This is a genomic window from Psychrobacillus faecigallinarum (assembly GCF_014836595.1).
Lineage (GTDB): Bacteria > Bacillota > Bacilli > Bacillales_A > Planococcaceae > Psychrobacillus > Psychrobacillus faecigallinarum.
The window spans coordinates 1-109,410 of the sequence record NZ_JACSQO010000013.1; the positions used below are offsets into that span (position 1 = coordinate 1).

Here is a 109,410-nt window from a genome sequence, read left to right on the forward strand (position 1 = left end):
CAATCGCCGGTTCAATACCGTCAATCGGCTGCATAATAGGGTGTTTTATTCCTGTCTCAAAAACGTTAGTCAGTGCCGAATATCTACTAGGCTTTTTTTATTGTTTCGTGTTTATTTAAGAAATGGCAATTGCATCATTCACTTAAACCATGATGTTTTACTATTAGTTTGTAACTACAACTTAATGAAAGTTCTTTGCTTTGTAAGGTCCTTTTCTAAAAGGCAACCACCAGTTCCAATTACCAAAGAGCTTCATCAGGCTTGGTACTAGAAGCAAGCGTATGATGGAAGCATCTATAGCCACTGCAATAGCTATACCGATACCGATTTGCTTAACAGGCATTACTTCTGTGAAGGCAAATGCTCCAGTAATGACAATCATGATTAATGCAGCAGAGGTAATAATTTTGCTAGTAGAGGTCAATCCATCTACTGTTGCCTTAGTATTGTTGTGATGCTTCAAGTACTCCTCTTGAATGCGTGATATCAAGAATACCTCATAATCCATACTTAGCCCAAACACTAGACTGAAGACAATTACCGGAATAATTAAAGCAATAGTCGTTTCCTCTAAACCAAAATGACCATATTGAAATATATAAACCAGTATGCCAAACGTCGAAGCCAAACCAATAACATTCATGATGATAGCTTTTAAAGGAATTAGCACTGAACGGAATGCAACAGTTAATATGACAAAGGTAGAGCCAAGTATTATCGCTAGGAGAATCCCAACCTTATCAAATATTTCATCGAATATTTCTTGGTTGAACTTCGGTTGACCGCCTATTAAAATATCTGTACCAATATCTTTGTCGGCCCATTCCCTTGCCCAATCCTGTGCTTCATCGGATGAGCCATTAAGCCCTAATGTGACAGGAATCATTAATTTGTTTTCTTGTATAAATGTCTCTACTAGTGGAGTAAGCTGACTAGAAACTTCAGGAACCGTCATGCTTTGCTCCCATTGTTCGACTGTCGATATCTCACTGGCTGTGAAAATCGTATCTACCGATTTTACATCAGGATCGTTCAACAATTGCTTTTCTAAATCCTTAATAGAATTTAGTCCATCTGTACTTTCCCAACCATCTGGACGATCAGCAATTACATAAATCGTAGACTGGTCCCCCATATCAAACTCATCCTCCATCAATTCATACGCTTGTCGCGAATCATAGTCCTCTGGAAGAGAATCGACAGATGGAATTGTTAACGTCATCTCTTTAACTGGAATTATACCAATTCCTAGCAATACCAAAGCAACAATTATTAAGGTGACCGGTCGCTTCATAACGAAGGAGGCAAAATTTCTCCATTTAGTAGTAGCACCAGGCTTCACACGAAGAAGGGTCCATTTATTGATGCGCTCCCCTAATACCATGAGTAAGGCAGGTAGGAGTGTAATCGAGCCTAAAACTGCTAAAGCAACAACTAACATTCCACCAAGAGCAATATTTTGAAAGATTTCTACTTCTAAAACAAACATTGCTCCTAAGCCAATAAATACACAAAGAGCAGAAAAAATAATAGAGCGACCCGCTGTTTTTACAGAAATTTGTACTGCTTCTATAACAGAATTTTCGGCGAGCTCTTCCTTATAACGATTGATGAGCAATAATGCAAAATCAATACTAAGTGCTAGCCCTAGCATTGGGACTATGTTCAAAACGAAAATAGATAAGTCTAGGGATCCACCAAAGAATGTCAGGACTCCAAGTGCGGAAACTACCGTTACAATACCAATAGCAATTGGAACCAAAGCAGCTACTACACTTCCAAATGCAAGGAGCAGAACGACTAGGGCAATTGGAAGACCTATGGCTTCGGCACTAGCTAAATCCTTTTGACTTGCGGTATTAATATCTTTATTGATGGCAGCTGCACCGGTTAAGGTGATGCCCTCTTGGTTGCCGATAGATTGACGAATTTCATCTACTACTTCAGACATACTTTCAGTATCATTGTTAAAATGCAGCATTGCATAGGATACATTTTCCTTATGTAGAGAAGGATCCTCTAATGGTGATTGAATGTCCTTTACAATCTTCAAATCTTCTATATCATTTAACGTTTCCTCGATTTGTTGTTCCGATGTTTTTTCAAATACAACAAAGAGCGTCTCTGCTGGAAGGTCAAAGGTTTCCGTAAGCTCATCCATTACTTTCTGATGTTCTCCATCCATATTAAAACCGTCGCCCTCCAATAAACCCGGAAGACGTAGGGCAAAAAAGGCGAGAGCGGCAAACAGGATGATCCATATTCCCAAAGTGACTTTATAGTGACGTGTCACTAGGTTAGCTAAAAACTTCATATATTTCCTCCTTAGGTAAAGCCAAATAATATATAGCTTACAATTTAAACAGTAAGATCAAAGTGGTAGAGTTTCCTTTTTATTGTAATAGAAAGTAAGTTCAACTGCTAATATAATGCTATGATAAGAGTAAACTTTTGAAGGAGGAGTAACCTTGAAAATTACAGCTCCAAAATGTAGAGAAGAATTAGAGGCTATTAACATAAAAGATGCTTTAGAGGAGGATTACTATATATCTAACGGAACTATTAGCTCACTGGAGGGGATTACCGAGTGGGAGGAAAGAGTCGTTTTTGATCAAATTCATTTCCAGCAAGCATCATTTGAGAGCTTACATTTTTACCAGGTAGAGTTTATTGATTGTATTTTTGAAAAGTGTGATCTATCTAATGTAGTAATGGACCAAGCACTATTCCACAGAGTGGAATTTATCGAGTGTAAGCTTTTTGGAGCTAACATTACTGACGGCAGACTAACAGATGTCAGGCTGGTGGAGAACCTCGCAAACTACTTAAATTTAAGTTTTTCTAAGTTAAAAAAGGTGTCTTTTACTAAGTGCATATTGAATCATGCAGATTTTGTAGATTCAACCTTTCAACAGGTAGAGCTAGAAAACTGTGAACTAAACGAGGCAAACTTTACAGATACCTCATTGAATGGAATTGACTTAAGTACCTCAACTTATGAAAATCTAATAGTATCAATGGAGGACCTTAAGGGATGCACTGTGTCCATGGAGCAAGCGATAGGCTTTGCCAAATCGTTAGGAGTAATCATAAAAGAGTAAAAGAAAAAACCTCGTATTCAATTACGAGGTTTTAATTATTTAAAAGAATAAATTTAAGATTTGGAAGATGATAGCTGCTACTAGAGCAGAAATAGGTAAAGTGATAATCCAAGTTAATACAATTTTTTTAGCAACTCCCCATTTAACGCCTTTCACACGTTGTGCTGCTCCAACCCCCATAATAGCGGATGAAATAACGTGTGTTGTAGACACTGGCAAATGAATAGTTGTTGCACCAAAAATAATCATAGCAGATGATAAGTCAGCTGCCGCCCCGTTAATAGGACGAATCTTCATGATTTTACCACCAACTGTTTTGATGATTTTGTATCCTCCGATAGAAGTACCAAGACCCATTGCGGTTGCTGCAGCAATACGAACCCAAAGTTGGATATCATCTGTAGCCTGCCATTGGGCAGCAATTAGAGCCATTGTTATAATACCCATTGCTTTTTGGGCATCATTTGTACCATGAGTAAACGATTGTAATGCCGCTGTACCAATTTGAAAAATCCGAAATCTTTTGTTTGTCCCATACAAGCTTCCCTTTTTAAAAATGACTTTAAATAGAGACATCATTAAAAATCCGATTGCTAAAGCAAGGAATGGGGATAAAACTAATGCGATTAAGATATTGGTAAAACCATTATAGTTCAAAACCCCAAACCCAGCAGCAGAAATAGCTGCTCCAGCAATAGAACCTATTAAAGTATGGGACGAACTAGATGGAATTCCATAATACCAAGTAACTAAGTTCCAAATAATCGCTGAAAGTAGAGCCGCTAAAATGATTAACGATCCGTTTTGAAGAGTAAAAGGATCGACTATATCTTTTGTAATTGTTTTAGCAACTCCTGTAAAAGTTAAAGCTCCTACAAAATTCATAATAGCTGCCATTAAAACAGCAACTCTAGGCTTTAAAGCTCTCGTAGAAACTGAAGTAGCAATTGCGTTTGCGGTATCATGGAAACCATTAATAAAATCAAAGGCAAGTGCAAAAAATACAACTAGTATTGTTAGTATAAAAATAGTATCCATTACTGAAACTCCTACGCGTTACGCATAATAATTGTTTCAAGCGTATTAGCTACGTTTTGACAATAATCTGCGATATCTTCTAATTGTTCATATATATCTTTAAATTGAATAATGCGAATTGGATTTTTTTCGTTTAAGAACAATTGCTTAATGGAAGAGCGAAGTACCTCATCACATTTGCGCTCATAATCTTTAATGAGAATGGAATGCTCATGCATTTTAAGTAATTTTTTCTGAGCTAAAAGCTCCATCGCTTTAACAATTTCGTCAGTACTCTTAACGATATACCCTAAGAAGGTACGCATTGAATCATCGATTTCAACTAAAGTAAACATCTCCAGATGCGCAGTGAAATTGTCGATTCCATCTAAAATATCGTCCATTCGGATTGCTAATTCCAGAATATCTTCACGTTCAATCGGTGTCATGAAGGATTTGTTCAACATAACGATTAATTCATGAATTAATGTATCCCCAGCTGTTTCGTAATTCTTAAGGTGTAAGCTAATTTCTTTTAAATCTGAAGCATTATTAATACGGAAATCATCTGCGTAATGAGTGGCTTCACGTACATTTTCTGCAATTTTTAACAGGGACAAGAAAAAAGGATCTGGTTTTTTTGAACTAATCATAAAAGCCTCCTAGACTTTGAGAATGTATTGTTGCTATGAATTTACCTCAAATAGCATACCAAAAAAAATGCAAAATCTACACACTTTTTACTTGAAATTTGCGAAATTTACAATTCTGTAACATTTCAGTGTAGATAAAGGGGGAATAAAAGGCGAAAAAGCCTAATTTTGACGAACTTTGACGGTAATAACTTGTAAAAATAATCAATCAATTATTGTTAAATTTTGAAACTTCTTTGTATTAGATACGTATAACTAGTAAGCAATCAATAAACTGGTAAAGGGGTGAGAAAAATAGATCAAATTTTCTTATACGGCTTAATTGTAATTGGTCTTCTTACTATTCTTTATGTGTTATTTGCAGATGCAATAGATGGCTTGGAAATGGGATTTTTTAATCCGACAACGGTACTCTCCTTCCTATTATTTATTTGTGCTGCTGGATTCATTCTTATGAAGCTAACTAATTGGAGTGAAATTGTAATAATCGCTGTTTCTGTTGTCATATCAGTCCTTTTAACCTTTTTGCTTTACTTTTTTGTCCTTTTACCCCTTGCTTCTGCAGAAGTATCCACAGCCTATACAAACGAATCTTTACAAGGGCAAGTCGCAAAGGTTATTGTTCCTATACCCTCAAATGGGTATGGTGAAATCATTATTGAGACAGTTAACGGTTTAATTGCAAAAAGAGCAACAGGTTTTGACAATGAAGAAATAAATTATGATAAACAGGTTTTAATAATTGAAGTGAAAGATGGCACTTTTTTAGTCAAAGAATATGTGCCTTTTATAAAATAAAAAGGGGGAATTATAGTGGGAATGGAAATGTTAATAGTTATAGGAGTAGTTGTATTTGTTCTATTAATAATGTTGGCAGTCTACGTAACAAAATATAGAACAGTTGGGCCAGATGAGGCACTAATAGTTACAGGCAGCTATTTGGGTTCGAAAAACGTCCATACAGATGATTCGGGTAATCGCATTAAAATTATTCGCGGTGGAGGTACATTTGTATTTCCAGTATTCCAGCAAGGCGAGCCACTTAGTCTTTTATCAAGCAAATTGGAAGTAACCACCCCAGAAGTTTATACTGAACAAGGAGTTCCGGTTATGGCCGACGGGACAGCTATTATAAAGATTGGCGGTTCAATTTCAGAAATTGCTACAGCAGCTGAGCAGTTTTTAGGGAAATCAAAGCAGGATAGAGAAAATGAAGCAAAAGAAGTACTAGAAGGTCATTTACGTTCTATTCTAGGGTCTATGACAGTAGAAGAAATTTACAAAAATAGAGATAAGTTCTCTCAGGAAGTACAACGGGTAGCTTCACAAGATTTAGCGAAAATGGGATTAATCATTGTTTCATTTACGATTAAAGATGTTCGCGATAAGAATGGATACCTGGATTCACTAGGGAAACCAAGAATTGCACAAGTTAAGCGTGATGCGGATATCGCAACAGCTGAAGCAGAAAAAGAAACGCGCATCAAGCGAGCGGAGGCTTCCAAGGATGCTCAAAAGGCAGAAATTGAGCGAGCGACAGAAATAGCTGAGGCGGAAAAAGACAACCAGTTAAAGGTTGCTGAATATAGACGTGAGCAAGATATTGCGAAGGCACGTGCAGACCAAGCCTACGAATTAGAAACAGCTAGGTCTAAGCAGGAAGTAACCGAGCAGGAAATGCAAATTCAAATTATCGAACGTCAAAAGCAAATTGAGTTGGAAGAAAAAGAGATACTACGTCGTGAAAAGCAATATGATTCAGAGGTTAAGAAAAAAGCGGATGCAGATCGCTATGCTATCGAACAAAATGCAGCTGCATCCAAATCACGTGAAATTGCCGAAGCCGATGCAGAAAAATATCGAATTGAAGCAAAGGCAAAAGCAGATGCGGAAAAAGTTCGTTTGGATGGTTTAGCTAAAGCAGACGCTCAGCGTGCACAAGGGGAGTCTGAGGCAGATATTATTCGACTTAAAGGTCTTGCAGAGGCGGAAGCAAAACGAAAAATTGCTGAAGCGTTTGATCTGTACGGTCAGGCCGCAGTTTTAGATATGGTTGTAGATATGTTGCCTGAATATGCAAAACAAATTGCTAGCCCACTTTCGAATATTGATAAAATAACTGTAGTAGACACTGGTGGTGGAGAAGGCGGCGGTGCTAACAAGGTTACCTCTTACGCTACTAATTTGATGTCTACACTTCAAGAAACTTTAAAGGCTTCCTCCGGAATCGATGTGAAGGAGATGCTCGAGAGTTATGCGGGGAAAGGAAATATTCGCCCAAGCATTGAGCAATTAACTCAGGAAGTAAAAAAATCCAAGGATGAACAGGAAGTACGTGAAGTTCAAGAAGTTAAATAATATTTCTAACAATATTAGTATTTAAAAGAAGGTTCTCCATGACTGGAGAACCTTCTTTTTTTTATGTATATATTTCCTTTGTAGGTAACTAATTGTATAATTGAGGTTAAGAATGTCGAATTTTGTTGGACTCCGGAGGAATAATGATACTTACAAGAGAGCAACTTCAAGATATTAAAGAAAAGCAAAGTCTACCACAAGTAATCACAGACAAAACGGTTACTACTTATATTGGTAGTTCTAATAATATTTCATATGCCCTTTATACACTGACGTCTGCAAGTACCTCATGGATATACTGTAAACAAAATAATACTAAGAATTATATAGAGAAATATACTATCATAACTGGTAGATTAAAAATAAATTGGTGTGACGAACAAGTAATTTTGAGCCCTGGTGATGTAATTGAACCAAAATTTTATGATGCACTCATAACATGTCATGCAAAGGATATAGTTGAGATTTTAATCGAAATGACATCTGACTATTTTGAAAGAAATTTTTCAGAAAGAAGTATAATTCATCGAGATGCTCTGCGCATTCAGGAGGTGGATGGATATACTTATCACCATTGTGCAAGAATTAGAGATTACTCCATCGAGCTTTGGAAAAGAATGATGCCAAATGGTGACGGGGTGGATCGATTAAGTTTAGGCTCCTATTTTCATGATATAGGCAAATTAGCAATTCCCATTGAAATCCTTAATAAGGCTGGAAAGCTTACAGAGGAAGAATGGAAAATTATAAAAATGCATACGACATTAGGGGCAGAAATAATGAGAAATCATGAAATTCCACGTATTCGTGAAGCTGCTTTTATTGTCGAAGAGCATCATGAGAGGTATGATGGAAAAGGGTATCCCTATGGACTGCTGGGTAATGAAATTTCCTTGGAATCATCTATAGTTTCGGTTGTAGATGCGTTTGATGCAATGACAACAAACCGGGTCTATCGGGGTGCAATGACCTTTGAAAAAGCCATTCAGGAAATGAAGGATGGTAGGGGAACTCAATTTAACCCAAAGGTTCTAGATGAATTTCTTAAAATGTTAGAAGAACACAATAATCAATGGTAAAGAAAAGGAGCGAGAAAAAATGTCTTATCGTATTGAGCATGATTCTATGGGAGAAATTAAAGTTCCACAAGACAGTCTTTGGGGAGCACAAACACAAAGATCTAAAGAAAACTTTAAAATTGGCACAGAAAAAATGCCGATTGGTGTCGTACATGGACTAGCTCTATTAAAAAAATCTGCAGCAATCGTTAGCCACTCTCTTGGTAATTTATCAGAAGTAAAGAAAGATGCTATAGCAGCAGCAGCCGATGAAATACTTGCAGGAAAATTAGACAATCACTTCCCATTAGTTGTTTGGCAAACTGGTAGTGGTACACAGTCTAATATGAACGTTAACGAAGTTATTGCCAATCGAGGCAATCAACTATTAGAAGAAAAAGGTAGTGAAGAGAGACTTCACCCTAATGATGATGTAAACAAATCACAAAGCTCAAATGATACATTCCCAACTGCACTTCATATTGCAGGTGTTCTTGCTGTCGAAAAAGATCTTTTACCTGCAATTGATGTTCTACAAGAGACGTTAGGTAAAAAATCTGAACAGTTCATGGATATTGTTAAAATTGGACGTACACATTTACAAGATGCAACACCTCTTTCCCTCGGTCAAGAATTTAGTGGCTGGCACAGAATGCTAGAGAAATCTTCTAAAATGATTACAACAGCTGTGGCAGATATGAAAGAGCTTGCTGTTGGAGGGACAGCGGTAGGTACTGGCTTGAACGCCCCAAAAGGTTTTGGTGACCTAGTGGCAGCCGAAATATCCAAGGCACTAGGAATTGAATTTACATCAGCAAAAAATAAATTCCACGCTTTAACAAGCTATGACGATGTTGTTTATGTACATGGTGCAGTTAAGGCTCTTGCAGCGGACCTAATGAAAATTGCTAATGATGTCCGCTTACTTGCAAGTGGTCCCCGTTCTGGTATTGGGGAAATCTCAATTCCTGAAAATGAACCAGGAAGCTCTATTATGCCTGGTAAAGTTAACCCAACTCAAAGTGAAGCGATGACTATGGTTGTTGCTCAAGTTATGGGGAATGATACATCCATCAGTTTTGCGGCGAGTCAAGGTAACTACCAGTTAAATGTATTTAAACCTGTAATCATTCACAATTTCCTACAATCTGTGCGATTATTAAGTGATGCAATCATTAGCTTTAATAACAACTGTGCAGTTGGAATCGAACCGAACTTAGAAACAATTAAACATCACGTAAACAATTCTTTGATGCTTGTAACTGCTTTAAATCCATACATTGGATATGAGAATGCTGCGAAAATTGCTAAGCATGCCCACAAAAATGGCACTACTTTAAAAGAAGCAGCAATTGAGCTAGAGCTTTTAACTGCTGACAAGTTTGATGAAATTGTACGACCAGAAAAAATGATTTAATCGAGGTTAATATGAAAAAAATTCTATTTATATTATGTTGTTCTATATTGGTTCTTGCCGCATGCAGTCAAAAAGAAGAGAGTAAAGAAGAGAAAGAACACATGGAGCACGACCATGTGACTCATTTAGATAACGGCGATATTCAAGAAACCACGTCGTCTACAGACGTGCTTCCAGAGTTTTTGAATGAACAATCTGAAGATATGCAACTAATCTATCAGGCAGCTGCAAAAGCAAATGATGTCCTTAAATGGATGCCTTGCTACTGCGGATGTGGCGATAGTGCTGGCCATAAAAGCAATTTCAACTGTTTCGTCGATGAAATTAAAGAAAATGGCGAAGTAGTCTGGGATGACCATGGTACACGCTGTGCCGCTTGTTTAGAAACAGCCGTTACGTCTATCAAAATGGTTCAAGAAGGTAAGTCACTTACTGAAATTCGCGCAGCGATAGACGAAGCATATAAAGAAGGCTATGCAAAACCAACAGACACACCTATGCCATCTTAAAATAGTACTGCTCCTATCTCATTAACAGTGAGATAGGAGCAGTTTTTTTGTCTACTTTTAGCATATTGCTCCCCTTAAAGACTTATGTCTGAAAGTCTCCTGAAAATGAGAAGAGTGAGTATTTGCTTGTTGATGCGGTATTACTTTTCTAACAATCGGTCGGTTTCACCACAACACAGAATCAGATGGCCATTACTTTATCGTTACTATCTGTTATTTGCTTATAAGTGACATGGGATTGTGTCGAAAATACCCTATCTACATAAAGTTATATACAATCTTAAGAAATTCTTCATCTTTATCCTTCTTAAATGTTAAGAAAGGCTGGCTAGAATGAGTGTATAGCAAAATTAGAAAGGGGAATAGGCATGATACACGTAAATAACGTTAATCATACATTTTTAATAGGAAAGAAAGGAAAGGAAAAGAAAGTACCGGTACTAAAAGGGCTAACCTTTAATGTGCAAGAGGGAGAAATAGTAGCGGTTGTAGGAAAGAGTGGTTCTGGTAAATCTACCTTATTAAACACAATAGCAGGATTTATGAGTCCAGAACAAGGATCCATTATTATTAATGGGCAAGAAACGGCGGCATTAAATGAAACAGAAAGAGCAGAATTTCGTTTAAACAATTTTGGCTTTATCTTTCAAAGCTTTCAACTTATGCCGGGATTGACTGCTTTCGAAAATATTGAGCTTCCTTTAAAGCTGAAGGGAGTATCACCTAAAAAACGCAAAGTCAGTGTCCTCCAACTTATGAAAAAGGTTGGGTTGGAATCTGTGTCTGATCATTATCCTAATGAGTTGTCCGGTGGTCAGCAGCAACGAGTAAGTATTGCTCGTGCCTTGATAACCAACCCGCCTATTTTATTGGCAGATGAACCAACAGGTAGCCTGGATTCAGAAACAGAGCAAGACATTCTGATGCTCATCCAGGACTTAAATCAGACTATGGGGGTAACTTTTGTCATTATTACACATGACGATGAAGTTGCAAGTATTGCCCACCGTAAATTTAAGATGCACGATGGAGAGTTAAAAAAGGAGGACATGTCTCATGTTATTTAAAGATCAATTAGAATTTGTGAGCCAGCATATTAAGAAAAATAAACTAAGAGTATTTATGACTGTACTTGCAGCGACAATGGGGTGCGCATTTTTAATCGTGTTAGCATCAATTGGGTTTGGGGTACAGGATATGATGCGTACTGAAATTCTTCAAGACCAAGCTATCACGGAGATAGAGGTATATGAAAAGGAAGATGGCATTGACTATGAGGAAATAAAAAATATAGAGTCTATTGGTGCAGTTGTTCAAAGAACCAGTATAGAAACGCAAAACTTGTTTCAACTAGATGATAGAACAATATACGGGAATGCCCTGATGACAGACTTTGAGGAAGAAAAAAAATCAAATCTTAAACTATCTGAAGGTAGAATGCCTACAAATGATAAGGAAATTGTAGTTGGTTATCATTTTGCAGAAAATTTATGGACCGAACAAGAGCGATTAACGTGGGAAGAAAAGGGAGGAGAAGAAGGGGATATGCCCAAAGGATATGAGGGCTCCATTCTAGGCAAGGAAGTCACCTTATCCTTACAGCCATATGATCAAGAGGAATTATTCCCAGAGCAATGGACGTTTACGATTGTAGGGGTTGCAGCTCAACCAGCAAGAGACTGGATAGTGGACCAAAATATACTTATAGACAATAGTTGGATGGACGAGTTAGTAGCAGCATATAAAACGAATGTTGGAGAGATACCAGAGAACTTTTTATATACTAGAACTACCATTTATACGGCAAGCCTAGAGCATGTGAAAGCAGTGACGGAAGAGTTAAAAGAAATGGGTTACAGCGTTTACTCTGTATCTGAACAGCTAGAGCAGTTAGACGTGTTTTTCATGGTATTTAAAATAGGTCTTATATTTATCGGTACAATCGCAGTTTTAATTTCATCTATTGGTATCTTCAATACTATGACAATGGCAGTAACGGAGAGAACAAGAGAAATTGGTGTTATGAAAGCAATAGGAGCAAGTCCTAAACTAGTTAGACGCCTTTTCCTGATGGAAAGTGCATGGATTGGAATTATAGGGACTGTGCTGGCGGTCATTATCTCTTATGCAGTAAGCTTTTTAGCAAATTGGGTACTGCCAATCGTAGTTGGAATGGCATTAGAGGAAGAGAGTATTGAGGGCATGGCACTTACTTTTTCATTAATTCCTTGGCAGCTTGTTGCAATTGCTTCTTTCATAAGTATAGGCGTAGCAATGATTTCCGGCTGGAGACCAGCTAAGAAAGCAACTAAAATTGACGTAATTCAAGCTTTGAGACAAGAACTATAAGACAAAAAAGAGTGAACAGATACCTTTACGGTATCTGTTCACTTTTTTGTTCCAGTTCCAGCACGTTCCCCCATTTGCTTGTCGGGGCAAACATAGGCGCTTGCGCATTTCGTGTTTGTCTAGCTCCAGCGCCTTGCCCCTCGAGGTCAAATGGAGTAAAGCAGCGGTGGCCGAAGAGCAGCCACCTTGCTTTCCCCCATTTGCTTGTCGGGGCAAACATAGGCGCTTGCGCATTTCGTGTTAGGATGCGGCAATAGTAAAATATGCGATGAATAGTACAAATACTACAATCATATTTAATAAATTATATCTCATTCTTGAAATCGTCTGTTCAAATTTCCCTGATTTTTTAACTGCTGTAATGCCTGCGTATATTATTAAAATGGCCATGACAAAAGAAAGAATCGGGTGGAGTGGATAAATTCTTACATTTAAGAAATGGACAATAATCACCGCAATAGCCATAACGATGCCATAGGCAACTTTTTGGTAAGTAGGATCTTTCACTATTTTCTCTCCTTGAAATGAAGTGGTTAGTTCGTCTTCAAGTATTCCTTTAATTCATTTTCTAAAAATGGCTGAGCATTTAGCATCTGTTTAAATTGTTGATAGGCTTCCATTTGTTTAGAGGTTGGCTTATGTCCTGTTCTATAAGCACGTATTAAAATATTCTTTGGTGTGTTTTCTAAATCTATAAATTCCACTAATTGAGCTTCATATCCTACCATATTTAAGATTTCCGCTCGAATAGAATCTGTTGCTAGTGCTGAAAAGCGTTCTTTAATGAGACCATGCTTCAACATGATATCTAAATTAGGTGCTTCGAGCTGTTTGTTCAATTCGTGCTGACAACAAGGAACACTTAATATGACACTCGCATTCCATTTGACTGCACGCGCTAGTGCCATATCTGTCGCTACATCACAGGCATGTAAGGTGACAACCATATCTACGGCAGTTTCTTCGTTGTAATCATTTATATCTCCTACTAAAAATTCAAGCTGATCATAGTTTAAGTCTTTAGCTATTTGCGAACATTCCTCAATGACTTCCTTCTTCAAGTCAAGCCCGGTGACGCGAATGTCTAAGCCCTTTTCAATTTTTAAGTAGTGGTATAGCGCAAACGTTAAATAGGATTTACCAGAGCCAAAATCGAGGATTCTAACCGTTTTATCCTTTGGTAAGTAAACAAGAGTATCATCAATGAATTCAATAAAGCGATTAATTTGTTTAAATTTATCATACTTTTGTTTTTTCACTTTTCCTTCAGCAGTTTGTACCCCTAAACGAATTAAAAAAGGATAAGGTGTGTGCTCGTCTAACAAATAATTTTTTTTGCGGTTATGAGACAAATTCACTTGTTTAACAGAAGCTGTTTTTTCAGCTTTAAACATAACTTTATTTTTCTTAGAGAGTTGTATTTGAAGCTTTTCCTCAAGAAAATCAGCATGGAATTGACGGAAATCCTCCAGTAACTTCTCCCATATAGCAGGAAACTCTTCTAATAGAATATTTTCGTGCTTTAAAATACGTTCGTACTGGTATTCTAATTGGATATGATACATATTTTTTATCTCAATAGGTTTTAATTTTACACGTTTAATTTCATTTGATTTAGCCCTTGGTTGACTAACAGTCGCCTGAATAAGCTGTTTAGATAAAATTTGGTCTAATACCTTTTCTTTCATTTCTAGGAATTCCATTAATATCGCCTTCTTTTTCGTAAGATACTTGAAAATAGTGTATCACAACGAGATATTACGTAGGTAAAGAAGTTCCTTTATGAGACGAGAGAAAACACTTAATACTCTTTTATACTATCAGAATTTTATGATAATATAAATAATAAGTAGTCAATCGAAAGGGGAGATTGGTTTGTTAAATGAAAAAACGATTGGAGAGATTGTTAAGGAAGCAGCGAGTTTGTTTCCTAATAGAGAGGCCTATGTGTACCCAGAGCATGGGATTCGTAAAACGTATAAAGAGTTTGATGCTGAAACAGATGAGCTTGCAAAAGCCTTCATTGGAATGGGTATTCAAAAAGGGGAACATATAGCCATTTGGTCAGACAATAAAAGAGAGTGGCTACTAAGCCAATTTGCCACTGGCAAAATGGGAGCCGTTTTAGTAACCGTCAATACTAACTATCAGGAGAAAGAACTTGAATATCTCTTGCAGCAATCTGATTCTACTACCCTTATTTTATGTGAATCCTTTAAATCTACTTCTTATCTCGATATTATTCGAGCAATTTGTCCTGAAATTATTACGTCTAAAAAAGGAAACATCCAATCTGAAAAGCTCCCTCATTTTAAGAGAGTAATCGTAATGAGTGAAAATGACTATCCAGGGATATATAAATGGTCAGAGTTTGTTGCATTTGCAAATAAAGTGTCTGATGAGGCTTTAGATGAGTATTTGGAAGCGCTTCACAACGATGACGTGATTAATATTCAATATACATCCGGTACTACTGGATTTCCAAAGGGAGTAATGCTGTCCCATAAAAACATTGTTAATAACGGTCAACTCGTTGGGGACTACATACATCTTACAGAACATGATCGTTTATGTATTCCTGTTCCTTTCTTTCATTGCTTTGGATGTGTAATGGGTACGATTGCTTCGGTAACGCATGGCACAACGATGGTTATAATTGAACAGTTTGATGCAGGGAAAGTATTGAAAATGGTACAGGATGAGAAATGCACTGCCTTGCACGGAGTACCTACGATGTTCATAGCGGAGTTAAACCACCCAGATTTTAAACAATTTGATCTGTCTTCCTTACGTACTGGAATCATGGCTGGCTCGATTTGTCCAATTGAGGTCATGAAAAAAGTGATAGAAGACATGGGTGCTTCCGAAATAACCATTGCTTACGGACAAACCGAAACATCTCCAGTTATTACGCAAACTAAAACAGACGATGCAATTGAAAAACGCGTATCTTCGGTTGGTAAGGCTCATCCGGGAGTAGAAGTGAAAATTATTGACCCAGCAACTGGAGAAGATATCCCCGCAGGAGTGCCTGGCGAGCTCTGCACAAGAGGATATTTAGTCATGCAGGGCTATTACAAAAATGAAGAGGCTACAAATTCGACAATTGATGACAATGGGTGGCTGCACACTGGTGACATTGCGGTAATGGATGATGAGGGTTATATCGACATAACGGGTAGAATTAAAGATATGGTAATTCGAGGTGGTGAAAATATCTATCCTAAAGAAGTAGAGGAATTTCTTTATCAGCACCCATCTATACAAGATGTACAGGTAGTAGGAGTCCCAGACCAAAAATATGGTGAGGAACTTATGGCATGGGTTATTTTAAAGTCTGGTGAAAATCTTACTCCGGAGGCTTTAAGGGAATATTGTAAGGGGAAAATATCTTATCATAAAATACCGAAGTACATTGAATTCATTGATGCATACCCAATGACCGCTTCTGGGAAAATTCAAAAGTTTCTGCTCAGAGAAATGTCGAAAAAGAGAGTGGAGGTATAAAAGGTTTATTTCCTGGGAAATCGACAAAAAAGTATAAAGCTTAACAAAAGCGACATAGAGCATCCTTATATTAAGAGATTGTTTACTCTTTAAGCACCGAGATTACAATCGGTGCTTTTTTCTGTTTTACTGTATACTAAAATGAAGGAAATGGAACATAATTTTAGGATAAGAGGTGAAAGCATGTATCTAGACCATATAGTTCATTTTGTAGAAAAAAATCCATTAGAAATAGCTGAGGATTGGCAACAGCAAGGGCTTCATGCTGTAGTTGGAGGGCAACATATAAACTGGGGAACGTATAATGCGCTTCTTTATACAAAAAATAGTTATATAGAATGGCTGTCAATTGAAGATGAGCATATTGCTCAAAATACAGATCATCCTTTAATCAGTTTGATGTTACATGATTTAAAGAAAAGTCCGGGATTTGGGACCATTTGCATTCGGACATCTAAAATTGACGTATTGAAACAAGAACTTGAAGAGAAAGGTATAGAAACCTCCGGAGTCTTATATGCTGAGAGAAAGACAACCAGTGGATTTGTACGTAAATGGAAGATGCTGTTTATCCGAGAGGAAGTAAGCGACCAATTACCAATGCCTTTTTTCATTGAATGGCAGGAAACAGATGAGGATAGGTATGAGTTGCTAAAAAAAGATGGAACAATTGTGGAAAGCAATCTTCAGCTGTCCATTGAAAGTTGTGAGTTTCATGTTAAAAAACCTAGGGAAATAATAAAAAAATGGGAAAAATACTTGAATGTAGAGCAATATGATGATCAAACACTATTGCTACCAAATACGAAATTAGTATTTAAACAACTTGAAGATGGAACAAAAGAAAGGCTAATACGTGTGCAAATCAAAGGCGACTCCAGACAAGAAGCTATTATTTACGAACAAGGAGAATATCGTTTTAAATTATGAGGAGGATTTTGAATGGAAGAGTTAGTGGAAAAAGCCATAGTAGTGGCAGTAAAGCTACAAAAGGACGAGCATTTTGATTATGAACTAGAGGAGCTTTATAACTTAGCCGAAGCTTTAAATGTGGAAGTAGTCGGTGAAATGACGCAAAATCTAGAACGAGTTACATCCTCCCATTATGTAGGAACAGGAAAGGTAGAGGAGATTAAAAATCTTTTTGACGCAATGGATGCTAACTTAGTCATTTTTAATGATGAGCTTTCTCCATCTCAAATTAGAAATTTAGAACGGGATTTAGAATGCAAGGTAATAGATCGTACCATGCTGATTTTGGATATTTTTGCTCGACGTGCAAAGTCTAATGAAGCACAAATGCAGGTAGAGCTTGCACAGCTTCAATATATGCTTCCGCGATTAGTTGGTCTTAGGGCGTCTCTTGGTCGTCAAGGTGGAGGAACTGGTGGAGGATTCAAGAACCGTGGTGCTGGTGAAACCAAGCTAGAACTGGATCGTCGTAAAATTGAAGACCAAATATCGAAGCTAAAAAAAGAATTAGAACTAATTAAGGACCAGCGGGAAACACAAAGAAAGCAACGTAAGAAAAACAATATTCCAGTAGTTTCCTTAGTCGGTTATACTAATGCTGGAAAGTCGACTATCATGAATCAGCTATTAAATAAAGTTGGGCAAGAGCAATCTAAACAAGTTTTTGAAAAAGATATGCTGTTTGCTACTTTGGAAACATCCGTGAGACAAATAAAATTATCGGATCAAAAAGAATTTTTACTCACTGACACAGTTGGGTTTGTCAGCAAATTACCCCATCATCTAGTAAAAGCCTTCCGTTCAACTTTGGAGGAGGCAAGAGATGCAAATCTATTGCTTCATGTAGTGGATGTATCGAACGAGGAACACCGATATATGATGGATGTTACAAATCATACCTTACTGGATGTCGGGGTGGAGGACGTACCAACTATCTATGTTTATAACAAATCAGACTTGGCAGAGTTGAAGTATCCATATATATCAGGAGATAATATTTGGATATCTGCCAAAGAGGGAAAAGGTCTAGATGAGCTGCTAGAGATTATTAAGAAATATATTTTCTCAGACTACGTTCAATGTAACTTGTTAATACCCTTTGACCGTGGAGATATTGTCTCCTATCTAAATGAGAACGCTTCGGTCAAATCTACCTCCTATGAGGAAGAAGGGACCTTAGTCCATGTAGAGCTCAAAAAATCAGATTATAATCGCTTTGAAGAATATGTATATCAATTATAAAAAGGAAAAGCTGCCATAACTGGCAGCTTTTTTGAAAGGGAAGAAAATATATTAATTCCCATTTATATAAATGAGTAAACAATTACTAAGTGATTTCCGCTCTAGGCGGACGCATTCCGCGGGGGAGCGATTAGCCATCACCGTCGCTAGCGCGTCGTTTGTGATGGCTGATCTGTCTCCCTCCTCCCGCTGGAGTCACCGTCGCTCCAACATGCATTTGTTTTTAGATTTAAAGCTGTTTAAAGTAGACATTCATTACTTTTGAGAAAAAATATACTAACAGTTATATGTGTTTATTATCAAGTCAATCCATAAAAAAGCAGAACATAACATTAAGTTATGTTCTGCTCAAATAAACTAAATTTGTTGAAATTGTATATTATGAAGTCTAGCGAATATTCCATCTTTAGCCACAAGCTCATTATATGAGCCATCCTCGGCAATTCCTTCTTCTGTCACTACAATTACCCGATCTGCATCACGAATTGTTGCCAAACGGTGGGCAATTATAAGTGTAGTTCGATTTTCTGCGAGTTCCATTAAGGATTGTTGTATAATTTTCTCTGTTTCTGTGTCGAGAGCGGATGTTGCTTCATCCAAAATGAGAATAGGTGGATTCTTTAAAAACATACGAGCAATTGCAAGTCTTTGCTTCTGTCCCCCAGATAGCTTCAGACCTCGTTCACCAATTTGCGTGTCATATCCATCAGGGAGTGAAGCTATTAAGCTTTCTAAATGAGCTTTTTTAGCAGCACTATGAATTTCCTCATCGGTAGCGTCTCTTTTGCCGTAAGCGATATTTTCACGAATGGTGCCAGTGAACAAAAAGACATCCTGCTGTACAATTCCAATTTGGGAACGAAGGGAGTGAAGTGCCAAATCTTGAATATTTAGTCCATCAATGGAAATTGCTCCTTCATTTACATCATAAAATCTAGGTATTAAGGAACAAATGGTTGTTTTCCCTGCTCCAGAAGGTCCTACAAACGCAACTGTTTCACCAGCTTGAATAGATAGATTAATATCTTTTAAAACAGATTGGTGATCATCATATCGGAAGCTAACATGGTCAAAGGAAATATCTCCTTTTAAATGCTGAACTTGAAGGGCATTTGGCTTGTCTACAATTTCTGGCTCTTGCTCTATTAATTCTAGGAAGCGTTTAAAACCAGCCATTCCTTTTGGATATAATTCCAATAAAGCGGTAATTTTATCCACTGGCTTAATTAGTACATTTACATATAAAATAAAACTTACTAGCTCTCCAGAGGTTATGTAATCTTGGTAAGAGAACCAGGCTCCTACTACTAGTACAACTAAAGTTACTAGCCTTGTCATCATATAAATGCTAGAATGAGTACCTGCCATGACTTTGTAAGCTGCTAGCTTTGCTAATCGGAATTGTGAATTGTCCTCTTTGAATCTTGAAATTTCAAAATTTTCATTTGTAAAGGATTGGACCACACGGGCTCCGGAAACGCTGTCTTCCACTCTTGCATTTACGTCAGCGATTTTGCCGTACATATTCTTCCATGCTTTATTCATCATTATATTTCCATAGGTTGCAACGATGGATAAAAAAGGAACCATAATAATAGCGATAACAGCCAGCTCAGGATTTATGTTGAACATAATAGTGAAGGCCCCTATAATCGTCATAATAGCGATAAATAGGTCTTCTGGTCCGTGATGTGCTAGTTCTCCTATATCAAATAGGTCATTTGTGATTCTACTCATAATGTGGCCCGTTTTGGTGTTATCAAAAAATCGAAATGATTGTCGTTGCACGTGGTTAAACAGTTTTTGTCTCATATCAGTCTCAATATTAATACCTAGCTTATGCCCCAAATAACTCACGACATATTGGAGAACGGTACTAATAATGTAAACGAATAAGAGCACAATACTAACTCGAACAATTGTAGCCCAATTACCGGTAGGAAGAAGATCGTCTATAAACCATTGCACAGCTACTGGGAATGCTAGTTCTAAAATTGCAACAAAAACGGCACTGCTGAAATCAATAATAAATAATCGTTTATGTGGTTTGTAAAATGAAAAAAATTTTTTAAGCATCTCGTAACTCCCTTTTCATTGTCATAACGACTATTATAACTAATAATTTCAGTTGTCGAAATATTATAATGTTTCTTTTTTGAAAAATTAGGGAATATTTAATTATATTTTTTGTAGAAACGAGGCGTAATAAGATGTTATCGAAAGAAGAAATAGTAAAATCTGTACCTCAAACAGGGTTTTTTGGCCAACCTAAGGGTCTTCTATCCTTATTTTTCACGGAGTTCTGGGAGCGTTTTTCATACTACGGTATGAGAGCAATTTTAATCTATTATATGTACTACGAAGTGACCCAAGGCGGTTTAGGGCTAGAACGATCAACAGCTAACTCTATTATGGCCGTTTATGGTTCATTAGTATATATGTCTGGGATTATCGGTGGTTGGATAGCTGATAGGTTATTCGGTACTACTAGAACAGTGTTCTATGGCGGAGTATTAATCATGATTGGTCATATAATACTGGCATTTCCTGGAGGATTAACTACCTTATTTTTATCGATGGCGTTTATCATCATTGGTACAGGTCTATTGAAAACTAATATTTCTACTATAGTTGGTGATTTGTATTCAGCGGATGATGCTCGTAGAGACTCAGGATTCAGCTTGTTCTACATGGGTATTAACATGGGAGCGTTCGTTGCACCATTAATCGTAGGAACAATTGGTTTAGAGTACAATTTCCATTTAGGATTTGGACTTGCGGCAGTAGGTATGGCAATAGGTTTAGTAGTCTTTTTAACTACGAAGAAAAAATATTTAGGTTTGGCAGGCTCTTATGTACCAAACCCACTTTCTAGTGAAGGAAAGAAAAAATTCTTTACTAGATTAGCAATAGGTGTTGTGATTATTGCCGCCCTTGGTTTCTATTTAATCCAAGCTGGTATTATGACGATTGATGTTTTCACAATGACTATTTCCATATTGGGTATTCTTATACCAACCCTATACTTCATAGTTATGTATAGAAGTGATAAGTCAACAGCAGACGAAAAGTCTCGTTTACTTGCTTATATTCCACTTTTCGTAGCAGCTATGATGTTCTGGGCAATTCAAGAACAGGGTTCCAATATTTTAGCCCAATATGCTGATGAGCGAGTAGATTTAACACTTGGCTCTTTTGAAATTTCACCAGCCTGGTTCCAATCGTTGAATCCATTATTCATCATTGCACTCGCTCCACTCTTTGCTTGGCTATGGGTGAAACTTGGAAATAGACAGCCGTCTACTCCTCGTAAGTTTGCATATGGATTATTCTTTGCAGGTTTGTCTTTTGTTGTGATGATTTTCCCTGCTTACTTTAATGGTACTGATACGTTAGCTAACCCGATGTGGCTAGTTCTAAGCTTCTTCTTAGTAGTACTTGGTGAATTACTTCTTTCACCTGTTGGTTTGTCTGCAACTACAAAGCTAGCACCGGCAGCCTTTGCTGCTCAAACAATGAGCTTATGGTTTATGACAAATGCTTCGGCACAAGCAATCAATGCTCAGGTTGTTAAATTGTATAAGCCTGAAACGGAGATTATGTACTTTGGAGTAATTGGTGCAATAGCGATAGGATTGGGGTTAATCCTATATGTAATGACACCACTAATCCAAAAATACATGCGCGGTATTCGTTAATTTTTCTTAAAAAGTGAAACCTTTCGTTAATTTGTTCGTAAGTTATGTTGTGAAACAAAGAAGGGATGGGAATAAAGTGAAAAAATGGAAAACGCTTTTAGCAGTTACTACACTTACTTTTGGTTTAGCCGCGTGTAATGAAACTGCCACACCAGCAAACAAGAACGTAAAAGAAACTAGTGAGATGACTTTAGAAGAAGTGTATAACAAATCAATGGCAGTGTCTGAGGAATTGAAAAGTGTCTCTGCTAAAGTAGACTTAGCACAAAAGATGCATATACCGAGCGAAGAGATGAATGTAGATATTAGCACTGCTATGGACATGAATTTAATAATAGAACCTATGCAGATTTATCAAAAAGGAACTACTTCTATGAAGTCTGAAGATGGTTCTATGAACGAAACAATGGATACAGAAATATACTTCAATGATACTGATTTGTATATGTATGAAGGAACAACGCAGCAGTGGATGAAGTTACCACAAGAAGCAATGGGTGACGTCATGGCACAAACAAATTCTGCAAATCCTGCTAATTCACTAGCTGAAATTGAAGAATATTTAAAAGACTTTAAATTTGAGCAAGATGATAAAAATTATATTTTGACACTTGATGCATCAGGGGACAAATTTAACGACTTAGTACAAGCACAAATAGATGAAACAATGCAAAGCATGGCACAGGCTGGAGAAGATGTTCAACTAGACGTTAAAATTAACTCAATTAACTATTTAATTCATATTGATAAAGAAAGCTTCCAAACTACTAAATACGATGTAATTGTAGATATGGACATGGAAGCAGAAGGCGAGTCTATTAATATGAAACAAGATTTAAAGACAGATTTCTCTAACTTTAATGGAGTCGATAAAATCGAGATTCCACAAGAAGTTATTGATAATGCTGTAGCTATCTAATCTAATTTAAATTTTTCAAGTCTGCATGTAATTGTTAGGTATATGACAATTACATGCAGACTTTTTGTTTAGTAATAAATTTATAAAGAAATAGAGAACTACTTTGGTGCACAAGTTAAATGCGATAAAGAATGCAAAAAAATCGTTTACCTGTTCCAGAAGCATATCTGTTAACTGTATTAGGTATAGAACAGTTAGACTTAACTACTGAGCGCGAGGAGAAATTCCTCGTGTTTTTTTGTAAAAAAAGATTATATTGCATGTATGCTTGAATATTTTAATTACTTACTTAGAAAAGTAATGTTAGTAAAAGAAAAAAATAGGGAACACTAATGAAGAAAATTACTTAAAGCAAATTGGATGGTTGCTGGTCTAATGTAAGGAGGCACTAAGCATGTATGATTGTATTATTATTGGAGGCGGTCCAGCGGGGCTGGGTGCAGGTTTAACGTTAGGAAGAGCAAGAAGAAAAGTTGCCTTGTTTGACGATGGAACAAATCGAAACAGAGTGACCCATGAATCGCATGGATTTATCACTCGGGATGGGATAAAACCTCATGAATTCAAAGGTATAGGACTTAAAGAGCTAGAGAACTATCCGAATGTCTCTTATTTCAATAAAACGATTATTGAAATTGGAAGAGAAGGAAACGAAGGTAATTTTATCGTTAGAACAAGAGATAATGAAGAATACGTTTCAGAGAAGCTCTTACTAGCTACTGGCATCCAAGAAATGTTTACAATTGAAAGTATTCGAAGCTTTTATGGAAAAAGTCTATTTAGCTGTCCGTATTGTGATGGATGGGAATTGCGCGATAAGCCTCTTTTAATTTTAGCGGAGAAAGAAGAACACGTTCTTCATATGGTTAAGCTAATTTATAATTGGTCAAATGACTTGATGGTTCTAACCAATGGAAAAGAATTATCTCACGAAGGTATGCAAGAGTTGGCTAAACATAATATTGAAATAAAGATTGAGAAAATAGATGAGCTTATAGGAGAAGCGGGTTATCTAAAGGGAGTAAAGTTAGAATCTGGAGAAATTATAAATAGAACTCAGGGATTTGTTGCGCCCACATATTATCGTCCAAATTATTTTGCAGAAAAATTAGGGTGCGAAATAGATGAAAAGGGAAGGGTAATGACAGATCCTCGATGTCGTGCATCTCAAAAAAATGTTTATGTGGCTGGAGAAACAAGAAAGCCTATTCCCTCATCACTAATGATTGCGGCTGCAGATGGAAATAAAGCAGCAGTATCTATTAACACAGATTTAACAGAAGAGCGTTTCTAAATATTTTAAAGCATATATAACTTTATGAAGGATGGCCTTGAAATGAGTCATGACCATCCTTCATAAAGTTTTATCACATAGAATAGTCTGTTCCAAGGTTAGATAATAATTTACCTATTTCATTAGGTATTGAATGAAGGGACTAGAAAAGTCCTTTTATATTGCTCACTACATATTTTTATAAACTGTAATTCTCTAATTCTTTGTACTTATAAGTTATCTAGCTTATAATTTTTATAACTAATAGGAGGGATACTGTGAAGAAATGGTTCTATCCACTTGGACTTGTTACATTACTAGGGTTTGCAATGCTGTATTTAAACATTACAAAAGATGAAGTGGTGTCATTAGACCACAAAATGTCTAACCTACTTGGTGGCAGTCAATTCATCACGGCATTTCACTATTTTGGAGATACAAAATTTATATTGCTTATCGCACTATTAATCATATTATTGTTGTGGATTCGATCTCATAATTATCGTGGCATGTTATTTGTTTTGTTTACAGTTGGGGTAGGGAATGCTTTAAACCAACTACTAAAAAAAGTGATTCAGCGAGAACGTCCTGATGTATCCAATCAATTAGAAACGTTTAGCTTTCCATCTGGACATGCGATGGTAGGCTTGCTCTATTTGTTTACAATTGCTTATTTAGCTACTGAGCATCAGACAAACAAAAAAATTTCGTTAACTATTTGGTCAGGAGCCATATTAATGACCATTATGATAGGTCTTTCGCGAATAGCGGAATCACGTCACTATGCATCAGACGTGTTTGCTGGGTGGATGGCAGGGTATACATGGTTTATACTAGTTGCTATTTGGTACGAGCTTAGAAAACGTAACAGAAAAAGTAAAAAGAATAAATTATAAATCCTTTCCAATTAACGGAGGGGATTTTTTGTAAGGAGGAAATTTTTTGTTTGAGATACCGAACCATTTAATGGATTTATGCATAAAAAGAATAGAGGGTTATCCGGTTGAGGGTTTTGTAAAAGGGAAAGGTCCAAGAAAGCCTACTCTTATGCTAATTGGAGAGGCGCCTGGAGAAAATGAAGCCATTCAGGGTATTCCTTTTATCGGAAGAGCAGGTGAGGAATTGAAAAAATCCCTAGCCAGTATAGGTTTAACAAGGGAAGACGTATATATGACAAGTGCCGTAAGAAGTCGTCCCTTCGTTTGGAGAGAGAAAAAGGAAAGAAACGGAGAAGCAGTAAGAAAAAAATATAATCGACCGCCTACTCAAAAAGAAATTATTGCACATGCCCCTATTTTGGACTACGAAATAACAAATATTTCACCCTTACTAATTGTTACTTTAGGAAATGTAGGATTACAGCGATTACTAGGAAGAGAAGCAACGGTTTCTAAATTACATGGGCAATTACTACAAAAGCCTGTTCAATTTCTACAGTCGCTAAACTCATCAGAATTTGTGTGGTCCACTGAAACCTATACCATTATCCCAACCTATCATCCTGCTTCAGTATTCTATCGTCCATCTAATCGAGATTTTTTAGAAGAAGATTGGATAAAAATCGGTGAATATATTAAAAGCCAAATATTATGATATCTTCTTGTGTTGAATAAAGTTGCTTGAAGGAAACTTTTTAAGTATAATAAGTTTATATTAGAGAGAAAGAAGATGGGTCAATGGATGGAAATGTAGTTTTTGCATTATTACTTACTTTGTTTGCTGGCCTTGCTACTGGGATAGGGAGTTTGTTGTCTTTACTTACTAGTAGAACAAACAAAAAATTCTTATCTGTAGCTCTTGGATTTTCAGCGGGAGTAATGATCTATGTTTCGCTCGTGGAGATTTTCGTTAAGGCAAAAGACTCCTTAGTAGAAGAACTAGGATCTACTAATGGCTATTGGGCTACATTAGCTGGTTTTTTTGGAGGAATGATTTTCATAGCCTTAATAGACCGATTGATTCCTTCACATGAAAATCCGCATGAAGTAAAAAGTGTTGAGGATATGAAACTCAAGCCAGCTAATGCAGAAGATGCTCGTTTAATGAAAATGGGTATGTTCACTGCACTTGCTATTGGTATTCATAATTTTCCAGAGGGGATTGCCACTTTTGCTTCAGCATTACAGGATCCTAATCTTGGTATAGCAATTGCTATTGCGGTAGCTATTCATAATATTCCAGAGGGGATTGCGGTAGCTGTTCCTATATTTTATGCTACGGGCAGTAGAATGAAAGCATTTAAATTGTCGTTTTTATCAGGGCTTGCAGAACCAGTAGGCGCTTTAGTTGCCTTTTTAATATTGATGCCATTTTTAAATGGAATTATGTTCGGAGTAATTTTTGCAGCAGTAGCAGGTATCATGGTGTTTATATCATTGGATGAACTACTGCCAGCAGCTAAGAAATACGATGAGACTCATTCTTCTATGTATGGAGTAGTGGCTGGGATGCTTGTGATGGCTTTAAGTTTAGTGTTAATGGCATAAAGAGAAGGCAGTGCAATTCTCCTTAATAAGAGGGGAGTGCATGCTTTTTTGAGCTCTTTTACTTGTCGGTTACTTAGAAATGCGAGAAAGTATAAATTGTATGGTTAGATGAATATATCCTTAACAGGGAATGTATGAATTATAGGTTGATTTCCGCTCTAGTCGGACGCTTTCCGCGGGGGGAGCGATAAGCCATCACCGTCGCTAACGCGTCGGATGCGATGTCTTATCTGTCTCCCTTCCTCCCGCAGGAGTCGCCGCCTGTCGCTTCAATCAAACACGGCACAGTAGTATGGATAAATTAACTCCAAAAAAATTCACAGGAATAACATGAACAATTAATGGCTGATTTCCGCTCTAGTCGGGCGCTTTCCGCGGGGGAGTGATAAGCCATCGCCGCCGCTAACGCGTCGGATGCGATGTCTTATTTGTCTCCTTCCTCCCGCAGGAGTCGCCGTCTTGCTGCTCCAATCATTAATGTGGAAGCTGTAAGGTTAATCACGGATTGGCAAAAAACCTATTATTAACGCAAAAGGAGGATGGTCGTGACTTGGGTCACTGACCATCCTCTCTTAAATTCTTCCTATATGATAGAAACAAGTCATTCCCGAAGCTTTAGAGATCAAATGGGAGATAGCTGTGAATCTGATATCTCGCTTTTCCCTATTTGTGTGTCGGAGTAGGCATAGGAGGAGCTCGGGTTTATCCTGTTTTTAGTTGCAATGATTCCTGTCTTGTTGATAGAAACTGGAACAAGATCAAAGCTTGGGAATTTATCTTTCATTTGGGAGATAAACTCCTGTTCCTTGCCCTTTTGGACAAGTGATAATAGAGTTGGACCAGCCCCACTAATGCAAGTACCAAATGCTCCAGCTTTTTTAGCTGCAATCTTCAGCTCCTTGCTTTGTGGGATAAGACCTAAGCGATATGGCTCATGAAACAAATCCTCTTCCATATAGATACCTGCCTGTTCAAAAGACTGTGATAGAAATGCGGCTACCAATAAATTGGCGGATGCGCTAGCCTGAGCTGCGATTGATCGTGTGTAATGATCAGGCAAGACATTTCTAGCTTTTTCTGTCTTCAATTCAAATTGAGGAATAGATAAAACAAAGCTAGCTTCTATGTGATACGAATGAAATACGTGGATTTCACCGTTATCTGTACTAGAAGAGATAGTAAATCCTCCAAAAATAGAGGCAGCGGCATTATCGGGATGACCCTCCATCATCGTAGCAATTTTTAGCTTATCGTGAGCAGTCAGTTTGAGTTCAAGCAATTGATTGGCTAGCTCTATACCTGCAACGATAGCGGATGCACTACTACCCATACCGCGGGCCAGAGGAATCTCACTTTTTAACTTCAATGTACAAGCAGGTAATTCTAGTCCATGCATAGCCGCCGTTTTTACCGCGGACTGTACAATTAAATGATCAGCCGGATTAGGGACAAAAGGCAGATTTTCAGTTAAGTTTTCGATTGAAAGTTGGGAGGCAAGCTCCACCTCTAGTTCTAGATATTTGTCTAATGCAATACCTATCGAGTCAAAACCTGGACCTAAGTTTGCAGTGCTTGAAGGTATGGAAATAGACCATGTCATTATGCAAGCACCCCCTCTATAAATGCGCTTAGTGCAGGGGCATTACTTTCAATTTTATGTGGTGGTGCCACTTTTACATCTATTGCAGTCTGTGGATCTTTTAATCCATTTCCAGTTAGAACTGCAACGACCTTGCTACCGGGTATTATCTTGCCTTCTTTGACTGATCTTATAACGCCGGCGATAGAAGCACAGGATGCTGGCTCTGCAAAAATGCCCTCTCTACTAGCGATTAGTTTATATGCATCAAGCATTTCATCGTCTGATACAGCTTCAATCAGTCCTTGTGACTCATCACGGGCAGCTACTGCGTAATCCCAGCTAGCTGGATTACCGATTCGGATGGCTGTAGCAATTGTTTCAGGGAATTCAATCGGCTTACCTTGAACGATAGCCGCTGCCCCTTCTGCTTCGAATCCATATATTTTAGGTAGACCAGTTTGTTTTTTCTCATTATATTCTTTGAAGCCTTTCCAATATGCTGTGATATTGCCAGCGTTCCCAACTGGAATGGCTAAGTAATCTGGGGCAGAGCCTAGTACATCACAAATTTCAAATGATGCTGTTTTTTGTCCTTCTATTCTATAAGGATTTACAGAGTTTACGAGAGTAATAGGTGAGGATTCGCTAATAGCACGAACCATTTCTAACGCTACATCGAAGTTGCCTTCTATTTGAACGACCTCTGCTCCATACATATAAGCTTGAGCAAGCTTCCCCGCAGCTACCTTGCCCTCAGGAATTACAATTACTGCACGCATCCCAGCTCGGGCTGCATAAGCTGCAGCTGCAGCAGAAGTGTTTCCTGTAGAAGCACATATAACTGCCTTACTACCTTCCTCCTTCGCTTTAGCTACCGCAAAGACCATTCCTCTATCTTTGAAGGATCCTGTTGGATTTGCTCCTTCAATTTTCGCATATAATTCAATGCCTAGTTCATTGGACAGGTTTTCTAATTTAATGAGAGGGGTATTGCCCTCTAATAATGTAAGTTTTGGTGTGTTTTCAGTTACAGGTAAGAATTCTTTATATTGTTCAATTAGTCCTTGCCAAGCCATGTGATTTCCGCCCTTCTGTTCTCCTTAGATAAACAACTGTATTTATATAAAGGACATTTTACTCTAAATAATCGAAAAATACAAGTGAAAATTTCTGTTGTAAGTTTACAGTTCTATAAGTATACTATTGATGTAAACAAAAAACATTACAGGTGTAAAGACAGGGGATAATTATGACAGCAGTTCTAGAAAAAAATACAAAGAAGGTAGAAAAACCATTATCTAAAAATAAATTGCTTGGTATAGCAGGACTTGCGTGGATGTTTGATGCAATGGATGTGGGAATTCTCTCATTCGTTATTGCTGCATTGGCAAGTGAATGGGCATTAACACCAAACGAGATGGGATGGATAGGTAGTGTAAACTCCATTGGGATGGCTGTAGGTGCTCTTGTATTTGGAGTATTTGCTGACAAGGTAGGCCGTAAGAAAATATTTATGATTACATTAATTTTGTTCTCAGTAGCTAGTGGGCTATCTGCTTTAACTACCACGTTATTTGCATTTATGGCATTACGTTTTCTTGTAGGTATGGGGCTTGGTGGAGAACTACCTGTAGCATCTACTCTAGTATCAGAAAGTGTAGCAGCAAAGGAGAGAGGACGTGTAGTTGTTCTTCTTGAAAGCTTTTGGGCAGCAGGTTGGATTGTTTCAGCAGTAATTGCCTATTTTATAATTCCTGAATATGGCTGGAGAGTTGCACTATTGATAACTGCTTTACCAGCCTTTTATGCTATTTATCTGCGTTTGAAGTTACCTGATTCACCACAATTTACATCAAAGAATACGGAGACTAGATCAATAATCCAAAATATGAAAGATGTCTGGTCAAAGAAGTTTGCTAAGGCAACTTTAATGCTATGGATTGTATGGTTTACGGTGGTGTTCTCCTACTATGGTATGTTTTTGTGGCTTCCAAGTGTAATGGTCATGAAGGGTTTTTCACTTATCCAAAGCTTTGAATATGTACTCATTATGACTTTGGCTCAATTGCCTGGTTATTTTTCTGCCGCGTGGCTCATTGAAAAAGCAGGACGTAAATTTGTATTGGTTACTTACTTATTAGGTACTGCAGCAAGTGCATTTGTTTTTGGTTCAGCAGAGTCGACAGCTATCTTAATCGCATCAGGAATGCTGCTATCCTTCTTTAACTTAGGTGCTTGGGGAGCTTTATATGCATACTCTCCTGAACAATATCCTACAGTTATTCGAGCAACTGGATCGGGGATGGCTGCTTCAGTCGGTCGTATAGGAGGTATTCTTGGACCATTGCTAGTTGGTACATTAGTGACTGCAGGCTATGAAATTGGCTGGATATTCGGTATTTTTTGTATCGCTATCGTTATTGGAGTAATCGCAGTTATATTCTTAGGTACTGAGACAAAACAAATAGAATTAGAATAAGAGTAAAGCTGCTCCCTAGGGAGCAGCTTTTTATTTGTCTCCGAGTTAAAACATAGTACAATAAATATGACTCAGGAAAGGGGAATTATAAATGGAACGATCTAGACATAAAAAGGTATTAATAATTGGTTCTAGTGGAGCGGGTAAGTCGACTTTTTCTAAACAGTTAGCAAAAAAGTGGAATTTGCCATTAATTCATTTAGATTCCCTTTATTGGAACGAGGGGTGGGTTCCTACTCCAAAAGATGAGTTTATAGAAATAGTAAAAGATAAGCTGGAAGAAGAACAGTGGATAATGGATGGGAACTTTAAGTCTACGCTTGAGTGGAGAACAGAGTATGCTGATTTAATCATATTTTTGGATTTCCAACGAACACTCTGTACGTATCGAGTATTAAAGCGAGTATGGATGCATCGAGGGAAGACTAGAGACGATATGGCTTTAGGATGCAATGAAAAGCTAGATTGGGAATTTCTCCGATTTGTATGGAGCTTCCCTAAGAAAGTACGACCTGCAATATTAAATGTCTTAGAAGATGCGTCCACTCAAAGAGACATATGTATCTTAAGGAACCCTAAGGAAGTAAAGGCCTTTTTAGACACTGCTCGGACAACAAATGAAAATATAATAGGGGTGCATACTAATGAAAGACAAAATATTAAGTGACAGGCAAATAATCGAGTTTATTCCTCCAAATGCAGATATTATTCTGCCTTTAACTAACGGAGAACCACATAAACTTTTAGATATATTAGAAGAGAATGCAAATGATTTAATAAACGTGAAGGTGCATCAGCTACTGTCATTAAAGCAACGTCCCTATATGGAAGGGGCTTTTCCTGATAAGTTAAAGCATGTTTCCTACTTTTTGAGTGGAGCAACAAGAAAGAACTTTCATCAGGGCCTGGTAGACCTAGTACCAAACAACTTTCATGAGATGCCGAGGATTTTAAAAACATCTACTAATCTTTCCATGATAATGGCTGTTGCATCTCCTATGGACGAATTCGGTTATTTTTCACTCGGGACCCAGGCGGATATAGTGAGCGAATTTATTGGGTCGGTACCTTTCATATTAGAGGTTAACAAGCATATGCCTCGAACATTTGGTCAAAATCAAATCCACATTAGTCAAATACTTGGTTATGTAGAGAATGATCGTCCTTTGTTCGAAGATGTAGCTCCGCCAATTGTAGAAAAGGATATTAAAATTGCTGAGTATGTTACAGAAATGATTTGTAATGGGGACACCTTACAAATCGGGATTGGTTCTATACCGAATGCAGTTGTCAGCCTACTTAAAAATCATCGACATTTAGGAATTCATACAGAAATGTTTGTAGATGGTATAGTCGATTTAGTGGAAGCTGGTGCAATTGATGGTACACAGAAGTTCACGAATAAAGGAAAAATAGTGGCGACCTTTGCTCATGGATCCAAGAAGCTATACGACTTCCTAGATAACAATCCTTCGGTAGAATTCCTACCAGTTAGTGTAGTCAACGATCCAAGGGAAATTGCTAAGGAGGAACGAATTGTCTCTATAAATGCAACTACCGAGGTTGACCTTTATGGGCAATGTGCCTCTGAAACTGTAGCTGGCAAATATTATTCATCTTCTGGAGGACAAGCTGATTTTGCAAGAGGTGTAAGGTTTTCCAAAGAGGGAAAAGGCTTTGTATGTATGACATCCACCGCAAAGAATGATGAAATTTCTCGTATTAAGCTTTCACTGTCACCGGGCTCCATAGTAACGACTTCTAAAAACGATATCGATATGATTGTAACGGAATACGGTGTAGCTAGTATGTTCGGTCAGCCAATTTCTAAGCGAGCAGAGCAATTAATAGCAATTGCTCACCCTAAATTCCGAGAAGAACTAACATTCGAAGCGAAAAAAATGGGGTTTATCTAATATGAAGCCAATCGAGCCATCTTTTTTTCATCAACCTACTATAGAATTGGCAAGGGATTTAATAGGAAAGTATATAGTTCATGAGCATGAAAGTGGTCTTCTGATTGGTAAGATAGTTGAAACCGAAGCGTATATGGGGGCAGAGGATCAAGCAGCTCATAGCTTCGGTAATCGTAGAACTAAGCGAACGGAAGTAATGTTTGGAGAGCCAGGCCATATTTATACTTATCAAATGCATACCCATACGCTGATTAATGTGGTGTCAGCCCCGTTAGGCACCCCTCATGCGATTTTAATACGCGCTGTAGAGCCTGTAGAAGGGTTAGAACAGATGAAGGAAAATCGGCGTGATCTTCCGATGAAGCAATGGACGAATGGTCCTGGAAAGTTAACGAAGGCAATGGCGATTACAATGGAATATTACGGGCATCATTGGAGCAAAAAGCCCTTGTATATGACAGAGGGAGAGAAGGCTATATCTATCTCTACCGGTCCAAGAATTGGTATAGATAATAGTGGAGAAGCAGTACATTATCCGTATCGCTTTTGGGCAAATGACAACCCATATGTATCGAAAATGCGTTAAAAAAAGAGTAAGTAAAAGACCGATCACAAATGTGGTCGGCTTTTTTAGTTACAATTTTTTCAGAGTTTCCTTACCTCTGACAGACTATATAATTTAGATTAAGTTAATTTAGCCAAATTACTTTATCATTCCATATTTGATTGTAGCGGAACGCGTCCGCCTAGAGCGGAGATCACTCACTAGGAGACATGCTTTTCTTATTCTATTATTCTACCCATATAGTATTCATCTACGTATTGGCCGTTAATCAGTAAGGAGTTTTTTCTTGTTCCTTCCTTTTCAAAGCCTGCCTTTTGATAGAGTTTGTGGGCAATAGCATTCTCTTTTATAACGGAGAGCTCCAGCTTAGTAACTCCTACTTCCTTTGCCCACAGAAACGCCCTATTAATAAGAGAAGTGGCAATACCTTTTCTAGAAAATTGCTTTTTTACTCCTACTACCAAGGAGGCGCGATGTCTTGCTCGTGGAGCATGCGTACCTTGAAGTAATATAAAGCCTGCAATCTGTCCATTCATAATGGCCAGAAAAAGAATAGAATTAGACGAGGTTTTCCAAGAGGTCATCCTTTTTCGTATTTGCTGAACAGTCATTTGAAAGTCAGATTCTCCATATAGCATGAAGTCTGTTTCAGAAAAAATAGCTTCCTGGAGATTGATGAATGGTCGAGCATCTTCCAGCTCTGCTTCTCGAATAACTAATATATCTTGTTCTTTGTCATCCTCTTCATCGTCTATCTCTTTGCTCGAATGAAAAATGACCGATTTTCCTAGCTCAACGTCCTTAACAGAATATCCGTTATCTATCCATGCAAAATAGTGTAAAGCAGGGGGTTTTGTTTTTTTCCACCAACTACTACTTAAGTAAGCTGCATTTGGTAGCGCTTGACCGATGATAGCCTCAATTTCTTCATATGTAAGAATAAATTCTTTTTTAATACACTTTTTAAAGTAGTTAGATAGGGGAATATACTTACTTTCAAATTGTTTAACCATTATAAATTTATCACCCATTTCTATTTTTAAAATAAATATAGGCTAATTATAGCACTCCTTTTTGACTAAGCATATATCTAAAAGCATGTTAATTGGTAAAATAATACCTAAAAAAGGTGCTACTTCACTAGGGAGTAGCACCTTTTCATATTGGTTTTATTAAACTTCTTTTAAATTTAAATTTAGCGCAGGTCCAAAGAACTCATAGTGAATATTATCTTTTGCTAAGCCAATATCGAGTAAATGATTAATCATCGCTTCCATAAAACCGACAGGACCACATACATACACATCTCCATCTAGATGCGCATACTCTTGAATGATTTCTTTCGTTATATATCCATCTCCTTCTTCTGAATAGAGAGTTTTATAAGTGCCATTTTCCAAAGATTCCATTAAAGAGCGAATATCTTGGTCAAAGGGATGTAAATTTTTCGTACGAGCACTATAGATAAAGGAAACTGCACGTTCTGGCTGACTTTTCGTAACTGTTTCAAGCATACTCATCATAGGTGTGATTCCAACACCTCCGCTGATGAAAGTAACTGGAGTGTTTCTTTCTTTACTAAGTGTAAACTCCCCAGCAGGAGCGCTTACCTCTACCTTATCTCCGATATTTAAATTTTGATGCAGATGTACTGATACTTTACCTTCGGGATTGTTTTCATCATCTTTTTTTACTGAAATTCGGAATGATTTCAAGTCAGCGGCTTGGGACAGACTATATTGTCTGTTTAACAAATATTGTTCGCCTGGGATATTTACACGAACTGTAATATACTGACCAGGCTCATATGAAGGTAAGACAGACCCATCTGCTGGCTGTAAATAGAATGATGTAATGTTATTGCTTTCCTTTACTTTATCTATAATGATAAAGTCTTTAAAAAATCTCCAGCCTCCTTCTTGAGTTTCGGCTGCTACGTACATTTCTTCTTCAATTCCTATAAAAGCATCAGCTATAACTCCATATGCTTCAGCCCATGCGTTAATAATTTCATCAGTAGCCGCATCACCTAAAACTTCTTTAATCGCTTCCAATAAATATTGCCCGACAATTGGATAGTGTTCAGGCTTAATCCCTAGGCTGACATGCTTTTGCCCAATTTGTTTAACTACTGGGATAATGGCAGCTAAGTTATCAATGTGAACAGCTGCAGCATAAACAGTATTAGCTAGAGCATTTTGCTGACGACCTTTTTCTTGGTTTGCGTGGTTGAAAATATTTAATAGCTCTGGATGGGCTTCAAAAAGATTTCGATAGAATGTAGTAGTAATTGCTACTCCGTGAACTTCTAGGACTGGAACGGTAGATTTGACTATATCAATAGTTTTTTGTGATAACATATGCGTTTGCACATCCTTTTAGTTTTTAGCGCTATCAATGTTTAATCAATTGAAATATTAGCGCTTTGTTTTTATAAGTTCACCATACTCCTCTTAAAAATTAAAAGCAATATCTAAAATACTTCTTTTATTTTTTGTAAATAAACAGTCACATTTCTTTCACGAGTTTGTCATAGTAGGTATAATGGAATGAATGGCGGTGTTAGTATGAGAATGACAATGTATACAGACTTTTCCCTTAGAGTATTGATCTATTTAGGAGCTAAAGACAAAGGGGAACTTTCAACTATTAAAGATATTTCAGAAGCATATGGTATTTCTAAAAACCATTTAATGAAAGTGACCTATGACTTAGGAAAACTTGGGTATATCGAAACGATTCGTGGCAGAGGTGGCGGTATCCGTTTGGCTATGGGGCCAGAGGATATTAATATAGGACAAGTTGTAAGGAAGACGGAGGATGATTTCCATCTAGTAGAATGCTTTGACTGTCAGGCAAACCGGTGTGTGATTACTCCAGCTTGCGGGTTACGTAGAGCTTTAAATAGAGCACTCAAGGCGTATCTAATGATACTAGATGAATATACATTAGCGGACTTTCTCAATAACAAGGATGTATTAGCAAATTTACTTTTTAATGATAGACAAGATATATGATAAAATAAGTTCGGAAATAGATTTTTAGGAGGATTACTTATGGAAAAAGTATTAGTTTTTGGACATCAAAATCCAGATACAGACACAATTACTTCTGCGATTGTATACGCTTATTTAAAGAATGCTATTGGGGTAGAGGCAGAGGCGGTTCGTTTAGGAGAATTAAATAACGAAACTAAATATGCGCTTGAAAAGTTTGGTTTTGAAGCTCCACGATTGATAAAAAATGTAGAAACTGAAGCGACAAAAGTAATTCTAGTAGATCACAATGAAAAACAGCAAAGTGCTATTGGAATAGAAGAAGTTCAAATTACAGAGGTTATTGATCATCATCGTATTGCTAATTTTGAAACGGCAGATCCTCTATATTATCGTGCAGAGCCAGTAGGGTGTACAGCTACGATAATCAATAAAATATTTAAAGAAAAAGGTGTCGATATTCCATCTAATATTGCAGGATTGATGTTGTCAGCTATCGTTTCGGACACATTATTATTTAAATCACCAACATGCACAGAAGAAGATATTACAGCTGCACGCGAGTTAGAAAAAATGGCAGGTGTAAACGTTGAGGAGTATGGACTAGCTATGCTAAAAGCAGGGGCTGACCTTAGCGATAAGAGCCTAGAAGACCTACTTTCCCTGGATGCAAAAGAATTTAGTATGGGAGAGCATAAAGTAATCATTGCTCAAGTGAATGCTGTCGATGTGAATGATGTGATGGGACGTCAGGGACAATTAGAGGAATTAATAAACCTTGAAATTCAAGAAAAAGAATTAGATCTTTTCTTCTTCGTTGTAACAGACATATTAAATAACGACTCTGTTGCTTTAGCTTTAGGTAAAATGGCGCTAAAAGCAGAGACTGCATTTAATGTAACATTTGTTAATAATGTTGCGCTTTTAAAAGGCGTGGTATCTCGTAAGAAGCAAGTAGTACCAGCGTTAACAGAGGCTTTAGCCGAATAAATTAAAATATAAAAACTTCCTAGTAAACTTACTAGGAAGTTTTTTTTATAATTATTTTCTTCTAGGTAACAAATCATTTTAGGAAGAAAATAAATTAATCGAAGGATAATTGTTATTTATAGTTCGAATAGGGTATATACCATAGAGTATAAAAATTGGAGGTAAGAAATATGAGTTGGATTGAAACCATTGTGGATGGATTAAACAATGTGTTATGGACTTATATATTGATTGCTTTGCTCATTGGAGCAGGGTTGTATTTTACAATTAGTACGAGGTTTGTGCAATTTCGTTTATTTGGTGAGATGTTTCGCTTAATCACAGAAAAAAAAGAAGATAAAAGTGGAGTTTCTCCCTTTCAGGCATTTACAATTAGCACAGCATCCCGCGTAGGTACTGGTAATATTACCGGGGTAGCTTTAGCAATTGGTATAGGAGGACCTGGGGCTGTTTTTTGGATGTGGGTCATAGCTATTATCGGAATGGCTACGGCTTTTATAGAAAGTACTTTAGCGCAAGTATATAAGGTAAGGGATGGAGATAGCTTCCGAGGTGGTCCTGCTTATTATATTGAAAAGGCATTAGGTAGTCGTAAACTTGGAATAGTTTTTAGTATCCTATTAATCTTGTGTTTTGGCTTCATATTTAATGCAGTGCAGTCTAATACAATAGCTGCTTCAGTAGGGGATGTATTTAACATTCCTCCATACATTATCGGGATAGTATTAGTGTTACTAACAGCAATTATAATTTTTGGCGGAGTACATAGAATTGTCAGTGTCACCCAAATAGTGGTACCTGTAATGGCAGTATTCTATTTGGCTATAACACTTTTTGTAGTTATTACTAATATTTCAGAAATTCCAGCAGTATTCAAACTAATTATTACACATGCGTTTGGCCTAGAGGAAGCAGTAGGAGGAACAATTGGTGCTGCAATCATGCAAGGGGTTAGACGAGGATTATTTTCGAATGAAGCAGGTATGGGTAGTGTACCAAATGCTGCAGCGACAGCAAGTGTATCTCATCCGGCAAAACAAGGGCTTGTTCAAAGTTTAGGGGTATTCTTTGATACCATTATTATCTGTTCAGCAACCGCATTTATTATCATTTTAGCTGGGCTCTATAGTACTGGGGAGGATGACGGTGTCATCCTGACTCAAAATTCCTTGGCAGTACATGTAGGTGAATGGGCTCCTTATTTTGTGGCCATAGCAATTATTTTCTTTGCCTATAGCTCTGTTATGGGGAACTATTACTACGGAGAAACTAATATAGAATTTATGAATGCTGGCAAGGGCTGGCTTACTGCCTATCGTTTTCTTGTATTAGGAATGGTAATGTTCGGCTCCCTTGCACATGTTCAGCTTGTTTGGACCCTAGCAGATTTATTTATGGGTTTAATGGCTACAATGAATATAGTAGTCATTATACTTTTAGGTAAAGTAGCCTTTAAAGTATTGGATGACTTTACAAGGCAACGAAAAAAAGGACAGGATCCAACATTTTATGCAAAAACAATTCCAGGTCTGAAAAATACAGAATGCTGGGAAGAGGAAGATAGATAAAGAAAAAACCTGCTTTTCCTTACGGGAAGCAGGCTTTTTTGTATCGTACAAGCTAGTGAAGTTGCAAGTAACATTCTACATTCCTTACCAACTATCTTAACGACACGTTTTGTTCTAGTATGTGCGGGTACAAAAAGTTTAAGAGAATTAATGTACCTTTATCTAGCATTGACCAAAATGAGAACGTAAAAGACCTACAAGCAGTATAAAAAACAACTAAATAAACATCTCTTTCCATTTTATATTCGTTTTAGTTGAATAAAGTTTGCTGAATAGATAGAAACTAGTAAAAAGGAGGAAAAATGATGACAAAAACAATTTTACCCGGGAACTCAGAGTCCTATTGGCTATCTACCAATGATCTTCCGTTTTTTCCAAAACTAAATGAAAATATAGAAGTTGATGTGCTGATTGTGGGAGCAGGTTTAACAGGAATAACAGCTGCATATCTATTAAGCAAGAGTGGAAAATCAGTAGCTGTTATTGAGGGAAGTAAAATTTTAAATGGTACAACAGGTTTTACTACCGCTAAGGTAACAACCCAACATGGACATGTTTATCAACAGCTTATTGATACTTTTGATGTTGAGAAAGCCCGACTATATTATACTGCACAAAATGAGGCACTTAATTTCATAGAACAAACTGTTTCCGATTTAAATATTAAATGTGATTATGAAAAAGTACCTGCTTACATATATGCGGATACCGAAAAAGGGGTAGAAATTGTAAGAAAAGAAATGGATGCCTATCAGAAGATAGGGATTGGTCCTGCTTCATTAACAAAAGAAACAGAGCTTCCTTATGAAGTAAAGGAAGCCCTCAAACTAGAAAATCAAGGGCAATTTCATCCAGTAAAGTTTGCAAAGGCATTAGTGGACTTTTCTATCGAGAATGGTGTCCATTTTTTTGAGGAGACACGAGCCAAAGACCTTAATTTAGAAAATGTAGTAGAAACGGTTGATGGTCACAAGATTAAGGCGAAAAAAATTCTCGTTTGCAGTCACTTTCCTTTTAATGATGAAAACGGTTTGTATTTTACACGTTTAGAATCAAATAGATCCTACGTAGTAGCCGCTCCTGCCGATAAAAAGTTTCCAAAAGGGATGTACATTAACGTAGAACAACCAACTAGATCGATACGCTCTACTCTTGGTTCTGACGGTAGAAGATATATCCTTTTAGGAGGTGAAGGTCACGTAACCGGTAGAAATGAGGGAGACACCACTGCGAACTATGAGGCATTAGCAGCTTTCGGACGTGAAAAATTTAATTTTGAACAGTACAATTATCGATGGTCTGCACAGGATTTGGAGTCATTAGACAAGGTTCCATATATAGGTGCAATGACTTCAAGCAAGCCAAATGTATTAGTTGCAACAGGATATCGCAAATGGGGAATGACTAATAGTATAGTCGCAGCTAAAATTATGGTAGATAACGTATTATCGAAAGAAAATGGGTTTTCAGAATTTTTTTCACCTACAAGATCTAAAATGAAAAAAGAAGATATTACTAAATTTACAAAAGCCAACGCTAGTGTAGCGAAGGAGTTTGTTAAAGGCAAGACAGAAAAAGTAGATCTTCAGCTAGAGGATTTAAAAGAAGGCACAGGAGATATTGTAAAAGTAGACGGGAAAAAGGTAGGAGCCTACAAGGACCAGGATGGAAAAGTGTATTTAGTAAAGCCTGTATGTACACACATGGGATGTGATGTAGCTTTTAACAATGCAGAAAGCTCGTGGGATTGTCCATGTCATGGTTCCCGTTTTAATTACAAGGGTGAAGTGTTAGAGGGACCTGCGTTTGAACCATTAGAAAAATTAAATTAGCTGTTTCTAAGAGCGTCGGAAACTAGCTTAAAAGTCGAGAAAGAGGAACCATACTTTCTCGGCTTTTTTTGTCTTTTTAATTTTCACCTATTGTCTTCCTAAAGTATATCGATTAAAATTATCGATATACATGAAGGGTGTGAATGATATGAAAAGGAGAAGAGGTTTCGTGCAGCTGGCTATCCTTCATTTGCTTGATGAAGAGCCGAAGCATGGATATCAAATAATGAAGGAATTAGAATATCGCTCTGGTGGCTTTTATTCGGCAAGTGCCGGAACAGTCTATCCTGCATTACAGGAGTTGATGGAGCAGGAAATGATTGAGTTACTACCTGATACAGGTAAGAAGATATATTCTCTAGGGGTCAGAGGCAGAACTCGCCTAACCGAACATTCCAATAAAAAAAAGAGTGATTTTTGGGAAGACTGGAAGGCTAGATGGGAATGGCAAAATTCAGAGGAAGCAACCCAACTAAAAGAAGTGATCGATCAATGGGAAAATGAACTAAGAAAGGCGATTAAAGCCTCAAGGAAGGATAAAGATAGTACTTCCAGGCTTATTGAATTTATTCAAGATACGACAAATCAATTACAAAAAGAAATACAAAAGAAAGGAGAGGAAACATGAAGTCTCTACAAAAGCTACTTCAATATTTAAAGCCATACACTCTTTTTGCCATATTAGCCCCTCTCCTAATGTGTATAGAAGTGGCAATGGACTTACTTCAACCTACAATTATGCAGCATATCATTGATAACGGGATTGCACAGAGTGACAATGCTTATGTTATTCAGATGGGATTATTGATGCTCGTCACTGCATTTGTAGGTTTAATAGGTGGAGCTGGGTGTACGGTTTATAGCTCTAAGGCTGCAGTCAATTTTGCTGCAGATATTCGAAGAGATGTTTTTCGAAAAACACAGCAGTTTTCTAGCAGAAATACTGACACATATGGGGCAGGAAAGTTAATCACGATTGTGACAAATGATGTCACTTCTGTCCAACAAGCTTTAATGATGACACTTCGCGTATTTGTAAGGGGCCCACTTTTGTTCATAGGCTCCGTTATTATCGTATGGGTCACAGCAAGAGAGTTATTCCCGGTCTTACTTGTAACCATTCCTATTTTGATGGCATTCATTTATTTCTTTTCTTCTAAAACTGGAAAGCTCTTCGTAAAGGTCCAAAAAGCTATGGATAAGGTGAATACTAAGCTACAGGAGACCTTCTCTGGAATTCGAGTAATTAAGGCATTCAATCGGAAGAATTATGAAATGGATTCCTTTAAGGATGTTAATGACACTTTAACAAAAAGAAACATGGCGGCGGAACAAGTCATTCTATCCCTTATGCCCGTAATGTTATTTGTAGTTAATGTTGGGGTCGTTTTTGGTATGTGGATGGGTGCTATAAAAGTCGATGAAGGGACTATGCAGGTTGGGGTCATACTTGCTTTTATCAATTACCTTAACATTATTATGAATGGCCTTATATCTAGTAGCCATGTATTAATGCAAATCACCCGTTCCTTTACTTCTGCTAATCGTATTCAACAAGTGTTAGAAACGGTAGTAGATATTCAAGAACCAGTAAATCCAATACATACTAGCGACATAAAGGGTTCGGTAGAATTTGACCAAGTTAACTTTAGCTATAGTAAAAATGGAGAGTATGTCTTAAAAAACATTTCCTTCTATGCTGGCGCTGGAGATACAATCGGTATTATTGGTTCAACAGGAAGTGGTAAGTCTACATTAGTAAAACTTATATCCCGGTTATATGATCCAGACACGGGTACCATTCGAATAAGTGGAAAAGATTTAAAGGATTACTCGTTGGAGGAATTGCGAACTTTAATAGGTTTTGTTCCTCAAAAAGCAACCTTGTTCTCTGGTACGATTGAGGAAAATTTAAGCTATGGGAAAGAAAATGCAAATCCAGATGAAATGGAGTTAGCTGCTCGTTCAGCGGCAGCATATGAGTTTATCGAGAGATTGGATAAAGGATTCAATCATGAACTCATGCAGGGTGCAACCAATCTATCTGGTGGGCAAAAACAGCGTCTTTCTATGGCTCGAGCATTCATCCGCCATCCTAAAATACTTGTTTTTGATGATTCAACTTCAGCTGTAGATGCATTATCGGAAGCTGCTATTCAAAAAACGTTAAGAGATCACTATGGAGAAACAACAGTTTTTATCATTTCTTCAAAGGTATCTTCCATTATGGATGCCGACCAAATACTAGTGATAGATGATGGAATGATTGAAGCAGCTGGTACGCATGAAGAGCTTCTTCAAACGAGCCAGGTGTATAGAGATATTTATGAGACACAAAGTGGGAAGGGGGTTCTATCAGATGAATAAAGCATCTACTCCACCACCAAATGCCATGGGCCGAGCGAGAGGGCCGAGAGGATTCGGAGGACCAGTTGTTAAAGCAAAGGATAGCAAGGGTACGATCAAACGAATATGGCGCTATATGGAAAAGCAAAAAATAGCATTGATAGCAGCCAGTGGCCTTGTCATTATTTCGACCTTGCTGAATTTGCTGGCCCCATATTTGATAGGGGTAATTATCGATGATTATATTATTCCAAAGGATTTAGATGGCACTATTCGATTCTTAATATTTTTAGGAATAGTATACATTGCTTCTTCCGTTTTCACATGGCTCCAAACATTTTTAATGGTACGTGTATCGCTAAAAACTATTCAAACACTTCGACAAGATTTGTTTAACAAGTTCCAAACGTTATCATTGCGTTTTTTTGATAAACGGACACATGGAGATCTCATGAGTCGAGTCACGAATGATATAGAGAGTCTTAATAATGCATTGAGTCAAAGCGTTATTCAAATATTTTCCTCTGTTCTGATGGTAGCAGGCGTTACGATTGCTATGTTTGCTTTGAACTGGTTATTAGCTATAGTAGCACTACTAATCATACCGCTGATTATATTTACAACGAAGAAAATAATAAAATATAGCAGTAGTAACTTCATTAAGAGACAGCGTGATTTAGGAGAGTTAAATGGTTTCATCGAGGAGTCAATTTCAGGTAATGAGGTAATTACCCTGTTTGGTCAAGAAGAAAATACATTTAATAAATTTTCCGTAGTGAATGAGCGTTTGAGAGGATCAGCAATGGCTGCGGATACAGTATCAGGTTTTCTTGGACCTATTAATAACTTTATAAATAATCTTGGGTTGGCCCTTATTATTGGAGTTGGTGCGCTTATGACTGTTCAGGAAATGGCTACCGTTGGGATCATTGCAGCTTTTGTTACCTATTCCCGACAGTTCTTCCGTCCGATTAACCAATTATCTAACTTACTAAATACTTTTCAATCCGCAATTGCTGGGGCAGAGAGGGTATTTGAGATTATGGATGAATCCCCAGACATGGTGGATAAGACAAATGCCATAGAAATAGAATCTTTGAAGGGTACTGTAGAATTTTCTCATGTGAATTTCTCCTATGAAAAGGGAGAATCTATCTTAAGGAACATTAGCTTCCAAGCAAAAGCAGGAGAGAAGATTGCACTAGTTGGTCCGACTGGTTCTGGTAAAACAACCATTATAAATTTACTAATGCGCTTTTACGATATTGATTCTGGAAAAATTCAAATAGATGGAATTGATATACAAGACTATAAAGTTAACAAGCTACGTGAAAAAATTGGGATTGTGCTTCAGGATACATTCTTGTTTTCAGGTACGATTATGGAGAATATACGATATGGGCGATTAGATGCTTCTGATGACGAAATAGTTGAGGCTGCTAAGCTAGCATCAGCGCATAGGTTTATCAAGCATTTGCCGGAGCAGTATGAAACACTCATTACATCAGGTGGATCGAGCTTAAGCCAAGGCCAAAGACAGCTACTGGCTATCGCTCGAGTGATTTTGGCTGATTCCGATATACTAATATTAGATGAAGCTACTTCTAGTATAGATACGAAAACAGAGATTGAAATACAACGTGGACTAAATAGATTATCAGAAGGACGAACTAGCTTTGTCATTGCGCATAGGCTAAAAACAATTGAAAATGCAGACAGAATCTTAGTAATTCATCAAGGTGAGCTTATTGAATCAGGGACTCACCAGGAATTATTACAGAAAAAAGGCTTTTATTTTGAGCTATATGAAAGTCAATTTAATATATAAAAGGAAAAGTTCTCTGGGGATTGTCAATGGCCTCAGAGGACTTTTTTTAAATAAAAGTAATTTAGTACTAGCAACTTTAGGGTGGTAAAGTAAAATATAAGTCGAATTATATAAAAAAAGAAAGGAATATTAGTATGAAAGTAGCGATAATTTTTCACGTTTAAGTGCTATTTTCAGAAGGTACTTTCACAACTTAAAGATATGGCTTTTAACATAAAAATATACAATAATTAAGATAAGAAAAAAAAGGAATAGAGGTGAAAAAAATGGAGAGAACGTTTTCAGTCAAACTATTATTTGAACATATTTCCTCGCCTGAATCTATGCCTAATAAAACATTTGAAGAAACGATAAACATCGTTCGAGCACCTCGATTCGAAGATGTAGATCGTTTAGTAAAGGAACATTTTAAAGACGTCACTTATACCAATGCCTTTGGAGAAAAGACAGTAATAAAATTAGTGATGATTCTTGATGTTTTCGAAATGGTTGATAAAATCGAAGAATCATTAGAATTTGCGGAAGTCTACAGTCACCATATTATTTTAGACGAAGCAGTACAATTAGATAGAACATATTGAATAGATTATCAAAAAAGGACCCCAGTTCAGAGAACTGGGGTCCTTTAAGTTATATTATAGTGCCTTAAATCCAGGTTTGATTGAAGTGATTTCTGGTTTTGCATCTACAGCAAGTTCTGTTTCGAATGAAACAGTTGCAATTAGTATAGCTGTAAGACATAGTAATCCAATTAATTTCTTCATGATAATTCCTCCCAACTAGAAACTTTTGATTGTTTTATATGATAGTTAAAACCTTTTTCATAATAAATAGTAGCTTGTTTATACTGTTTCTCTTTAGCCAATTTTTTTGCTAAAACATAGCAATAGATAGAACAATATTTGAATTCTTGCTTACTTTCGAAATAATCCAACACCCGTTTGAAGGTGGAAATAGAATTTGTTTCGTTAAGTAATATTGTTTTATATACTAAGAAGTGATTGGCATAAAAATCTCTATTACTTTCAGAAAGTTTATATAAGATTTCTAAGCCACTATTTAACCAAATTAAGGCATTACTAATATCATTGTTTTTGTGATGTTCTTTTAAAATAGAAAGAATAGAAATAACATTTATATTAGGATCAGAATTTGCTTGTAAACTACTTTTAAAGTGAAAAAGAGCTAAATCGCTTTCTTTTAAAAGAGAATAACATGCCCCAATATTTTGTTCAATCATACCTTTAAATTTAGAAGATTCAATTTTAGAACTTATTTCTCTTGCCTTTTCATAAGATGCTATTGCCTCTTTTAAAACACCGGTATTTTTTTGAGCTATACCTAAAATTACAAGACATTCAATTGATCTTTCAATTAAAATTTCTTGATTAAAGTAAGATAAGGCTGATTTTACATAATCAATAGCAAGTATATACCTTGATTCAGATAAAAAAGCCAGGCTTGAAATATAGTAAAGTTCTGCCATTTCCCAATCTTCCATGCGGTAACTTTTAATTAAATTAAAAATGTTCATGAATATTTCTGAAGCTTGCCGAAATTCATTGTTTTGGTAGGAAATAATTCCTTGGATTGTAGATAAGTAAAATAATTGATCTGTAGACATTTCTTTCTTAAACTCTTCCAAGATTGCAACGTTTGTTAGAACTTCATTTGCATAATTAGGTAGCATAAGCATCAGTCTTGTTTCCATTACTAGAAGAGTAAGTCTATTAGGTTCAAATGGATGTTCCTCTATGTAAATATGGACATCTTGATATAGACTTTTTGCTTTTTGTTTATCTCGAGAGTTTATGACTGATTTAAAAAGTGATTTGAAGTACGATAATTTTGCTTCATCACCATCATTATTTAATGCATCTAAAGGCACGTTTAATCGTTTTAATAAGTGTTGCTGTATATCCTCACTAGGGATAACTAACCCATTTTCTATTCTACTTAAGTAAGAAGGAACGCAAATACCTGAAGCTAGATACTCCTGCTTCATATTTTGTCTTTGGCGTTCTAATTTGATTAGCTGCCCTATATTCACCTAATTCAACCCCCCTCGAGTAGGATCTTAATAGGAAACAAAATCAGATACTATAATAAAGATAGCATAAAAAAACTGAAAAAAGTATAGAATTGAATTATTATGAAAGTGAACAGTGAAATAGGTCAAAAAAGTGAGGTTTTCTTCGTTCACTTTCTTAAAATAGTTATGTTTCTTTTAAATTTTGTTATTAATTGGATTTAAATTGAATTAATTTTACTACAGTGTTTCTTGACTAAGATAGTAGTTTTGAAACTTCAAAGTAAAATATTTACATTGTGATTATGTTTTTTTAGGTGAATTTTGAGGGTTAAGTAATCTTATTCACAATCTACTAAAAATATTACTGATGGTAAATAATGTGTTTATATGATTATTAAGACAACCTTTGCCCTTGAGTGAATTCTCTATACAACTCATGGTGATTTATTAATTCCTCGTGTGTACCTTTGCCTGTTATTTTCCCTTGTTCTAAGAAGAATATTTGATCTGCATGGATAATAGTAGCTAAACGGTGAGCGATGATTAGAGTGGTGCGACCTTTCATCAGCCGTTCTAAAGCTTCTTGAACAAAAGTTTCTGATCCACTATCTAAGTTTGAGGTAGCCTCATCCAACAGTAGTATCTTAGGATCATGTAAAAGGGCTCTCGCAATAGCAATTCGTTGTCTTTGTCCACCTGATAGCTTCATACCTCGTTCGCCTACCAATGTATCGTATTTGTCTGGTAACTCTTCTATAAAGGAAGAGGCATTTGCCGATTCTGCTGCAGCTTTAATTTTTTCCATGGAGGGAATATCGGTCATACCATAAGTCATATTGGACAAGATCGTTCCACTCATTAAAGGGCTCTCCTGTGATACGTAAGCCATCTTCGAGCGCCAATCTCTTAAAGAAAGTTCTTGGATAGGAGAGTTGTTAAAATAGATCACACCATCGTTTGGCTCATAAAACCTTTCAAGTAAAGAAAATATCGTTGTTTTACCTCCACCACTTGGACCTACAAAGGCGGTAACTGTACCTGGTTTAGCTTCAAATGAAACCCCGTTAATGACTTTTTTGTCTTCTCCATACGAAAAATGAACATCTAGGAATGTTATAACACCATCCTCCAATGGTTTGTTTGCCTCTTGTTCAATAGGCTCACTGTCCATCTTAAATATCTCTTGAATACGTTCTGTTGCTCCAACCGCCTTCTGAAAGGAGGTAAAGAAAGTAGCCATTTGAGCAAAAGGAAATATAATTTGGACAAGATAGAAGATAATAGCAACAAGATCTCCAGCGGAGAGATTGCCATTAGAGACCTGTAAGCCTCCATAGCCTAATATGACTACTAAAATTCCCATCATTATAAGTGTCATTAAAGGGGATATGAATGCCTGGATTTTTGCTTCCTTTAAACCGAATCGATATAAGCTATGAATGGCTTCTCCGCCACTAGTTGTTTCGGTACGTTCTGCTCGATATGATTTGACGAGTCTTATCTCAGAAAGTACTCTGCCAAGCAATCCAGAAAAAGAGGCCATTTCTTTTTGAGTAGCCTTAGCTACCTTATGCATCTTGGAGCCAAGAGGAATCATAATTGCCATGCTTAATGGTACGCTAATCAGCATAATCAGTGTCATTTTCCAATCGATGAAAAATAAAATAATAACTGAACCAATTATCGTTATTATGCCTGACACAAAATTGACTAAATGGTCGGTAACCAATGATTTTAATGTGGTCGTGTCCTGTGTGATACGACTCATTGTCTCGCCGCTTTCATGGCGATCATAATAGGGGACGGGTAGATGGAGAACCTTACTCCACAGTTTCCTTCTTAAATCAGCAACTACAAACTCACCAATGTAAGCTAAGAGATAATAGGAGAACCCTCCGAATACCGCCTGCAATATAAATACACCCAATAATATGAGAATAAGTGTCCAGTTGAAGGAAGCAGAGGTCAAAGAATCAACCAAGGTTTTAGTTACTAAAGGTACAACTAGACTAATGACAGTGCTCAATAAGGAAAGGACTATTGCTAAAATAGCCATTTTGATTGGCCATTTTAAACTCTTCAGTAATTGAAAAAAGTTTTTAGTGGATGAGGACATCCTAAACACTCCTTTCTTCTTTGTAAATTTTTAAAGAAAAAAATCGTGCAAACAGTGAGTTGCACGATACTTATAATGCCTTAGTCTCTGCTTTAGGTCTCTTTTGTAGTTCTACAACTAGCGGATCTGCAGACATTTCTAATAGACTAGCTTGTTTGTTTTGCAATTCTAATCGCATTTTTTCCGTTTCTAATAGGAAATTGTCATATCTTAATTTTTCTAATTCAATTTCGTCCTTGATTACTTTAGATTTCATAGATTGCATTTTGCGTAAATGGGTTGTCCAAATTGCGGTTAAAGGGATTGAAAAAACCATCACTACAGCAACGAATCCAATAAAAAGTCCAAAAAAGTCTTCCATGTTATTTCCTCCTATTTCTTTTTCCCTAGTATATACGAAAAATAAAGAAAATAGTTTCCAATTAGTAAAGTAATTTCAAAAAAAGGAAAAGCTATTCTATTAGGTGTGTATCGACCATTAGAATAGCTTTTCAAGATTTTCTATTTATTTAGGTAGGCCCAAGCGTATTGAGCATAAAGCTCTGCTCCTGTTGCAAGTGCATCCTCATCGATATTAAAGTTTCCGTGGTGGTGGGCCCATTCTGTATCCTTTTCTGGATTTCCACTTCCTACAAGTGCAAAGCTTCCAGGTGCCTTAGTTAAAAATGCTGAGAAATCCTCTCCGCCCATAGTAGGCTTTTCGTTATAGACTGAATCAGGGCCAAATGCTTCAGCCGCAACCTGTTGAACAAGTTTTGCGCTTTCTTCCTCGTTATCTACCGCATCAGTTCCACGTGTGTATTCTACCTCTGCTGTCGCTCCGTAAATAGCCGCCACGTTTTCAGCATACTGGGTAAGGGATTTTTCAATAAAATCACGAGTTTCGGGATGGAAGGTACGAACAGTTCCCTCAATCTCTGCATTTTCTGCAATTACATTGAACCTCGTACCAACCACCATCTTTCCAATTGTTAGTACTGCCGGGCTTTGCGGGTCGATTGTCCGCGATACGACTGTCTGAACATTCATCACAAAGGAAGAAGCTACAAGAGCAGCATCAATACATGCCTCAGGTATCGCCCCATGTCCACCGCGTCCTTTAAATTTAACTGTGAAAAGATCTGCTGCTGCAAACGAAGGGCCAGGTGTGCAGGATACTTTGTTCGTCGGCATTTGTGACCAGATATGTATACCGAAAACATTGTCCACGCCTTCCATAGCACCCTGTGCTACCATAGCTTTAGCACCCTGAGCGACCTCTTCGGCAGGTTGAAAAAATAACCGAACATTTCCTGGCAGCTGATCCTTCATCTCTGATAAAGCCTTGGCAGCGATTAATAGCATGGACGTATGAGCATCGTGTCCACAAGCATGCATTTTTCCATCTGTCTTAGAAGCGTAAGGGACATCATTTAGCTGCTGGATGGATAATGCATCCATGTCACCTCGAAGAGCCACTGTCTTTCCAGCGGGATTTCCTTTAATCTCTGCTATAACACCAGTCGGATTGGTTTTTCGATAGGAGATTCCTAGTTTTTCTAAATAATCACAAATAAATTCCGTCGTTTTAAACTCTTCAAAAGACAATTCAGGCTCACTATGCAATGTTCTGCGTAATTGGACTAGTTCCTCACTATTGTTTTTTATAGATTCTTTAATTTGATTGTTTATCATGCTGTCCCTCCGTTAGTCGTAATGCTGTTTCATATAAAATAGTTGCCCCTTTAGCAAGATCGTTTACATCGGACCATTCCTCTTGGCAATGGCTTAATCCATCTCTGCTAGGGATGAAAATCATTCCACAAGCTGTGTAATCGGAGAAAATCATAGCATCATGTCCTGCACCACTGTTGATATGACAATAGGGAATGTCTAGTTTCTCGCAGGTTTCAGTTAAAATAGTACCAATATTTTTGTCCATCATTTTTGGAGTAGTATAAAGCAACTGCTCTATAGTAGTTCGTATGGTTGGGGTGGTCTTAGATTCAATCAGTTGCCTCACTTTACTAATCGAGTACTGAACATTTTTTTCATCTCCAGAACGAATGTCTACTGAAAAAATCACTTTGTTTGGAATCACATTGGAACCGTTAGGGAAAACTTCTAGCTGACCTGTTGTAATAACTGTTCCATGTCCAATTTCCTCAGCTAGCTTTGGAAATGTTGATATTATTTCGGCTGCTATTACTAATGCATCTGCCCTTCTGTCCATAGGGGTAGTACCTGCATGGCCGGCCATGCCTTGGACAGTGACTTCTAGCTGGGTCAGCCCCACGACTGCATCAACTACTCCAATGGATATATTTTTTTCCTCCAGAATAGGGCCTTGCTCAATATGTAGTTCCAAGAAGGCTTTAATTGATTTTGGGTCACGGTATTTTTCCTTTGTACAATCCAAGCCAATACTAGTCATAGCTTCTTTTATAGAAATACCGTCTTTATCAACGAGGGCTTGAAAATCTTCCTCTGACAATAATCCCATCATTCCCCTCGAGCCCATTAATCCTCCACCATAGCGAGTTCCTTCCTCCTCAACCATGGCAATAATCTCAAGCGAGTTAACTGGTTGGATTTGCTGTTCCTGATAAAGAGCTGCGACCTCTAATCCTACTATTACACCAGCAGCTCCGTCATAAGCCCCTCCGTTTGGCACGGAGTCGAAATGAGAGCCAACTAAAACAGAAGGGGCTTCAGGGTTGGAGCCTACTAATTTACCAAATATGTTACCTAAGCCATCCTCCGATACAGAGAGGTTATATTCTTTCATTTTATCTTTAATATAGTTTCTAGCATCTAAGTCATCCTTTGAATATGTAAGTCTAGTCACTCCAGCTCCAGGAGTTGCTGTATATTCACTTAATAGGTTAATATGCTGTTCAATTCTTTGCTGATTGGCTATCATTCTATCACTCCTTATAAAAATCCTACGAAAATACCAGCTAGAATAACAGATACAACAGTTACACTGATGAATCCTCCTACTAGCATTGGAGGAAGCATGTGACTAGTTAAAACTTCCCTTTCCTTCTCGTCCTCTGTTAAAGCCTTTATAACTTCATTTGTAATGATGTAATCAGCAGGGAAACCGTATAAAGCAGTTAAAGAAACAGCAAATGCCATGTTTTTGCTTACCTTTAAAATTTTCCCGATGATAAAGGAGAATATGTACATTCCAATTACACCTAGAACGATTGTCCCCACCAAAGGATAAAGAATTTCCATGATCATGGAAGGTGTAGCATTTTTTAAAGCATCGAAAACAAATAGCATTAAAACAAGAATACAAATACCAAAGCTATTTGCCTTTTGAAGTACGTTACGTTCTAAGAATCCGACACTTCCAGCAATAATGCCAAATAATAAGCAGAGAACAAAGGGACTAATTTCTACAATAGGATTTAAAAGAGTAGAAACTCCATATGCAAGGAACCCGACAAACGCTAATCTAAATAGCTTGAAGTAATCTGAATTGTATTTGGTAGGTAAATTTTTAAACATTTTAAGTTCTTCTTTTGAATCCTCAGTTGAATTTTCTAGTTGCCCAGCAATAGTTAATTTTCCTTGACGGAACTTGTTAAGTAGATCCTTTCCTTCTTTTTTGAGAACAATTGAGGTGAGGGGATACCCTGCAAATCCCTGCATAACGTAGATAACGATTGCAAATACAGACAAAGTTGTAAGTCCTGCATTTGCCGCACCTTCTGACATGATTAATGCAGATACAACGCCACCAACTAATGGAGGGATAGCTACCACAACAGTTTCAAAATCAAACAATAGAATTCCAATCGTGAATAGAGCGACAATTATACCTAAAATACCAGCTAATGATATTAAAATAGTTTTCCATTGTTCCTTTAGCTGTTGAAGAGAAAGAAGTGTTCCCATATTAGTGATTAGCAGGTAAATCATCATAGTTGCAACTACAGGTGGTACTCCTGCTATAGATACGATTTCCTTAGGGAAAAAGGTCCAATAGCCAATGATGAAAAGGACGGCTGAAACAAAAACAGAGGGGATCCAGGCCTTTGTTCGAGTGGAGACCAATTCTCCAATAAATAAAATAGCAATAACTATAACTAAAGCAAGCATTTGCGGCATAATTTTCCGTCCTTTCTGACAATAAAGAATAATCAATACATTAACATAAAACTTTATCGGAATAAAGTATATAATATATTTCAGAATAATTAATTTATTAATAAAATTATGTAAGTGTTTTCATTGAGAAATATAAAAAAAGGCATTTCCATTTCTTATGGAATGCCCTTTTTCATAAATTTTTTTATTCAGCAGGATTCAGTTCTAACTCTACTGTAATTTTAATATCTTCTCCAACTAATACGCCGCCTGTTTCAAGTGCTTGGTTCCAAACTAAGCCAAAGTCTTTGCGGTTTATCTTAGTCTCTGCCGAGAAAGCAACTACTTCTTGCCCCCAAGGATTTTTGCCTTTACCACCATACTCAACCTCGAATGTAACTGGCTTAGTTACGTCTTTAATCGTAATGTCACCTGTTACATCGTATTCGCCTACGTCAGTAGTTTTAATATCTGTTGCTACAAATTTAATATTTGGATACTTTTCAGCATCGAAGAAATCTTCTGATCGTAAATGATTATCACGATCCTCATGATTAGTATTAATGGAATTAACGTCAATATTAAAATTAATTTCTGCACCTGTTAAGTCTTCAGCAGTTCCTTCTAAATCAGCAGTGAAGTTAGTAAAGCTTCCTTTTACCTTAGAAACCATCATGTGTTTTACAGAAAAATCGATACTAGAATGTGCTGCGTCCAAGTTAAATTTTGTCATTTTCATTTCCTCCTATAAATCTATTTTTATGGCTCCATCATCTAAAAGATGGATGTGGACTCAAATATTTTATATTTGAGAGTCGTGAGCAACTTGCTACAAGTTACTTTATGTAAGTAACTATAATTTAATAATATGATTACGTCAAGTAATTTAATTACTTTGGTTTTACAAAAAATATGAAAAGGCGTATAATGCGTAGTGATAGAGGTGAATTATATGAAAGAATTATCATTGTGTCCGCGACTTTCCAAGGCTATGGAGTTGTTAGGTAAAAGATGGACAACTTTAATTATTTATCAATTATTAGATGGCTCTAAAAGATTTAATGAAATAGAGTCTTCTCTTCCTATTAGTGGACGTTTGTTGTCTGAACGATTAAAAGAGCTTGAGAGAGAAGGTATTGTTCAGAGAACTCTTTTTTCTGAGGTGCCAGTTCGAGTAGAATATAACCTAACTGACAAAGGAATGGCCCTTAAAAATGTTATAACTGGGATTGAAAATTGGTCCAAGGATTGGTTATAATAATAAACTTGAAAATTTATATAGGAAAACGCATACTATGTAAGGTGACAGGTTAAAGAAGAAAGGATTGTCTTTTTTGAACAAACAAGTATGGTACCAAGACTTAATTACAAAGCTAGACCCAAATAATGTAAAAATAGATGAATCACTTCATGTACACACGATGACACGTATGGGTGGCATGGCTGACTTATTTGTTACACCTGAAAATGAGGATGAAGCAGCTTTCATAGTTGATTACACTCATAAAAATAAAATTCCTCTGTTATTGTTAGGCAATGGTTCTAATATGGTTGTAAGAGATGGGGGAGTACGTGGCATTGTTCTTTCCTTAGAAAAGCTGAATAAAATCATTATTGAAGCTAATCATGTATATGCTGAAAGTGGTGCTGCTATTATTGATGTTTCTAAAGCAGCTGCGAAGGAATCATTAGCAGGATTAGAATTTGCGTGCGGTATTCCGGGAACAGTTGGTGGAGCAATGGCTATGAATGCTGGAGCTTATGGCGGAGAAATCAAGGATATAATCTTGCAATGTACCGTTCTTACACCTAGCGGAGAAAAACTTATTCTTTCAAAAGATGAGCTGGAGTTAGAGTATCGTAAAAGCATCATTACGAAAGAGGGCTACTATGTGTTATCGGCGGAATTTGAGCTGAAACAAGGAAATCCAGAGGAAGTAAATGCAAAAATCGCTGATTTAACCTTTCAACGCGAATCTAAACAACCATTAGAGTATCCTTCTGCAGGAAGTGTCTTCAAAAGACCACCAGGATATTTTGCAGGTAAGCTAATTCAAGATAGCGGGATGCAGGGTAAAGGGTTTGGTGGAGCAGAAGTATCTACCAAGCATGCAGGTTTTATCGTCAACAAAAACAATGCAACAGCAACAGATTATATTAATACAATCGAAATGGTTCAAAAAGCGGTGCGTGACAACTTCGGGGTGGAACTAGAACTAGAAGTTAAAATCGTTGGTGAGAACAGTAAATAATATAAAACAGGTTCTATGAATATACATAATTCATAGAACCTGTTTTATTTTCATTTAGAGACTTACATTAGATTATTTTATAAGAAATTGAACGGATGAGCAGGGGTTAAATGCATTTCGTCGAATTATGTCATAGATAGATAAAGGGGGTAATTATTTGAAAAAGGGTTGGAAGGTAGCTGTCTGGATAATTGGGATTCTAGTAGCTATTGTAATTGTGGGGGTGGTTGGTTTAAATGTTTTTTTGTCTAACACAAAACCTATTATTCGTGGTGAGCTGGCTGTAGATGTGTTGGATGAAGAAGTGAAGGTAACAAGGGATCAGGATGGGGTTCCTCATCTTAAAGCGCAGAGCGATGCAGACCTTTATCGTGCTCAAGGATTTGTTCAGGCGCAAGATCGTTTGTTTCAAATGGATTTAGCTAGACGACAGGCAAGTGGTCAGCTTGCTGAGGTAGTGGGCAAAGGCGCGTTGGATACAGATAAATTCTTTTTGACTTTTAGCCTACGAGATGCAGCAGAAAAATCCTATGCAGGCTATAGTGATGAGGCAAAGCAAGTGCTGGATTGGTATTCAGAAGGAGTAAATGAATTCATTGATTATGCAATAAAAGAGGGCAAGCTTAGTTATGAATTTAAATTACTAGGCTATGAGCCGAGAGAATGGTCTCCGGTTGATTCCTTAACAATTGGAAAGTTTATGGCTTATGACTTAGGTGGTAACTGGTCAAGCTTAGCAATCAGGCATTGGGCAATCAATGAGTTCGAGCAAGAGAAAGCAGAAGAGCTTTTTATAACTTATCCTGAGGATTCACCATCTATTATTGAAGCAAATCTGAAGAACCCAGTTACTGTTAGTGGCCGTTTTGATACTACTGTACTGCCGAATGAATTTAATGGCAGTAATAACTGGGTAGTAAGTGGTGAGAAGACTGCTAGTGGAATGCCGCTATTAGCGGATGACCCACATTTAGGGCTTAGCACACCATCCATATGGTACCAAATGCATTTAGAATCACCAGACCAAAATGTGAGCGGAGTAATTTTTGCAGGAATCCCTGGTATTATATTGGGCCATAACGAAGAGGTTGCATGGGGAGTTACGAATGTAGGGCCAGATGTACAGGACTTATATATAGAAACACCGAACCCTGACAATCGTACGGAATTTATGTATGAAGGTAAATGGGAGAAAGCAGATATACGGAAAACGAACATAAAAGTAAAGGGAGAAGAGGATGTGCCATTTGAGGTTGTAGTGACTCGGCATGGGCCAATCATCTCTGATGTGCTGTTCAAAGAGGAGGAAGCATCAGGTCTATTCTCTATGCAGTGGACAGCGCTAGAGCCTACTTTAGAATTACAGGCAATATTGAAGATGAATAAGTCATCTAATTGGGATGAATTTGAGAATGCACTAGAAGATTTTCATGCCCCTGCACAAAACTTTGTATTTGCAGCGAAGGACGGAACTATTGCTTATAAAGCAAATGGTAGAATTCCATTACGTAAAACAGGGGATGGACAGCTACCGGTTCCAGGAGATTCAAATGAATTCGGATGGACTGGATATGTGCCTTACAATGAGTTACCCTCGGTTGTAAACCCGGAGAAAGGTTTTATCGCAACAGCGAATAATGAGGTAGTAAATGACTCTTATCCATATCATATAACTGATTTTTGGGCTCAATCCTATCGCTACGAAAGAATTGCCGAAGTGCTTGAGGGCAAGGATGACCTTACTAAAGAAGATATGATGGACCTTCAGATGGACCAAGAAAACTTATATGCAAGGGAATTTTTAGCTTCGATGGTAGAGTCGGTGGAAAAACAAGATAGCAATGAGCAATACAAGGATGTATTAGTCATGTTAAAGAATTGGGACCAAGTGGACGATAAAGATCAGTCTGCCCCATTAGTTTTCCACAAATGGATGAAACAGCTTCCAAAAACTTTATTTGAAGGGCAAATGCCCGAGGACGTCTATGCAATGTTACCGGGCAAGGGTAATATTTCTGATCAATTATTAAGAAAGGGTTATCAAAACGAAGCCAGTGCTTGGTTAGAAGAGTATGGTGGGATTGATAAATGGGTCTACGATTCCTTTGTGATTACTGTGAAAGAGATAGAAGAGGATTTTGGTGAAAATGAAGACAAATGGAAATGGGGAGATTTCCACCAATTAACCTTCGATCACCCAATCTCAAGTGCCTCTCCAATACTTGCCTATTTCTTAAATCCTAAGCCGGTGCCTATTGGAGGGTCTAATATTACCGTTCAAGCTGCAGGCTATGGTGAAGATGGTAGTGTAGATCACGGTGCCTCTTGGAGGTTTGTTGCCGATTTGTCTGACCTTTCAGAGGCGTACCATATTGTAGGTCCGGGCCAAGTTGGTCATGTTAAATCTGATTGGTATCACAGCCAGGTAAGAGACTGGGCAGATGGTAATTATCACACCACGGTAATTGATGGAGATATAGATGAAGGCTTTGAATTGATATTAAAAGCTAATTAGAAGATTGAAAGACAGCTAGGGAACCGAGAATTTTTCTCTCGGTTCCTTTTTTAGTGAAAAATATTCAGAGCACCTGCATTTATATGAAACATACCATTCCGACACAGCCTATGATTGTAGCGGCAGGCGACGACTCCGACGGGATTAGGGAGACAGCTAAGACATCACAAACGGAGCGAATGCGACGGTGATGGCTTAATGCTCCTCCCGCGGAAAGCGTTCGCCTAAAGCGGAAATCCGCAATCTAAAAGTTACTTTATAAAAATTTTACTTTCTTCCCGATTTGTTAGATTACATTAAAATTTGTATTTGAATATAGTTGCTTTTCGAATTATCTGAACATATAATGAGGGTAATAATCAAACGACCATTTGAATGAGGTGTCCATATGCAATCAAAGGATATATGTGATGTAACAAAAGTAAATGAAAAAATAGTAGGAGAGGTGAAGCAACAGCTTCCGGATTTAACAAAGGTTGTAACTCTCTTTAAAGCATTAGCTGACGAAACAAGGCTTAAAATTGCATACGCATTAACAATTGAAGAAGAACTATGTGTATGTGATGTGAGTGAAATAATTGGATCATCAGTGGCAACAGCTTCCCATCATCTTCGTTTTCTCAGAGATCTATCTCTAGCAAAATCTCGTCGCAAGGGAAAATTAGTTTATTATTCTTTAGCTGATCATCACGTGAATGAATTAGTTAAAATCGCATATGAGCATTCGGTTGAAGAGGAGCTGGGTTCAAATGAACAACTTAGATAAAAAAGAGTACCGCTTAGAAAACCTATCATGCGCCAACTGTGCTATGAAATTCGAAAAAAATATTAAGAGTCTTCCAACTGTGCAGGAAGCGACTGTTAACTTTGGAGCTTCTAAAGTTTCTATCATAGGAGATGTATCCGTTGGTGACATAGAAAAAGCAGGTGCCTTTGATGGAATTAAAGTCGTGCCCGTTAAGCAAAGAAAAATAGAAAAGACCCCTTTTTTTAAACGGCATGAAAACGTTGTGACAATGATTTCATTTGTTTTTCTAATAGGAGGAATCATTGCTTCCTTTGTTTATGAGGAGTCTCATCCTGCAGCTCTCTCTTTATTTGTTTTATCTATCTTAATTGGTGGATTTGAGTTGTTTAAGGGTGGTCTTATTAACCTTTCTCGCTTCTATTTCGATATGAAGACACTTATGACGATTGCTATTATAGGTGCAGCTATAATTGGCGAATGGAGAGAAGGCGCAGTTGTAGTATTCTTGTTTGCAGTGAGTGAGGCATTAGAGGCATACTCCATGAACAAGGCTAGACAATCTATTAGTGAATTGATGGACATTGCCCCGCCTACAGCAACCGTAAGACGTAGCAATGAGTTAATTGAATTAGATACGGAGTTTATTCAAATTGGAGACGTACTTGTCGTGAAGCCGGGACAAAAAATTGCAATGGACGGCATTGTTTTAAAAGGAAGCTCGACAATTAACCAAGCATCCATTACTGGAGAATCTGTACCCGTAGTCAAAAAGAAAGGCGAGGAGGTTTTCGCCGGGACGTTAAACGAAGAGGGATCCTTGGAAATACAAGTGACAAAGCGTGTAGAGGATACTACAATTGCTAAAATCATTCATTTAGTGGAAGAGGCACAGGCAGAAAAAGCTCCTTCTCAACGTTTTGTAGACAAGTTTGCGAAGTATTACACACCAGCCATTATTGGTATTGCTTTTTTAGTAGCAATTATACCGCCACTTCTAGGTGAAGACTGGCAGACTTGGATTTACCAGGGGCTAGCTGTCTTAGTTGTAGGATGTCCTTGTGCTTTGGTCGTATCTACTCCAGTTGCTATCGTAACAGCTATTGGAAACGCAGCAAAGCAGGGAGTTTTGATAAAGGGTGGTATTCATTTGGAGGAGATTGGTCGTATCGAGGCAATTGCATTTGATAAAACCGGCACTCTTACAAAAGGCTATCCAGAAGTAACCTATGTACAGGCAGCTTCTGAGAAAGATTTTATACGAAATATAATGTCTATAGAGGCCTATTCACAGCACCCGCTTGCTCAAGCTATTGTTCAGTATGGGGCTAAGGAGCATATTCATCCGATAGAAGTAGAAGAGTTTCAATCAATAACTGGAAAAGGTGCCGAAGCAGTTATTAATGGTATAAAATGGTCTGTAGGGAGCGTTACCTGGATAAAAACCATTAGTTCTATTTCAGAAGAGGTTCTGCAAGCAGTTGAAAAGCTACAAACGGAAGGAAATACAGTAATTCTTGCAACAGAAGAAGGGAATTATAGAGGCTTTATTGCCATTGCAGATCCAATAAGATCCACTAGCAAAAAAGTGTTACAAAGCTTAAAAAATAATGGGATTAAGCATACTGTTATGCTAACGGGTGATGACCCAAAAACAGCTACTGCCATTGCTAGTAGATTGGGAATGACTGATGTAAATGCAGGTCTAATGCCAGAGCAAAAGCTAACTGCCATTCAAAGCTTAAAAGAAAAATACGGAGCAGTGGCCATGGTAGGAGATGGTGTCAATGATTCTCCGGCCTTAGCAGCTGCAAATGTCGGAATAGCTATGGGTGGGGCTGGTACAGATGCAGCTTTAGAGACTGCTGACATAGCTTTGATGGCTGACGACTTAGAAAAATTACCATATACAATACGTTTAAGCAGAAAAGCATTGCATATTATTAAAGAAAATATTATGTTTGCATTAGGGTTAAAGATTATTGCGCTACTTCTTATCATTCCGGGATGGTTAACATTATGGATTGCCATCTTTGCTGATATGGGTGCTACATTACTGGTAGTTCTAAATTCCTTACGGTTATTAACTACATTCAGTCAAGATAACAGCCCTTGGAAATAACACTTTCAACATATTGTTTGATAAATCCCTGTCCAGACTACAGGACAGGGAGAGAATATTTAGAACAGAATATATTTATTCATTAGGTTCGGAGGGTTATCAATGAAGCTTACAGAATGGACAATGGAGGAGCAGGAGCAGCTGATCCATTTCATGACAACGAATACATGGCCATATCACGGAAATTCGCACCCTGTACGAGAGTTGATTGAAAAAACAATTGAAGAGGGCGGTTATCAATCAGATGAAGTGAAAACCTTCTGGGTTGAGAATGACGAAGATGAAAAAGTGGGCATTGTGAAGATTTATGATCTGCAGGATGATATTCCTCTTTTCGATTTGCGTATTGCAGACGAGGCTCGAGGTAGAGGGTATGGCCCACTTGCGCTAAAAAAGATTACGGAATATGTTTTTAATCTACCGGAGGGTAAAATTCGCTTAGAAGGTCATACACGCCAAGATAATTTTGCAATGCGAAAAACGTTTGAGCGTGCAGGCTTTGTCAAAGAGGCACAGCTCCGACAAGCATGGTTTTCTCCAAAAGAAAGTTCATACTACGATGCTGTTACATATGGAATGACGAGAGACGATTTTATGAAGGGTACTTCAACCCCGGTTAAGTGGGATGATGACTTTCATATAATTGAAAAAGTAAAAGAGGAATTAGTTTTTCCAGAGGAATTTTATACGGAGCGATTAATCATCCGAGCTCCTAAAGTTGAGGATGCAGAAGCAGTGCAAAGAGCGGTAGTTGCTTCTCAAGATGCTTTAAAAGACTGGATGCCTTGGGCACAAGAAAAGGAATCCATTGAACAAAGAGTGCGAAATCTTCGTCAAGCAGTAGCAGATTTCATCACGCGAAAGGATCTACGACTTCATTTATTTTTAAAGGAAACAGGAGAATTCGTAGGATGTTCTGGACTCCATCGTATAGACTGGGATGTCCGAAAATTTGAAATTGGCTATTGGATTGATAGTAAATTTGAGGGTAAAGGCTTGATGACAGAGGCAGTCGAACGCATTACAACCTTTGCCTTTGAGGAGCTAAAAGCTAATCGAGTTGAGATTCGTTGTGATAGTGAGAATGTCCGAAGTCGATCTGTTGCTGAAAGACTTGGCTATACTCTAGAGGGGACTCTCCATCATGATTCTTTGTCTGCTGATGGTAAGAGTTTAAGAGATACGTGTATTTATGCTAAAACCAAAAGTAAAGGGGTTGCCTAATGGCAACCCCTTTTGTCAGACAGCTCGTCTACCAGTGACAAGTTGAATAACGAAAATAATACCTGCAATAATTAATAGCGTGTGGATTAATCCTCCGCCAAAGTCAAGAAGTAGTCCTAACAACCATAGTACGATAAGAACTACTACTATACCCCATAAAATTTTACCCATTATTAGTCATCCTTTCTTCTTAAAATTGTTGATACGTGTTATTATTAGAAAGTTACCCCTATATACTAAGGGTTAAACATTTTTGATATTTTTGAATAATGAAAGAAGGATAGAATTGTTAACAAATGTAATGGAAGAAATCGTTCAAAGCCTTGTGAGAGTGCTGATGAGAGGAACAGAGTATCAAACTTTCTGTAAGTGTCCTCAATGTGAATTAGATATAATTGCCCTAAGCTTAAATACTCTTCCAACCCACTATGTTACAACCGAAAAAGGAAGAAAGGCTGTTTTTGAACGTATGAATACTTTAGAAAATTTAGAGTGGATTAATAAAAGAATCATCCATTCCATTCATGTCGTTGGAAAATATCCTCATAGATAGAAAAGGAGCCTTGTCATTCGATAAGGTTCTTTTATACTTTATTGCTCGGAGAATTCTAAAAAAGAACTTAGAATTTATATCTACGCTTGCATGATGCTATTATCCAATTTTTGCTGCTATTATAATGTTCATAAAGTGAAACTATTGTAAAAGCTAGGGCAATACTAACATGAATTGAGATGGTAGGTCTGTTGTAGTAAAATATAAGAAGTGATGAAAGGAAGATAAATATGCCAACACCAAGCATGGAAGACCATATCGAACAAATTTATATACTAATCGAGCAGAAAGGCTATGCACGTGTGTCTGACATTGCAGAAGCATTATCTGTACTGCCATCTTCCGTAACCAAAATGGTGCAAAAATTGGATAAGGATGGCTTTTTAATATATGAAAAATATCGTGGGCTTACTTTAACGACTAAAGGAATGAAGCTAGGAAAGAAGCTAGTGAAACGACACGAACTGTTAGAGGAATTTTTACGCCTTATAGGAGTGGAGGAAGAAAATATCTATGCGGATGTGGAAGGAATCGAACATCATCTTAGCTGGAACTCCATTGATCGAATTGCAGATTTGGTCTTACTCTTAGAAGATAATGCCTCTATACAGACACAACTTTTAGAGTTAAGAAAAGACTTAAGTGAGTAAGTATTTGTAGGAATGGAATAGAATAGAATGTCATGCAAAGTCTTGCTATATAGTTTTTGGCAGGAGTTGCTAGAAATACGTTGATATTCTTAAGGTTGACAATGCTATGACTAATCAAATGGATGAGACTAGGGAAATTGTGAAAAGAATCTCTCAGAAATTTTTTCCCAATGTATAAATACATATTATTAGCTGAGTCAAACTTCTATTGTACATAGGTCACTTGGCGAAAATTTTAAGCAAGTATGCAAAAAAAAATGGGCATAATAATGGTAACTATAATTAAATAAAAAAATTCTAAAGTACAGAATATCCCAACAAGTGATGACTATAAGAAGGATATGCCTAGTTGTTTATAATGAGGATGAATCGGTTATAAGGGAAGTAGCAAATGATTCGGAAGCACAATGAATCGAAAAGTATACTAATTGACGCCTAAAAGTTCAAATATTTTTTATTAGAACGAGTAGATAGTGCACTAGATATACTAAAACAAAAGGTAACGACCAATTTCATATATGGTCAGAAGGAGAGCGGTAACTTTGACAGAATTAGCATCAGGAGAAATAGTAAAATTACAAGTGAAAATGAGGGAAGGATCGAAATGGATTCTTCAGCACAAGGATATGGAGATATCTTTAAATGCTTCCGAGGCTCCAGAAGAATTACAAGTCGACGATACACTAGAAGTATTTTTGTTCGTAGATAGAAGAGGTAATCTTTCTGCTACTACACAGCTCCCTACCATACAAAAGGGAACTTACGGATGGGCAAGAGTTATAAAAGTTTCAGATAAAGAAGGAGCCTTTGTAGACATTGGTACTTCTAAAGAAGTGCAAGTGAAAGCCGAGGATTTGCCAAAGATCAAAGAGTTGTGGCCAACTCAAGGGGACCATTTATATATGACACTTCGAACAGATCGTGAGGGTGAATTATTTGGCCGTCTTGCTACGGAGGATCGTGTAGAGGAATTATATATAGATGCGCCAACCACACTTTTAAACAAAAATTTACAAGCAAGACCATACAGACTACTTCCTGTAGGAACCTTCTTGCTTAGCGTTCCCGAAAATTATCGTATTTTCGTTCATGAATCAGAGCGAGTTGAGGAACCTAGATTAGGACAAGACTTAACCGTGCGTATTATTGATACGAAGGATGATGGGTCTCTCAATGGCTCTCTTCTCCCTAGAAAGCATGAACGTATGGGCGACGACGCCGAATCAATTTATCGCTATTTAAATGATGTCGGTGGGAAAATGCCATTCACAGACAAATCTACACCTGAGGAAATTCAAGAAATGTTTTCGATGAGTAAGGCTGCCTTCAAGCGTGCTTTAGGGAAGCTGATGAAAGAGAAAAAAATTAACCAACAGGACGGATGGACTGAGTTAAAGCAATAAGATTAGATAAAAAGGAGTAAGAAGCATCGATGACCATCGGAACTTTTTACTCCTTTTCACGTACTAATGATAGTACCAACCAATAGAAAGGGGTTTTAATGGAATGAAAAAAATGGTACAAGTGTACTTGGCATTTTTACTTGTCATTGGAGTACTAGTAAGTCCTATTGTAGCTTTAGCTGATACAAATGGAGAAGCTGAAACTGAAGTTGTAAATGAAAAGTTTGGGGCGCCTATTGTTGTTTATGGAGGTAACCTAACTGACGATCAAAAAAATAGTGTAAAAGAGAGTTTAAAAGTTACAGATAAATCAGAGGTACAAGAAATTGTAGTTACAGGTAAGGACCTAGCAACCTATCTAAATGATGGAGACGCTTCGGCTAGAATGTTCTCTTCTGCTAAAATTACCCGAAAAGATGCTGGATCTGGTCTAATTATTAACATCGTAACTCCAGATAACATTACTGAAGTTACGGCAGATATGTATGCTAACGCTATGCTTACTGCTGGAATAGAAGACGCGGTAGTAGATATTGCAGCTCCTAAGCCTGTAACAGGACACTCCGCCCTGGTAGGTATTTATAAAGCATATGAGGTTACGGGAGGAGAACTAGACCCGGAACGTACAGATGTAGCAAACGATGAGCTATCTGTCGCAACTATCCTGTCTAAACAAGGTGGGGTAGATGAAGAAAAGGTAACAGAGCTTTTAACAGAAATTAAAAAGCAAATTGCTGAGCAAAACCCAGCATCCCGTGAAGAAGTTGAAAAAATTGTTTCAGAACAGCTATCTAAGCTTAAAATTGAACTTTCCGATAAGGATCGTCAATTACTGATTGATTTGATGGATCGAATTCGTCAACTAGATATAGATTTTAGTAAATGGTCTGATCAGTTAAATGATTTTAGTAAAACAATCGAAGATAAATTTAACCAAATAAAAGATAATGAAGGATTTTGGCAAAGTGTTAAAGATTTCTTTAACAATCTAATCGATTCCATTCGATCTATCTTTAGTTAAATGATAAATCTACCTGTAAATTCAGGTAGATTTTCTTTTGTTAATAGCGAGGATAAATTATTTGAAGTGGAGAAGATTATTTGATAAGATAAAATAAAATAATTTATCTCGAATTCGAGATAAATGAGTGGAGGAAAATCAAATGAAATTAGCAGGAATTCATCATGTATCCGCTATTACTGCAGATATAAATAAGAATCATGATTTCTTTACGAGAATATTGGGAATGCGGTTAGTGAAAAAGAGTGTAAATCAGGATAGCCCATCCACATACCATCTATTTTATGCAGATGCAGAAGGTACTCCTGGTACAGACATGACCTACTTTGACATACCAATGGCTGGCAGAACATATCCTGGAGTGTCGAGTATTAGTAATACGGGTTTTAGAGTGAAGAGTGAAGAAGCTCTACAATTTTGGGAAAGAAGATTGCATGATTTCGGAGTTCCTCATGATAAGATAGTCGAAAGGTTTGGCAGAAAAACACTCTATTTTGAAGACTTTGAAGGGTCTAGAATGATGTTAGTTGTAGATGATGGTAAGGGTATTCCTTTTGGAAAGCCTTGGATAAAAGAAGAGATTTCTGCAGAAAATGCTATCGTTGGTTTAGGTCCTGTTACTTTAACGTTAAAGGATCCAAGTGCTACTGAACAGGTTTTAGAGCATATATTAGGCTTTGTTTTTATCGGCTCCTATCCTTCAGTTGTTACAGATGCTCCAGATATTAAGGTTTATTCAACTGGGGATGGAGGACCAGCTGGCGAGGTGCATATTGAAACTCGAAAAGACTTACCGAGGGAAAGACCTGGTAGAGGTAGTGTACATCATGTGGCTTTCCGTATTCCAAACATGGAGGATTATCCTAAATGGGAGGAAATGTTAAGAGCAAACGGATTTACAACGTCTGGTCTCGTCGATCGTCACTACTTCAAAGCTATTTATTTTAGAGAACCAAATGGAGTGTTGTTTGAGCTTTCTACTGACGAGCCGGGATTTGATACAGATGAGGATTTAGCAAAGCTTGGTGAAAAGTTAGCCCTACCACCATTTTTAGAGCCGAAGCGAAAAGAAATTGAAGCGAAGCTCCGTCCGTTGTCAATTAAATGATTGTTATGTTAAGATTCTAAAAAAGGAGTGTGTGTTAATGGATTTTCAATATAAAGAACTTGGCAATGATGTATTTGCCTATCAAGTAATAGAAGATGGGGAAAGACTTGGAGAAATTACATGGACATTACTAGGTGATGTAATGGTTATGGACCATACCTATGTTTCGAGTAAGCTAAGAGGCCAGGGGATTGCGAAAAAGTTATTAGACAGCGCCGCTTCCTATGCAAGAGAAAATGAATTGAAAATGGAGCCAGTTTGCTCATACGTAGTAGATGCATTTGCTAAATCTAACGAATATGATGATATAAAGGCATAATAAAAGGCAATCCTCTTTAATATAAAGTGGATTGCCTTTTACGTTTTAATGATTAAATAGAAGTAAACAGAACTAGAATTCCAGTTAATGCTGATGCACCTGCCAGTGTATATAAGAAGTCGGTTTGATTAAAGATAAGTTTCTTTTCCATGTAAATCTTCCTTTCTATTTTGGTCTTATTATTAAATTACCCTGTTATTAGTAGACTCAAACAGGTTTATAAAAAATATTGCAGGGAAATCAGAGATTGATGAAACCTTTTGGCTATGTTTTCGTAAAATAGCTATATCAATTAATAATAGGGGGTAAAAAAATGATTTCACGTACAGGAGAAGTTGTTTTAGGCGTAGTTGGAGCTGTTTTTAATGTAATAGCAATTATACTAGTTTCATTGATTGTCATTAATGGTAGTTCGGTAATGCAGGAGGAAGGGTTCACACAAGTCTTTGAAGAAGACATTTATAGCGATCCAGCACTAACTGCTGAAGAAGCTGCTGCAGCTACGGAATTTATGGAAGTATTTGTAGACTTGTTTGGCGTTTTTGGCTGGGCGGCTGTTATAACGTTTGTTATTAGCTTAGTATTTAATATTTTAGGAATTGTATTCGTTTCGAAAAACAAAAAGCCAAAATTAGCAGGAATCATGTTTATTGTAGGGGGAGTTTTTGCAGGAATTATCTCATTAACATCCATCGTTTTATATGTTGCTGCAATTATGTGCTTCGTACGCAAAACACCAGTTAAATTTGAAGAAGAATATTCAACTGAACAAACTTATTAAAAAAACACCGGCCTAATAGGCCGGTGTTTTTAATGGATATAAATATTTTGCGGTAGATAGAGGGTGACCCTCGAAATACTCATCAAATTCTTCTAGACATTCAAATCCATACCGTTCATAAAAAATACGAGCGCTTTCATTTTTGCTCTCTACATAAACAAATAATTGTTTTCCCACAGACATATGATTCACACCTGCTTCTAACAGCTTTCTACCGTATCCCATTTTTTGGAACTCGGGAAGCACATAAATTGCGGTGAGCTCAGCATCACCATCTTCATCAACATAAGTGAAGTTAGCAAAGCCGATAGTTTCACCTTTATATTCCGCAACTAAAAAAATTGTTTTTTCTATTCGTTTGGCTAGCATCATAGGAGAGTAAGCTTTTTCCAAAAATATTTCCTGAACATTTTCTGGTATTATATCTTTATAAGTATCATTCCAACTGATCCTAGCGATCTGTTGAATAGTAGTAATATCTTTTAACGTAGTCGCCCTTATCATTTGAAATCACCTCTTCAGCTTTTTGTAATCATAACAAAATTTCTGTCAATCTTCTATAATTAAATAGAAAAATATTGAAAATAAACATTTTTACATAGGAGGCAAACATGTCCTGGGATTTGAAGAAATTTAGTGAATTAGATATTAATTATTTATATGAAATACTAAAGCTTCGTGTAGAAGTTTTTGTCGTCGAACAAAATTGTCCATATCCAGAGCTAGATAACTATGATCAGCATGCCCTTCATCTAAGTTATAAAGAGAACAATGAAATTATTGCTTATTGCCGTATTATCCCTGGTGGACATAAATATGAAGAATGCTCTATTGGAAGAGTTATTGTGAAGGAGCATGCTAGAGGAAGAGGCTTAGCTCGTATTCTTATGTTAGAAGCTATTGAGAAAGCAGAGAGGACTTGGAATGTTCCAAGCATTAGAATCTGTGCACAGAGTCATTTGCAAAAATTCTATTATTCAGTAGGATTTCATACTATCTCGAATGAGTTCGAGGAAGACGGTATACCACATGTGTATATGATGAGGTCTACAAATTAAAAAAGGGTTATATTGTATGTATTAGGGTATATATAGTTTATCAATAAGAATATTGGAGGTAATAGAGATGGCAAAAAATAAATCTCTTTTGTTAGCAGGGCTTGCAGCAGGGGCTTATGCTTACTTTAGGAAAAAGGAAAATCGTGATAAAGCAATGGAAGCATTTAATAATACGAAAAATAAAGTAAATTCCTTTATGGAAGCTCAAAAGCAGCAAGATACTAGTAATGAAAATACAGGTAACCCAAATCCATATCATGAAGAAGATAACAGAATGGTGGATGAGGGTGCGATGACAAGCGTTCAATATTATAATGAGGAAGAACAAGTAAAAGATGATATAAAAACTACTCCCGACAATGATGCTAAAGTGGGAGAAAAATAAACTTTTCTAAAAAGGTGCCTTCGGGCACCTTTTTTATTTTACATATATAGATATTACTGTATAATTTCTAAAAAATACCTGTTAAGTTAGAGAGTAATAAGGGGAGCAGGCATTTCCATTATTTACTCAAATAAAACTAATCTCATTTCTATATCGTCTACATTATTGATTTAGCATTTTTTTAATAATTACGCAGTTTCAAGGTAGGATATTTAGGGTACGAAAAAGAGACGATTATATTCTAAAGGAGGATGCAAAAGTGAAAAAGGCCATGTTAATTTATAATCCTTCTTCCGGAAGAGAAGAAGCTAGTCAATTTAAGGATAGAGCAATAGAGGTTTTAACTAATTTAGGATATGAGGTTATGGAAAAGGAAACTCAGAAGCAAGATGATGCTACCCATTTCGCTAAATTAGCCTGTGAAAGAAAGATGGATTTTCTTTTGGCTATGGGCGGGGACGGGACTATTAGCGAGGTAGTGAACGGTCTCGCAGAACAAGAAAATCGACCATTGTTTTCTTTTGTTCCGCTTGGAACTGTAAATGATTTTGCTAGAGCTTTAGGTATTCCTCTTGAGCCAGATATAGCAATTGAAGCGTTAAAAATGACTAATACAGAACAAGTAGACGTAGGGCGTATCGGGGATAAATATTTTGTGAACGTGGTAGCAATAGGAGATATTGCAAGTAAGGTTGCAGATACTCCAGTTGAGCAAAAAACCAGATATGGTTCTATGGCCTACTTAGTAGCTGGCGCAAAAGCCTTACTCTCCAATGAAGAAGTGGAAATGACTATAGAGCATGATCAGGGTACTTGGAAGGGGACTTCTATATTAGTTTTAGTTGCTCTAACCAATTCTGTAGGTGGATTTGAGGATCTGGTTAATTCTGCTAAAATTAATGATGGGAAGCTACATGTTTTTATTATTAAACAGGCAGGCTTTACTTCAATTGCGCGTATGGGTGCTAAAGTAATGCTAGGCACATTAGGTGAAGACGAAGGTGTAGAAACTTTTAAAACAGAAAGATTACACATTGACTCGAATCGAACGTTATTTTGCAATGTAGATGGCGATCAGGGAGACTGTACACCTCTTAATATCCAGGTTCTTCCAAAGCATTTAAATATGCTTTTGCCTAAAAAAATCTAAATAAATTAAAAAGGCTAGTTTTTTACAATTAAATGTTATAAAATGATTCTACATCCCTATAAACATAAGGTTACTAAAGAACTATAAAACTGATTAGAAAGATGAGGTTCTTATGGATAATACAGAAAAAATATTCTTAGATTACTTCACAAAAGCCTATGCCAAGGAAATGGGTATTACTAATAGAGTTAAAGGTCTCGATCAATTTTTTGAATTAGAAAAAAAGTTATTCTTAGATATGTATTCTTTCGAGATTGAACGAGCAAAAACAGTGCTGAGAGAGATTATTGATTTAATTATAGCGACTAATAATAAACAAATGATTCAAAATGTAAAATACTACTACATACAATTATCAGCTGTCATGGCTAGAAAGTTGTATGAAAGCCAGGTTCCATTAGATAAAGTTATGGCGTTTAATAATGCGAGTGTGGAAATTATTGATAACAAAATGAGTGATGCACAATTTTTACAATGTGCCGATGAACTCGTTGAGTTCTTTGTAATGGTTATAACAGAAAGAAAGAAGCCTTCTTTTGGTCACCAAACGGTAAACAAGGTCATTCTCTATATTAATGACGAAATAGAAACAAACTTAACTGTAGAAGACATTGCAAAGCAATTTAATATTAGCACTAGCCATCTATCCAGAATTTTTAGAGAACATACTGGGGTAACATTAGTAGAATATTTAAATATTCGTAAAGTAGAAGAATGCCAATACTTTTTGCGCCATACAAACAAAGCTATCTCGGAAATTTCGAATTCTTTTCACTTTTGTAATCAAAGCTATTTTACTCGTATCTTTAAAAAGTATACAGGGCTTACTCCGAAACAATTTAGGGATCATCAGGAACACCCGAACTTTAAGTATAATTTTCCAAAAGAGCCCAAAACTTATTGATTTTTCATCTAAGTAATATTTGAAAAATAGCTTCATAGAGGGTATACTCTTTATAGTTTGAAAATTGTAGGTGAAACGATGAAGAAGAAAATTAGTTTACTCTCTATTCTTGTTTTTGCAGCAGTTTTACTGAGTGGTTGTTCAGGAGTAGAAAACAAAGAAGGAACTTTTTACAATATATTTGTTCGACCTTTTGAATTTTTAATAGAATTTTTTGGGGACATTTTTAACGGTAGCTATGGGTTAGCAATTATTGCTATTACCATTATTATTCGTTTAGCTCTCATGCCTTTAATGCTTAAAAATTATAAGAATCAACAAGGTATGAAAGAAAAAATGGACAAGCTAAAACCAGAAATGGATTCAATCCAAAAGAAACTAAAAGAAACTAAGTCAAAAGAAGAGCAAATGGCTCTACAACAAGAAATGATGGGCTTATATCGTAAACATGGCGTTAATCCTTTAAATATGGGTTGCTTGCCAATGATTATTCAAATGCCAATCGTTATGGGACTCTATTTTGCAATATTGTATTCTGCAGATATTAAGTCTCATGAATTCTTATGGTATAACCTGGGATCTCCTGATATTGCTATGACACTTATTGCAGGAGCGGTGTACTTTGCACAAGCAAAAGTGTCTCTATGGACAGTTCCAGAGCAACAACAGCAGCAAATGAAAATGATGGTTTATATTTCACCTATTATGATTATGTTTATCTCATTTAGTTCTATGGCAGCGCTACCGTTATATTGGGCTGTTGGTGGGATTTTGTTGATATTCCAAACATATTTAGGACGTAAATTCTACTCAAATCATCCTGAAAAAGCAGAAAAGTCTGTATAAAACAAGGAGAAGCTTTTTGCAAAAAGAGCTTCTTTTTTTTGGCTAGAAACTGCCTCCTCGCTTTTCTCCATTTGCTAGTCGGGGCAGACATAGGCGTTTGCGTTTTACTAAGTTATGAGGTGATAAAATGAAACGAAATTGGATATTTGGTATTTTGATTGTTGCTGCGAGTATCGCATCTTTAGTATTTATTATTAAAGGGAACATTAATCTCGCTGTTTTATTCATGACAGTTATTTTTATTTTAAGTAATGGCTATCGGGCAATTGTTTTTAAGGAAAAAGGGCATATCCGTGAAGCAAAGTGGATGAGAACGATGGCAATAGTTTTCACCATCCTTTTTGTACTAGTCTTAGTTTTAATAATAAATTAAAAAACATTACCTTTCGTAGGTAATGTTTTTTTATGGAATTATACGTAGTTAGTAGGCATATTTTTTTCTAGATAGGAGAAGTATTACGATAGCTGGAATTGTACAGAAGGCCATTCCTAAAAATGCAAGTCTTGGCTCAACATCATATAAGTAACCGCCAACGAAAGTTAGGAATGCACTGCTTAGACTCATAGATAATGCGGCATAAATTCCTTGGGCTGCAGGTATAAGGCTTTTGTCCAGCGTTCGAGAAATATATTGGATAAAAGCGTAATGGGCAATACCAAATGAAACGGAATGTAGAACTTGAGTTAGGATGAATATCCAGACGGAAGGAAATAGGTAAATACTAATCCATCTGATCGTTGCGCCAATTCCGGCTAACAATAGCATCCAGGATACTTTTTTATTGGAAAATAGCTTGTCTGCAAATAGAAAGAATACAATTTCAAAGATTACTGCAACGTTTAAAACAATCCCAATATAAAGGCTGTTTACTCCAATATCCTGCAGATAGATAAATCCATAATTATTATAAGAGGCATGTGAGCCTTGAATAAGAATAGTTAAGATTAAAATAACGATAAATTGCTTAGAGGTAAATAGGTTTTTCCAATTGCCTGTGTTGTCTTTAGTTACCTGGTGAGGTAATTCGCTCAAAGAAGCAGGCATTGGCTTGGAATAAGTTATCATAATGACGGCAAGTGCTCCTAACATCGTCCATAGTATCGCTTGCTCGTCCCAAATAGCGGTTACTCCACCTATAAATAATAAGGCGACCATGAATCCCACAGATCCAAAGGAACGACTCTTCCCGTAGTGGATTTTGTCCTTCTGCATAAGTATGGAGGCACTGCTCTCCATGGCAGGTAAAAGATTTGGATATATTAAGCTAAAAGTAACAGTAATGGCTAAGAGAGAATAAAAAGAATTAAAAGGTATGTATAAAACTATAGCTGCAAAAGAGAACAGTGCAAGCAATCGTAGAACTCTCTGCATGCTAAAAAGACCCGTTGCTTTGGGAAATAAAACAAAGGTGGAGAAGGCTCTTGCTAGCATCCCTGCTCCCATTACAATACTTGCAGAGGTAACACTTAAACCTTTTGCATTTGTTAGATAGCCTGTCCAATACGGCATAAACACGCCCCACGTAAAGAAAAAAGTAAAGAAGTTGATAGATAACCATTTTTGGGATTTCATAGCCGACCTCATTGCTTTCGTATATTTATCTAATATATTATAATGCATTTTGAATTGATTAGGGATTAGTTCATTAAAAAATGTTAAACTAATAGTATCGTAAATTGGAAAGAAGGAAGAGCAAGGGATGCAATCTAGATTTAGCTTTATGAAGCAAAAGAAAAAGAAAAAATGGCCGAAAATTGTTTCGGGTATAGTCGCGGGTTTAATAGTTGTTAGTGTCGTTGCATGGATTGGTATAAATGATTGGAATATAAATAAGAGCTTAGAATCATTAGGAATTCCAACTAAGGAAGATAAAGAGGTAGAAATAGTAGAGGAACCAACAGAGTCAATAGATGAAGTGGAAGAACCACCAATGGAAGAGCCCGTAGTTGAGGAACCTGCAGAAGAAGTGGATCGTTCGGGTGCAAAAGGCTACGTGGGCAATGAAATTCTACCGGCGGAGCCTACTTATGTGGACGGAATATTAATAGCAAGTAAGAGGTACCCTTTACCTTCTACTTTTGCACCAGGAGAAAGTGCAGAAGCTAGAGAAGCCTTTGAGGCATTGGCAGCAGAAGCAAAGCTATCTGATTACGAATTAGTAGCATTTAGTACATATCGATCATTTGACTATCAACAGCAGCTTTATGATAGATATGTGAGCAATGACGGAGTAGATGCAGCGGACCGATATAGTGCCCGTCCTGGATATTCTGAGCACCAAACCGGTCTTGCGTTTGATATAGGTGAACTACATTTTGAGCAACATTTTGCCAGAGAAAGTTTTGGAGAGACACCAGCCGGCCAATGGTTGGCAGCTAATGCTCACAAATATGGTTTTATCATGCGTTATCCTAATGGAAAAGAGAAAATTACTGGCTATATGTTTGAGCCATGGCATTTCCGATATGTTGGCGTAGATCATGCAACAAAAATATACGAAGCTAACACTACTTTAGAAGAATATTTAGGTATATAAAAATACGAGATTCCAGTTATTCATTGGGATCTCGTATTTTATGTTGGTAGCTAATTGTTCATCCTATAAAATAGGAGAAATCAATCGAGAAAGTGATTCCTTAAACTTAATTAGAGATGTGCGTTGTTCGTAAAGTTCCCAAGTCAATTCGGTAGAGAGCTTCATGTCTTCTTCGAATAGCTCTGCTAACTGATGGGAAGTTTCTCGATCATAGATAAATGCATTCACCTCGAAATTTAACTTAAAACTTCTAACATCAATATTGGCGGTACCTACAGTAGAGGCTTCGTCATCAATGACAATCATTTTTGTATGCAAGAAGCCATTTTCATAAATGTATATCTTAGCACCTGCTCTGATAAGCTCTCCTACATATGAATAAGTTGCCCAATATACAAACATATGGTCAGGCTTATTAGGAATCATAATCCGTACGTCAATTCCTGATAGACAGGCGATACGAAGAGTGTCCATAAAGCTTGCATCCGGAATGAAATAAGGAGTTTGGATATATATATACTTTTTAGCCATCATTATTAGTTTAAGATATCCATTTTTAATTTGTTCCCATTCCGAGTCTGGTCCACTGGATACGATTTGTAGTCCAACAGAGCCCTTCATAGGAATAGCAGGGAAAAAATGATCTGAGTATTCAATATCATGATCTGCAGAGGCTTGGTTCCAGTCCAATATAAAGCGAGTTTGCAATGGATGTACTGAGCTTCCTTCTATCCGAAGATGAGTGTCCCTCCAGTAACCAAATTTCTTTTTCTTTCCTAAATATTCATCTCCCACATTGAAGCCACCGATATACCCAATACGCCCATCAATTACAACTATTTTACGGTGATTACGATAGTTCATTCGTGGATTAATCAGAGGAAGAATAGAAGGGAAAAAGGACTCGACGCGACCACCTAGCTCAACTAATTCTTTAAAATGCCTCTTTCTTAATGATCGAGATCCTGTGTCATCATATAGTATACGTACTTTTACGCCTTGCTTGGCTTTAGCCAATAAGACATTATATATTTCTCGTCCTAAATTATCCAAACGGAAAATATAATATTGGATATGAATATGGTCTTTCGCATTGTTCATGTCCTCTAAAAGTGCATCAAATTTTTCTCGCCCATCCGAGTAAATCTCCAATTTGTTGTCTTGTGTCAGAACAGCATGATTGTTATGCAGATGCATAACGATTAATTCCTTGTAATGGCTGGCGTCATCTAAACGAAAATCAAATGATTCATCCTCAATGGCTTCCATTTGAAAATCAATTAGTTTGTCAATGCCGATTTTATTTTTTCCTTCCCAACGGAAAAGTGTTTTACGTCGCAGCTTTCTCCCGAACAATAAATATATTCCAAATCCTAGAATGGGGATAAAGAAGAGAACTAATATCCAAGCCCAGGTGGAGGAAGCATCTCGTCTCTCTAAAAATATTAAGGCAATCGCTAGCGATATATTCAAAATTAGTATTCCAGAAACGATAAACCCATAAATACTTGCAGCCAAAATTGCACCCCCAAATCATACATGTCTTTCTTCTCTAGTATATCCGATTTAGTTAAAAGAAAGAAGAAATGTAACATATTTAGTAAACCCATAAGCATAAGTGATTAATATTAGTGAATTTCCAGGAAAAGAAGTTTGAATTATTTGATATAATTAAATAGGGATTTTGACTTAAGGAGATGGGATTATGCTACAGGCGAGAAACCTTCAAAAGAAATTTAAAACAAAGGAAGTTGTTAAAAAGATAAATTTGGAGCTCGGTGCAGGAGAATCAGTAGGGTTATTAGGTCCAAATGGAGCAGGGAAATCTACAACTATATCTATGTTGTCTTCTTTAGTTCAACCAACTAGTGGAGATGTATTGTGGAATAATGTTTCCATTAAGGATAATCCAGAAGCACTTCGTAAAACATTAGGAGTAGTTCCTCAGGAAATTTCTTTATATCCAGAGCTCACTGCGAGGGAAAACCTAAAATTTTTTGGACGGATATATGGTCTTAAAGGTCAAATTCTAGAGCACAGAGTAGAAGATGTTCTAGTTAAAATAGGGTTGAAGGAGAGGGAGAAGGATCAAGTCAAGACTTTTTCAGGAGGGATGAAACGTAGACTCAATATCGGGGCTGCTCTGCTACACCTCCCATCGTTGTTAATCATGGATGAACCTACCGTTGGAATTGATCCTCAATCTAGAGCCTATATCTTAAATACAGTCAAACGACTAGTAGAGGAAGGTATGACTTTGCTTTACACAAGTCACTATATCGAAGAGGTTGAGTTACTTTGTGATCGAATTTACATCATGGATGAAGGAGAAATTATTGCATTTGGAACAAAGGAAGAACTAAAATCTCTTGTCTCCGGAAACCAAACAATTGAACTAAAGGGTCATACATTGCCAGTTTTATTTGAAGAGTCACTTCAGAAGCATTTTCCTGCAGCTACCGTATACCGCGAGGAGGAATCTCTCTTACTTGCCTTAGCCAAAGAGGAAGAACCACTACCGCGTATTTTTGCAATTGCTGCTGAGAATGGGGTGACCATTACTTCAGCTATAGTTAAGGTGCCTTCTCTCGAGGATGTCTTTTTACATTTAACAGGCAGAGCATTGAGAGATTAGGAGGAAGATAGGAATGTTATTGAGCCTAATTAGTAAGCAGCTAAAAATGCTTGTTCGAAATAAGCAACCACTTATTATTTTATTGGTAATGCCGATTGTTCTCATCACTATTTTATCCTCTGCTCTGGCAGGCGTTATGAACCGTACAGCAGAGGGGGCTATTCAAGCAGATTTAGTAATAGTTGATTCATCCAGCTGGGAGCAGGAAAGTGAGGAAATAAAATTATTTTTAGAGAATGAGGGGTTAGCAGGACCGGCGCAAGATTCTCTTCTTCAAACATTGGAAGAAAATGATCCTATTTTTGTTTTACAAAACTCGATTCTTTCTTCCACAGAAATAGAAAAATATCTAAAGGTAGAAAACGGAAAAGCTGAAGACCTAGGAAGCCTTCGAAAGAATGAACAAATCGATGGCATTTTATCTTTTCCTGTAAATTTTCGATTAGAGTATATAAAATATGCTTATTTCAACACGGGTGAAGAACCGAAATTTGAATTGTTTTTAAACCAAAACAGTGAAATCAGAGCCTCCATTGTCCAATCAATTATTGAGGAGTGGCAAAGAGGATATAGCCAGTCCTTAGCCCTTACGAAAGCTGGAATACCTCCAAATAAAGTTATAGGAGCAACGGAGCAAGTAATAAAAATAGAGCAAGTATTGCCAAAGGGCGAGCGAACAGTTCCGTCCTCTATATATTATTCAATCGGAATGCTTGTGATGTTTGCGCTTTATATACCATCTTTTCTGGCGGGCTTTGCTTTACAGGAAGTACAGTGGAAGGTGTATGATCGAATTATTTTGGCAGGAGTATCTAGCACCTTATATGTACTATCTATTTTAATCACTGGAACAATTGTGGCGCTCATACAGCAAGCTTTAGTATTAATGTATGGCAGTTTGGCATTAGGTATTGATTGGATTGGCTGGCCATCGATGGCCGTTATTGTTCTAAGCTTTAGTTTGTTTATTGGGGGACTTTCCGCTCTACTCACTACCCTTCAATTTAAGACTGGAACAGAAGGAGTTGCTAATGTATTTAATGGATTGGTCATTACTATTTTCTCCTTCTTAGGCGGTTCCTTTTTCAAAATAAGCGATATATCGGAAACACTAGCGAACTTAGGGAGTTATACACCAAATGGTGCAACGATGAAAGCAATACTCTCTATTCAATCTGGGGAAAAGCTTAGCGGAATATGGCTTCATCTGAATGTACTTTATATTGGAATTTTTATATGTGTATTACTTTCCATAATTCTATTTCCGAGAAGAGGTGCTAAGTCGTGAAGGGAATTTGGATTGCAAGGCTTCAGAATTTAAAAAGAAAACCATTAGTACTTATAATGATGACACTCATGACCTTAGTGCTTGCCTACGTTCTTAGTGGAGGAGTAGGGAGCCAAACACCGATCTTAATTGCTTTAGATAATACATCTACAAGTAAGGAAGTTTTAGACGAGCTAAATACATTTGAGGAGTATTCTATAGAAGAGGTAATAAAGGATGTTCTTTATGAAAAAGTGGAACAAGATCCAGACTTAATCGGCGTCCATCTGACTCAAACAGCCTATACAGTTCTGACGGGTACTGAGACAGACTCTGTAAGGGAAATCTCGCTTGCTATCGAATCTGCATATAGCGAAAATGCCTTCCAACAAAAAATAATAGAGATTGGTGGAGAACTTAAATGGCTCGAGGTAAAAGAGAATCTAAGTAAACAAGAAGCCTTTCAGATGAACACAAGTGCGATGGATGAAGCACAGGTTTTTCGATATGACGGAGCACTTCAAAGTCTATTCGGATATATGCTCTTTTTTGTGTTTTACACGATTTCTACTAATGTTCAATTTATATTGGAGGATAAGCGAACTGGCGTATGGAATCGCTTAAAGCTAGCATCTATTAGTAGATTCCAATTGTATTTTGGGCATTTATCCTTTAGCTTTATAATTGGGCTTCTGCAAATGCTTTTAGTTATTTTGGTTTTTCGATTTGTGGTAGGAACCAATATGTACGGAGCACTTTTGGAAGTAATTCTTATAACGAGTATTTATGTATTATTAGTTTTAGCTGTATCATTGCTAATCATTTCTCTCGTCAAAACAGTTAGCCAAAGCGGAGTAATTATCTCGTTACTGGCAGTTGCCTTTGCCATGATAGGAGGTGCTTATTGGCCCCTTGAAATAGTACAATCGGAAGGTCTTTTGGCCATGAAATGGCTCTCTCCAATCTACTATGCAATGGAAGCATTAAAAAGAATTACCATATATGGGGAAACCTTAGGTGCTGTTTCGACGTACTTATGGATGATGCTACTACTTGCGGCTACGTTAATATCGGGAGCAATATATCTTTTAGAAAAGAAATCAGAACGTGGCCATTCAATTGAGTAAAAAGGAGGATGGGTATGTACTGGTGTAAAATAGCAAGATCAGAAAAAGAATTTGAAGCTATAGCTAGATTAAATTATGAAACATTTGTAGAAGAGATTCCACAGCATGAACCAAATCCAAGTGGGATGAGAGTTGATCCATTTCATCATGAAAATGTGTACGTGATTGTGTTAAAAGATCAAGAGCTTGCTGGAATGGTCGCCTTTAGAGCGGAGCGACCATTTTCTTTAGACAAGAAGCTAGGACCGGTGGAGAATATTCTGCCGGAAGATGCGCTTCAAGGAATGCTTTGCGAGGTTCGTTTACTGGCAGTAGATAAAAAACATCGCAATGGGCGTGTGTTTTATTATTTAGCTAGGGCGTTATCTGACTATGCATATGAGAATGGGTATGGTGCGGCTGTTATATCTGGTACGGTAAGGGAGCAAAAGCTTTACAACCAATTAGGCTTCGAACCGTTTGCTGACCCAGTAGGAGCGGAGGGTGCTCTCTATGTACCAATGGTTTTGACAAGAGAGCGTTTTGATAATTCGGTAGCTGCGCGCTTTAAGCAGAAAAGGCATTCCTTTTATCCTGGCCCAGTTCATCTAACTGCACCAATCCAAATGGCTTTTCAAGAAGATCCAATTACTCACCGTTCTCATGAATATGAAGTTATGCTCGAACGTGTGAAAAGCAGACTTTGTCAAATGAGTGGCACTAAACATGCTCATTTACTAGTGGGCAGTGGTACATTAGCGAATGAAGCGATGATAGCTCAATTGAAGGTATTAGATGAAAAAGGCTTGATTTTGACGAACGGGGCTTTTGGAGAGCGTCTTGAAAAGCAGGCGATGCGATGGGGACTAGAATATAATGTGTTGAGCTATGAATGGGGACAGACCTATCATCTAGAAACAATTGAAAGAAAACTATCTTCCGGCAATTATAGTTGGTTACTCATGGCTCATGGTGAAACTTCCACAGGAATGCTAAATAATTTAGATGAACTACAAGTAATCTGTAAACGCTATAACGTGTTGCTGTGTGCAGATTGTGTGAGTTCATTTGGTTCTCTACCGTTTTCAATGGAAGGGGTATATTTGGCAACTGGAGTTAGTGGAAAAGCGATAGGTTCTATGAGTGGCTTGTCATTTGTATTTGCTAACTCAGAAATAGTATCCTGTGAGCGAATTCCAACTTACTTGGACATAGGTTTAACAACAAATTCTGCTATTCCTTTTACAATGCCATCTCAATTCATCCTTAGCCTAGAAAATGCATTAATGGCCTATGATAATGGACAAAGATATAAGCTATTACATAAACGCTGGATGTTTATCGAGGAAGAAATAGAAAGGCTCGACATAGAACTTTTTACAAATCATAACTATCCAATGATTTTCACTATCCAGGAAAAGGAATTCCCATACCTTGCCGAGGATGCTAGAATGTCCGGCTTCGACCTGCACTACAGAAGTGATTATCTAAAGGAAAAGGGACTTATACAAATCTCTTGTATCCAGCCTGATTTCGAGCTTGCTTGGACTAAGTTTGTAAAATGGTTCGCTAATTATCGTTTATATCATGATAGTGAACAACAAAGCAGCCTGAATTGAGATGTTTTATTCAGATATGACTCTTTTGGGTGTGTTTATGACCGGATAGCGTGGAGTTATGACCGGATAGAAAAATTTATGACCGGATAGCGTGGGTTATGACCGGATAGAAAAATTTATGACCGGATAGCACGGAGTTATGATCGGGTAGAAAAATTTATTGTCGGATAGAGTGGAGTTATGATTGCATAAAAAAAATTATGACCGTTCAATGAAAAGGCCGGCTCTTCTCTATGAAAGCCGGCCTTTTTCTTTATTTGTCGCATAGCACAACAGGAGGATAGGAGTAATTTTTTAATCTGTTACGATTTGTTTGTAAGTTTCCTGTATGAAAGTTTTGTAAGGAGTGTCAGGCATTTCTTTTATAAGATCGAGTGCTTTTTGGGCAAATGCTTTTGCTTTCTCTGTTTGACCAATTGCTGTATAGCATAAGGCTAGATAAGCATCCTTTTCATAAAAAATTGATAAATCAATAGGATGGTTAATAACATCCTGTATTACTACCTGCTCCAGTTGTTCGATTGCTTCTTCAAATTGTTTTAAACCGTAAAAGGTTTTTCCTCTTTCTAATAGAAAGTAGTGAGTAAACAACTTGTCTTTTTCTAAATTATACGTTTTAAATAATTTGTCTGCTTCTTCATATTGCTTCTTATAAGAATTCAGGTAATGGGTTTTTACAAAAAAGGAGAAACGTTCTGCATCTATGTCGTCTGCAAAAACTCCATAAGCTTCTATTTTTTTTAAATAGTATTCTATTTTTTCCTCATCCCTGCTCATCATGGCATGGGCTGCCGCGATTCTATAAAGGTCATCTAAGTGGTAAAATGTTTTATTTTCTTTAGAATACTCAATTGCTTGATCCATAAGCTTTAATGCGGATTCATGGTCGCCTATTGCGTAGTAAAGCGCTGTTTCTACATAGTCAAAGTCAAGTCGAGAGACGGGGTCCATCCAAATTCCTTTTTTCTCTAAATCAGCACGTTCTTCTTGAAGGATGTTTAAGGCTTCCTGATATTTATGTTCTTGGAATTTAACTGCCGTTCGTACGATTCCAATTTTAGCTCTCCTAGCAGTGATATTTAACTTTTCATATATTTCTGCAGCCTGGTTCAACGGTTCTTCCCAGTCTTTTTTGTGTGCTTGGTGTTTACAGCGGCTATACATTTCTAGTAAACGAGCAGATTCATATCCCTGACCTAGCTTGGGCAAATAAGGCTCGACTAAATGTATTAATTGCTCATATTCATCGGATAGAACATCATAGTTTGTATTGAAAAGTATTTCAGCCTTCTCTAAAACTTCTCGTAATTCATGACCACTTACTTCTTCTAATAACTCAGATACTTCCACATTCAATTGATTCGCAATGTATTGTAGGCTTTCCATGGAAGGCTTTGCCTTATTATTTTCAATTAGACTGAGCATTCCTTTTGTTAACTCAGTACCTGCAAGAGCCTCTAGAGTCATCTTTTGTTGTTTTCTTAATGTACGTATTCGCTCTCCAAGCGTCTGCATAGCTTCACCTCATTTATCGTTAGTTTAATTATATTAAACTTTTTGTTGTAATGGAAGAATGAATATGATATTATTTGTTTAATAAAATTAAACTTTTAGTTTTTTCAGAACTATTTAGGGTGAAATTGAAAAGGCTAAACAAAGGGGAAATAGTTATGGAAGAGGTATTAAAGTTAAAAAAAGCGACGTATCATTTGTGGACATTTACCATTAGCAAGCTCCTATCGACTTTTGGTGCACAAGTATATGCATTTGCTATCAGTTTTTACATTCTGCAGTTAACCGGATCTGCAACTAGCTTTGCAGCCAATCTAATCTGTAGTATTTTACCAAGAACTCTGTTGGCTCCATTTGCAGGCTATGCAGCCGATAAATATTCTAGAAAGGCCATTATAATTGGTGCTCAAATCGCTGCATCACTTGCAATAGGTGGATTATTAATCGTCAGTTTAACAACTGAGTTATCATTGTTTGCAATTTACACGACAACGGTTATTTTATCCATAACATCCACGTTTTCTGGAGTAACATTTAGTTCTTCTATGACAGGGTTAGTAGATGAATCAAGAATTCAAAAAGCAATGTCTCTAAACCAAATGTCGATTTCCTTTGCAGCAATCGGAAGTCCAGCGGTAGGAGGTATATTATACGGTACAGTGTCTATGCCGGTTTTTCTACAAATTTATTTAGCTGCGTCTATTATAGCTGTGATTTTAGAATCCACGATGAACTTTAAATTATTTGCTACAAGAAAAGAAGTAGTAGAAGGGGCACCAAAGGAATCCATGTTACAAAGCATCAAAGAAGGATTTTCTTATCTTATGAAGCAGCCTATATTAAAAATTATGATTTTCATCTCATTGATCGTTAACTTTTTGTTTGGAGCATTTCAAGTGGGATATTCGTTTATTCTAATCGAAAAATTAAAGCTTGACCCTGTCCATTTTGGTTATACAGAAATGGCCTTTGCCATTGGAATGCTGCTAATGTCTATTTACTTCTCCAGCACAAAGGAGTTAAAATATCCATTTCTTGTATCGAAGTGGAGTATAGTTGCAACTGGAATTTTATTAGGGGCCATTGCTACGCCACTATTGGTTAATATGTCATATTTTGTGACCACTCTATTTTACATCATAGTTCTATTTGCTTTCGGGGTTTCTATGATTGTCACCAATACGCCAATAATGGTCATGATGCAAAAAACGATTGATGATGATTACAAAGGTAGAGTATTTTCTATTTTAGAAACAGGATCCATGGCGTTAATGCCGCTTGGGATGGTTATCTTTGGGTTCCTGTATGATGTGCTGGCGGCAGAGCTTATCTTAATCGTGTCAAGCATCCTCCTAATAGTGATTGTATTAGTGCTTGCAAGACCATCCGTCATTAAATTGGCACATCCTGAGCTTTCGAAAGGTAGAGAAGACGCTTCTCCAGAACCTCAGCCAGAATAAGAAATTGCCAGCCGAGATTTGGGAAAAGTGCGAAGCTGGGAAACACGAATATTTGTTATTCTGTTGATTGGAACGGCAGGCGGCGATTCCCGTGAGATGATTGAGGCAGATAAGCCATTATTAATTGGGCACAAGTTTAGATGATGGCTTATCGCTCGCCGGAAATCATTATTTGCTCTTCATTAGTAGTGTTTTCTCACATAAATAGAATCAGCTTCTTTTAAAATGAAAATGCCAAGGGAAATAACTCCTTGGCATTTTCTTATGCTGTTCTTTTTAATGTTTTAGTTGATTTGCGATAACCAAAAATTAAACCAATTGCTAGAATCGCAAGAATACCAGATAAAACATAAATATTATCCGGCTGTTTAGTGAATAACCATGCGAATAAAAGCGGGCCGATTATGCGTCCCAAGTTATCCATTGAGTAAGTCATGCCAGCTGCTGTTCCATATCGACCACCAGATTCCTTAGAGGTGAGTGATACAATAGTAGTTCTTGCAAGGGCGTTACCTGCGGTGAATACGCAAAGGGAAAACCCTGCCCAAAAAATATTAGTTGTAAACACTGTCATGATTAATCCGATAGCCGTAACGATTTGTGCATATATCAACCAGGTTGTTTCCGTTCCATTCTTGATCCGTCGAACGACTCCTCCTTGAATTGCTGCATCGACAAATCCACTGAACATGAATAGATAGCCAATTTGTAAAGGTGTTATAGAGACTCTTTCAATTTGAAATAACTGAAAGGTTGCCTCTAAGCCTGCTAGCAGAAAAGTAACCATGAAGGAGAATAGGAATAAGTATTTAATGCGATAGGACCACAAACTTAAAGCTCCCTTAGGAAGTAACGCGCGTTTGTTAGCTTCACCAGTACGTGTAGGTTCTTTTAAAATTATCAAAGCATAAACAAAAATAACTAACAATAGAATAGCGGAGACGATAAACGGAGTTTCTAAGCTTATATGTCCTAAAACTCCTCCAATTGCTGGTCCAAAGATAAACCCTAATCCAATAGACATTCCCATGAATCCCATATACTTATTACGATTTTCTTCATCCGATAAATCTGCTATAAAACCAGTTACTGCTGTATAAAGCGCCCCTGAAAATAATCCACCTACTACACGAGAGAGGTAGAGCATGAACAATGAATCAAAAAATAAGGAAAATAACCAAAAGCTTAAACTAAAACCAACTAAACCTATTAAAATGAGCATTTTACGTCCAATTCGGTCAGATAGCATTCCCCATAAAGGAGCTGTGAAAAAGGACGCCAAAGCGTAGACTGTCAGTAATCCTCCTACATGCACCTCGTTGTAGTTTTCTTGGAGTATAACCTCAGGTAATACGGGGATAATAAGCCCGAAACCAAGATAGACCAAAAATTGGACTGACATTAATATAAAGAGAGATTTTTTCATTGTAAAACCTGCTTTCTCAAACCATATCCTTTATATTACATCTTTCTTCAGGATTTTTCATCTCGAAATGGTGCAGAGAAAATGAGGTATTATCAAAAAAGCTACCCTATTTTTACAAGGATAGCTCCACCTGTTTAATAACTTCTTGGTTCGGATATACTTTGTATAGCTTCGGAAACTTCTTGAATATGAGGAAAAGGAAAGGCTAAATCTGCAAGGGATACAAAGCCTACTAAAGTCCCATCCTCCACAACGGGGAGTCGACGAACCTGATTTTCACCCATCACATTAGAAGCATCTACTGTAGTATCCTGTGGTGAAACAGAAATGACTGATTTAGTCATGACTTCTTCCACTTTACATTTAACGTCTTTAGCAACAGCTCGGGTTACAATATCGCGGTCAGTTATCATCCCAACGAGTTTGTTTTTGCTTACTACAGGTAAACAACCGATATCCAATGAACGCATTTGCTCGGCAACTTCGTTCACGTAATCTTGGGGACTACACGTAATCACTTGCTTGCTCATTACATCTTGTACAATCATCGATATCACTCCTTTAAAGGTTATGATGGTTTACAATTGCGTAAAATATGTAATAAAAATGAAAGGTTTAGACTATGTAAAAAGTGGTATGATAAGGTAAGAATAAATAAAAATAAAAGAAACTTTTTAAATATAAATTCGTAATAATAATTGGAAGGGGCTGAGGTGGATTGGCTAAGGAAGTTGATTTAAAGAAAATTGTAAGTAATCTATCGAAACTTGGTGTGACTGTTACAATGACAAAATCTAGACTTGAAATGCTTAAGGCTTTATCACCACCAGCACAAAGTCCACATGTGCACTCCTAAAAAAAGAGAGACTTGTAAATTCGTTTAAAACGAACGCTCAAGTCTCTTTTTTTATGTGGAAAGAGGAGGCTAACACCGCAGTATGCAGCGAGCCTCCTCTGTAATTTATTCATCCTCGTTTTTAGCGAACATATAAGTTTTATGATGGAACTTCATACTAAAGACTAAACCAATGGCGAGCATATTACCCATAAGCGAACTACCACCATAGCTTATAAATGGTAAAGGTATCCCAGTTATAGGTAGCAGTTGAATTGTCATGCCGATATTCTCGAACACATGGAAAGTAATCATCGCAATAATTCCTGCACACACATACGTGCTGTACATATCCTTAAGCTGTAAAGTAATTTTCGTTAGATGATAGATAAGTAAAAAGTAAAGACTGATTACGACACTGGCACCGACAAAGCCATATTCTTCTCCGATAACGGCAAAGATAAAGTCTGTATGATTTTCAGGTACATATACTACCCGACCACCATATCCTTTACCGAAAACTTCTCCTGATCCAATAGCATTCAATGCGCTTATTAGATGCATTCCTTCATTAGAAGCATATGAATATGGATCTATCCAGGAATAGATACGAGCAAATTGGTAAGGTTCGAAGTTGAAATGCTTGGCAAGGAAATCCTGCGCATACAAGGCCATCCACAACAAAAATCCACCAATGCTAGCTCCACCTAAAAATAATGGTAAAATAATTTTCCATGAGATTCCTGCTACGACGATTAACGCCGCGGTAATGGCTAAGAAAACTAAGGATGTACCTAAATCGGGCTGAAGCATGATAAAAGCTAAAGGTATTATTAAGGTTATTCCTATTTTTCCTAACAGAATAAAGTCTGTTTTAATTGTTTTCATCGCATACTGTTCATGATGATAGGTTATAAGGCGAGCTAATCCTAAAATATAAAAGGTCTTCATAAATTCGGCTGGCTGAATGTCTCCAATCGGTAAATGAAACCAGCTTTTTGCTCCATTCCGCGGTTCTACTAATGACAAGCTGTCTGGAAGTATAGCGAGAAGGGCTAATAGGAAAACTCCTATTCCGAATATATACCAAGCCATCTTTTTATATTGCTCAGGCTCAAAAAACATAACTAATCCAATAATAACGCAACCAACTAAATACCAAAAAAGCTGCTTCGATACAAAGTTATAGCTTGCATATTGACCTGTAGTCTGAGCTGAAGAAATAGCTAACAAGCTAACAATTAAAAATAATAATATTATAAAAGCTAATGTCCAATCGAAGCGATCAGCGAAGCCTTTTTTATTTTCCATAAAAATCACCTAGATTTCTTTCTAATTACAAATTTTTGTTACATTTTCCCTCTCTTAAATCGAGGGAAACACACTTTTTCTATTATAGCCTAAATACTCGCTTTTTGCTTGTGAGTAATATAGACGATATTACAAAAACAGTTGTTTCGTTTAAATGAAATTATGCTAATATATATCTTATATGAGGAGTGAATTCAGTGGCTAAAAAAGAGAGAGATATAGATGATTATTTAGCTCATCTATATGTTCATACAAATGAGATAGAGCATTTTGCATTATTTAGTGGGATTTCAGTTCAACAATTTTTGAAGTTTACTGATTTGCCCTTCCTATTATTGTTAAAGCATCGATATGAAGATTCTTCTTTTAATATGCATACGCAAATGGAGTTCATAGGAAAAAATCAATATGCACACTTTTTAAAGGAAATGACTGAAAAGTCCTTTTCGCTGTGTTTATTAGATTTCTCGGATGAACGAAAATTAAATATGCTAACGCCACAGGAACAAGCTGAACTTTTATATATAGCTCACAAGAAGGAAGCTTTTCGCTCACCATTCTATCATCATCTTCAAAATCGATTTGTTTATATGACTGATGAGGAACAGCATATTACTAAAATATATTTTAGAGATCATGAAGATTTTTATTATTTAATTGCTGACTGGTTTAACCAACAGATTAAAGATAAAACAAAATCTACTGCATTTTGGAGAAAAAAGAATAACGTTATATTGCCAGAGCTTTCCTCTACCACAGTGGAGAGGTATACAGACTTTTATGAGGACGGAGTAATTATGTCTTTATTCCGAAGTGATAAAACAAATTATGGGATTGAGATACGTTGCTTACCGGAAAATATTTTCCCGGATGAGGTGCTAGAGGATATTAAGCACCATATAAAAAGACCATATGATTTCATAATAGAAGTATAAGGGAACGCTTTTGCTACATTTCGTTGCAAAAGCGTTTATTATGTATATGAGGTGATTGAGATTGGCTTGGATTCTACTAGTAATTGCAGGATTAACTGAAATCATATGGGCGATTGGTTTAAAGGAAGCGCATGGCTTCACAGAGCTAGTCCCGTCCATCATCACAATATTATTTCTTATAATAAGCTTTTTTTTATTCGCGAGGGCGATGAAGACGATTCCAATAGGAACTGCATATGCTATATTTACCGGAATAGGAGCTGCCGGCACGGCGATTGTCGGAATTCTTTGGTTTAATGAACCAGTTAGTATAGGGAAAATTGTGTTTTTATGTATATTACTCTTCGGCATTATAGGTCTGAAGCTAAGTGATACCGAGGAGGTGGAATAATGGAATGGATTACACTAATTGCTGCGGGATTATTTGAGGTGGCCTTTGTTATTTGCATGAAGCTCTCCAATGGCTTTACAAACAAAAAATTTACAGCCCTTACCATTATTTCTGCTTCTTTAAGTTTCTTTTTACTATCGTTGGCTTTAAGGGATATTTCTGTGGGTACAGGATATGCAGTGTGGACTGGAATAGGAGCAGCGGGAAGTGTGTTAGTCGGTATGTACTTCTTTAACGAAAAGAAGAGCCGTCTGAAATTATTCTTTTTAAGCTGTATTATATTTGGAGTCGTAGGTCTTAAACTTTTTGGCTAATGGTTCATGTATTAATATTAGAAGTGATAAAATAGAAATATCCAAAACGTGGAGGTAACAAGTGATGAAATTGAAATTAGGATTATTATATGGTGGGAAATCTGCAGAACATGAGGTTTCTTTATTAACAGCAAGAGCAGTTTCTCAAGCAATTGATTTTGATAAATATGAAGTATACCCCGTCTTTATCTCAAAGGAAGGAGAATGGAGAAAGGGTCAAAAGCTATTAGGTCCTGTGGAAACAGTAGAAACACTTCAATTTGGGGATGATACAGGGAAAGCGAATGACATAACTAGCTTCCTGCCGGCGGAGAACTCTGCACAAGAGCTTGATGCATCGACTGGTAATGAAGGATTAGATGTGATATTCCCGTTGCTTCACGGCCCAAATGGAGAGGATGGTACCGTTCAGGGATTACTAGAAGTATTGAACTTGCCATATGTGGGAAATGGAGTATTAGCTTCAGCTGCTGGAATGGATAAAGTAGTTATGAAGCAACTTTTTGCACAAGCAGGTTTAAAGCAGGTTCCTTTTGTACATTTCATCCGTAAAGAGTGGAAAAACAATCAAGCGTTATTACTTGAAAAGATTGAGAGCAGCTTGAAGTGGCCATTATTTGTCAAGCCAGCTAATCTAGGCTCTAGTGTTGGGATAACGAAAGCAAATAATCGTGAGGAACTAATAAAGGCAATCGACCTTGCTTTTAAATATGATCGTAAAATCCTAGTAGAACAAGGTATTGTAGCTCGTGAAATAGAAATGAGTGTTTTAGGAAATGACACGCCAAGATGTTCGGTTGCTGGAGAAGTATTACCAACGAAAGACTTCTATGATTACTCTGCAAAATATATAGATGGCACTACAAACTATGCTATTCCAGCAAAAGTATCGGATAGATTGCAAAAATCATTAGAGGATGCTGCAATTCGTGCATTCAAAGTGTTAGACTGCTCTGGATTGGTTCGCGCAGATTTCTTTGTTACGGATACAGAAGAGGTATTAATCAATGAAGTGAACACGATGCCTGGCTTCACACCAATTAGCATGTATCCAAAGCTTTGGATGGCTTCTGGCTTATCATACTCAGACCTAATCGAGGAGTTAATATCACTAGCTATCGAACGCTATGAGGAAAAACAGCAGCTTGAGCATTCAAAGGACGGAGAGTGACTAAGTTGAAAAAGACATTAGCACAAATTGCAAAGTGGTTAGGATTAGAACAGCCAACTAGTAACCCTGTAGTTACAGGGGTATCTATTAATACACGCACATTAAGACCAGGAGATTTATTTATTCCCTTTCGTGGTGAGAATGTGAATGGTCATAAATTTGTAGAGGCTGCATTTGAAAATGGAGCAGCTGCAGCATTTTGGTTAAAGGATGAGCCGAATCCTCCGAAGGATGTTCCCTTACTCTTTGTAGAAAGTAGTGAAGAGGCACTTCAGCAGATGGCTCGAGCTTATCGGTCTGAGCTTTCTACGGTATTTATAGGAATCACGGGCTCTAACGGTAAAACTTCCACAAAGGACTTGCTAGCAGGTATGCTTACCCCTTACTTCCGAGTGAAGAAAACAGAAGGAAATTTTAACAATGAGCTAGGTCTTCCTCTTACTATTCTTTCTTTAGAGGAAGATACCGAGTATGCAGTACTTGAGATGGGTATGAGCTCTTTCGGAGAAATAGAGTTCCTTTCTAATATGGCAAAACCGACATACGCAGTTATAACTAACATCGGAGAGGCACATATGCAAGATCTAGGTTCTCGTGAAGGTATTGCAAAAGCAAAATTTGAAATTATTTCTGGTCTAGCCAAGGACGGACTACTTGTTTATGATGGTGATGAACCGCTTTTGAAACCATTCATATCAAATGTTCCCGAGCTAAACACTAAATCCTTTGGCACTGATGAGTTAAATGATTTACGTATTGAACAGGTGACTTTTACAGAACAGGGAAGTAGTTTTATGGTAAGTGGTGAGCTAAACGAAGAAATGACTATACCTGTTCTTGGGAAGCATCAGGTGAAAAACACCTTGGCAGCTATACTGATTGGGAAGGAAATTGGACTGTCTGCCCAGCAAATGCGTGAGGCATTAAAGCAAATCGTACTAACAGATATGCGAATGCAGGTCATCGAAGCAAAGAATGGCAGTATCTTTATAAACGATGCCTATAATGCGGCGCCAACTTCTATGAAAGCTGCCATTCACTTTCTAGAAAAATCGACTATTAAACCAGATAAGTGGTTAGTGCTAGGGGATATGCTAGAGCTTGGTCCAAATGAAAAATCATTCCATGAAGAAATTAGTCATTCGATTTCCAATGAGGTATTCTCTGGTATTTGTTTATTTGGTCCACGTATGAAATGGTTATATGACCAGCTGGCAGATAAATTCAGTGAACAACAGCTAAAATGGGTGGAAGATGATTATGAATCGCTTATATCTTTTTTAAATTCAAACATTAAGAAGGATTCTATTGTTTTAGTGAAGGGTTCAAGGGGAATGAGATTAGAAAAGGTTATTGAACCCTTTCAAAAATAGTAGCTATAGGAGAGTAGGTCTTACATGAAAACAGGAATACTTTGCATACATGGTTTTACTGGAGGTCCATACGAGGTGCAGCCTTTCGTGGACTACTTGGAAGCAAATACAGACTGGCAAATTGTAGTTCCTACTCTTCCTGGTCATGGAGAAATTTTAGAATTAAAAAGCTTAACCGCCGAATCGTGGATGATGGCTGCCGAACAGGCACTGCGTATGCTTCAAAAGGAAGTAGATCGTGTGTATGTAGTTGGCTTTTCTATGGGCGGAATTATTGCCATTTATTTAGCTCTGCGCTATAAAATTGATAAAATGGTTTTATTAAGTGCTGCCGCAAAATACATAAATCCAGCACAGCTGTTACATGATATAGGGGACGTAGCAAAAAAAATAGTGGAAGGTAAGTCTGAAGAAAATACACTTTTCCAAATCTATAGTAAAAAGCTACGTGCAACCCCTATTCCAGCAGCTTTAGAATTTGTACGCCTGGTTAAGATGGTAGAACCCTATTATGAGCAAATTACTATCCCTGTATGTCTAGTCCAAGGGAAAAAGGATGGTATAGTTCCTTATACGGCAGCGCCCTTCTTATTTGACCACATTAAATCTACAAACAAGCAGCTAATCTTTTCGGATAGCGGAAAGCATCATATTTGCTATAGCGATGATTGTCAGAATTGGTTTCCACAAGCTCTTGCATTTTTAAGGGAAGAAGTGCAGGAAAAGATTTGTTAACTACTGGATATAAATTCGAATTCATTGCAACTAGCAAAATTGCATGCTATACTACGTTTAGAACAATGGATACATTTTGTGTGAAGACTCTTCAGCGTTTATTGAAGAGTACTTTTTTTTGAACATAACGGTTTGTTTACGCAAGAATTAACGAACCGCTCGGCAAAAGACCGGGCTTTCCCTTTATATAAGACCCCTCTGATCTAAAACCACAGAGAATTTTAAGTAACGGAAACGTTCCTCGTATAGGCTCGAATTTGCCAATTTCATCTGAAAATGTAACCATTTGTCAAAACAGAACAAAAAGGAGATTAAAATTTTGACAAATTTTTCAGAATTAAATATTAGCGCTTCTACACTAAAATCCGTACAACGAATGGGATTTGAAGAAGCTACACCAATCCAAGAAGGTACTATTACTCATGCTATGGAAGGCCGCGATATTATTGGCCAAGCACAAACAGGTACTGGTAAAACTGCCGCTTTCGGTATTCCGATGATTGAAAAAATTGACCCTAAAAACCCTAATATCCAATCTTTAATCATTGCTCCAACACGTGAACTTGCAATTCAAGTTTCTGAAGAGCTATATAAATTGGGCTATGATAAAAAAGTTCGTTTACTTTCTGTATACGGAGGACAAGAAATTGGCCGTCAAATCCGTGCACTTAAAAACAAGCCACAAGTAATCGTTGGTACACCTGGTCGTATCCTTGACCATATTAACCGTCGTACTTTAAAGCTTGATCAAGTAGAAACATTAATCTTGGACGAAGCTGATGAAATGTTAAACATGGGCTTCATTGATGATATCAATACAATTTTAGAAAGTGTTCCAGACAATCGTCAAACTTTATTGTTCTCAGCAACTATGCCGGGACCAATTCGAAAAATTGCTGATAAATTCATGAAAGATCCAGTTGAAGTAAAGATTAAATCAAAAGAAATGACTGTTGAAAATATTGAGCAGTTCTATGTAAAAGCTACAGAGCGTGAAAAATTTGATTTCCTTTCAAGAATCTTGAACGTTCACCAACCAGAGCTTGCAATTATTTTTGGACGCACTAAACGTCGTGTAGACGAGCTTGCAAATGCCTTAAGTATTCGTGGCTACTTAGCTGAAGGAATTCACGGAGATTTAAGCCAAGCGAAGCGTATGTCTGTCTTGAAGCAGTTCAAATCAAACAAAATTGACATTCTTGTTGCAACAGATGTGGCTGCTCGTGGATTAGATATCTCAGGCGTTACTCACGTTTATAACTTTGATATTCCACAAGATCCAGAAAGCTATGTTCACCGTATCGGTCGTACAGGACGAGCTGGTAAAAGTGGGATTGCGGTAACATTTGTTACTCCAAGAGAAATGGGCTACCTGCGCATTGTAGAAGACACTACGAAAAAACGTATGACAGCTCTTCGTCCACCAAGCTCAGATGAAGCATTAGTTGGACAGCAACGTGTAGCAATTGAAGCTCTTACTGAAATTATTAACAAAAATGACTTAGGTGACTATCGTACACTTGCAGCAGAAATGCTTGAAAAGCACGAAGCTATTGATGTAGTTGCAGCAGCAATTAAATCAATGACAAAAGAGCCAGACGATACACCAATCTCACTTTCTGAAGAACGCCCATTACCTGCTCGTAGAGAGCGCAGTGGTGGCGGACGCAGCGGTGGCGGCGGATACAAAGGTAACCGTAGCGGCGGAGGACGTAGTTCATCAAGTCGTGGAAGTGATCGCGGATCTTCTCGTACAGGTGGCAGTTCACGTCCAAGCGGCCGTCGTAGCAGCGGACCACGTGACGGTTCTACTCAACGTAGCACAAGAACTCGTTCACCACGTAACGAAGGCTAATTCTAAAAAATATAAAGGTGAATCCAATTTATTGGATTCACCTTTTTTTATACATAAGCAGTATTGCAACGGCCTAATACCACGAAACGCGTCATTTGATAAAAGCAGAATTCATTAATGCTTTATCTTGTATTTATAAATAAAGAAAAATTATGAACTCAATGTATGATAAAATGAAACATTTCCCTTTCACTTTCGTATACAATGACAAGAGAAGAGGTGCATAAGAATGAGAAGAGAACCGATTAACCGAATTTCCGTAAAAGGTTTAAGAGTTTGGAGAATTTATGGCATAATCCAGACCCTAATTGTTTTGTTATTAGGGATAGGGACAGGAGTTATCAACTACTTTACCGGAAATTATATATGGTTATACATAGTGGCAGGAGCAGGAGTATTGCTTGTCGGATATTTATTAATTTACTTATTTCCAAAGGTAAGATGGAGTAGATGGAGATACGAAGTAAGGGATCAGGAAATCGAGCTGCAGCACGGATTGTTTGTAGTAAAGAGAACACTGGTACCAATGGTTAGGGTGCAACATGTAGATACTGAGCAAGGACCAATTTTACGAAAGTATGATTTAGCTTCTATCACAATTTCTACAGCAGCAACAAGTCACACTATCCCCGCGTTAATAACGGAGGAAGCAGATGAATTGCGCGGAAGAATATCAGTGCTTGCAAGGGTGGCGGAAGAAGATGTCTAAAGAAAAGTATAAGCTTCATCCGATTTCAGCCTTGATTAATTTTGTAAAAGTGTTAAAGGAAATGATTCTTCCATTAATCGTTTTATTGGTGGTGAATGGTTTTGGAGACGATTCAAACTTTTGGTCTGGACTTTTCACATATGGAATTTATGCAATAGTACTTTTATTCATGTTAGTGAGTGGAATTATCAAGTGGAAGAGATTCCGCTATTGGTTTGAAGATGGAGAACTCAGAATAGAATATGGACTTTTTGTAAAGAAAAAGCGTTATATCCCTTTTGACCGTATTCAAAGCCTCAACTATACAGAAGGTATTTTCCATAGACCTTTTGGATTGGTTAAGGTAAAAGTAGAAACTGCAGGAGGAGGGCCAACAAAGGAGGCCGACGCTGAGCTCACTGCGATTAGTAAGGAAGCTGCAGAACAAATAAAAAAAGAGATAATGCTGGCTAAAAGTCAAGATACTCCAATTCTAGAAGAGGGAATAGAGATTACAGAAACCATGAAGGAAGAAAAAAAGCCAATCTTTCGTATGTCTACAAAGGAACTGTTGGTTCTAGCAAGTACCTCAGGTGGAGTAGGTGTATTCTTTTCTGGTCTTGCAGTATTTGCATCCCAGTTCTCTGAATTGATACCTTACGAGAGAATTTATAATGAGATTATGATCTTCATTAAATTTGGTGTACTCATGGTAGCGTTAGTTGTTTTCTCTGTTTTACTCGTTGCATGGGCAGTTTCTGTCTTGCTAACTTTCATCAACTATTATGATTTTACAATTAGAATAGAGGATGAGGAGATTATTATTACTAGAGGGCTTCTAGAGAAAAAGAAAATCACCATTCCTTTAACGCGCATACAAGGAATACGCTTAGTAGAAAATCCCCTTCGTCAGCTCACTGGATATGCCACGGTAACTGTAGATAGCGCGGGAGGATCAATGGCAGAAAAAGACGAAACGATTCGTCTGCTTCCATTAATAAAAAAAACAGAAATAAATCCTATTTTAGAAGAGATTTTTCCGGAATTTCAGCTACAGCCTAGCTTTCAAAGAGTTCCAAACAAATCTAGAAAGTTTTTCTATCGCTTAGACTTGCTGTGGATTATACCTATAGCCGCTGCAGTCATTTACTTCTTTTATCCATATGGATTATTATCTCTTCTATTAATACCTGCTAGTTTTGGCTTAGGAGTTTGGCAAAAGAAAACTGCCGGCTTTTATATAGAGGAAACACAGTTAGTCGCTCAATATCGATTATTTAGTAGAGTGACCGTTTGGATGGAAAAGAGACGAATTCAGTCTATGACTGCTCGAACAACATATTTTCAAAAGAAATCAGATGTTGCATCTATAGTGGTGACCATTAAATCTGGAGTTGGAGGGGCAGAAACAGTGATTCCCCACATAGAAAAAGTGGATTCGGAAAAACTATTAAGCTGGTATGAACCAACACGAAAATCTAAAACAATCATAGAAAAAGAACAGTCCGAATAAGGGCTGTTCTTTTCATTTCATCTTATGAGATTTTTTATGATTTACTATACTACTGTATACGGATTTTTCTTTTTCTTCTTCCAAGAGCCAATTCGCTTAGGATGAAAGAAAACCATTCCTAGGACAAAACCAGTGATTAATCCACCAATATGTGCGGTCACACCTACATTCGGCTGTAGGAACGAGAGTATGACACCGATAACGATGATTGGAATAATGATTTGTCTAAGCTGTGGTAACAAGTGCTTCGTGTAATGGACTAATGCCGCAAACGCGCCTAAAATTCCATAGATTGCCCCACTGGCACCAAGACTTGCGTAGTTCCAGTCATGAATCAAATAAGTGGCCACATTTCCGATAAAACCAGAAAGGAAGTAAATTGTTAAAAATCTTGCCTTTCCTGAAAGCTGCTCTAATTCCGGGCCAAATATATATAAAGAGAACATATTAAATAGTAGGTGAGCAAAACCTGAATGCAGGAACATTGGAGTGATCAGTCTCCAATACTCTCCTTCTGCAATGAGGAGGTTGACACCCATTCCAAAATAACGCAAATATATTCCATAAACCGGTATAATAGTTAACAGGAAAATAATAATATTTATAGCCAATAATGTAGATACAACAGGATATAATTTTATGTATTCTTTAAAACTTTCTCTTCTTGAAAACATACTGTCACCTCGGATTTCTTACTATATAGTATATCTTGAAAAGGCCATATTTGAAAGGAAGAACAATTATGATTATCGGTATAGGGTTAGATATAACAGAAATAAAAAAAATAGAGTCCATTTTATTAAAAACCTCTAAATTTATTCCACGAGTTTTAACGAAAAAAGAAATAGAAATAATGGAGACTTTATCATCCTCAAGGCAATTAGAATTTGTAGCAGGGAGATTTGCAGCAAAAGAAGCATTTTCCAAGGCTTTAGGCACTGGAATAGGAAAAAGTTGTAGCTTTCAGGATATAGAAATTTTAAAAGAAAGTAATGGTAAACCTGTACTATATTTTAAGGAAAAGCCTCTAAATGGCTTTGTTTCAATCACTCACACAAAAGATTATGCTGCCGCACAAGTAATTCTTCAATCATAACCGGTCGTCCACCTACATACAATGAACGAAGGCAGTGATAATAGAAAGGGTGGACAAAATTGAAGAGCCTAGTGGCTAAACTGGTAGTTTTATTTGCAATGATCCTGGTACTATCTGCATGTGGAGCTGAATCGAAGGAAGACGTAGTGAAAAAACTAAGTAACAAATGGAGTGACGCAAAAGGATATGAGCTGACCGCAGAAATGAGTATTCTAACGGGTGCAGAACCAAGAGTTTATGATGTAGAAGTTTGGCATACTAAACCTGAGTTTTATCGTGTAAAGGTCTCCGATGCTAACGCAGAAAATACTCAAATGATCGTTCGTAACGCTGAGGGAGTTTTCGTCGTAACACCAGCCCTTAACAAAACTTATAAATTCCAAAGTAAGTGGCCTTCAGAAAATAGCCAAGCTTATCTAATTGGTTCGTTGGCAGAGGATATTAAAAAAGATAAATCTGCTACTTTTAAAGAAGAAGGAGACAAATATGTATTTGAAGCAAAAACAACTAATAATCACAAAAATATGCTTCCTTCTCAAAAAATCTATATAGATAAAAAGACGTTGTTACCAACAGACGTTTCTATATTAAATGAGAACAAAGAAGAGCAGATTCATATTAAGTTTAACAAAGTCTCTCTAGGTAAGGCTCGTGCTGCTGGAGATTATAAAATTGAACAAACACCAGCTGCAATGGAAGAGGGAGAAAAGGTTGAAACGTCTGCTGAGTTAGAAAGCAAGGAGTTCGAAACACATTATCCAGTAGTTAAATGGGAAAACACCCCTCTAGTAGAGGAAAAAGTGATTAAATTAGAAGACCAAAAACGTGTAGTTTTAACTTTTGGTGGAGATAAAGGCTTCACTGTGATTCAAGAATTAAGCGATCCAAATGTATCTTCCTCTATCCCTGTGTTTGCACCTGGAGATCCAGTAGATTTAGGTGTTGCTATTGGAGCAGTAACTGATCATTCCATCAGTTGGGAACAAGATGGTATGTCCTTCTTCATTGCTTCATCTAGCTTAACGAAAGAGGAAATGATCGAGGTTGCAGCATCTATGACAGTTTCTGAATTAAAATGATTATTAGTTGACGACCTCTTCTTCCGAGGAGCATAATTATGATAAAGAATTGGAAGAAGAGGTTCAGCAATGTCACAAAAATTATATAGACCGACTTTTGTAGAAGTTAATTTACAGTCAATACAAACAAATATTGCTCGACTCAAAGAGATGCTGCCTTCTTCAACAGAGGTAATTGCAGTAGTAAAAGCAAACGCTTATGGACATGGCGATATTGAGGTTGCTCGTGCTGCCATTCAAGCAGGTGCATCCATGCTAGCTGTAGCAACTCCAGAGGAAGCTTTGCATTTAAGAGATTTTGATATAAAAGAAGAGATTCTCGTCTTAGGGGCCGTACCAGTTTCCTTTTTACCTGAAGCAAGTGCCCAAAATATTACTTTAACAGCATATTCACTTGACTGGTTTTTTGCCACTAAGGGAAACGAAAAACCAGTTAAAGTGCATATAAAAATTGATAGTGGTATGGGGAGGATTGGTTTTTCAAGTACCCAGGACCTCCTGACAGCTTTAAAGTTTTTAAATGAGGAGCCAAATTCTCTAGAAATAACGGGAGTTTACACACATTTTGCAACTGCAGATGATGTGAATACGGAGTATTTTGAAAAACAAGTGAGTAGGTTTGAAAGCTTTTTAGAAGTATTTAAAGAAAAGCCTAAAATGATTCATACTTCCAATAGCGCCGCTGCTCTACAGCATCCAAGTCAAAGTTGGGATGCCGTTCGCTTTGGGATTTCAATGTATGGAATAGCCCCTTCCCCCTATTTAAATGATCATCTACCTTTCTCTTTGGAGAAATCTCTTTCCTTGCATACAGAAATTGTGCACATCAAAAAGGTTAATAAGGGAGACTCTATTGGTTACGGGGCTGCCTATACAGCGGAAACAGAAGAATGGATTGGCACATTGCCAATCGGGTATGCCGATGGCTTGCTTCGAAAACTCCACACACAAAAAGTATTAGTAGAAGGAAAAAGGGTGCCTATTGTAGGGAAAATTTGTATGGATCAATGTATGATTCGTTTAAATGGACCGGTGGATATAGGAGAGAAAGTTGTTTTACTGGGAAGACAAGGAAATGAGGAAATTAAGGTTGAAGAATGGGCAACTACGCTTCAAACAATTCCATATGAGGTATGCTGTACTCTATCTACTAGAATACCTAGAATTTATCACAAGTAAAATGTCGACAAAACGTAGTTCTTCATGCATAATTTGTCTAACCATTTCTTATTATGTCTTTTATTTCACCTCTAGTAATGGTAAGATGAAGTATATTGTCAGATAGGGAAATGTTTTGTCGGAGGTGTTTGCTGTGGTAAGTGATAAAAAGAAAAAAGAAGCGCTTATAGAGATTCCAATGCAAATGGTTAGTGAGGGAGTGCAAACTTCTAAATCATTAACTGGTAGGGAAAGCGTTGCTCGTGTACATGCAAATGAATATATGAAGAAAGGCCAGGCAAATCTTATAAGAGAAGCGATGATGAAAGGTTATGTTGAGATGTCTCATATTAACTTATCCATATGTATGGAGTGTCTACATGCGGAATATGAAGCCCAACATACGACAGAGCGACTCGTAAGTGGAGGATGAAAACTTGATCGTAAAACGTGGGGACGTTTTTTTTGCAGATTTATCACCAGTAGTCGGGTCTGAACAAGGTGGAACTAGACCCGTACTGGTGATACAAAATGATATCGGAAATCGGTTTAGTCCGACTGTAATTGTGGCAGCAATTACCGCTCAGATACAAAAAGCGAAATTGCCGACACATGTAGAAATCAATGCAAAAGAGTATGATTTTGAACGTGATTCAGTTATATTATTAGAACAGTTACGAACTATTGATAAGTCAAGGCTTACGGATAAAATCACACACTTAGACGAAGATGTGATGGAAGAAGTCGATCATGCACTAGGCATCAGCTTAGGAATCGTAAAATTTTAAATACATAGACAAAACGCAATGTGTAGCCGACAAATACGCATTGTGTTTTTTTGTTTCTAGATTTATTCCATTTATTCTTCATCTAAATATTTTAATCCATTTAATGTTAAATGGATTTCCCCAAAATATATGTTACTGTATTCTGCATAACGGGTAGAATCATTGTTGAAGATATAATAGTGTTTCTCTATCAACTAAATGTGAAAAAGAATCTTTCGGAAATTATAAAAGATGTAAATTTCTTTAAGATTCGTTACAATATAATTACCATTAATTTTGTGAGGAGTTGGGTATACCCAAATGAACAAACAAATAGCTACGTACATTCACGATGACATCGATGAAATATTAGAAAAATGGAAAGAGAAAATGGAAGATGAAAAAGACGATCGTTTTTTTCAAATAATGTCAGAACAAGTAATTGATCATACTGCTCGTGAATTTGGGGAGTTAATGATTTCAAGTCTTACAGAGGATCATGAAACTTATACTGGAAAGCTAAATGACTTTTCTGTTCAAATTGTTCGTTACGGCTGGTCCATATCCTTTGTGTTAAAAGCATTAAATAACTTTACAGAGGTTATTTACGAAAATATGGAAATTGCAGGACACTTAAATGAAAGTAATTACAAATCTTACCGTACTATTTTAAATAACTGGTTAACACCTGTTACTCATACGATCGTTGAAGCCTACGCGAAAGTATGGGAAAAGACAGTGAATCTACAAAAAATTGCTTTACAAGAGCTTTCAGCATCCCTTATCCCTGTTTTTGAGAAAATATCTGTAATGCCTTTAGTCGGAACAATTGACACGGAACGTGCAAAGCTTATAATGGAAAACTTACTGCAAGGTGTAGTGAAACACCGTGCAGAGGTTGTATTGTTAGATATAACTGGAGTTCCTGTAGTTGATACAATGGTCGCTCATCATATTATTCAAGCAGCTGATGCAGTTCGCCTTGTTGGAGCTAAATGTTTCTTAGTAGGTATTCGTCCAGAAATTGCACAAACAATCGTTACACTTGGCATTAATCTTAATGACTTTACGACAACTAGTACGTTACAACGTGGAGTTGAACAGGCGTTAGCACTAACAAATCGAGCGATAGTAGAGGTGAACTCATAATGATGACGAGAATTCCAATCTTAAAGTTAAGAGATTGTTTAATTGTATCTATTCAATGGGAACTGGACGATCAGACAGCATTAGCATTTCAAGAGGATTTATTGGACAAGCTTCATACCACTGCTGCTAGAGGAGTAGTTTTGGATTTAACGCCAATAGACTTTATTGATTCGTTTATCGCTAAAGTTTTAGGAGACGTTATCAATATGTCAGGCTTAATGGGAGCTAAGGTAGTAATAACAGGAATACAGCCAGCTGTTGCTATAACATTAATTGAGCTAGGAATAAGACTTGAAAATGTAGCAACAGCTTTAGACCTAGAAAATGGATTGGAAAAACTTGAACGAGAATTGGAGGACTAATCCATTATGAATATGAAGTCTTCTGTTGACATAATAAGTGAGTGGGATATAGTTGCTGCTAGGCAGCTTGGAAGAAACGAAGCAAAAGATGCTGGTTTTGGCACAGTAGACCAAGCTAGAATTACAACTGCTATTAGCGAGCTCGCTAGAAATATATATTTATATGCAGGAAAAGGTAATATAGAAATAAAACAGATTGTAGAAGGAAATCTCAAAGGCATTTTGGTTATAGCTTCTGACGAAGGGCCAGGTATTTCTGATGTCCGTAAAGTAATGGAAGACGGATATACTACATCTGGAGGCCTAGGAGCAGGATTGCCAGGGGTAAAGCGTCTAATGGACGACTTTAAAATTGAGACTGTAGTCGGAGATGGTACAACAATCATTGCCACAAAGTGGTTGAGATAGGGGGTAAAATAAGTGCCTCAAGAGTTTAAAAAGCAGTATAAGGAAATTTTAAAACAGTATACATTAAGTCAAACAGAGCATAATTTATATGAAGGTCAAAACGTTAGTAGACAGCTTATTCAAAAAAGCATCTCTCCGGAGGAAGTTATTAGTATACATAAAGCCTCTCTTGAAGAGATTATACCAGGCTTACCGGAGGAAGTTTTACACTCGTTTGATTTTTTAATTGAAGTGATGATTAGATATGGCTTAGCTTTAAAAGAGCACCAAACCCTAATTGAGAAACAACAAAATTTTAAAATGGAAATGGATTTGGCTACAAATGTCCAACAAACATTGCTAAAAACTAAAATTCCAAATATGAATGGCTTGGACATTGGGATTATTTCTGTTCCTGCTAAAGAGATGAACGGGGATTACACTCACTTTTTGAGTAACGAGAATGCAATAGGAATCGCTGTTGCTGATGTTATCGGAAAAGGGATACCAGCGGCTCTATGCATGTCCATGATTAAATATGGAATGGATAGTTTAGATGGTCCAGAAACAGATCCTGTCGTAGTATTGGATATTATTAACCGAATTGTTGAGAAAAGTGTTAGCGATTCAATGTTTATATCCATGTTTTATGGCACATATGATTCAGCTTTAAGTGAATTCACTTATGCTTCAGCTGGGCACGAGCCACCTCTTTTTTATTGTGCTAAATCAGGCGAGTTTAAAGAACTTCAGGCAAAAGGTCTGTTGCTAGGGGTTATTCCTAATGTAAGATATGAGCAACATTCAATAGTTCTTGAAAAAGATGACTTTATCGTGATGATGACTGACGGAGTAACCGAATGTCGTTCAAAGGAAGGCTTTATCGACCAAAAAATAATCCTGAGTATTATAGAAAGCGTTAAGGATAAACCAGCTCAAGAAATGGTTGAGTATGTATTCCATAAGCTAGAAGAATTGCAGGAATTTGAACAGCGTGATGATTTTACTCTTGTCATTTTCAAAAAATCACTGTGAACATGTTTAGCGTTGGCTCAAACGTGGTATAGATACACTATATATAGCGAAAACGGGGGATAATTGATAATGAATATATCAGTAGAATTATACGAAGAAGATAAACGCGTCAAAGGAATTATAAAAGGTGAAATTGATGCTTTTACAGCACCTCTTTTAAGAGAAAAGCTATCAGAAATTAATTTAAAGGAAAACTTACGTGTAGAGTTAGACTTAACAGACGTAACTTACATGGATAGTACTGGTTTAGGCGTATTCGTAGGATTTTATAAAAGTGCTAAAGAGTCCAACGTTCACATGGAATTAACAGGGCTATCATCTCGACTAAAACGATTGTTCGACATAACCGGTTTAGGAGATATCATGGACATCCAAGCGAGCGAAGAGGTGAAAATAGATGAAACCGTTTGATTATGTTGAGATTCGTTTACCAGCAAAGCCTCAATATGTTAGTGTAGCACGTCTTACAATTTCTGGATTAGCGAATCGTATGGGCTTTTCTTATGATGATATTGAAGATTTAAAAATTGCAACAAGTGAAGCAATTACTAACGCAGTTCAACATGCTTACACAGAGGATGAGGATGGCGAAGTAGTAATTGGCTGCGCTTTATATAATGACAAAATAGAAATTATGATTGCTGACCATGGGAAAAGTTTTAATTTTGAGGAAACAAAAGCGCAAGTGGGACCTTACCATGATTTGGAGGAGGGATCGTTCTTACGTGAAGGTGGCCTTGGCCTATATCTAATTGAAACTTTAATGGATGAGGTGAAGGTCCATCACCAAGAGGGTGTAACTGTATTTATGACGAAGCATGTCGGAGTAAAGCAGGTGGATGAAAATGTCGAACACATCTCTTCCTAAGGAGTCAAAAGAACAGATTCTAGAATGGATAAAAGAATATCAAAGCACAGAAAGCGAAGAGGCTCAAACCAATCTAGTATTAAACTACGAGCGTTTGGTTGAGTCTATTGCCCGTAAATATTCTAATGGTAAATCTCATCATGAGGATATAGTACAAGTAGGTATGCTGGGCCTTCTAGGAGCTATTAGAAGATATGATCCTTCATTCGGTAAGAACTTTGAGGCTTTTGCTATCCCAACTATAATTGGGGAGATTAAGCGGTTTCTAAGAGACAAAACATGGGCAGTACATGTACCAAGAAGAATTAAAGAATTAGGTCCGCGTATAAGATCAGCTGTTGAAGTGTTAACAACAGAATTTCAAAGATCTCCACTTGTGCCAGAAATCGCGGATTATCTTGATGTAGAGGTAGAGGATGTATTAGAGGCGATGGAGATGGGGAAAAGTTATCAAGCCTTATCTATGGACCATTCTTTAGAATCGGATGCAGATGGAAGTACTATTACATTATTTGATGTGATTGGCCAAACCGATGGAGAATTTGAAAAAACAGACCAGCGCTTACTTGTAGCCGAAGCTTTCAATGTTTTATCTGAAAGAGAAAAAGAAATTATTAAACTTACATACATGGAGCAACTGAGTCAGAAGGAAGCTGGAGATCGTCTTGGCATCTCTCAAATGCATGTATCACGAATACAACGTAAGGCAATAAAAAAATTGCAAGAGGCAATATTATCGTCAGGTGGTTTAGTAAATTGATAAATTACTCAGATGAAAAAGTTGAGTTGCTAGTATTTCAGGAAGCAAAATCAGGAAACGCAGAATCTGGAGATACATACTATGTATCAAAGCATGAGGACTTTATGCTCTGTGCCATTGCTGATGGACTAGGTAACGGTCCTGTAGCAAAGGAATCTGCAGATGTTATACCTGCAATTTTAGAACAATACCCTGAGGAGACGCTGGATAATTTATTGTTGAAATGCAATGAGTTGATGGTTCAAAAACGAGGAGCAGCGGTTGCTCTTGTGAAAGTAGATTACAAAACACAAACTATCTCATATAGCTGTGTTGGCAATATCAAATTTTACATGTACCAGAGAGCAACAGGAAAGATGATATATCCTTTGCCAGTGATGGGCTACCTATCTGGAAGAAAGCAAAAAATTAATACCCAAACGTATGCCTGCGCAAAAGATGACCTATTTCTTCTTCACTCAGATGGAGTAGTGATGAATAGCCCGAAATCTACTATTAAGGAATCTGGCTCTGCAAAATGTTTGTACGAAACTGTATATAAGGAAATAGAGCATGGTGATGATGCCACGTTTATTGTAGGAAGCTTACTCTCATAATAGAAGGGTAAGTTTTTTTACTGTCTTCATTTAGGGGTAAGCGCTAAATATGTTAAAATAAAGGGTATATGGAAAGGGTGAATTTGTGTTGGAACTAAAGAAAATGCTTCAGCTTGTTTCTAAAGAAACTGGCATAAAAACTACGCAAGCCGAACAAGTAATAAAACTTTTAGAAGAAGGAAACACCGTTCCTTTTATAGCTCGTTATCGTAAAGAACAAACAGGATCTTTAGATGAGGTCCAAATAAAAGCAGTAGAAGATCGGTATCAATATATACAACAGCTTGAACAACGCAAAGAGGAAGTACTGCGTTTAATAGATGAACAAGGAAAGCTGACGGAAGAGCTTACTACTTCCATTCAAAATGCTACGGTGCTTCAGCGAGTAGAGGATTTATATCGACCTTATAAACAAAAGCGAAGAACAAAGGCGACAGTAGCGAAGGAGAAAGGGCTTGAACCTTTAGCAGATGAACTATTAACCTTCCCTAAAGCATCTATCTATGATTTAGCACAAGCCTATATTAATGAAGAGCTAGAAGTATTGACGACGGAGGATGCACTCCAAGGGGCTCGTGACATTCTCGCAGAACAATTTGCTGATGATGCGAAAATACGCGAACAGATTCGAAATCTATCCCGTATGGACGGGAAAATTGTTACTGCGCTAAAGAAAGCAGAGCTTGATGAAAAAAATGTCTATGAAATGTACTATGAATATGATGAACCAGTGAAGAAAATTGTGCCTCACCGTATTCTTGCATTGAATCGTGGAGAAAAAGAGGATGTATTAAAAGTTGGTCTCCAGGTACCACTTGAAAAGATTTTAAGAGTAATGGAAACTCAATGGATTCCTAATAATATATCTAGCAGTGCTACAGAGCAGGTAAAGCAAGCAATCGAGGATTCCTATAAACGGTTAATACAGCCTTCAGTAGAAAGAGAAATCAGAGCAGAACTTACTGAAAAAGCAGAAACACAAGCTATTCATATTTTCTCTGAGAATCTACGAAACTTATTGCTTCAGCCTCCGTTAAAGGGGAAAGTTGTTCTAGGAGTGGATCCTGCATACCGGACAGGTTGCAAACTAGCAGTTGTAGACGATACAGGTAAATTACTAGAGGTATCGGCTATTTATCCACATGCACCAAAAATGGATGTGGAAGGCTCGAAAAGAAAGGTACTTTCTTATCTTAAAAAATATCCAATTACTTTAATTGCAATAGGAAATGGTACAGCTTCTCGTGAAACAGAGCAATTTATAGTAGATTGCCTGAAAGAAGTAGAGGGTGAAGTAGCATATGTTATTGTCAACGAAGCAGGTGCTTCTGTTTATTCAGCTTCCGAAACAGCGCGAAATGAGTTTCCAGACCTTCAAGTGGAGCAACGAAGTGCAGTCTCTATTGCCAGAAGACTTCAAGATCCTTTAGCGGAGTTAGTAAAAATAGATCCAAAGGCAGTAGGGGTAGGGCAATACCAGCATGATGTTTCACAAAAAAAACTCTCGGAATCACTTTCTTTTATAGTAGAAACTGCTGTTAACCAGGTAGGGGTCAATGTAAACACAGCGTCAGCCTCCTTACTGCAATATGTTTCTGGTCTTTCTAAAACGGTTGCTGAAAATGTGGTGAATATGCGCAATGAACAAGGGCGCTTTACTTCAAGAGCTCAGCTTAAAAAAATTCCGCGTCTTGGAGCCAAAACATATGAGCAGGCAATTGGTTTCCTGCGTGTACCAGATGCAAAAAATCCTTTTGATGCAACAGGAATTCACCCAGAAAGCTATAAGGCAGCTGAACAGGTCCTAGAAATTGTAGGATTGAAGAAAGGCCAAATAGGTTCTAAGGTAGCAGAAGAAGCATTAAATAACATTTCTATAGAAGAAACTAGTAAGGAATTAGGAATCGGCGAAATTACTTTGAAGGATATTTTAGATGCACTTATTAAGCCTGCACGTGATCCACGCGAAGCTTTCCCACAGCCTATACTAAAGAAAGATGTCTTGAAGTTAGAGGATTTAAAGGCTGGAATGGAGCTTCAAGGAACTGTTCGTAACGTAGTAGACTTTGGAGCCTTTGTAGATATTGGTGTTAAACAGGACGGACTTGTACATATATCCAAGCTTAAAAAAGGATTTGTAAAACATCCCCTAGATGTAGTTTCCCTTGGAGATATCGTTACAGTTTGGGTAGAACAGTTCGATGCTAACAAAGGTAGAATCGCATTAACTATGCTTCCGCCGGAACAACAAGTGTAATAATAAGAGTGTCCAATGATAGAATCATTGGACAAACTCTTTTATTTAGGAGAGGTAATATGACAGATGAACAATTGAGTGAATTAGTAAGTAAAATCTCAAAAGAGATTTTTGGGAAAGAATTTCGACATAAAGCCTGTTTTAATAAAAGACTCCGCAGTACTGGAGGCAGGTATATGTTAAGAACTCATATAATTGAAATAAATCCTCTTGTTCTAGAAAAGCATGGAATGAAAGAATTAATAGGAGTGATCAAGCATGAGTTATGTCATTATCATTTACATATAGAAGCAAAAGGCTACAAACATCGAGATGCAGATTTTCGCCAGCTTCTAAAACAAACAGATTCCCCCAGATTTTGTTCCACTTTAGTAGAGCCTAAAAGGCAACCACGTACTAAAGTTTACATGTATAAATGCTCAAAATGTGGGTTGTTATATAGACGGAAAATTCGAGTAAATACTCACAAATTCAAGTGTGGCAAGTGTTTTGGCGACTTAGTTTTAAGCTCTTCAAAAAAAATATAAGAAATTTGATGAAAAGTGTTGACGTTTGTCCAAACCCTCTCTATAATAGAAAAAGTCGAGTAAAACAAAACGACAAAAATTATTCCGAAGTAGCTCAGTGGTAGAGCAATCGGCTGTTAACCGATCGGTCGTAGGTTCGAGTCCTACCTTCGGAGCCATATAACTTACATAGGCCCCTTGGTCAAGCGGTTAAGACACCGCCCTTTCACGGCGGTAACACGGGTTCGAATCCCGTAGGGGTCACCATTTAAATTTAATAAAACATACATAGGTCCCGTGGTGTAGCGGTTAACATGCCTGCCTGTCACGCAGGAGATCGCCGGTTCGATCCCGGTCGGGACCGCCATGTTGGGGTATAGCCAAGCGGTAAGGCAACGGATTTTGATTCCGTCATGCCCTGGTTCGAATCCAGGTACCCCAGCCATTTCGTTTCGTGAGCCATTAGCTCAGTTGGTAGAGCATCTGACTTTTAATCAGAGGGTCGAAGGTTCGAGTCCTTCATGGCTCATCATTATTACAATAATTGTTGACAGACTCTTGCGAGTGAGTTATAATAGAGTTCGTCCCATTTTATAACTAAGCGGTCGTGGCGGAACGGCAGACGCGCTAGGTTGAGGGCCTAGTGGGGGATAACCCCGTGGAGGTTCAAGTCCTCTCGGCCGCACCAAGCAATGTCTCTTACTAAGCGCCCGTAGCTCAATTGGATAGAGCGTCTGACTACGGATCAGAAGGTTGTGGGTTCGACTCCTGCCGGGCGCGCC

At 37.3% G+C, this 109,410-nt stretch carries 106 protein-coding genes and 7 tRNA genes; 86 read left to right on the plus strand and 27 right to left on the minus strand.

All coding sequences use genetic code 11. The features are described 5' to 3' along the window. Nucleotides 1–181: 181 nt before the first annotated feature. The gene (locus tag H9650_RS18310; RefSeq protein ID WP_154312171.1) at nt 182–2,314 is read right to left on the minus strand and encodes an MMPL family transporter; all 2,133 of its coding nucleotides are present in this window, start codon (nt 2,312–2,314) and stop codon (nt 182–184) included. A gap of 154 nt (nt 2,315–2,468) precedes the next feature. On the opposite strand from H9650_RS18310, the gene H9650_RS18315 reads away from it, so the two are divergent. Further along, nucleotides 2,469–3,101, plus strand: a complete 633-nt coding sequence (locus H9650_RS18315; RefSeq protein ID WP_144539443.1) for a pentapeptide repeat-containing protein — start codon at nt 2,469–2,471, stop codon at nt 3,099–3,101. Nucleotides 3,102–3,140: 39 nt separating this feature from the next. Here the strand turns inward: H9650_RS18315 and H9650_RS18320 are convergent, their stop codons facing one another. Both H9650_RS18320 and H9650_RS18325 read right to left on the minus strand, forming a co-directional pair. After that, nucleotides 3,141–4,139: an inorganic phosphate transporter gene (locus tag H9650_RS18320; protein WP_144539445.1), complete on the minus strand. Its 999-nt coding sequence runs from the start codon at nt 4,137–4,139 to the stop codon at nt 3,141–3,143. An 11-nt stretch (nt 4,140–4,150) separates the two neighbouring features. Continuing rightward, entirely contained in the window at nt 4,151–4,771 is a 621-nt protein-coding gene (locus H9650_RS18325; RefSeq protein ID WP_144539447.1) for a DUF47 domain-containing protein, read from the minus strand. Between the two features lie 285 nt (nt 4,772–5,056). Here H9650_RS18325 and H9650_RS18330 point away from each other — a divergent pair, with 285 nt between their 5' ends. From H9650_RS18330 to H9650_RS18360, 7 genes are all read left to right on the plus strand, one after another. Then, nucleotides 5,057–5,569 (plus strand): hypothetical protein, encoded by a 513-nt coding sequence (locus H9650_RS18330; RefSeq protein ID WP_144539449.1) that lies wholly within the window; start codon nt 5,057–5,059, stop codon nt 5,567–5,569. 21 nt (nt 5,570–5,590) lie between these two features. Continuing rightward, nucleotides 5,591–7,129, plus strand: a complete 1,539-nt coding sequence (locus tag H9650_RS18335) for a flotillin family protein (protein WP_154312386.1) — start codon at nt 5,591–5,593, stop codon at nt 7,127–7,129. 143 nt (nt 7,130–7,272) lie between these two features. Beyond that, entirely contained in the window at nt 7,273–8,208 is a 936-nt protein-coding gene (locus H9650_RS18340) for an HD-GYP domain-containing protein (protein ID WP_191697875.1), read from the plus strand. 19 nt (nt 8,209–8,227) lie between these two features. Continuing rightward, complete coding sequence (gene fumC / locus H9650_RS18345; protein WP_144539453.1) at nt 8,228–9,604, plus strand: class II fumarate hydratase; 1,377 nt, start codon at nt 8,228–8,230, stop codon at nt 9,602–9,604. A gap of 11 nt (nt 9,605–9,615) precedes the next feature. Continuing rightward, complete coding sequence (locus tag H9650_RS18350; protein WP_151112393.1) at nt 9,616–10,113, plus strand: PCYCGC motif-containing (lipo)protein; 498 nt, start codon at nt 9,616–9,618, stop codon at nt 10,111–10,113. Nucleotides 10,114–10,481: 368 nt separating this feature from the next. After that, nucleotides 10,482–11,180: an ABC transporter ATP-binding protein gene (locus tag H9650_RS18355; RefSeq protein ID WP_154312173.1), complete on the plus strand. Its 699-nt coding sequence runs from the start codon at nt 10,482–10,484 to the stop codon at nt 11,178–11,180. After that, nucleotides 11,170–12,462: an ABC transporter permease gene (locus H9650_RS18360; RefSeq protein ID WP_191697876.1), complete on the plus strand. Its 1,293-nt coding sequence runs from the start codon at nt 11,170–11,172 to the stop codon at nt 12,460–12,462. The genes H9650_RS18355 and H9650_RS18360 overlap by 11 nt, the downstream gene beginning before the upstream one ends. A 240-nt stretch (nt 12,463–12,702) precedes the next feature. Here H9650_RS18360 and H9650_RS18365 read toward each other — a convergent pair whose 3' ends face one another. Together H9650_RS18365 and H9650_RS18370 are read right to left on the minus strand one after the other, a co-directional pair. Beyond that, nucleotides 12,703–12,969 (minus strand): hypothetical protein, encoded by a 267-nt coding sequence (locus H9650_RS18365; protein WP_154312175.1) that lies wholly within the window; start codon nt 12,967–12,969, stop codon nt 12,703–12,705. A gap of 26 nt (nt 12,970–12,995) precedes the next feature. Beyond that, nucleotides 12,996–14,165, minus strand: coding sequence for a class I SAM-dependent methyltransferase (locus H9650_RS18370; RefSeq protein WP_154312176.1), 1,170 nt, complete (start codon nt 14,163–14,165; stop codon nt 12,996–12,998). Nucleotides 14,166–14,331: 166 nt separating this feature from the next. On the opposite strand from H9650_RS18370, the gene H9650_RS18375 reads away from it, so the two are divergent. The 3 genes from H9650_RS18375 (at nt 14,332) to hflX (ending at nt 18,183) form a co-directional block, all read left to right on the plus strand. Beyond that, nucleotides 14,332–15,969 carry an AMP-binding protein gene (locus tag H9650_RS18375; RefSeq protein WP_191697908.1) on the plus strand — a complete coding sequence of 546 codons (1,638 nt, stop codon included), beginning with the start codon at nt 14,332–14,334 and terminating at the stop codon, nt 15,967–15,969. Nucleotides 15,970–16,152: 183 nt separating this feature from the next. Further along, on the plus strand, nt 16,153–16,899 hold the full coding sequence (locus H9650_RS18380) for a VOC family protein (protein WP_154312178.1): 747 nt from the start codon (nt 16,153–16,155) through the stop codon (nt 16,897–16,899). Nucleotides 16,900–16,911: 12 nt separating this feature from the next. Then, nucleotides 16,912–18,183 carry a GTPase HflX gene (hflX, locus tag H9650_RS18385; protein WP_191697877.1) on the plus strand — a complete coding sequence of 424 codons (1,272 nt, stop codon included), beginning with the start codon at nt 16,912–16,914 and terminating at the stop codon, nt 18,181–18,183. Between the two features lie 357 nt (nt 18,184–18,540). Here the strand turns inward: hflX and H9650_RS18390 are convergent, their stop codons facing one another. After that, a complete protein-coding gene (locus H9650_RS18390) occupies nt 18,541–20,259 on the minus strand; it encodes an ABC transporter ATP-binding protein (protein ID WP_151112403.1) in 1,719 nt (572 codons plus the stop codon). 134 nt (nt 20,260–20,393) lie between these two features. Between H9650_RS18390 and H9650_RS18395 the strand changes: the two genes are divergently transcribed. The 6 genes from H9650_RS18395 to zupT all read left to right on the plus strand — a co-directional run bounded on the left by H9650_RS18395 (nt 20,394) and on the right by zupT (nt 26,559). Then, on the plus strand, nt 20,394–21,881 hold the full coding sequence (locus H9650_RS18395) for a peptide MFS transporter (RefSeq protein WP_144539471.1): 1,488 nt from the start codon (nt 20,394–20,396) through the stop codon (nt 21,879–21,881). 76 nt (nt 21,882–21,957) lie between these two features. Beyond that, a complete protein-coding gene (locus H9650_RS18400) occupies nt 21,958–22,800 on the plus strand; it encodes a DUF6612 family protein (protein WP_154312180.1) in 843 nt (280 codons plus the stop codon). A 394-nt stretch (nt 22,801–23,194) separates the two neighbouring features. Beyond that, entirely contained in the window at nt 23,195–24,094 is a 900-nt protein-coding gene (locus tag H9650_RS18405) for an NAD(P)/FAD-dependent oxidoreductase (protein WP_191697878.1), read from the plus strand. Between the two features lie 257 nt (nt 24,095–24,351). Next, complete coding sequence (locus H9650_RS18410; protein ID WP_144539477.1) at nt 24,352–24,969, plus strand: phosphatase PAP2 family protein; 618 nt, start codon at nt 24,352–24,354, stop codon at nt 24,967–24,969. A gap of 70 nt (nt 24,970–25,039) precedes the next feature. Then, a complete protein-coding gene (locus H9650_RS18415; RefSeq protein WP_151113835.1) occupies nt 25,040–25,666 on the plus strand; it encodes a uracil-DNA glycosylase in 627 nt (208 codons plus the stop codon). Between the two features lie 83 nt (nt 25,667–25,749). Further along, on the plus strand, nt 25,750–26,559 hold the full coding sequence (gene zupT / locus H9650_RS18420) for a zinc transporter ZupT (protein WP_144539479.1): 810 nt from the start codon (nt 25,750–25,752) through the stop codon (nt 26,557–26,559). 622 nt (nt 26,560–27,181) lie between these two features. Here zupT and thrB read toward each other — a convergent pair. Further along, nucleotides 27,182–28,159, minus strand: a complete 978-nt coding sequence (gene thrB / locus H9650_RS18425; RefSeq protein ID WP_191697879.1) for a homoserine kinase — start codon at nt 28,157–28,159, stop codon at nt 27,182–27,184. Further along, nucleotides 28,159–29,217, minus strand: coding sequence for a threonine synthase (gene thrC / locus H9650_RS18430; protein ID WP_191697880.1), 1,059 nt, complete (start codon nt 29,215–29,217; stop codon nt 28,159–28,161). The genes thrB and thrC overlap by 1 nt, the downstream gene beginning before the upstream one ends. A 173-nt stretch (nt 29,218–29,390) precedes the next feature. On the opposite strand from thrC, the gene H9650_RS18435 reads away from it, so the two are divergent. From H9650_RS18435 to H9650_RS18450, 4 genes are all read left to right on the plus strand, one after another. Next, a complete protein-coding gene (locus H9650_RS18435) occupies nt 29,391–30,620 on the plus strand; it encodes an MFS transporter (protein ID WP_144539485.1) in 1,230 nt (409 codons plus the stop codon). Nucleotides 30,621–30,711: 91 nt separating this feature from the next. Further along, entirely contained in the window at nt 30,712–31,287 is a 576-nt protein-coding gene (locus tag H9650_RS18440; RefSeq protein ID WP_151112411.1) for a DNA topology modulation protein, read from the plus strand. Continuing rightward, nucleotides 31,265–32,536, plus strand: coding sequence for an acetyl-CoA hydrolase/transferase family protein (locus H9650_RS18445; protein WP_191697881.1), 1,272 nt, complete (start codon nt 31,265–31,267; stop codon nt 32,534–32,536). The genes H9650_RS18440 and H9650_RS18445 overlap by 23 nt, the downstream gene beginning before the upstream one ends. A 1-nt stretch (nt 32,537) precedes the next feature. Beyond that, on the plus strand, nt 32,538–33,122 hold the full coding sequence (locus H9650_RS18450; protein ID WP_191697882.1) for a DNA-3-methyladenine glycosylase: 585 nt from the start codon (nt 32,538–32,540) through the stop codon (nt 33,120–33,122). Between the two features lie 197 nt (nt 33,123–33,319). On the opposite strand, the gene H9650_RS18455 is transcribed toward H9650_RS18450, so the two are convergent. Then, nucleotides 33,320–34,114 (minus strand): GNAT family N-acetyltransferase, encoded by a 795-nt coding sequence (locus H9650_RS18455; protein ID WP_144539653.1) that lies wholly within the window; start codon nt 34,112–34,114, stop codon nt 33,320–33,322. Between the two features lie 159 nt (nt 34,115–34,273). Continuing rightward, nucleotides 34,274–35,461: an NO-inducible flavohemoprotein gene (gene hmpA, locus H9650_RS18460; protein ID WP_191697883.1), complete on the minus strand. Its 1,188-nt coding sequence runs from the start codon at nt 35,459–35,461 to the stop codon at nt 34,274–34,276. Between the two features lie 207 nt (nt 35,462–35,668). Between hmpA and H9650_RS18465 the strand changes: the two genes are divergently transcribed. The 8 genes from H9650_RS18465 (at nt 35,669) to H9650_RS18500 (ending at nt 45,242) form a co-directional block, all read left to right on the plus strand. Continuing rightward, complete coding sequence (locus tag H9650_RS18465) at nt 35,669–36,118, plus strand: Rrf2 family transcriptional regulator (protein ID WP_191697884.1); 450 nt, start codon at nt 35,669–35,671, stop codon at nt 36,116–36,118. Between the two features lie 39 nt (nt 36,119–36,157). Continuing rightward, nucleotides 36,158–37,087, plus strand: coding sequence for a manganese-dependent inorganic pyrophosphatase (locus H9650_RS18470; protein ID WP_144539498.1), 930 nt, complete (start codon nt 36,158–36,160; stop codon nt 37,085–37,087). Nucleotides 37,088–37,257: 170 nt separating this feature from the next. Further along, nucleotides 37,258–38,655: an alanine/glycine:cation symporter family protein gene (locus H9650_RS18475; RefSeq protein WP_151112423.1), complete on the plus strand. Its 1,398-nt coding sequence runs from the start codon at nt 37,258–37,260 to the stop codon at nt 38,653–38,655. A 305-nt stretch (nt 38,656–38,960) separates the two neighbouring features. Further along, entirely contained in the window at nt 38,961–40,487 is a 1,527-nt protein-coding gene (locus tag H9650_RS18480) for an FAD-dependent oxidoreductase (protein WP_191697885.1), read from the plus strand. A 148-nt stretch (nt 40,488–40,635) separates the two neighbouring features. Further along, nucleotides 40,636–41,115, plus strand: a complete 480-nt coding sequence (locus H9650_RS18485) for a PadR family transcriptional regulator (RefSeq protein WP_191697886.1) — start codon at nt 40,636–40,638, stop codon at nt 41,113–41,115. After that, the gene (locus H9650_RS18490; RefSeq protein WP_191697887.1) at nt 41,112–42,854 is read left to right on the plus strand and encodes an ABC transporter ATP-binding protein; all 1,743 of its coding nucleotides are present in this window, start codon (nt 41,112–41,114) and stop codon (nt 42,852–42,854) included. The genes H9650_RS18485 and H9650_RS18490 overlap by 4 nt, the downstream gene beginning before the upstream one ends. 25 nt (nt 42,855–42,879) lie before the next feature. Next, nucleotides 42,880–44,661: an ABC transporter ATP-binding protein gene (locus H9650_RS18495; RefSeq protein WP_225216168.1), complete on the plus strand. Its 1,782-nt coding sequence runs from the start codon at nt 42,880–42,882 to the stop codon at nt 44,659–44,661. Between the two features lie 266 nt (nt 44,662–44,927). Then, nucleotides 44,928–45,242: a DUF4288 domain-containing protein gene (locus H9650_RS18500; protein ID WP_144539510.1), complete on the plus strand. Its 315-nt coding sequence runs from the start codon at nt 44,928–44,930 to the stop codon at nt 45,240–45,242. A gap of 54 nt (nt 45,243–45,296) precedes the next feature. Here H9650_RS18500 and H9650_RS20700 read toward each other — a convergent pair whose 3' ends face one another. The 8 genes from H9650_RS20700 to H9650_RS18535 all read right to left on the minus strand — a co-directional run bounded on the left by H9650_RS20700 (nt 45,297) and on the right by H9650_RS18535 (nt 53,622). Then, nucleotides 45,297–45,425, minus strand: a complete 129-nt coding sequence (locus H9650_RS20700; protein WP_263619344.1) for a hypothetical protein — start codon at nt 45,423–45,425, stop codon at nt 45,297–45,299. After that, entirely contained in the window at nt 45,422–46,711 is a 1,290-nt protein-coding gene (locus H9650_RS18505) for a helix-turn-helix domain-containing protein (protein ID WP_191697889.1), read from the minus strand. The genes H9650_RS20700 and H9650_RS18505 overlap by 4 nt, the downstream gene beginning before the upstream one ends. A 376-nt stretch (nt 46,712–47,087) precedes the next feature. Continuing rightward, entirely contained in the window at nt 47,088–48,809 is a 1,722-nt protein-coding gene (locus H9650_RS18510; RefSeq protein ID WP_191697890.1) for an ABC transporter ATP-binding protein, read from the minus strand. A 70-nt stretch (nt 48,810–48,879) separates the two neighbouring features. After that, complete coding sequence (locus H9650_RS18515; protein WP_151112440.1) at nt 48,880–49,170, minus strand: hypothetical protein; 291 nt, start codon at nt 49,168–49,170, stop codon at nt 48,880–48,882. A gap of 140 nt (nt 49,171–49,310) precedes the next feature. Then, the gene (locus tag H9650_RS18520) at nt 49,311–50,483 is read right to left on the minus strand and encodes an amidohydrolase (protein WP_191697891.1); all 1,173 of its coding nucleotides are present in this window, start codon (nt 50,481–50,483) and stop codon (nt 49,311–49,313) included. Continuing rightward, nucleotides 50,464–51,711, minus strand: coding sequence for a Zn-dependent hydrolase (locus tag H9650_RS18525; protein WP_191697892.1), 1,248 nt, complete (start codon nt 51,709–51,711; stop codon nt 50,464–50,466). Before H9650_RS18525 ends, H9650_RS18520 begins: the two co-directional genes overlap by 20 nt. 11 nt (nt 51,712–51,722) lie before the next feature. Next, a complete protein-coding gene (locus H9650_RS18530; RefSeq protein ID WP_151112445.1) occupies nt 51,723–52,910 on the minus strand; it encodes a hypothetical protein in 1,188 nt (395 codons plus the stop codon). Between the two features lie 184 nt (nt 52,911–53,094). Further along, complete coding sequence (locus H9650_RS18535; RefSeq protein WP_151112447.1) at nt 53,095–53,622, minus strand: YceI family protein; 528 nt, start codon at nt 53,620–53,622, stop codon at nt 53,095–53,097. A gap of 219 nt (nt 53,623–53,841) precedes the next feature. On the opposite strand from H9650_RS18535, the gene H9650_RS18540 reads away from it, so the two are divergent. The 6 genes from H9650_RS18540 (at nt 53,842) to H9650_RS18565 (ending at nt 61,747) form a co-directional block, all read left to right on the plus strand. Then, a complete protein-coding gene (locus tag H9650_RS18540) occupies nt 53,842–54,147 on the plus strand; it encodes a winged helix-turn-helix transcriptional regulator (protein ID WP_144539527.1) in 306 nt (101 codons plus the stop codon). A 76-nt stretch (nt 54,148–54,223) separates the two neighbouring features. Further along, complete coding sequence (gene murB, locus H9650_RS18545; protein ID WP_151112449.1) at nt 54,224–55,141, plus strand: UDP-N-acetylmuramate dehydrogenase; 918 nt, start codon at nt 54,224–54,226, stop codon at nt 55,139–55,141. A 157-nt stretch (nt 55,142–55,298) separates the two neighbouring features. Then, nucleotides 55,299–57,656, plus strand: coding sequence for a penicillin acylase family protein (locus H9650_RS18550; RefSeq protein WP_191697893.1), 2,358 nt, complete (start codon nt 55,299–55,301; stop codon nt 57,654–57,656). Nucleotides 57,657–58,044: 388 nt separating this feature from the next. Beyond that, nucleotides 58,045–58,422, plus strand: a complete 378-nt coding sequence (locus H9650_RS18555; RefSeq protein WP_154312196.1) for an ArsR/SmtB family transcription factor — start codon at nt 58,045–58,047, stop codon at nt 58,420–58,422. After that, on the plus strand, nt 58,406–60,523 hold the full coding sequence (locus tag H9650_RS18560) for a heavy metal translocating P-type ATPase (RefSeq protein WP_191697894.1): 2,118 nt from the start codon (nt 58,406–58,408) through the stop codon (nt 60,521–60,523). The genes H9650_RS18555 and H9650_RS18560 overlap by 17 nt, the downstream gene beginning before the upstream one ends. Nucleotides 60,524–60,625: 102 nt before the next feature. Next, nucleotides 60,626–61,747: a GNAT family N-acetyltransferase gene (locus tag H9650_RS18565; RefSeq protein WP_191697895.1), complete on the plus strand. Its 1,122-nt coding sequence runs from the start codon at nt 60,626–60,628 to the stop codon at nt 61,745–61,747. A gap of 15 nt (nt 61,748–61,762) precedes the next feature. Here the strand turns inward: H9650_RS18565 and H9650_RS18570 are convergent, their stop codons facing one another. Beyond that, a complete protein-coding gene (locus H9650_RS18570; RefSeq protein WP_144539539.1) occupies nt 61,763–61,918 on the minus strand; it encodes a lmo0937 family membrane protein in 156 nt (51 codons plus the stop codon). A gap of 115 nt (nt 61,919–62,033) precedes the next feature. Here H9650_RS18570 and H9650_RS18575 point away from each other — a divergent pair, with 115 nt between their 5' ends. The 7 genes from H9650_RS18575 to H9650_RS18605 all read left to right on the plus strand — a co-directional run bounded on the left by H9650_RS18575 (nt 62,034) and on the right by H9650_RS18605 (nt 67,582). Next, a complete protein-coding gene (locus tag H9650_RS18575; RefSeq protein ID WP_313955903.1) occupies nt 62,034–62,300 on the plus strand; it encodes a late competence development ComFB family protein in 267 nt (88 codons plus the stop codon). A gap of 230 nt (nt 62,301–62,530) precedes the next feature. Then, the gene (mntR, locus tag H9650_RS18580; protein WP_144539541.1) at nt 62,531–62,950 is read left to right on the plus strand and encodes a transcriptional regulator MntR; all 420 of its coding nucleotides are present in this window, start codon (nt 62,531–62,533) and stop codon (nt 62,948–62,950) included. Between the two features lie 542 nt (nt 62,951–63,492). Beyond that, a complete protein-coding gene (locus H9650_RS18585) occupies nt 63,493–64,353 on the plus strand; it encodes a CvfB family protein (protein ID WP_151112459.1) in 861 nt (286 codons plus the stop codon). Nucleotides 64,354–64,456: 103 nt separating this feature from the next. Beyond that, the gene (locus tag H9650_RS18590; protein ID WP_191697896.1) at nt 64,457–65,374 is read left to right on the plus strand and encodes a DUF1002 domain-containing protein; all 918 of its coding nucleotides are present in this window, start codon (nt 64,457–64,459) and stop codon (nt 65,372–65,374) included. A 142-nt stretch (nt 65,375–65,516) separates the two neighbouring features. Further along, nucleotides 65,517–66,482 carry a ring-cleaving dioxygenase gene (locus H9650_RS18595; RefSeq protein ID WP_191697897.1) on the plus strand — a complete coding sequence of 322 codons (966 nt, stop codon included), beginning with the start codon at nt 65,517–65,519 and terminating at the stop codon, nt 66,480–66,482. A gap of 37 nt (nt 66,483–66,519) precedes the next feature. Then, nucleotides 66,520–66,801: a GNAT family N-acetyltransferase gene (locus H9650_RS18600; RefSeq protein ID WP_144539547.1), complete on the plus strand. Its 282-nt coding sequence runs from the start codon at nt 66,520–66,522 to the stop codon at nt 66,799–66,801. A 313-nt stretch (nt 66,802–67,114) separates the two neighbouring features. Beyond that, nucleotides 67,115–67,582, plus strand: a complete 468-nt coding sequence (locus tag H9650_RS18605) for a DUF4064 domain-containing protein (protein WP_225216164.1) — start codon at nt 67,115–67,117, stop codon at nt 67,580–67,582. A 12-nt stretch (nt 67,583–67,594) separates the two neighbouring features. Here the strand turns inward: H9650_RS18605 and H9650_RS18610 are convergent, their stop codons facing one another. After that, entirely contained in the window at nt 67,595–68,086 is a 492-nt protein-coding gene (locus H9650_RS18610; protein WP_144539549.1) for a GNAT family N-acetyltransferase, read from the minus strand. A 107-nt stretch (nt 68,087–68,193) separates the two neighbouring features. On the opposite strand from H9650_RS18610, the gene H9650_RS18615 reads away from it, so the two are divergent. The 6 genes from H9650_RS18615 (at nt 68,194) to H9650_RS18640 (ending at nt 72,298) form a co-directional block, all read left to right on the plus strand. Next, nucleotides 68,194–68,640 carry a GNAT family N-acetyltransferase gene (locus H9650_RS18615; RefSeq protein WP_154312203.1) on the plus strand — a complete coding sequence of 149 codons (447 nt, stop codon included), beginning with the start codon at nt 68,194–68,196 and terminating at the stop codon, nt 68,638–68,640. Between the two features lie 67 nt (nt 68,641–68,707). Further along, nucleotides 68,708–69,025, plus strand: coding sequence for a hypothetical protein (locus H9650_RS18620; protein WP_191697898.1), 318 nt, complete (start codon nt 68,708–68,710; stop codon nt 69,023–69,025). Between the two features lie 259 nt (nt 69,026–69,284). Beyond that, a complete protein-coding gene (locus H9650_RS18625) occupies nt 69,285–70,175 on the plus strand; it encodes a diacylglycerol/lipid kinase family protein (protein WP_144539555.1) in 891 nt (296 codons plus the stop codon). 112 nt (nt 70,176–70,287) lie between these two features. Beyond that, nucleotides 70,288–71,079 (plus strand): AraC family transcriptional regulator, encoded by a 792-nt coding sequence (locus H9650_RS18630; protein ID WP_191697899.1) that lies wholly within the window; start codon nt 70,288–70,290, stop codon nt 71,077–71,079. A 78-nt stretch (nt 71,080–71,157) separates the two neighbouring features. Further along, on the plus strand, nt 71,158–71,925 hold the full coding sequence (yidC, locus tag H9650_RS18635; protein WP_144539559.1) for a membrane protein insertase YidC: 768 nt from the start codon (nt 71,158–71,160) through the stop codon (nt 71,923–71,925). A gap of 127 nt (nt 71,926–72,052) precedes the next feature. After that, a complete protein-coding gene (locus tag H9650_RS18640; protein ID WP_144539561.1) occupies nt 72,053–72,298 on the plus strand; it encodes a hypothetical protein in 246 nt (81 codons plus the stop codon). A gap of 48 nt (nt 72,299–72,346) precedes the next feature. Here the strand turns inward: H9650_RS18640 and H9650_RS18645 are convergent, their stop codons facing one another. Further along, nucleotides 72,347–73,498 (minus strand): MFS transporter, encoded by a 1,152-nt coding sequence (locus tag H9650_RS18645; protein ID WP_191697900.1) that lies wholly within the window; start codon nt 73,496–73,498, stop codon nt 72,347–72,349. 127 nt (nt 73,499–73,625) lie between these two features. Between H9650_RS18645 and H9650_RS18650 the strand changes: the two genes are divergently transcribed. After that, a complete protein-coding gene (locus tag H9650_RS18650) occupies nt 73,626–74,462 on the plus strand; it encodes a M15 family metallopeptidase (RefSeq protein ID WP_191697901.1) in 837 nt (278 codons plus the stop codon). Between the two features lie 63 nt (nt 74,463–74,525). On the opposite strand, the gene cls is transcribed toward H9650_RS18650, so the two are convergent. Next, on the minus strand, nt 74,526–75,980 hold the full coding sequence (gene cls / locus H9650_RS18655) for a cardiolipin synthase (RefSeq protein WP_151112474.1): 1,455 nt from the start codon (nt 75,978–75,980) through the stop codon (nt 74,526–74,528). Between the two features lie 187 nt (nt 75,981–76,167). Here cls and H9650_RS18660 point away from each other — a divergent pair, with 187 nt between their 5' ends. The 4 genes from H9650_RS18660 to H9650_RS18675 are packed head-to-tail and all read left to right on the plus strand — an operon-like array spanning nt 76,168 to nt 81,089. Further along, the gene (locus tag H9650_RS18660; RefSeq protein ID WP_151112476.1) at nt 76,168–77,097 is read left to right on the plus strand and encodes an ABC transporter ATP-binding protein; all 930 of its coding nucleotides are present in this window, start codon (nt 76,168–76,170) and stop codon (nt 77,095–77,097) included. A 13-nt stretch (nt 77,098–77,110) separates the two neighbouring features. Further along, on the plus strand, nt 77,111–78,385 hold the full coding sequence (locus H9650_RS18665) for an ABC transporter permease (RefSeq protein ID WP_151112477.1): 1,275 nt from the start codon (nt 77,111–77,113) through the stop codon (nt 78,383–78,385). Then, complete coding sequence (locus tag H9650_RS18670) at nt 78,382–79,491, plus strand: ABC transporter permease (protein ID WP_151112480.1); 1,110 nt, start codon at nt 78,382–78,384, stop codon at nt 79,489–79,491. The genes H9650_RS18665 and H9650_RS18670 overlap by 4 nt, the downstream gene beginning before the upstream one ends. Nucleotides 79,492–79,505: 14 nt before the next feature. Further along, the gene (locus H9650_RS18675; RefSeq protein WP_151112482.1) at nt 79,506–81,089 is read left to right on the plus strand and encodes an aminotransferase class V-fold PLP-dependent enzyme; all 1,584 of its coding nucleotides are present in this window, start codon (nt 79,506–79,508) and stop codon (nt 81,087–81,089) included. Between the two features lie 294 nt (nt 81,090–81,383). On the opposite strand, the gene H9650_RS18680 is transcribed toward H9650_RS18675, so the two are convergent. Beyond that, nucleotides 81,384–82,604 carry a helix-turn-helix domain-containing protein gene (locus H9650_RS18680; RefSeq protein ID WP_151112484.1) on the minus strand — a complete coding sequence of 407 codons (1,221 nt, stop codon included), beginning with the start codon at nt 82,602–82,604 and terminating at the stop codon, nt 81,384–81,386. A gap of 155 nt (nt 82,605–82,759) precedes the next feature. Between H9650_RS18680 and H9650_RS18685 the strand changes: the two genes are divergently transcribed. Beyond that, on the plus strand, nt 82,760–84,061 hold the full coding sequence (locus tag H9650_RS18685) for an MFS transporter (protein ID WP_191697902.1): 1,302 nt from the start codon (nt 82,760–82,762) through the stop codon (nt 84,059–84,061). 262 nt (nt 84,062–84,323) lie between these two features. Here H9650_RS18685 and H9650_RS18690 read toward each other — a convergent pair whose 3' ends face one another. Continuing rightward, complete coding sequence (locus H9650_RS18690; protein WP_144539579.1) at nt 84,324–85,487, minus strand: MFS transporter; 1,164 nt, start codon at nt 85,485–85,487, stop codon at nt 84,324–84,326. 134 nt (nt 85,488–85,621) lie between these two features. Continuing rightward, nucleotides 85,622–86,035, minus strand: coding sequence for a CBS domain-containing protein (locus tag H9650_RS18695; protein WP_191697903.1), 414 nt, complete (start codon nt 86,033–86,035; stop codon nt 85,622–85,624). A gap of 170 nt (nt 86,036–86,205) precedes the next feature. Here H9650_RS18695 and H9650_RS18700 point away from each other — a divergent pair, with 170 nt between their 5' ends. After that, entirely contained in the window at nt 86,206–86,343 is a 138-nt protein-coding gene (locus tag H9650_RS18700; protein ID WP_186318209.1) for an Lmo0850 family protein, read from the plus strand. A 105-nt stretch (nt 86,344–86,448) separates the two neighbouring features. Here the strand turns inward: H9650_RS18700 and H9650_RS18705 are convergent, their stop codons facing one another. Beyond that, a complete protein-coding gene (locus tag H9650_RS18705) occupies nt 86,449–87,633 on the minus strand; it encodes an FtsW/RodA/SpoVE family cell cycle protein (protein ID WP_144539583.1) in 1,185 nt (394 codons plus the stop codon). A gap of 197 nt (nt 87,634–87,830) precedes the next feature. On the opposite strand from H9650_RS18705, the gene H9650_RS18710 reads away from it, so the two are divergent. The 9 genes from H9650_RS18710 to H9650_RS18750 all read left to right on the plus strand — a co-directional run bounded on the left by H9650_RS18710 (nt 87,831) and on the right by H9650_RS18750 (nt 96,608). Continuing rightward, nucleotides 87,831–88,568 carry a hypothetical protein gene (locus tag H9650_RS18710; RefSeq protein ID WP_191697904.1) on the plus strand — a complete coding sequence of 246 codons (738 nt, stop codon included), beginning with the start codon at nt 87,831–87,833 and terminating at the stop codon, nt 88,566–88,568. 61 nt (nt 88,569–88,629) lie between these two features. Continuing rightward, the gene (gene sugE / locus H9650_RS18715) at nt 88,630–88,959 is read left to right on the plus strand and encodes a quaternary ammonium compound efflux SMR transporter SugE (RefSeq protein ID WP_144539587.1); all 330 of its coding nucleotides are present in this window, start codon (nt 88,630–88,632) and stop codon (nt 88,957–88,959) included. Further along, nucleotides 88,959–89,273: a DMT family transporter gene (locus H9650_RS18720; RefSeq protein WP_144539589.1), complete on the plus strand. Its 315-nt coding sequence runs from the start codon at nt 88,959–88,961 to the stop codon at nt 89,271–89,273. The genes sugE and H9650_RS18720 overlap by 1 nt, the downstream gene beginning before the upstream one ends. Nucleotides 89,274–89,337: 64 nt before the next feature. Beyond that, on the plus strand, nt 89,338–90,444 hold the full coding sequence (locus H9650_RS18725) for a D-alanine--D-alanine ligase (RefSeq protein ID WP_144539591.1): 1,107 nt from the start codon (nt 89,338–89,340) through the stop codon (nt 90,442–90,444). A 5-nt stretch (nt 90,445–90,449) separates the two neighbouring features. Next, on the plus strand, nt 90,450–91,817 hold the full coding sequence (locus H9650_RS18730; RefSeq protein WP_191697905.1) for a UDP-N-acetylmuramoyl-tripeptide--D-alanyl-D-alanine ligase: 1,368 nt from the start codon (nt 90,450–90,452) through the stop codon (nt 91,815–91,817). A 24-nt stretch (nt 91,818–91,841) separates the two neighbouring features. Continuing rightward, nucleotides 91,842–92,552, plus strand: a complete 711-nt coding sequence (locus tag H9650_RS18735) for an alpha/beta hydrolase (RefSeq protein ID WP_144539595.1) — start codon at nt 91,842–91,844, stop codon at nt 92,550–92,552. A gap of 319 nt (nt 92,553–92,871) precedes the next feature. Next, complete coding sequence (locus H9650_RS18740; protein WP_144539597.1) at nt 92,872–94,407, plus strand: DEAD/DEAH box helicase; 1,536 nt, start codon at nt 92,872–92,874, stop codon at nt 94,405–94,407. 229 nt (nt 94,408–94,636) lie between these two features. Then, nucleotides 94,637–95,116 (plus strand): PH domain-containing protein, encoded by a 480-nt coding sequence (locus tag H9650_RS18745; RefSeq protein WP_191697906.1) that lies wholly within the window; start codon nt 94,637–94,639, stop codon nt 95,114–95,116. Next, nucleotides 95,109–96,608, plus strand: coding sequence for a PH domain-containing protein (locus H9650_RS18750; RefSeq protein ID WP_191697907.1), 1,500 nt, complete (start codon nt 95,109–95,111; stop codon nt 96,606–96,608). The genes H9650_RS18745 and H9650_RS18750 overlap by 8 nt, the downstream gene beginning before the upstream one ends. A gap of 44 nt (nt 96,609–96,652) precedes the next feature. On the opposite strand, the gene H9650_RS18755 is transcribed toward H9650_RS18750, so the two are convergent. Then, nucleotides 96,653–97,282: a rhomboid family intramembrane serine protease gene (locus H9650_RS18755; protein WP_144539603.1), complete on the minus strand. Its 630-nt coding sequence runs from the start codon at nt 97,280–97,282 to the stop codon at nt 96,653–96,655. 68 nt (nt 97,283–97,350) lie between these two features. Between H9650_RS18755 and acpS the strand changes: the two genes are divergently transcribed. The 22 genes from acpS to H9650_RS18865 all read left to right on the plus strand — a co-directional run bounded on the left by acpS (nt 97,351) and on the right by H9650_RS18865 (nt 109,408). After that, nucleotides 97,351–97,704: a holo-ACP synthase gene (gene acpS / locus H9650_RS18760; protein WP_144539605.1), complete on the plus strand. Its 354-nt coding sequence runs from the start codon at nt 97,351–97,353 to the stop codon at nt 97,702–97,704. Between the two features lie 59 nt (nt 97,705–97,763). Beyond that, complete coding sequence (locus H9650_RS18765) at nt 97,764–98,783, plus strand: LolA family protein (protein WP_225216165.1); 1,020 nt, start codon at nt 97,764–97,766, stop codon at nt 98,781–98,783. 69 nt (nt 98,784–98,852) lie between these two features. Then, entirely contained in the window at nt 98,853–99,962 is a 1,110-nt protein-coding gene (alr, locus tag H9650_RS18770; RefSeq protein WP_144539609.1) for an alanine racemase, read from the plus strand. A 133-nt stretch (nt 99,963–100,095) separates the two neighbouring features. After that, nucleotides 100,096–100,374: a transcriptional regulator gene (locus H9650_RS18775; RefSeq protein ID WP_225321630.1), complete on the plus strand. Its 279-nt coding sequence runs from the start codon at nt 100,096–100,098 to the stop codon at nt 100,372–100,374. Nucleotides 100,375–100,378: 4 nt separating this feature from the next. After that, a complete protein-coding gene (locus H9650_RS18780) occupies nt 100,379–100,729 on the plus strand; it encodes a type II toxin-antitoxin system PemK/MazF family toxin (protein ID WP_144539613.1) in 351 nt (116 codons plus the stop codon). A gap of 300 nt (nt 100,730–101,029) precedes the next feature. Further along, nucleotides 101,030–101,857, plus strand: coding sequence for an STAS domain-containing protein (locus tag H9650_RS18785; protein ID WP_151112498.1), 828 nt, complete (start codon nt 101,030–101,032; stop codon nt 101,855–101,857). Then, nucleotides 101,857–102,219: an STAS domain-containing protein gene (locus H9650_RS18790; protein WP_144539618.1), complete on the plus strand. Its 363-nt coding sequence runs from the start codon at nt 101,857–101,859 to the stop codon at nt 102,217–102,219. The genes H9650_RS18785 and H9650_RS18790 overlap by 1 nt, the downstream gene beginning before the upstream one ends. Before the next feature lie 6 nt (nt 102,220–102,225). Further along, nucleotides 102,226–102,627 carry an anti-sigma regulatory factor gene (locus H9650_RS18795; protein WP_144539620.1) on the plus strand — a complete coding sequence of 134 codons (402 nt, stop codon included), beginning with the start codon at nt 102,226–102,228 and terminating at the stop codon, nt 102,625–102,627. Between the two features lie 12 nt (nt 102,628–102,639). Beyond that, nucleotides 102,640–103,641 carry a PP2C family protein-serine/threonine phosphatase gene (locus H9650_RS18800; protein WP_144539622.1) on the plus strand — a complete coding sequence of 334 codons (1,002 nt, stop codon included), beginning with the start codon at nt 102,640–102,642 and terminating at the stop codon, nt 103,639–103,641. A gap of 69 nt (nt 103,642–103,710) precedes the next feature. Continuing rightward, nucleotides 103,711–104,052 carry an STAS domain-containing protein gene (locus H9650_RS18805; RefSeq protein ID WP_144539624.1) on the plus strand — a complete coding sequence of 114 codons (342 nt, stop codon included), beginning with the start codon at nt 103,711–103,713 and terminating at the stop codon, nt 104,050–104,052. After that, entirely contained in the window at nt 104,039–104,509 is a 471-nt protein-coding gene (gene rsbW / locus H9650_RS18810; RefSeq protein ID WP_144539626.1) for an anti-sigma B factor RsbW, read from the plus strand. The genes H9650_RS18805 and rsbW overlap by 14 nt, the downstream gene beginning before the upstream one ends. Next, nucleotides 104,487–105,269 carry an RNA polymerase sigma factor SigB gene (sigB, locus tag H9650_RS18815; protein ID WP_144539628.1) on the plus strand — a complete coding sequence of 261 codons (783 nt, stop codon included), beginning with the start codon at nt 104,487–104,489 and terminating at the stop codon, nt 105,267–105,269. The genes rsbW and sigB overlap by 23 nt, the downstream gene beginning before the upstream one ends. Continuing rightward, nucleotides 105,266–105,865, plus strand: coding sequence for a PP2C family serine/threonine-protein phosphatase (locus tag H9650_RS18820; protein ID WP_225216166.1), 600 nt, complete (start codon nt 105,266–105,268; stop codon nt 105,863–105,865). Before sigB ends, H9650_RS18820 begins: the two co-directional genes overlap by 4 nt. Nucleotides 105,866–105,953: 88 nt before the next feature. Beyond that, nucleotides 105,954–108,122 (plus strand): Tex family protein, encoded by a 2,169-nt coding sequence (locus H9650_RS18825; protein WP_151112500.1) that lies wholly within the window; start codon nt 105,954–105,956, stop codon nt 108,120–108,122. 59 nt (nt 108,123–108,181) lie between these two features. Then, complete coding sequence (locus tag H9650_RS18830; RefSeq protein ID WP_151112502.1) at nt 108,182–108,649, plus strand: SprT family protein; 468 nt, start codon at nt 108,182–108,184, stop codon at nt 108,647–108,649. Nucleotides 108,650–108,732: 83 nt separating this feature from the next. After that, a tRNA-Asn gene (locus H9650_RS18835) sits at nt 108,733–108,807 on the plus strand. 13 nt (nt 108,808–108,820) lie between these two features. Beyond that, nucleotides 108,821–108,895, plus strand: a tRNA-Glu gene (locus H9650_RS18840). A 24-nt stretch (nt 108,896–108,919) separates the two neighbouring features. Further along, a tRNA-Asp gene (locus tag H9650_RS18845) sits at nt 108,920–108,995 on the plus strand. A gap of 3 nt (nt 108,996–108,998) precedes the next feature. Then, a tRNA-Gln gene (locus tag H9650_RS18850) sits at nt 108,999–109,073 on the plus strand. Nucleotides 109,074–109,084: 11 nt separating this feature from the next. Further along, a tRNA-Lys gene (locus H9650_RS18855) sits at nt 109,085–109,157 on the plus strand. Nucleotides 109,158–109,229: 72 nt separating this feature from the next. Then, nucleotides 109,230–109,316: transfer RNA gene (locus tag H9650_RS18860), tRNA-Leu, on the plus strand. 18 nt (nt 109,317–109,334) lie between these two features. Further along, nucleotides 109,335–109,408, plus strand: a tRNA-Arg gene (locus H9650_RS18865). Nucleotides 109,409–109,410: the final 2 nt, after the last annotated feature.

Coding starts and splice junctions, on each gene's coding strand:
- hflX (WP_191697877.1), top strand. CDS start 16,912: ATGGAAGAGTTAGTGGAAAAAGCCATAGTAGTGGCAGTAAAGCTACAA.
- H9650_RS18735 (WP_144539595.1), top strand. CDS start 91,842: ATGAAAACAGGAATACTTTGCATACATGGTTTTACTGGAGGTCCATAC.
- H9650_RS18520 (WP_191697891.1), bottom strand. CDS start 50,483: ATGATAAACAATCAAATTAAAGAATCTATAAAAAACAATAGTGAGGAA.
- H9650_RS18530 (WP_151112445.1), bottom strand. CDS start 52,910: ATGCCGCAAATGCTTGCTTTAGTTATAGTTATTGCTATTTTATTTATT.
- H9650_RS18685 (WP_191697902.1), top strand. CDS start 82,760: ATGGAAGAGGTATTAAAGTTAAAAAAAGCGACGTATCATTTGTGGACA.
- H9650_RS18600 (WP_144539547.1), top strand. CDS start 66,520: ATGGATTTTCAATATAAAGAACTTGGCAATGATGTATTTGCCTATCAA.
- H9650_RS18395 (WP_144539471.1), top strand. CDS start 20,394: ATGTTATCGAAAGAAGAAATAGTAAAATCTGTACCTCAAACAGGGTTT.
- H9650_RS18750 (WP_191697907.1), top strand. CDS start 95,109: ATGTCTAAAGAAAAGTATAAGCTTCATCCGATTTCAGCCTTGATTAAT.
- H9650_RS18650 (WP_191697901.1), top strand. CDS start 73,626: ATGCAATCTAGATTTAGCTTTATGAAGCAAAAGAAAAAGAAAAAATGG.
- H9650_RS18595 (WP_191697897.1), top strand. CDS start 65,517: ATGAAATTAGCAGGAATTCATCATGTATCCGCTATTACTGCAGATATA.
- H9650_RS18370 (WP_154312176.1), bottom strand. CDS start 14,165: ATGGAATTCCTAGAAATGAAAGAAAAGGTATTAGACCAAATTTTATCT.
- H9650_RS18335 (WP_154312386.1), top strand. CDS start 5,591: ATGGAAATGTTAATAGTTATAGGAGTAGTTGTATTTGTTCTATTAATA.
- sigB (WP_144539628.1), top strand. CDS start 104,487: ATGTCGAACACATCTCTTCCTAAGGAGTCAAAAGAACAGATTCTAGAA.
- H9650_RS18675 (WP_151112482.1), top strand. CDS start 79,506: ATGTACTGGTGTAAAATAGCAAGATCAGAAAAAGAATTTGAAGCTATA.
- H9650_RS18435 (WP_144539485.1), top strand. CDS start 29,391: ATGACAGCAGTTCTAGAAAAAAATACAAAGAAGGTAGAAAAACCATTA.
- H9650_RS18465 (WP_191697884.1), top strand. CDS start 35,669: ATGAGAATGACAATGTATACAGACTTTTCCCTTAGAGTATTGATCTAT.
- H9650_RS18605 (WP_225216164.1), top strand. CDS start 67,115: ATGATTTCACGTACAGGAGAAGTTGTTTTAGGCGTAGTTGGAGCTGTT.
- fumC (WP_144539453.1), top strand. CDS start 8,228: ATGTCTTATCGTATTGAGCATGATTCTATGGGAGAAATTAAAGTTCCA.
- H9650_RS18590 (WP_191697896.1), top strand. CDS start 64,457: ATGAAAAAAATGGTACAAGTGTACTTGGCATTTTTACTTGTCATTGGA.
- H9650_RS18470 (WP_144539498.1), top strand. CDS start 36,158: ATGGAAAAAGTATTAGTTTTTGGACATCAAAATCCAGATACAGACACA.
- H9650_RS18515 (WP_151112440.1), bottom strand. CDS start 49,170: ATGGAAGACTTTTTTGGACTTTTTATTGGATTCGTTGCTGTAGTGATG.
- yidC (WP_144539559.1), top strand. CDS start 71,158: ATGAAGAAGAAAATTAGTTTACTCTCTATTCTTGTTTTTGCAGCAGTT.
- H9650_RS18320 (WP_144539445.1), bottom strand. CDS start 4,139: ATGGATACTATTTTTATACTAACAATACTAGTTGTATTTTTTGCACTT.
- H9650_RS18325 (WP_144539447.1), bottom strand. CDS start 4,771: ATGATTAGTTCAAAAAAACCAGATCCTTTTTTCTTGTCCCTGTTAAAA.
- H9650_RS18390 (WP_151112403.1), bottom strand. CDS start 20,259: ATGCTTAAAAAATTTTTTTCATTTTACAAACCACATAAACGATTATTT.
- H9650_RS18495 (WP_225216168.1), top strand. CDS start 42,880: ATGGGCCGAGCGAGAGGGCCGAGAGGATTCGGAGGACCAGTTGTTAAA.
- H9650_RS18380 (WP_154312178.1), top strand. CDS start 16,153: ATGTATCTAGACCATATAGTTCATTTTGTAGAAAAAAATCCATTAGAA.
- hmpA (WP_191697883.1), bottom strand. CDS start 35,461: ATGTTATCACAAAAAACTATTGATATAGTCAAATCTACCGTTCCAGTC.
- H9650_RS18500 (WP_144539510.1), top strand. CDS start 44,928: ATGGAGAGAACGTTTTCAGTCAAACTATTATTTGAACATATTTCCTCG.
- H9650_RS18830 (WP_151112502.1), top strand. CDS start 108,182: ATGACAGATGAACAATTGAGTGAATTAGTAAGTAAAATCTCAAAAGAG.
- H9650_RS18705 (WP_144539583.1), bottom strand. CDS start 87,633: ATGGAAAATAAAAAAGGCTTCGCTGATCGCTTCGATTGGACATTAGCT.
- H9650_RS18795 (WP_144539620.1), top strand. CDS start 102,226: ATGAATATGAAGTCTTCTGTTGACATAATAAGTGAGTGGGATATAGTT.
- H9650_RS18560 (WP_191697894.1), top strand. CDS start 58,406: ATGAACAACTTAGATAAAAAAGAGTACCGCTTAGAAAACCTATCATGC.
- H9650_RS18610 (WP_144539549.1), bottom strand. CDS start 68,086: ATGATAAGGGCGACTACGTTAAAAGATATTACTACTATTCAACAGATC.
- H9650_RS18510 (WP_191697890.1), bottom strand. CDS start 48,809: ATGTCCTCATCCACTAAAAACTTTTTTCAATTACTGAAGAGTTTAAAA.
- H9650_RS18555 (WP_154312196.1), top strand. CDS start 58,045: ATGCAATCAAAGGATATATGTGATGTAACAAAAGTAAATGAAAAAATA.
- H9650_RS18540 (WP_144539527.1), top strand. CDS start 53,842: ATGAAAGAATTATCATTGTGTCCGCGACTTTCCAAGGCTATGGAGTTG.
- H9650_RS18310 (WP_154312171.1), bottom strand. CDS start 2,314: ATGAAGTTTTTAGCTAACCTAGTGACACGTCACTATAAAGTCACTTTG.
- H9650_RS18355 (WP_154312173.1), top strand. CDS start 10,482: ATGATACACGTAAATAACGTTAATCATACATTTTTAATAGGAAAGAAA.
- H9650_RS18745 (WP_191697906.1), top strand. CDS start 94,637: ATGAGAAGAGAACCGATTAACCGAATTTCCGTAAAAGGTTTAAGAGTT.
- H9650_RS18570 (WP_144539539.1), bottom strand. CDS start 61,918: ATGGGTAAAATTTTATGGGGTATAGTAGTAGTTCTTATCGTACTATGG.
- H9650_RS18805 (WP_144539624.1), top strand. CDS start 103,711: ATGAATATATCAGTAGAATTATACGAAGAAGATAAACGCGTCAAAGGA.
- mntR (WP_144539541.1), top strand. CDS start 62,531: ATGCCAACACCAAGCATGGAAGACCATATCGAACAAATTTATATACTA.
- H9650_RS18665 (WP_151112477.1), top strand. CDS start 77,111: ATGTTATTGAGCCTAATTAGTAAGCAGCTAAAAATGCTTGTTCGAAAT.
- H9650_RS18415 (WP_151113835.1), top strand. CDS start 25,040: ATGGATTTATGCATAAAAAGAATAGAGGGTTATCCGGTTGAGGGTTTT.
- H9650_RS18350 (WP_151112393.1), top strand. CDS start 9,616: ATGAAAAAAATTCTATTTATATTATGTTGTTCTATATTGGTTCTTGCC.
- H9650_RS18475 (WP_151112423.1), top strand. CDS start 37,258: ATGAGTTGGATTGAAACCATTGTGGATGGATTAAACAATGTGTTATGG.
- H9650_RS18445 (WP_191697881.1), top strand. CDS start 31,265: ATGAAAGACAAAATATTAAGTGACAGGCAAATAATCGAGTTTATTCCT.
- zupT (WP_144539479.1), top strand. CDS start 25,750: ATGGATGGAAATGTAGTTTTTGCATTATTACTTACTTTGTTTGCTGGC.
- thrB (WP_191697879.1), bottom strand. CDS start 28,159: ATGACATGGTCTATTTCCATACCTTCAAGCACTGCAAACTTAGGTCCA.
- H9650_RS18660 (WP_151112476.1), top strand. CDS start 76,168: ATGCTACAGGCGAGAAACCTTCAAAAGAAATTTAAAACAAAGGAAGTT.
- H9650_RS18455 (WP_144539653.1), bottom strand. CDS start 34,114: ATGGTTAAACAATTTGAAAGTAAGTATATTCCCCTATCTAACTACTTT.
- H9650_RS18755 (WP_144539603.1), bottom strand. CDS start 97,282: ATGTTTTCAAGAAGAGAAAGTTTTAAAGAATACATAAAATTATATCCT.
- H9650_RS18450 (WP_191697882.1), top strand. CDS start 32,538: ATGAAGCCAATCGAGCCATCTTTTTTTCATCAACCTACTATAGAATTG.
- alr (WP_144539609.1), top strand. CDS start 98,853: ATGTCACAAAAATTATATAGACCGACTTTTGTAGAAGTTAATTTACAG.
- rsbW (WP_144539626.1), top strand. CDS start 104,039: ATGAAACCGTTTGATTATGTTGAGATTCGTTTACCAGCAAAGCCTCAA.
- thrC (WP_191697880.1), bottom strand. CDS start 29,217: ATGGCTTGGCAAGGACTAATTGAACAATATAAAGAATTCTTACCTGTA.
- H9650_RS18690 (WP_144539579.1), bottom strand. CDS start 85,487: ATGAAAAAATCTCTCTTTATATTAATGTCAGTCCAATTTTTGGTCTAT.
- H9650_RS18785 (WP_151112498.1), top strand. CDS start 101,030: ATGAACAAACAAATAGCTACGTACATTCACGATGACATCGATGAAATA.
- H9650_RS18340 (WP_191697875.1), top strand. CDS start 7,273: ATGATACTTACAAGAGAGCAACTTCAAGATATTAAAGAAAAGCAAAGT.
- H9650_RS18480 (WP_191697885.1), top strand. CDS start 38,961: ATGACAAAAACAATTTTACCCGGGAACTCAGAGTCCTATTGGCTATCT.
- H9650_RS18360 (WP_191697876.1), top strand. CDS start 11,170: ATGTTATTTAAAGATCAATTAGAATTTGTGAGCCAGCATATTAAGAAA.
- H9650_RS18615 (WP_154312203.1), top strand. CDS start 68,194: ATGTCCTGGGATTTGAAGAAATTTAGTGAATTAGATATTAATTATTTA.
- H9650_RS18620 (WP_191697898.1), top strand. CDS start 68,708: ATGGCAAAAAATAAATCTCTTTTGTTAGCAGGGCTTGCAGCAGGGGCT.
- H9650_RS18645 (WP_191697900.1), bottom strand. CDS start 73,498: ATGAAATCCCAAAAATGGTTATCTATCAACTTCTTTACTTTTTTCTTT.
- H9650_RS18630 (WP_191697899.1), top strand. CDS start 70,288: ATGGATAATACAGAAAAAATATTCTTAGATTACTTCACAAAAGCCTAT.
- acpS (WP_144539605.1), top strand. CDS start 97,351: ATGATTATCGGTATAGGGTTAGATATAACAGAAATAAAAAAAATAGAG.
- H9650_RS18490 (WP_191697887.1), top strand. CDS start 41,112: ATGAAGTCTCTACAAAAGCTACTTCAATATTTAAAGCCATACACTCTT.
- H9650_RS18720 (WP_144539589.1), top strand. CDS start 88,959: ATGGAATGGATTACACTAATTGCTGCGGGATTATTTGAGGTGGCCTTT.
- H9650_RS18485 (WP_191697886.1), top strand. CDS start 40,636: ATGAAAAGGAGAAGAGGTTTCGTGCAGCTGGCTATCCTTCATTTGCTT.
- H9650_RS18525 (WP_191697892.1), bottom strand. CDS start 51,711: ATGATAGCCAATCAGCAAAGAATTGAACAGCATATTAACCTATTAAGT.
- H9650_RS18725 (WP_144539591.1), top strand. CDS start 89,338: ATGAAATTGAAATTAGGATTATTATATGGTGGGAAATCTGCAGAACAT.
- H9650_RS18790 (WP_144539618.1), top strand. CDS start 101,857: ATGATGACGAGAATTCCAATCTTAAAGTTAAGAGATTGTTTAATTGTA.
- H9650_RS18405 (WP_191697878.1), top strand. CDS start 23,195: ATGTATGATTGTATTATTATTGGAGGCGGTCCAGCGGGGCTGGGTGCA.
- H9650_RS18640 (WP_144539561.1), top strand. CDS start 72,053: ATGAAACGAAATTGGATATTTGGTATTTTGATTGTTGCTGCGAGTATC.
- H9650_RS18535 (WP_151112447.1), bottom strand. CDS start 53,622: ATGACAAAATTTAACTTGGACGCAGCACATTCTAGTATCGATTTTTCT.
- H9650_RS18695 (WP_191697903.1), bottom strand. CDS start 86,035: ATGATTGTACAAGATGTAATGAGCAAGCAAGTGATTACGTGTAGTCCC.
- H9650_RS18565 (WP_191697895.1), top strand. CDS start 60,626: ATGAAGCTTACAGAATGGACAATGGAGGAGCAGGAGCAGCTGATCCAT.
- H9650_RS18680 (WP_151112484.1), bottom strand. CDS start 82,604: ATGCAGACGCTTGGAGAGCGAATACGTACATTAAGAAAACAACAAAAG.
- H9650_RS20700 (WP_263619344.1), bottom strand. CDS start 45,425: ATGAAGAAATTAATTGGATTACTATGTCTTACAGCTATACTAATTGCA.
- H9650_RS18440 (WP_151112411.1), top strand. CDS start 30,712: ATGGAACGATCTAGACATAAAAAGGTATTAATAATTGGTTCTAGTGGA.